The organism is Bradyrhizobium sp. CCBAU 11361 (assembly GCF_028128935.1).
Lineage (GTDB): Bacteria > Pseudomonadota > Alphaproteobacteria > Rhizobiales > Xanthobacteraceae > Bradyrhizobium > Bradyrhizobium niftali.
The window spans coordinates 1-115,343 of sequence record NZ_LBJZ01000186.1; the positions used below are offsets into that span (position 1 = coordinate 1).

General features: G+C 61.8%; 99 protein-coding genes and 4 pseudogenes (1 of these 103 running past the window's edge). 58 read left to right on the forward strand and 45 right to left on the reverse strand.

The annotated features are described in order from the left end of the window. Positions 1 to 345: 345 nt before the first annotated feature. On the forward strand, positions 346 to 3,480 hold the full coding sequence (locus XI08_RS26745; RefSeq protein WP_271576642.1) for an acetoacetate--CoA ligase: 3,135 nt from the start codon (positions 346 to 348) through the stop codon (positions 3,478 to 3,480). Between the two features lie 95 nt (positions 3,481 to 3,575). On the opposite strand, the gene XI08_RS26750 is transcribed toward XI08_RS26745, so the two are convergent. Then, a complete protein-coding gene (locus XI08_RS26750) occupies positions 3,576 to 4,514 on the reverse strand; it encodes a GlxA family transcriptional regulator (protein ID WP_271576643.1) in 939 nt (312 codons plus the stop codon). A 94-nt stretch (positions 4,515 to 4,608) separates the two neighbouring features. Between XI08_RS26750 and XI08_RS26755 the strand changes: the two genes are divergently transcribed. Then, a complete protein-coding gene (locus tag XI08_RS26755) occupies positions 4,609 to 5,295 on the forward strand; it encodes a DJ-1/PfpI family protein (protein WP_271576644.1) in 687 nt (228 codons plus the stop codon). A gap of 651 nt (positions 5,296 to 5,946) precedes the next feature. On the opposite strand, the gene XI08_RS26760 is transcribed toward XI08_RS26755, so the two are convergent. Continuing rightward, positions 5,947 to 6,354 carry an NADH:ubiquinone oxidoreductase subunit NDUFA12 gene (locus tag XI08_RS26760; RefSeq protein WP_027542568.1) on the reverse strand — a complete coding sequence of 136 codons (408 nt, stop codon included), beginning with the start codon at positions 6,352 to 6,354 and terminating at the stop codon, positions 5,947 to 5,949. A 229-nt stretch (positions 6,355 to 6,583) separates the two neighbouring features. Here XI08_RS26760 and XI08_RS26765 point away from each other — a divergent pair, with 229 nt between their 5' ends. The 5 genes from XI08_RS26765 to XI08_RS26785 all read left to right on the forward strand — a co-directional run bounded on the left by XI08_RS26765 (position 6,584) and on the right by XI08_RS26785 (position 13,298). After that, entirely contained in the window at positions 6,584 to 7,228 is a 645-nt protein-coding gene (locus XI08_RS26765) for a BA14K family protein (RefSeq protein WP_271576645.1), read from the forward strand. Positions 7,229 to 7,470: 242 nt separating this feature from the next. After that, positions 7,471 to 7,887 carry a response regulator gene (locus XI08_RS26770; RefSeq protein WP_025575669.1) on the forward strand — a complete coding sequence of 139 codons (417 nt, stop codon included), beginning with the start codon at positions 7,471 to 7,473 and terminating at the stop codon, positions 7,885 to 7,887. After that, positions 7,884 to 10,142 carry a CHASE3 domain-containing protein gene (locus XI08_RS26775; protein WP_271576646.1) on the forward strand — a complete coding sequence of 753 codons (2,259 nt, stop codon included), beginning with the start codon at positions 7,884 to 7,886 and terminating at the stop codon, positions 10,140 to 10,142. Before XI08_RS26770 ends, XI08_RS26775 begins: the two co-directional genes overlap by 4 nt. 376 nt (positions 10,143 to 10,518) lie before the next feature. Next, the gene (locus XI08_RS26780; protein ID WP_271576647.1) at positions 10,519 to 11,490 is read left to right on the forward strand and encodes an ABC transporter substrate-binding protein; all 972 of its coding nucleotides are present in this window, start codon (positions 10,519 to 10,521) and stop codon (positions 11,488 to 11,490) included. A gap of 8 nt (positions 11,491 to 11,498) precedes the next feature. Next, positions 11,499 to 13,298 (forward strand): adenylate/guanylate cyclase domain-containing protein, encoded by a 1,800-nt coding sequence (locus XI08_RS26785; protein ID WP_271576648.1) that lies wholly within the window; start codon positions 11,499 to 11,501, stop codon positions 13,296 to 13,298. A gap of 19 nt (positions 13,299 to 13,317) precedes the next feature. On the opposite strand, the gene XI08_RS26790 is transcribed toward XI08_RS26785, so the two are convergent. Further along, positions 13,318 to 14,214, reverse strand: a complete 897-nt coding sequence (locus XI08_RS26790) for a DMT family transporter (protein ID WP_271576649.1) — start codon at positions 14,212 to 14,214, stop codon at positions 13,318 to 13,320. 762 nt (positions 14,215 to 14,976) lie between these two features. Between XI08_RS26790 and XI08_RS26795 the strand changes: the two genes are divergently transcribed. From XI08_RS26795 to XI08_RS26820, 6 genes are all read left to right on the forward strand, one after another. Then, a complete protein-coding gene (locus XI08_RS26795; RefSeq protein ID WP_271576650.1) occupies positions 14,977 to 18,747 on the forward strand; it encodes a vitamin B12-dependent ribonucleotide reductase in 3,771 nt (1,256 codons plus the stop codon). Between the two features lie 212 nt (positions 18,748 to 18,959). Then, a complete protein-coding gene (locus XI08_RS26800; RefSeq protein ID WP_271576651.1) occupies positions 18,960 to 20,186 on the forward strand; it encodes an SAVED domain-containing protein in 1,227 nt (408 codons plus the stop codon). 16 nt (positions 20,187 to 20,202) lie between these two features. After that, on the forward strand, positions 20,203 to 21,420 hold the full coding sequence (locus XI08_RS26805; RefSeq protein WP_271576652.1) for a nucleotidyltransferase domain-containing protein: 1,218 nt from the start codon (positions 20,203 to 20,205) through the stop codon (positions 21,418 to 21,420). Continuing rightward, positions 21,413 to 23,197, forward strand: a complete 1,785-nt coding sequence (locus XI08_RS26810) for a ThiF family adenylyltransferase (protein ID WP_271576653.1) — start codon at positions 21,413 to 21,415, stop codon at positions 23,195 to 23,197. Before XI08_RS26805 ends, XI08_RS26810 begins: the two co-directional genes overlap by 8 nt. Continuing rightward, a complete protein-coding gene (locus tag XI08_RS26815) occupies positions 23,194 to 23,709 on the forward strand; it encodes a Mov34/MPN/PAD-1 family protein (RefSeq protein WP_271576654.1) in 516 nt (171 codons plus the stop codon). Before XI08_RS26810 ends, XI08_RS26815 begins: the two co-directional genes overlap by 4 nt. A gap of 195 nt (positions 23,710 to 23,904) precedes the next feature. Continuing rightward, positions 23,905 to 24,465 carry a hypothetical protein gene (locus XI08_RS26820; RefSeq protein WP_271576655.1) on the forward strand — a complete coding sequence of 187 codons (561 nt, stop codon included), beginning with the start codon at positions 23,905 to 23,907 and terminating at the stop codon, positions 24,463 to 24,465. 1 nt (position 24,466) lies between these two features. On the opposite strand, the gene XI08_RS26825 is transcribed toward XI08_RS26820, so the two are convergent. Next, positions 24,467 to 24,592 (reverse strand): hypothetical protein, encoded by a 126-nt coding sequence (locus XI08_RS26825; RefSeq protein ID WP_271576656.1) that lies wholly within the window; start codon positions 24,590 to 24,592, stop codon positions 24,467 to 24,469. A 171-nt stretch (positions 24,593 to 24,763) separates the two neighbouring features. On the opposite strand from XI08_RS26825, the gene XI08_RS26830 reads away from it, so the two are divergent. Both XI08_RS26830 and XI08_RS26835 read left to right on the forward strand, forming a co-directional pair. Further along, positions 24,764 to 25,147 (forward strand): hypothetical protein, encoded by a 384-nt coding sequence (locus tag XI08_RS26830; protein ID WP_271576657.1) that lies wholly within the window; start codon positions 24,764 to 24,766, stop codon positions 25,145 to 25,147. Positions 25,148 to 25,440: 293 nt separating this feature from the next. Beyond that, positions 25,441 to 25,914 (forward strand): very short patch repair endonuclease, encoded by a 474-nt coding sequence (locus XI08_RS26835; RefSeq protein WP_271576767.1) that lies wholly within the window; start codon positions 25,441 to 25,443, stop codon positions 25,912 to 25,914. Here XI08_RS26835 and XI08_RS26840 read toward each other — a convergent pair. The 5 genes from XI08_RS26840 to XI08_RS26860 all read right to left on the reverse strand — a co-directional run bounded on the left by XI08_RS26840 (position 25,889) and on the right by XI08_RS26860 (position 38,914). Further along, on the reverse strand, positions 25,889 to 31,756 hold the full coding sequence (locus XI08_RS26840) for a DEAD/DEAH box helicase (protein WP_271576658.1): 5,868 nt from the start codon (positions 31,754 to 31,756) through the stop codon (positions 25,889 to 25,891). The two genes, XI08_RS26835 and XI08_RS26840, sit on opposite strands and share 26 nt — an antisense overlap. Then, on the reverse strand, positions 31,749 to 33,839 hold the full coding sequence (locus XI08_RS26845; RefSeq protein WP_271576659.1) for a hypothetical protein: 2,091 nt from the start codon (positions 33,837 to 33,839) through the stop codon (positions 31,749 to 31,751). The genes XI08_RS26840 and XI08_RS26845 overlap by 8 nt, the downstream gene beginning before the upstream one ends. After that, a complete protein-coding gene (locus XI08_RS26850; RefSeq protein ID WP_271576660.1) occupies positions 33,836 to 36,388 on the reverse strand; it encodes a hypothetical protein in 2,553 nt (850 codons plus the stop codon). Before XI08_RS26850 ends, XI08_RS26845 begins: the two co-directional genes overlap by 4 nt. Position 36,389: 1 nt before the next feature. Further along, positions 36,390 to 37,619: a DNA cytosine methyltransferase gene (locus tag XI08_RS26855; RefSeq protein WP_271576661.1), complete on the reverse strand. Its 1,230-nt coding sequence runs from the start codon at positions 37,617 to 37,619 to the stop codon at positions 36,390 to 36,392. A 1,169-nt stretch (positions 37,620 to 38,788) separates the two neighbouring features. Continuing rightward, positions 38,789 to 38,914 (reverse strand): hypothetical protein, encoded by a 126-nt coding sequence (locus XI08_RS26860; RefSeq protein ID WP_271576662.1) that lies wholly within the window; start codon positions 38,912 to 38,914, stop codon positions 38,789 to 38,791. Positions 38,915 to 38,997: 83 nt separating this feature from the next. Here XI08_RS26860 and XI08_RS26865 point away from each other — a divergent pair, with 83 nt between their 5' ends. From XI08_RS26865 to XI08_RS26905, 9 genes are all read left to right on the forward strand, one after another. Further along, positions 38,998 to 39,507, forward strand: a complete 510-nt coding sequence (locus XI08_RS26865) for a hypothetical protein (protein ID WP_271576663.1) — start codon at positions 38,998 to 39,000, stop codon at positions 39,505 to 39,507. 48 nt (positions 39,508 to 39,555) lie between these two features. Continuing rightward, entirely contained in the window at positions 39,556 to 39,930 is a 375-nt protein-coding gene (locus XI08_RS26870; RefSeq protein ID WP_271576664.1) for a hypothetical protein, read from the forward strand. Next, positions 39,927 to 40,271, forward strand: coding sequence for a hypothetical protein (locus XI08_RS26875; RefSeq protein WP_271576665.1), 345 nt, complete (start codon positions 39,927 to 39,929; stop codon positions 40,269 to 40,271). Before XI08_RS26870 ends, XI08_RS26875 begins: the two co-directional genes overlap by 4 nt. A gap of 219 nt (positions 40,272 to 40,490) precedes the next feature. Continuing rightward, positions 40,491 to 41,348, forward strand: coding sequence for a hypothetical protein (locus XI08_RS26880; protein ID WP_271576666.1), 858 nt, complete (start codon positions 40,491 to 40,493; stop codon positions 41,346 to 41,348). Between the two features lie 156 nt (positions 41,349 to 41,504). Next, positions 41,505 to 42,233: a hypothetical protein gene (locus XI08_RS26885; RefSeq protein ID WP_271576667.1), complete on the forward strand. Its 729-nt coding sequence runs from the start codon at positions 41,505 to 41,507 to the stop codon at positions 42,231 to 42,233. A 216-nt stretch (positions 42,234 to 42,449) separates the two neighbouring features. Beyond that, entirely contained in the window at positions 42,450 to 42,695 is a 246-nt protein-coding gene (locus tag XI08_RS26890) for a hypothetical protein (protein ID WP_271576668.1), read from the forward strand. A 239-nt stretch (positions 42,696 to 42,934) separates the two neighbouring features. Then, positions 42,935 to 43,732, forward strand: a complete 798-nt coding sequence (locus XI08_RS26895) for a hypothetical protein (RefSeq protein ID WP_271576669.1) — start codon at positions 42,935 to 42,937, stop codon at positions 43,730 to 43,732. Positions 43,733 to 44,673: 941 nt separating this feature from the next. Continuing rightward, complete coding sequence (locus XI08_RS26900; RefSeq protein ID WP_271576670.1) at positions 44,674 to 45,447, forward strand: hypothetical protein; 774 nt, start codon at positions 44,674 to 44,676, stop codon at positions 45,445 to 45,447. Between the two features lie 80 nt (positions 45,448 to 45,527). Beyond that, the gene (locus tag XI08_RS26905) at positions 45,528 to 49,754 is read left to right on the forward strand and encodes a hypothetical protein (RefSeq protein ID WP_271576671.1); all 4,227 of its coding nucleotides are present in this window, start codon (positions 45,528 to 45,530) and stop codon (positions 49,752 to 49,754) included. 12 nt (positions 49,755 to 49,766) lie between these two features. Here XI08_RS26905 and XI08_RS26910 read toward each other — a convergent pair. From XI08_RS26910 to XI08_RS26970, 13 genes and pseudogenes are all read right to left on the reverse strand, one after another. After that, a pseudogene (locus XI08_RS26910) lies at positions 49,767 to 49,988 on the reverse strand (Ku protein); the annotation flags it as partial. A gap of 187 nt (positions 49,989 to 50,175) precedes the next feature. Then, positions 50,176 to 50,319 (reverse strand): annotated as a pseudogene (locus tag XI08_RS26915) (glutathione S-transferase family protein); the annotation flags it as partial. A gap of 34 nt (positions 50,320 to 50,353) precedes the next feature. Further along, entirely contained in the window at positions 50,354 to 50,713 is a 360-nt protein-coding gene (locus XI08_RS26920; protein ID WP_271576672.1) for a hypothetical protein, read from the reverse strand. 65 nt (positions 50,714 to 50,778) lie between these two features. Then, entirely contained in the window at positions 50,779 to 52,008 is a 1,230-nt protein-coding gene (gene hemA, locus XI08_RS26925) for a 5-aminolevulinate synthase (RefSeq protein WP_271576673.1), read from the reverse strand. Continuing rightward, a complete protein-coding gene (locus tag XI08_RS26930; RefSeq protein ID WP_271576674.1) occupies positions 51,998 to 52,459 on the reverse strand; it encodes a DUF983 domain-containing protein in 462 nt (153 codons plus the stop codon). Before XI08_RS26930 ends, hemA begins: the two co-directional genes overlap by 11 nt. 345 nt (positions 52,460 to 52,804) lie before the next feature. Further along, entirely contained in the window at positions 52,805 to 53,038 is a 234-nt protein-coding gene (locus XI08_RS26935; protein ID WP_271576675.1) for a DUF6894 family protein, read from the reverse strand. A gap of 19 nt (positions 53,039 to 53,057) precedes the next feature. Continuing rightward, entirely contained in the window at positions 53,058 to 53,366 is a 309-nt protein-coding gene (locus XI08_RS26940; protein WP_271576676.1) for a hypothetical protein, read from the reverse strand. Positions 53,367 to 53,606: 240 nt separating this feature from the next. Continuing rightward, positions 53,607 to 54,797: a biotin/lipoyl-binding protein gene (locus tag XI08_RS26945; RefSeq protein ID WP_442869861.1), complete on the reverse strand. Its 1,191-nt coding sequence runs from the start codon at positions 54,795 to 54,797 to the stop codon at positions 53,607 to 53,609. Positions 54,798 to 54,808: 11 nt separating this feature from the next. After that, complete coding sequence (locus tag XI08_RS26950) at positions 54,809 to 55,012, reverse strand: DUF1656 domain-containing protein (RefSeq protein ID WP_271576677.1); 204 nt, start codon at positions 55,010 to 55,012, stop codon at positions 54,809 to 54,811. Further along, positions 55,012 to 56,646, reverse strand: a complete 1,635-nt coding sequence (locus tag XI08_RS26955) for an FUSC family protein (protein ID WP_271576678.1) — start codon at positions 56,644 to 56,646, stop codon at positions 55,012 to 55,014. The genes XI08_RS26950 and XI08_RS26955 overlap by 1 nt, the downstream gene beginning before the upstream one ends. Before the next feature lie 42 nt (positions 56,647 to 56,688). After that, the gene (locus tag XI08_RS26960) at positions 56,689 to 57,150 is read right to left on the reverse strand and encodes a winged helix-turn-helix domain-containing protein (RefSeq protein WP_271576679.1); all 462 of its coding nucleotides are present in this window, start codon (positions 57,148 to 57,150) and stop codon (positions 56,689 to 56,691) included. A gap of 419 nt (positions 57,151 to 57,569) precedes the next feature. Continuing rightward, positions 57,570 to 58,205: a response regulator transcription factor gene (locus XI08_RS26965; RefSeq protein WP_271576680.1), complete on the reverse strand. Its 636-nt coding sequence runs from the start codon at positions 58,203 to 58,205 to the stop codon at positions 57,570 to 57,572. 244 nt (positions 58,206 to 58,449) lie between these two features. Then, positions 58,450 to 58,665 carry a hypothetical protein gene (locus XI08_RS26970; RefSeq protein ID WP_271576681.1) on the reverse strand — a complete coding sequence of 72 codons (216 nt, stop codon included), beginning with the start codon at positions 58,663 to 58,665 and terminating at the stop codon, positions 58,450 to 58,452. Positions 58,666 to 59,246: 581 nt separating this feature from the next. Between XI08_RS26970 and XI08_RS26975 the strand changes: the two genes are divergently transcribed. Next, positions 59,247 to 59,654 (forward strand): response regulator transcription factor, encoded by a 408-nt coding sequence (locus XI08_RS26975; RefSeq protein WP_271576682.1) that lies wholly within the window; start codon positions 59,247 to 59,249, stop codon positions 59,652 to 59,654. Here the strand turns inward: XI08_RS26975 and XI08_RS26980 are convergent. After that, positions 59,620 to 65,541 carry an AAA family ATPase gene (locus XI08_RS26980; protein ID WP_271576683.1) on the reverse strand — a complete coding sequence of 1,974 codons (5,922 nt, stop codon included), beginning with the start codon at positions 65,539 to 65,541 and terminating at the stop codon, positions 59,620 to 59,622. The two genes, XI08_RS26975 and XI08_RS26980, sit on opposite strands and share 35 nt — an antisense overlap. Positions 65,542 to 65,868: 327 nt before the next feature. On the opposite strand from XI08_RS26980, the gene XI08_RS26985 reads away from it, so the two are divergent. The 12 genes from XI08_RS26985 (at position 65,869) to XI08_RS27040 (ending at position 79,945) form a co-directional block, all read left to right on the forward strand. Continuing rightward, the gene (locus XI08_RS26985) at positions 65,869 to 66,489 is read left to right on the forward strand and encodes a hypothetical protein (RefSeq protein WP_271576684.1); all 621 of its coding nucleotides are present in this window, start codon (positions 65,869 to 65,871) and stop codon (positions 66,487 to 66,489) included. Between the two features lie 66 nt (positions 66,490 to 66,555). Beyond that, positions 66,556 to 67,920: a Dyp-type peroxidase gene (locus XI08_RS26990; RefSeq protein WP_271576685.1), complete on the forward strand. Its 1,365-nt coding sequence runs from the start codon at positions 66,556 to 66,558 to the stop codon at positions 67,918 to 67,920. A 15-nt stretch (positions 67,921 to 67,935) separates the two neighbouring features. Next, positions 67,936 to 69,435 carry a DUF4331 family protein gene (locus XI08_RS26995; protein WP_271576686.1) on the forward strand — a complete coding sequence of 500 codons (1,500 nt, stop codon included), beginning with the start codon at positions 67,936 to 67,938 and terminating at the stop codon, positions 69,433 to 69,435. Continuing rightward, on the forward strand, positions 69,432 to 70,517 hold the full coding sequence (locus XI08_RS27000; protein WP_271576687.1) for a hypothetical protein: 1,086 nt from the start codon (positions 69,432 to 69,434) through the stop codon (positions 70,515 to 70,517). The genes XI08_RS26995 and XI08_RS27000 overlap by 4 nt, the downstream gene beginning before the upstream one ends. A gap of 188 nt (positions 70,518 to 70,705) precedes the next feature. Beyond that, a complete protein-coding gene (locus tag XI08_RS27005) occupies positions 70,706 to 71,053 on the forward strand; it encodes an EthD family reductase (protein WP_271576688.1) in 348 nt (115 codons plus the stop codon). A gap of 26 nt (positions 71,054 to 71,079) precedes the next feature. Then, the gene (locus XI08_RS27010) at positions 71,080 to 72,378 is read left to right on the forward strand and encodes a c-type cytochrome (RefSeq protein ID WP_271576689.1); all 1,299 of its coding nucleotides are present in this window, start codon (positions 71,080 to 71,082) and stop codon (positions 72,376 to 72,378) included. A gap of 17 nt (positions 72,379 to 72,395) precedes the next feature. Next, entirely contained in the window at positions 72,396 to 72,869 is a 474-nt protein-coding gene (locus tag XI08_RS27015; protein ID WP_271576690.1) for a (2Fe-2S)-binding protein, read from the forward strand. Next, positions 72,862 to 75,123, forward strand: a complete 2,262-nt coding sequence (locus XI08_RS27020; protein ID WP_271576691.1) for a xanthine dehydrogenase family protein molybdopterin-binding subunit — start codon at positions 72,862 to 72,864, stop codon at positions 75,121 to 75,123. Before XI08_RS27015 ends, XI08_RS27020 begins: the two co-directional genes overlap by 8 nt. A gap of 295 nt (positions 75,124 to 75,418) precedes the next feature. Further along, on the forward strand, positions 75,419 to 75,850 hold the full coding sequence (locus XI08_RS27025) for a hypothetical protein (RefSeq protein ID WP_271576692.1): 432 nt from the start codon (positions 75,419 to 75,421) through the stop codon (positions 75,848 to 75,850). Between the two features lie 194 nt (positions 75,851 to 76,044). Further along, positions 76,045 to 77,445 carry a cytochrome ubiquinol oxidase subunit I gene (locus XI08_RS27030; protein ID WP_271576693.1) on the forward strand — a complete coding sequence of 467 codons (1,401 nt, stop codon included), beginning with the start codon at positions 76,045 to 76,047 and terminating at the stop codon, positions 77,443 to 77,445. Next, positions 77,445 to 78,455 carry a cytochrome d ubiquinol oxidase subunit II gene (gene cydB, locus XI08_RS27035; RefSeq protein WP_271576694.1) on the forward strand — a complete coding sequence of 337 codons (1,011 nt, stop codon included), beginning with the start codon at positions 77,445 to 77,447 and terminating at the stop codon, positions 78,453 to 78,455. Before XI08_RS27030 ends, cydB begins: the two co-directional genes overlap by 1 nt. Positions 78,456 to 79,276: 821 nt before the next feature. Beyond that, positions 79,277 to 79,945, forward strand: a complete 669-nt coding sequence (locus XI08_RS27040) for a type IV toxin-antitoxin system AbiEi family antitoxin domain-containing protein (protein ID WP_271576695.1) — start codon at positions 79,277 to 79,279, stop codon at positions 79,943 to 79,945. Positions 79,946 to 80,333: 388 nt separating this feature from the next. On the opposite strand, the gene XI08_RS27045 is transcribed toward XI08_RS27040, so the two are convergent. The 3 genes and pseudogenes from XI08_RS27045 to ku all read right to left on the reverse strand — a co-directional run bounded on the left by XI08_RS27045 (position 80,334) and on the right by ku (position 82,249). Continuing rightward, on the reverse strand, positions 80,334 to 80,696 hold the full coding sequence (locus tag XI08_RS27045) for an addiction module antidote protein (protein ID WP_271576696.1): 363 nt from the start codon (positions 80,694 to 80,696) through the stop codon (positions 80,334 to 80,336). Between the two features lie 89 nt (positions 80,697 to 80,785). Next, positions 80,786 to 81,241 (reverse strand): annotated as a pseudogene (locus tag XI08_RS27050) (metallophosphoesterase family protein); the annotation flags it as partial. A gap of 81 nt (positions 81,242 to 81,322) precedes the next feature. Continuing rightward, entirely contained in the window at positions 81,323 to 82,249 is a 927-nt protein-coding gene (gene ku / locus XI08_RS27055; RefSeq protein WP_271576697.1) for a non-homologous end joining protein Ku, read from the reverse strand. A gap of 141 nt (positions 82,250 to 82,390) precedes the next feature. Here ku and XI08_RS27060 point away from each other — a divergent pair, with 141 nt between their 5' ends. The 3 genes from XI08_RS27060 to XI08_RS27070 are packed head-to-tail and all read left to right on the forward strand — an operon-like array spanning position 82,391 to position 83,991. Continuing rightward, positions 82,391 to 82,786, forward strand: coding sequence for a hypothetical protein (locus XI08_RS27060; RefSeq protein WP_271576698.1), 396 nt, complete (start codon positions 82,391 to 82,393; stop codon positions 82,784 to 82,786). Positions 82,787 to 82,816: 30 nt separating this feature from the next. After that, positions 82,817 to 83,266 (forward strand): hypothetical protein, encoded by a 450-nt coding sequence (locus XI08_RS27065; RefSeq protein WP_271576699.1) that lies wholly within the window; start codon positions 82,817 to 82,819, stop codon positions 83,264 to 83,266. A gap of 2 nt (positions 83,267 to 83,268) precedes the next feature. After that, a complete protein-coding gene (locus tag XI08_RS27070; protein WP_271576700.1) occupies positions 83,269 to 83,991 on the forward strand; it encodes an SOS response-associated peptidase in 723 nt (240 codons plus the stop codon). A gap of 183 nt (positions 83,992 to 84,174) precedes the next feature. On the opposite strand, the gene XI08_RS27075 is transcribed toward XI08_RS27070, so the two are convergent. The 4 genes from XI08_RS27075 to XI08_RS27085 form a co-directional block, all read right to left on the reverse strand. Further along, on the reverse strand, positions 84,175 to 84,786 hold the full coding sequence (locus tag XI08_RS27075; RefSeq protein ID WP_442869862.1) for a hypothetical protein: 612 nt from the start codon (positions 84,784 to 84,786) through the stop codon (positions 84,175 to 84,177). 19 nt (positions 84,787 to 84,805) lie between these two features. Beyond that, entirely contained in the window at positions 84,806 to 84,973 is a 168-nt protein-coding gene (locus tag XI08_RS46440; protein WP_442869863.1) for an H-NS family nucleoid-associated regulatory protein, read from the reverse strand. Positions 84,974 to 85,054: 81 nt separating this feature from the next. Next, positions 85,055 to 85,342: a hypothetical protein gene (locus tag XI08_RS27080; RefSeq protein WP_271576702.1), complete on the reverse strand. Its 288-nt coding sequence runs from the start codon at positions 85,340 to 85,342 to the stop codon at positions 85,055 to 85,057. A gap of 328 nt (positions 85,343 to 85,670) precedes the next feature. Next, entirely contained in the window at positions 85,671 to 86,327 is a 657-nt protein-coding gene (locus tag XI08_RS27085; RefSeq protein ID WP_271576703.1) for a helix-turn-helix domain-containing protein, read from the reverse strand. Positions 86,328 to 86,469: 142 nt separating this feature from the next. On the opposite strand from XI08_RS27085, the gene XI08_RS27090 reads away from it, so the two are divergent. The 8 genes from XI08_RS27090 (at position 86,470) to XI08_RS27125 (ending at position 97,004) form a co-directional block, all read left to right on the forward strand. Next, a complete protein-coding gene (locus XI08_RS27090) occupies positions 86,470 to 87,306 on the forward strand; it encodes a metallophosphoesterase family protein (RefSeq protein ID WP_271576704.1) in 837 nt (278 codons plus the stop codon). A 646-nt stretch (positions 87,307 to 87,952) separates the two neighbouring features. After that, complete coding sequence (locus tag XI08_RS27095) at positions 87,953 to 88,222, forward strand: hypothetical protein (RefSeq protein ID WP_271576705.1); 270 nt, start codon at positions 87,953 to 87,955, stop codon at positions 88,220 to 88,222. A gap of 388 nt (positions 88,223 to 88,610) precedes the next feature. Beyond that, positions 88,611 to 89,861 carry a tyrosine-type recombinase/integrase gene (locus XI08_RS27100; RefSeq protein ID WP_271576706.1) on the forward strand — a complete coding sequence of 417 codons (1,251 nt, stop codon included), beginning with the start codon at positions 88,611 to 88,613 and terminating at the stop codon, positions 89,859 to 89,861. Between the two features lie 5 nt (positions 89,862 to 89,866). Beyond that, a complete protein-coding gene (locus XI08_RS27105) occupies positions 89,867 to 91,828 on the forward strand; it encodes a hypothetical protein (RefSeq protein WP_271576707.1) in 1,962 nt (653 codons plus the stop codon). Next, on the forward strand, positions 91,806 to 93,836 hold the full coding sequence (locus XI08_RS27110) for an integrase (RefSeq protein ID WP_271576708.1): 2,031 nt from the start codon (positions 91,806 to 91,808) through the stop codon (positions 93,834 to 93,836). The genes XI08_RS27105 and XI08_RS27110 overlap by 23 nt, the downstream gene beginning before the upstream one ends. After that, positions 93,833 to 94,360, forward strand: a complete 528-nt coding sequence (locus XI08_RS27115; protein ID WP_271576709.1) for a hypothetical protein — start codon at positions 93,833 to 93,835, stop codon at positions 94,358 to 94,360. Before XI08_RS27110 ends, XI08_RS27115 begins: the two co-directional genes overlap by 4 nt. After that, positions 94,357 to 94,815 carry a hypothetical protein gene (locus tag XI08_RS27120; protein ID WP_271576710.1) on the forward strand — a complete coding sequence of 153 codons (459 nt, stop codon included), beginning with the start codon at positions 94,357 to 94,359 and terminating at the stop codon, positions 94,813 to 94,815. The genes XI08_RS27115 and XI08_RS27120 overlap by 4 nt, the downstream gene beginning before the upstream one ends. After that, the gene (locus XI08_RS27125; RefSeq protein WP_271576711.1) at positions 94,812 to 97,004 is read left to right on the forward strand and encodes an AAA family ATPase; all 2,193 of its coding nucleotides are present in this window, start codon (positions 94,812 to 94,814) and stop codon (positions 97,002 to 97,004) included. The genes XI08_RS27120 and XI08_RS27125 overlap by 4 nt, the downstream gene beginning before the upstream one ends. A 357-nt stretch (positions 97,005 to 97,361) precedes the next feature. Here XI08_RS27125 and XI08_RS27130 read toward each other — a convergent pair whose 3' ends face one another. Together XI08_RS27130 and XI08_RS27135 are read right to left on the reverse strand one after the other, a co-directional pair. Further along, the gene (locus XI08_RS27130) at positions 97,362 to 97,817 is read right to left on the reverse strand and encodes an RES family NAD+ phosphorylase (protein WP_271576712.1); all 456 of its coding nucleotides are present in this window, start codon (positions 97,815 to 97,817) and stop codon (positions 97,362 to 97,364) included. A gap of 48 nt (positions 97,818 to 97,865) precedes the next feature. Continuing rightward, positions 97,866 to 98,114 (reverse strand): annotated as a pseudogene (locus XI08_RS27135) (antitoxin Xre/MbcA/ParS toxin-binding domain-containing protein); the annotation flags it as partial. Between the two features lie 944 nt (positions 98,115 to 99,058). Here XI08_RS27135 and XI08_RS27140 point away from each other — a divergent pair. The 3 genes from XI08_RS27140 (at position 99,059) to XI08_RS27150 (ending at position 102,000) form a co-directional block, all read left to right on the forward strand. Next, positions 99,059 to 100,552: an AAA family ATPase gene (locus XI08_RS27140; RefSeq protein ID WP_271576713.1), complete on the forward strand. Its 1,494-nt coding sequence runs from the start codon at positions 99,059 to 99,061 to the stop codon at positions 100,550 to 100,552. Positions 100,553 to 100,687: 135 nt separating this feature from the next. Further along, the gene (locus tag XI08_RS27145) at positions 100,688 to 101,194 is read left to right on the forward strand and encodes a hypothetical protein (protein WP_271576714.1); all 507 of its coding nucleotides are present in this window, start codon (positions 100,688 to 100,690) and stop codon (positions 101,192 to 101,194) included. Positions 101,195 to 101,484: 290 nt separating this feature from the next. Continuing rightward, entirely contained in the window at positions 101,485 to 102,000 is a 516-nt protein-coding gene (locus XI08_RS27150) for a ParB N-terminal domain-containing protein (RefSeq protein ID WP_271576715.1), read from the forward strand. Between the two features lie 291 nt (positions 102,001 to 102,291). Here the strand turns inward: XI08_RS27150 and XI08_RS27155 are convergent, their stop codons facing one another. Continuing rightward, positions 102,292 to 102,432 carry a hypothetical protein gene (locus tag XI08_RS27155; protein ID WP_271576716.1) on the reverse strand — a complete coding sequence of 47 codons (141 nt, stop codon included), beginning with the start codon at positions 102,430 to 102,432 and terminating at the stop codon, positions 102,292 to 102,294. A gap of 11 nt (positions 102,433 to 102,443) precedes the next feature. On the opposite strand from XI08_RS27155, the gene XI08_RS27160 reads away from it, so the two are divergent. Further along, positions 102,444 to 103,100 carry a phasin family protein gene (locus tag XI08_RS27160; protein WP_271576717.1) on the forward strand — a complete coding sequence of 219 codons (657 nt, stop codon included), beginning with the start codon at positions 102,444 to 102,446 and terminating at the stop codon, positions 103,098 to 103,100. 642 nt (positions 103,101 to 103,742) lie between these two features. Next, complete coding sequence (locus XI08_RS27165) at positions 103,743 to 104,540, forward strand: transglycosylase SLT domain-containing protein (RefSeq protein ID WP_271576718.1); 798 nt, start codon at positions 103,743 to 103,745, stop codon at positions 104,538 to 104,540. A gap of 123 nt (positions 104,541 to 104,663) precedes the next feature. Here the strand turns inward: XI08_RS27165 and XI08_RS27170 are convergent, their stop codons facing one another. The 4 genes from XI08_RS27170 to XI08_RS27185 all read right to left on the reverse strand — a co-directional run bounded on the left by XI08_RS27170 (position 104,664) and on the right by XI08_RS27185 (position 106,091). Further along, positions 104,664 to 104,942, reverse strand: a complete 279-nt coding sequence (locus XI08_RS27170; protein WP_092182576.1) for a hypothetical protein — start codon at positions 104,940 to 104,942, stop codon at positions 104,664 to 104,666. A 147-nt stretch (positions 104,943 to 105,089) separates the two neighbouring features. Further along, positions 105,090 to 105,395 (reverse strand): hypothetical protein, encoded by a 306-nt coding sequence (locus tag XI08_RS27175; RefSeq protein WP_271576719.1) that lies wholly within the window; start codon positions 105,393 to 105,395, stop codon positions 105,090 to 105,092. A 163-nt stretch (positions 105,396 to 105,558) separates the two neighbouring features. Beyond that, entirely contained in the window at positions 105,559 to 105,900 is a 342-nt protein-coding gene (locus tag XI08_RS27180) for a cytosolic protein (RefSeq protein WP_271576720.1), read from the reverse strand. Further along, a complete protein-coding gene (locus XI08_RS27185) occupies positions 105,879 to 106,091 on the reverse strand; it encodes a hypothetical protein (protein WP_271576721.1) in 213 nt (70 codons plus the stop codon). Before XI08_RS27185 ends, XI08_RS27180 begins: the two co-directional genes overlap by 22 nt. Before the next feature lie 253 nt (positions 106,092 to 106,344). Here XI08_RS27185 and XI08_RS27190 point away from each other — a divergent pair, with 253 nt between their 5' ends. Beyond that, positions 106,345 to 107,379: a hypothetical protein gene (locus XI08_RS27190; RefSeq protein ID WP_271576722.1), complete on the forward strand. Its 1,035-nt coding sequence runs from the start codon at positions 106,345 to 106,347 to the stop codon at positions 107,377 to 107,379. A gap of 91 nt (positions 107,380 to 107,470) precedes the next feature. On the opposite strand, the gene XI08_RS27195 is transcribed toward XI08_RS27190, so the two are convergent. Next, positions 107,471 to 108,130, reverse strand: coding sequence for a hypothetical protein (locus tag XI08_RS27195; protein WP_271576723.1), 660 nt, complete (start codon positions 108,128 to 108,130; stop codon positions 107,471 to 107,473). 87 nt (positions 108,131 to 108,217) lie between these two features. Between XI08_RS27195 and XI08_RS27200 the strand changes: the two genes are divergently transcribed. The 3 genes from XI08_RS27200 to XI08_RS27210 all read left to right on the forward strand — a co-directional run bounded on the left by XI08_RS27200 (position 108,218) and on the right by XI08_RS27210 (position 109,957). Further along, positions 108,218 to 109,054 carry a PhzF family phenazine biosynthesis protein gene (locus XI08_RS27200; protein ID WP_271576724.1) on the forward strand — a complete coding sequence of 279 codons (837 nt, stop codon included), beginning with the start codon at positions 108,218 to 108,220 and terminating at the stop codon, positions 109,052 to 109,054. A gap of 268 nt (positions 109,055 to 109,322) precedes the next feature. Then, positions 109,323 to 109,496, forward strand: a complete 174-nt coding sequence (locus XI08_RS27205) for a hypothetical protein (RefSeq protein ID WP_271576725.1) — start codon at positions 109,323 to 109,325, stop codon at positions 109,494 to 109,496. Positions 109,497 to 109,606: 110 nt separating this feature from the next. Further along, entirely contained in the window at positions 109,607 to 109,957 is a 351-nt protein-coding gene (locus XI08_RS27210; RefSeq protein WP_271576726.1) for a zinc ribbon domain-containing protein YjdM, read from the forward strand. Between the two features lie 2 nt (positions 109,958 to 109,959). Here the strand turns inward: XI08_RS27210 and XI08_RS27215 are convergent, their stop codons facing one another. The 6 genes from XI08_RS27215 to XI08_RS27240 form a co-directional block, all read right to left on the reverse strand. Beyond that, entirely contained in the window at positions 109,960 to 110,361 is a 402-nt protein-coding gene (locus tag XI08_RS27215) for a VOC family protein (protein ID WP_271576727.1), read from the reverse strand. 126 nt (positions 110,362 to 110,487) lie between these two features. Beyond that, positions 110,488 to 111,408, reverse strand: coding sequence for a DMT family transporter (locus XI08_RS27220; protein ID WP_271576728.1), 921 nt, complete (start codon positions 111,406 to 111,408; stop codon positions 110,488 to 110,490). A gap of 369 nt (positions 111,409 to 111,777) precedes the next feature. After that, positions 111,778 to 111,924 carry a hypothetical protein gene (locus XI08_RS27225; protein WP_198033685.1) on the reverse strand — a complete coding sequence of 49 codons (147 nt, stop codon included), beginning with the start codon at positions 111,922 to 111,924 and terminating at the stop codon, positions 111,778 to 111,780. A 294-nt stretch (positions 111,925 to 112,218) separates the two neighbouring features. Next, the gene (locus tag XI08_RS27230) at positions 112,219 to 112,473 is read right to left on the reverse strand and encodes a hypothetical protein (protein WP_027542546.1); all 255 of its coding nucleotides are present in this window, start codon (positions 112,471 to 112,473) and stop codon (positions 112,219 to 112,221) included. A 171-nt stretch (positions 112,474 to 112,644) separates the two neighbouring features. After that, positions 112,645 to 112,848 (reverse strand): hypothetical protein, encoded by a 204-nt coding sequence (locus tag XI08_RS27235; RefSeq protein WP_027542545.1) that lies wholly within the window; start codon positions 112,846 to 112,848, stop codon positions 112,645 to 112,647. A gap of 159 nt (positions 112,849 to 113,007) precedes the next feature. Continuing rightward, positions 113,008 to 113,172 (reverse strand): Flp family type IVb pilin, encoded by a 165-nt coding sequence (locus XI08_RS27240; RefSeq protein WP_271576769.1) that lies wholly within the window; start codon positions 113,170 to 113,172, stop codon positions 113,008 to 113,010. Between the two features lie 318 nt (positions 113,173 to 113,490). Between XI08_RS27240 and XI08_RS27245 the strand changes: the two genes are divergently transcribed. Then, complete coding sequence (locus XI08_RS27245) at positions 113,491 to 114,780, forward strand: hypothetical protein (protein ID WP_271576729.1); 1,290 nt, start codon at positions 113,491 to 113,493, stop codon at positions 114,778 to 114,780. A 4-nt stretch (positions 114,781 to 114,784) separates the two neighbouring features. On the opposite strand, the gene pdxY is transcribed toward XI08_RS27245, so the two are convergent. Beyond that, positions 114,785 to 115,343, reverse strand: partial view of a pyridoxal kinase gene (pdxY, locus tag XI08_RS27250; protein ID WP_271576730.1) — the 3' portion only. It continues 254 nt past the right edge of the window; 559 of the gene's 813 nt are visible here — the last part of the coding sequence; the start codon falls outside the window, past its right edge — the gene reads right to left on this strand; it ends in the stop codon at positions 114,785 to 114,787.

A 115,343-nucleotide genomic window follows, 5' to 3' on the forward strand; every position in this document is an offset into this window, starting at 1 on the left:
TCCTTGTCTTGAGCGCCCCTTGCCAGCTTCTCGTGCTGGCAGGGCCGGAGCACGGCCGGACCATCCCATTAGCGGCCATCAAGGAGACGACCCCAAGCGGGCTGGAGGTGTTCTCTCTGGGGTCACAGACTGCAAGACCACAATGGTGCCAAAGAGCGTGGCGGCATCAAATCCTAGGAGTGGCGGCTTACGCTCGCCGGTGCTCAAGCGGGGTACTCCCGCCAACGTGCGCCAATCCGCCACATACCCCCGGAGGATGATTCTCCCCGAGCGATACGAACGCTATCTAACGTTGCTTGCGGCCTGGTCGTCGGGTGCCACCTAGAGGCGGGTTTGGAGGAAGTCGTGTTCCGTCCCGACGCACATGGCATCGCACATTCTCAGCTCACTGCTTTCGGCCAATGGTGTGAGGCCCGAACGGGGCAGCAGCTGCGCGATCACGCTGCGATGGACCGCTTCTCGGTGGAGGATTTCCACAGCTTCTGGCGTCTCTTCCTCGAGTGGTCCGACCTGCCGCGGGACGGTGCAGCCGAGCCCGTCTGCGTCGGCGATGCCTGCGAGACCGCGCGCTTCTTCCCGGATCTTCGTCTCAACTACGCCGAGTGCCTCCTCGCCGGCAGTCCCGGCCAGCCGGTCCTGACAGCCTGCCACGCTGACGGCAGCCGCGACCGGTTCACGCGTGGCGCGCTGCGCGGCGCGGTTGGTCGATTGGCGAGGTCGTTGCAGCGGCTCGGTGTGCGCCCGGGCGACCACGTCGTGGCAATCGCACGCAACAATGCCGCGGCGGTCATTGCCTGCCTGGCGACCGCCGCCATTGGCGCGACTTTTGCCAGCTGCGCGCCGGACATGGGCGTGCCCGCTATCCTGGCGCGGTTCGCCCCTCTCGAGCCCGTGGTGCTCTTCGGCTGCCTTCGAGCGGAGCGATGGGATGCGGGAATCCCCGTCGCCGAGCGCGTCCTCGAAACGGCGACCGGCCTGCCGAGCCTCGCGGCGATCATTGCGCTGGACGATGGCTCGCTGGACGCCGACGAGAGGACGCCACCTCTGCACAGGCTTGCCGATCTGCTCGGTGATGATGATGGTGGCGAGATTGGGCCAGCCTGGCCCCGTCACCCATTCAACCATCTGCTGTTCACGATGTTCTCTTCGGGCACCACGGGCCCGCCAAAATGCATCCAGCACGGCGCCGGCGGCACTTTACTGGAGCATGTGAAGGAGCACCGGTTGCACTGTGATCTCAGACACGGCGACAGGCTGTTCTTCCAAACCTCCTGCGGTTGGATGATGTGGAACTGGCAGCTCTCGGCACTGGCGTCCGGCGTCGAGATTGTCCTCTACGACGGGCCGCTCGCAGCGGCGGACACGTTCTGGCGGATTGTTGCCGAGGAACGCGTGACCGTGTTTGGCACCAATCCCGCCTATCTGCACTTCTGCGCGGAGAAGGATTTCTCCCCCGGGCGGGTGTTCGACCTTTCCGCCCTGCGCACCATGCTCTCGACCGGCTCGATCCTCTATCCCCGCCAGTACGACTGGGTCAGCAGCGAAGTGAAGTCGTCGATGCCGCTGCAGACGATCTCAGGCGGCACGGATATCATCGGCTGCTTCGTCCTTGGCAGTCCGAATCTGCCGGTCCATCGCGGCGAGGCACAGTGCCGCAGCCTCGGCCTCGATGTCCGCTCGCTGCCGCCGCCTGACGATCCGCAGGCGTTGATAGGCGAACTGGTCTGCGCCAACCCTTTTCCCTCGCGGCCCCTTGGCTTTCATGGCGATGCCGACGGTACCCGCTTCCACGCCACCTACTTTGCTCAGAACCCCGGTTTTTGGACGCATGGCGATCTGATCGAGGCCACGCCTCATGGGGGCTGGCGCTTGCATGGTCGTTCAGACGGAGTCCTCAACGTGCGCGGCATCCGCATAGGGACCGCGGAGATCTACCGCATCCTCGATGACGTCGGGGGGATCATCGAGGCGATGGCGCTCGAGCAACAAGCGGACGAGCCAGGCGGCACACGCATGGTTTTGTTGCTCGTGTTGCGCGAAGGCGTGGTGCTCGACAGCGCTCTCGCCAAGCATATCCGCTCCGAGCTTGCACGCTGCGGCTCGCCGGCCTTCGTGCCGGCGCGTATCGCACAGGTCGACGCGCTTCCCGTCACCTTTAACGGCAAGCGGTCCGAAATCGCAGCGCGGGATGCGGTGAACGGCCGCCCTGTACGGAATCGCGACGCCCTGCAGAACGCCGAATGCCTCGAGGCCATTGCCAACCATCCGGTTCTGCGAGCGCCTCCGACCGCCAGTGTGTCTCGGGAGCCGACCCCGGTCTGTGGAGTGCTCCCAGACGTTGAGCAGCTGCGGAAAGACCTGCAGGCGATCTGCGAGCGCGTGCTGGACATGGCTCCGATCGGCCGGTCCGATAATCTTCTGGACCTCGGCGCAGACTCGCTGGCCGTAGTCAGCCTGCTCCTGGAGATCGAGCGCTATGCAGGGCATCCGATGCCCCTTTCGGCCTTTCTGCGGGCGCCGTCGATCGAAGGCCTGATCGCGGTCCTCTCCGGCGCGGAGGCAATGACGGCCCAACAGCTTGGCCGGGCGGGCCTGCACGTCCGCGCCCTCGGTCCGGAGGACGTGGAGCCGGTCTGCCGCTTTCTTGAGGAATCGTTTCGCGAGGCGGGCATCAATGCGACGAGATGGCGCCGTCTGTTCGATCATGGCTGGTCGGATCACGGCCGCGGCTTCATACTTCTCGACGGCAACGCCTTGGTTGGATTCATCGGGGCAGTTGCTGCCCGGCGGCAGGTGAACGAGAAGGCAATCCTCGTCTGCAATCTGTCCTCCTGGGTTGTACGCGCGCAGTACCGCGGCTGGGGCATGGCGCTGCTCGCATCAATGCTGGATGACGCGAACGCCACATATACGTGCTTCACTCCGCAGCCGTCGTCTTGGGCCGCCCTTATCGCACAGCGCTTCAAACCGCTGGACTCGCAGCGCATCGCCATGCCGCCATTGCTACAGGCCGCGACCTTGTTCGGCTCGACCCGGCCGGTGATCTGCTTCGATCCGGCCGTGGTCCGCGAGAGACTGACCAGCCACCAACGGCAAATCTTCGACGATCACGCGGCGTATGATTGCCTGCAGCTGATCGTCGTCGACGGGCCTGATTACGCCTATCTCGTGGTGAAGCGCCGCGATCATCGCCTTGCAGCAAGTCGATTGGGACGACTGGCACGGTTTCAGCCGCTCAAAATCCCCTATTCGGACATTCTGCATTGTAGTGCGCCGGTTCTGCTGTTGCGGCATCTCGAGCGCGTCAAGCTGGCGATCTTGCGCCGGCAGCGAACGGCGGCGCTCGTCGCGGAGGCGCGAATCTTTCCGGTCCGTCCACGAGGCATGATGCTCCCGATGACCACGTGTTTCCGTTCGCCGTTGATCGCCGACGAAGAGCTCGACAGGCTGTATTCGGAAATCGTGCTCCTGCCCATCTGAAGGCGGACATCCGCTTTGCGCAGTGTCGATGTCCGATTCCGTGGCAGCGAGGACGTAACTATCACGCGCGCGCGGCAAATTTGCGAGCACACCACCTACCCCGCTCGCGCCGCGCGCCGCAGCGCCTGGGGCGGCTGGCCGAAGGCGCGAATGAAGGCGCGGCGCATCCGTTCGGGGTCGCGGAATCCGGTCGCCTCCGCGACGAGCTCGATTGCCTCGCGCGAGGACTGCACGCGCTCGCGCGCGACCTCGATCCGCAGCCGCTCGATCGCTTTCGACGGCGTCGTGCCGGTCTCGGCGGCAAAGGCGCGGGCAAAGTGCCGCGCGCTCATGCCGGCGCGATCGGCAAGCTCCTCCACCGTGAGCGGCGCATCGAGATTTTCGCGGGCCCAGGACAAGAGCGCGCCGAACCGGCCGTTCGGCGCCTTCAACTCCAGCAGCGATGAGAATTGCGACTGGCCGCCGCTGCGGCGATGATAGAGCACGAGCTGGCGCGCGGCCGCCTGCGCGATCTCCTCGCCATGGTCCTCCGTGACCATCGCCAGCGCGAGGTCGATTCCCGCCGTGATCCCCGCCGACGTCCACACATTGCCGTCGCGGGTAAAGATCTGGTCCGGCTCGAACTTCACCTTGGGATAGCGCGCGACGAAATCGCGCGTGCGGCCCCAATGCGTGGTGGCGCGGCGACCGTCGAGCAGGCCTGCTTCGGCCAGCACATAGGCGCCCGAACAGACGCTGGCGACCCGCACGCCGCGCTTTGCCAGCCGTTGCACGAAGGCGCGCGTCACCTCGCAGCGCGCGGCATCCGCCACCCCCGCGCCGCCCGCGATGACGAGCGTCGTGATGGCGTTCGCCGATTTGAAATCACGCGCCATCATCTCGACGCCGGAGGAGCTGCGCACCGGTCCCGCATTCACCGCCAGCACCCGCAGCGCAAGCGGCTTGCCGGCGCAGCGCGCTGCGACCTCGAACACCGAGATCGGGCCCGCCGCATCGAGCAACTGAAAATCCGGGAAGATCAGGATGCCGATCATGGTCATGTCCGAAATAGAGGGAATTACGCCATTTTGGACAGAAGGGCATCATGCCAGTTTGCCCGCGTCAAGCCCAAGATTGGAGGATCTTCCGATGTCGTCCCCGCTCCAGATCGGACTTCTGGTGTTTCCGCGCGTCACCCAGCTCGACTTCACCGGCCCCTTGCAGGTGTTCTCCGCAGTTCCCGGCGCCAGGCTGCATTTGATCTGGAAGCGGATCGAGCCGGTGCCGAGCGATTCCGTGCTGACATTGACGCCGACCACGACATTCGCCGACTGCCCGCAGCTCGACGTGATCTGCGTGCCCGGCGGCGGCGGCACCAATGATCTGCTCAATGACGACGAGGTGCTGGATTTCCTGCGCAAGCAAGCCGAAGGCGCCAAGTACGTCACCTCGGTCTGCACCGGGGCGCTGGCGCTCGGTGCAGCCGGCCTGCTCAAGGGCTACCGCGCCGCCACCCATTGGAGCGCGATGGAGATGCTCGGCCAGTTCGGCGCAACGCCGACCAAGACGCGTGTCTGCATCGACCGCAATCGCATCACCGGCGGCGGCGTCACCGCAGGGATCGATTTCGCGCTGACGCTGGTCTCGATCCTGGTCAACCGCACCACGGCGGAAGCGATCCAGCTCCAGATCGAATACAACCCCGCCCCGCCGTTCACGTCCGGCTCGCCCGACACCGCGCCAGCCGAAGTGCTGGCCTTGCTGAGAGAGCGCGGGGCAGCAAATCAGGCGCGCCGCCTCGAGGCGGTCAAGCGCGCCGCCGAGCGGGTGAACTAGCCTCTGCCTCGCGCCGCGTCCGGGGCGAGACCCCAGTTTGGCGAAAGCTGCATCAGCATCGTCATTGCGAGCGTAGCGAAGCAATCCAGAGTCTTTCCGCGGTGGCAGTCTGGATTGCTTCGCTACGCTCGCAATGACGGAGTGTGGAGTAGCTGCCTTCGCTCCTCTCGTCTCCCGGACGCGCTTCAGCGCTCCTTGCGCTGCGCTGAGCTGGGACCCGGCTTGAAGCTCCTGGGCCCCGGCTCAGCAGCGCAACGCTATGGCGTTGCACTGCGTCCGGGGCACGAGACAGTTACACAACTACACAACCCACCTCAAACAGAAAAAGGCCGCTCGGTTTCCCAAGCGGCCTTTCCTGTCTTACGGCGGCAGCACATTTCATCGGGCGATTTCGGAACTTCCAGACCGGGGGCCTATCTCCCGATCGAGTCCTGGTCGGCGGCCGCTGCATTTCGGGACAGTCGCGAACTGTTGCCCGAACCGAACGCGATGGTCTCCCATCTCCGTAAGATGGGACCATTGAGCCGCATCGCCGGCGCGAACACAACGCCCGCGCAGCCGGCATCCCCGCTGTTCCCGTTGTCCACAGCGGGATCAGTCGGATGCGCCTGCATCCAATCCGACGATGACGATTCGGCGGAGGCTGGAAGCCTAGCCAGGGGTCCAGGGCTGATAGTCGCCGGTCGCCTTCGGCCGCTTGCCGCTGGCGAGCGTCGAGCCCGAGGGGCGGTAGGCGTTGGCCGTGCCCGTGAGATTGGGCTGGTGCGGCTTTTCCCACTCGCGCGGCTGGTAGTTGTCCTGCGTCGGCGGCACGTCGACGACGTGATGGATCCAGCCGTGCCAGGACGGCGGGATTCGGCTCGCTTCCGCATAGCCGTTATAGATCACCCAGCGCCGCTCGAAGCCGAGCGTCGGATCGATCGCCCCGCCGCGGGTGCGATAATAGAGATTGCCCTGCTCGTCCTGACCGACCAGCTCGCCGTACCGCTTGGTCCAGAGCTGGGTGCCAAACGTCTGGCCACTCCACCAGGTGAAGAACTTGAGGAAGAACTGTTTCATGCGGCAAGAGCCCTGCTTCGTCGGGTCCTGATGCCATCCGGACGGCGAAATGTCCAGTTCGGCAGGTGCGGCCTTGCCCCACGCAAATGCGCGCCCCGCCGCAAATCGGACGCGATCCGTTCATGCCGGGTACAGCGTCCCGGTGAGACGCTCCCTTCACGCGCACACCCGCGTGATCCAGGAACCTCCCCCCTTTCAAGGGGTTTGCTCCCTGGAAAAGGAGTTGACCATGAGCAGTCTGAGAGTCTTGAGCGCGGCGGCAGCATTGGCGCTGGTCCTTCCGTTGGCGACACCGAGCTTCGCGCAGGGTCATGGCGGCCGTGGCGGTGGCGGTGGGCCCCATATCGGCGGCGGCGGCGGTGCTCACATTGGCGGTGGCGGCGCCGCCCGAATGGGCGGTGGCAGCTTCAGCGCCGGTCCGCGGATCGGCGGTGGCGGCGGCAATTTTGCGGCTGGCGCAGCGGTGCGTCCCAGCTTTGCGCCTGGCGCAGCCGTGCGTCCCAGCATCGGCGCCGCACCGTCGGTTGTCGGTGGCGGCGGCCGCAGCTTCGCAGCCGCCAGCAGCAATTGGCAGGGCGGTGGCGGCAATTGGAACGGCGGCTGGCGTCGTCACCATCGCGGCGGCGGGTTCTGGCCCGGTTTCGCGGCAGGTGCTGCGATCGGCGGCCTCGGCTCATACGCCTATTATGGTGGCGGGTATTACAACGATCCCTACTACTACGGCGACGACAGCTACTACGACGAGCCGTCAGTGGCGGTCGTTCCCGACAGCGGCGGCGATTCCGCAGGCTACTGCGCGCAGCGCTACCGCTCCTACGACCCGGCGTCGGGCACCTATCTCGGCTACGACGGCCTGCGTCATCCCTGCCCGTAACCACATCTACAATGCTTGAAAGAAACGGCGTCGCGGCGATGCGGCGCCGTTTTCGCGTGTGCTCCGCTTTCGCCAGTTTCGCGTGCAGCCGATTCCGTCCTTGCGAGATTATGTACAAGTCGATGCAAAGGGACCTTTATTCACCGCACCGTGCATATCTACCCTGATCCAATCCAAAATTGACCCGACCCACGATTCGCGGATATCACCAATACGGGGACTTCGATCTACTGGGAAAGGTCATGCCGCGTATTCTCGTGGTAGATGACGATCCGATGGTCGGCGCGACCATCGAGGTCCTTCTCCAACGTCAGGGCTTCGACGTAACGCTGGCTGACGGCGGTGAAACGGGACTGGCTGCGCTGGAAGCGCAGACGTATCATGTGATGCTGGTCGACATCTTCATGCCGCATATGCGCGGCTTTGAATCCATCCGCATCTTTCACGAACGCGCGCCGGCGATCCCGCTGATCGCGATGTCCGGTTACGCCTTCGCATCGTCGGCCTCGCCCTCTCCCGATTTCCTCCGCATGGCGCTGGAGCTCGGCGCAACGCGTTGCCTGCGCAAGCCGTTCACGCCGGAAGCGCTGCTGACGACAATTCGAGAATGCCTCGCGGGCGAGAGCGCACAGCCGAAGGACAAGAAAGAAGCCCCTTGATCCCAACGCAGCGCGTCATTCTCGGTGCTGGACTTGCAATCCTCCTGATCATCACCGCCGCCTCGATCGGCCTCGACGTCAAGTCGCGGTCCGACACGGCGTGGGTCAGCCATGCCGTCCAGGTCCAGAAGAAGATCTCCGATCTGCGCGTCCTGTTGCGCCGGGCAGAGAGCGCCGCGCGCGGCTACGAGATCTATCGCAGCCCGGCCTTCAGCGACGAATTCCAGGCGGTGCATGCCCAGATCGCGCCGGCACTCGCCGACCTCAAGCGCGGCGTGCGCGACTACCCCGATCAGGTCGCGCTGCTGGAGGGCACCGAGCCGCTGGCGCTGCGCCGGATCGAGATCGCCGCCGAGGCGATGCGCCTGCGCGCCGAGAGCGACCAGGCCGGCATTGCCGCGCTCCAGGGCAAGGCGGAAGGCCGCGGCCTGATGGACACCGTGATGGGCAATCTCGACCGTCTGAGCGCAGAGGAAGAACGATTGCTCGCCGCGCGCTCCCAGGATTCGCGCCGCACCGGCATCGTGCTGCTCGGCATCGATGTCGCCGGCGCGCTGGTGATCCTGCTGCTGGTCGTGATGGTGATGCGCGAGAGCCGGCGCACCGAGGGCGCGCTCAAGAGCACGCTTTTGGAGACTACGGCCGCCAAGGAGCAACTCGAGGCGGCGGTGGCCGAACGCACCGAACATCTGGTCACCGCGCATGACGAGCTCCGCCTGTCCGTCAACGTGCTCCAGAGCACCTTTCGCAGCATGGCGGAGGCGGTGCTGGTCATCGACGTCGAGAGCAACGTTCTGCTATCCAATCCGGCCGCGGAGCGCATGCTGCTGCACCGCGCCGGCATGAACCTGAGCAGTCTGCGGTCGCTGTCGGACGTCTTTCATGGCGACGGCGCCATGCCGATGAAGGCCGAGGAGCTGCCTTCGGTGCGCGTGCTGCGCGGCGAGGAGTTCGAAGACCTGGAGATGATCGTCCGCCCGCACAGCGGCAATCAGGTCCGCCACCTCATGATCAGCGGCCGGCCGATGCGGGACGGACAAGGCGACATCTCGGGCGCCGTGCTGGTCTATCACGATGCGACCACCTCGCGCGAGACCGAGCGGCAATTGCAACAGTCGCAGAAGCTGGATGCGATCGGCAAGCTGACCGGCGGCGTCGCGCACGACTTCAACAACATGCTGACGGTGATCTCGGGCAATACCGAGACGCTGGTGGCGAGCCTGAAGGAGCAGCCGGCGCTCCAGCGCGTGGCGCGCCTGATCGACGATGCCGCCGAGCGCTGCGCCGAGCTGATCCAGCACCTGCTCGCCTTCGCACGCCGGCAGCCGCTCCAGCCGCGCAACGTCGAGATCAACGCCGCGATATCAGACATCGCAAAACTCCTGCGCCCCACCCTCGGCGAGCAGATCCAGATCGAGACCGTGCTGGAACAGGGGCCGATGACCGCGCACATCGATCCGTCCCGGCTCACCAATGCCGTGCTCAACATGGCGATCAACGCCCGCGACGCCATGCCGAACGGCGGCAAGCTGCTGCTGGAGACCCACCGCGTCGTGCTCGACGAAGCCTATGCGCAGGCCAATGCGGATGTGGTGTCCGGCCCCTACGTGATGCTCGCGGTCAGCGACAGCGGCACCGGCATGCCGCAGGACGTCCAGGAGAAGGCGTTCGAGCCGTTCTTCACCACCAAGGAGGTCGGCAAGGGATCCGGCCTCGGCCTCTCCATGGTCTACGGCTTCGTCAAGCAGTCCGGCGGCCACATCAAGATCTACAGCGAGGAAGGCCACGGCACCACGATCAAGCTCTATCTGCCGCCGGGCGAAGGCGCGATAGAAGCGGCCGCTCCCGTCGCGCCGCAGGCCGAAGGCGGCGCCGAGACCATTTTCGTGGTCGAGGACGATCCGCTGGTGCGCAACTTCGTCACCGCGCAATTGCAGGGCCTCGGCTACCAGACGGTCGCCGCGCCCGACAGCCGCGCCGCGCTGCAATTGATCGAGGCCGGGCAGGCCTTCGATCTCCTCTTCACCGACGTCGTCATCCCCGGCGGCATGAGCGGGCGCGAGCTCGCCGAGGAAGTGGCGAAGCGGCGGCCGGGCCTGAAGGTGCTCTACACCTCCGGCTACACCGACAACGCGATCGTCCACCACGGCAAGCTCGACGACGGCGTGCTGCTGCTGACCAAGCCGTATCGGAGAAACCAGCTCGCGGAGATGATCCGGAAGGCGCTGAATGGCAGCGGGATGGCGGCGGGCTAGCGCGTGGACTGCCGAAGGCGCGCTGCAGTCACGCATATATGTGGTCGAGCGCACTGGCTCAGGATGTGACTTCCGGTTGTCCTCTTGAGACGCCGTGGCTCGCCCGGATGCGCGCCGGAGGTGTTCCGAAACCGCGCGATGCAACGAGTAGGCCGTTTTGATTCCGATCGGGCCGGTCTCAAGCAAAAATCAAGCGCATCTCAAGGACAAATCGTCTCACCAGCCCAATCTCTGAGCATGCTCTCGGCGACAAATGTTGGAGCCGGCGTCGCGACAGTCCGCTTGCGGAGCGCGATACCGAGCGCAGTCACCAGACGTACAGCTAGGATCCTGGTCTGCGGCCGGAATTGACGGCGCAGCTTCGACAGGTGCTCGGATGAAAAGACGAGAGTTCATCTTGTTGATTGGTGGAGGACTGGCCTGGCCTGCGATCGCACGGGCGCAGAACGGAGCCAAGCTGCATCGTATCTTCTGGGTCTCGACCGCCTCCGAACCGGATCCCTTCCTGGACGGCTTTCGCGAGGGAATGCGCGCGCTGGGATACGTCGAGGGCAATACCGTAACCTTCGAGACGCACTATGCCCCTGGAAATCCGCAGGCACTGCGCAAGATTGTCTCCGAGTTGCAACAGCGGGATATCGACCTTGTGGTCTCGAGCGGTCCGGCGACACGCGTCATGACCGCGGTCACCGACATCCCCGTGCTGTTTGCATTGAGCGGTGACCCCGTCGCTTTGGGTGTGGTGAAGAGCCTTGCTCACCCCGGCACCAATTTCACCGGCAGCACATTCCTGTCGCTCGAGCTGGCGGGAAAGCGCGTTGAGCTGCTCAAGGACATTTATCCAAAGCTGCGAAAACTGGCGGTCTTCTCGAACACGGATCATCCGGGAGAGCCACTGGAATGGCGTGCGACTTTGGAGTCGTGCCGGAATCTCGGCATTGAGGCAGCCTACGTTCCGTTCTGTGGCGCTCGCGAAATCGAGAATGGGTTGACGGCCGCCGGCAAAGTGGACGCGGATGCTCTCCTCGTGTTTCCCGATGCCGTGACGCTGGTGCATCGTGCAAAGATTGCGGAGCTTGCAATCGCGCACCGGCTGCCTTCGATGTTTGGCTGGTCTGAATATTGTGACGCTGGAGGTCTCTTGAGTTACGGCGCAAACCAGCGCACGACCTATTTTCGGCTTGCCACTTATGCCGATCGCATCCTGCGCGGGGAAAATCCGTCAGATCTTCCGGTGATGCGCCCCGAGAAGTTTGAACTGGCAGTCAATCTGAAGACAGCCAGGCTTCTGGGTATCGACCTGGATGTGTCGTCGATCCTGTTTCGCGCCAGCAAGGTGATCTCCTGAGAGCAGTTATGACGGACGGTGCTGCGCAGTCCTCTTCGTGTACGACGCCCCCGCGTCGCTCGCTGTTCTGCAAGTACTTCGCGACGTTGTTTGTCGCTGCGGTCGTACCTCTGATACTCGGCGCGGCCGTCGAGGCGTCTTTCGGTTACCGAGACCAGCGCCGCCAGATCAGCGCGGTGCTGCAGGCCGATGCTCGCGCGGCGTCCGACCGGATCGAGGCATTCACCGACGGCATCCGGGATCAGCTGGGTTGGATGGTGCAGCTTCCCTGGTCTGCCGGAGGCGATGCACAACATAAGACCGACGCCTTGCGCCTCCTCCAGCAGGTGCCCGCAATCGTTTCGGTTTCGCTTCTGGATGAGACCGGCACTGAACGGGTCTTTGTTTCCAGGCTGCTTCTGAACAGGACCGGGCGCGGCATTGATATGTCCACGGATCCCGCTGTTCTGGGCGCACGCGCCAACAAGGTCTGGTACGGACCGGTTCAGTACCAGCGAGATTCAGAGCCCTACATGAGGATCGCGGTTGCCGGGAGCCTGCCGGCCGCGGGGGTTGCGATCGCCGAAGTCAATCTGAAGCTGATCTGGGATGTCATCGCTGCCATTAGAATTGGCGAGACCGGCTACGCCATTGTTGTCGATGACTCCGGTCATCTGATCGCCCATCCCGACATCAGTCTGGTTCTGCGCGGCCGCGCCAGCTCGGGCAGTTTCAGCCGGATCAAGCATCTCGTTGGCGCGGCGAGCGGAGCGGCGGTGATAAATGGGGACCAAGGCAAGCCGGTGGTGGCGCTATCCGTTCAAGCCGCCGATGTGGGATGGACGGTGATCGCGATGCAGCCGGTCTCGGAAGCCTTTGCATCCATTCGCGCGGCGTTGTGGCGCTCGTCAATTCTGATTGCCTTTGGTGTTCTTATTGCGCTGGCGCTCGCCTATTGGCGCGCGCACAGAATGTCCGGCCCGATCAAGCAACTGGAAGAGGGCGTGGAGCGGATCAGAACCGGACAATTCGAGCATCGCATCAAGATCTTCAGCGGTGACGAGTTGCAGCAACTGGCGTTGCGCTTCAATGAAATGGCTTCTGAACTGGCGATCTCGCAGCAGAAATCTGCGCGGATCGAGCGGCTGAAGCAGTTCCTGCCATCACAGGTCGCCGAATTGGTCGAGCATTCTCATGAACTGCTCGAAGGGCAGCGACGTGAAGTCGCTGTCATTTTCGGCGACTTGCGCGGCTTCACGGCGTTCTCCACGCGCAATGAACCTGATGTCATCATGGCCGTCATGCGCGAGTACTACGAGGCGGTTGGCGCCGTGACGACTCGTCACGAGGCAACGCTCATCGGCTTTGATGGCGACGGAGTCATGCTCCTCGTCAATGCCCCGGTCGCGTGCGAACAGCCGGCAACTCAAGCGGTCCGCCTCGCCATCGACCTGCAAATGACCGTGCAGTCCCTTGCCGGCAAATGGTACGATTCCGGCCACGCGATCGGCTTTGGTGTGGGCGTTGCGATGGGAGCGGCAACGGTAGGAACGGTTGGTTATAACGGTCGGCTGGACTACACGGCGATGGGAGCCGTGGTGAATTTGGCGTCGCGGCTCTGCAATCTCGCGAAGGACGCGCAGATCCTGGCTGATCCCACTATCGCTGGAAGGGTAAGGGACAGCATTCCGTTGGCATCGCTCGGGCAGCGGAACATCAAAGGCTACGACCAGGCCCTCGAAGTCTTTGCTGTCGCACCTGCTGACCTGCCGTCGAAACCGCCGGGCTCGGGACAACGCCGGCGAGAGAAAGAGCCTCAGGACCACTGATACCCCGGCGTCCGGACGGCTAGCGCGTCGCCAGCACCACGGCCGCCAGCGTGAAGATCAGCGCGGCGATCTGTCCCGGCCCGAGCGGCTCGCCCAGCGCGAGCGCGGAGGCGACGACGCCGATGACAGGTACGGCCATGGTGCCGATCGCAGCGACCGAGGCCGGCAGGCGCGCTAACGCTGCGAACCAGCTGACATAGGCAATGCAGAACTGCACCACGGTGGAATAGACCAGCAGCCACCAGCCGACCGGCGTCACCAGCGAAAGATGCGTGGTCTCGACCAAGAGGCCGATGATCGAGATCGGCAGGCAGCCGATCCCGATCTGCCAGGCCGCGGCCGTGATCGGCGGCAGGTGGATGGGGTATTTCTTCGAGAACACCGTGCCGACGGCAAAGCCGAGCGCGCCGCAGAGCGCCATGATGATGCCCGGCAGCTTCTCCACGCTCGCGGCAAAGCCGTTGCCGCCCATGATCGAGGCGAGGCCCACGAAGGCCATCACCAGCCCCAGCGTGCGCAGCACGGTCGGCCGCTCGCCCAGCACCGGCCAGGCGATGATCGAGGCCCAGACCGGCATGGTGTAGGCGATCAGCGCCGCTTCGCTCGCCGGCAGCCAGAGCAGCGCCAGGCCCATCAGCACCATCCAGCCGGTGACGTTGAGGACGGCGGCGGTCAGTAAGCGCGGCCAGATCCCCGGCCCCACCTTGAGGCTCTGCCGGCGGATCAGCGCGAGGGCGGCGAGCAGCACCGCGCCCAGCACGCCGGTCACCCCGCGCAGCGTCAGCGGCGGCAGCTCGGCGAGCAGGAACTTCGTCACCGGCCAGTTGAAGCCCCAGCCCACCGAGGTGATGGCAAGGAACATCAGGCCGGCCGGGGCAATGCGCGGTCGCAAGCCCGGTCGCGTCGAATCAAGCATGTGGGGTACCCGGCGGAAACGGGGCCAGCTTGGCGCGGATTCGCTGGCCCCACCACCACCCCGGCGGGCATGCCTGCCCTCACCTTCCGTAAGGCTACGTGAGTCCTGCTGGCGCAACCCCATTGCCCAAAAATATACCTGCCCTGTGAAGAGCGGGGTGAAGGGTTGCCATCACCACAAGATGCAAATTTTTTCAGTTGGGAATCCCTGAGGACTCACTGATACTTGCCTCCAGAACAGGCGCGGGCTTGCCCCCTGTTATCCCCCGCAATCCACCATATTTAGTATTTGATTCAGGAACTCGCACTAGTTCTTGACGGGCGCTTTGGAGAGTCCTAGCTTTCGGACCGTTCGGCGCGAGTGAGTTTGCGTCCCGCCGGCACTCCCCCAAAGGGTCCGCAAAACTGCACTCCGCCAGGCCAGACGAAGGCAGCGGGAGAAGGGCTTGTCTGCCCGCGGGTAGCGGACTTTTCGGGCGCCAGAACGGGCCGGCAACAGGCTCGGATGGCATCGGTTGAAGAAGTGGCGTTGTGGGGCGTTGAACGCATGTCGCGCGCATCCCGTTGGGGCGGATGCGTGTGGACATGCCGGCGGGTGATCGATGCACGCATCGAGCAATCGCGCCGGGAGAAACTGGGCCGGATCCACCGGCTGAACTGCGAAGCCTTAAGGCCACACGGCCCGGGAGGAATCGCGAACTGAAATGTCGACCGGGCGCCTGAACGGAGGCGGTTCGGTCAAAGATAAGGACGGGGCAAGACCATGCGGATTGAGCGGCGCCATACCACCACGGGACAGTCACCTTACGCCGGGATCGATTTCCGGCTGACCACGTCGGAGATTCGCAATCCCGACGGCTCGGTCGTGTTCAAGCTGGATAATGTCGAGGTGCCGACCGAGTGGTCGCAGGTCGCCTCGGACGTCCTCGCCCAGAAATATTTCCGCAAAGCCGGCGTTGCCGCGCGCCTGAAGAAGGTCGAGGAGGAATCCGTCCCCTCCTTCCTGTGGCGCTCCGTGCCCGACACCGAGGCGCTTAGCCTCCTGCCCGAGAAAGAGCGCTATGTCAGCGAGCTCAGCGCCAAGCAGGTGTTCGACCGCCTCGCCGGCTGCTGGACCTATTGGGGCTGGAAGGGCGGCTACTTCACGTCAGACGAAGACGCCCAAACCTTCTATGACGAGCTCCGCTACATGCTCGCCATGCAGATGGTCGCACCGAACTCGCCACAATGGTTCAACACCGGCCTGCACTGGGCCTATGGCATCGACGGTCCCGGCCAGGGCCACTATTACGTCGACCCCTTCACCGGCAAGCTGACCAAGTCCAAGTCGGCCTACGAGCACCCGCAGCCGCATGCCTGCTTCATCCAGGGCGTCGGTGACGACCTCGTCAACGAGGGCGGCATCATGGACCTCTGGGTCCGCGAGGCCCGCCTGTTCAAATACGGCTCCGGCACCGGCTCCAACTTCTCGCGCCTGCGCGGCGAAGGCGAAAAGCTCTCCGGCGGCGGCCGCTCGAGCGGCCTGATGAGCTTCCTCAAGATCGGCGACCGCGCGGCGGGCGCGATCAAGTCGGGCGGCACCACGCGCCGCGCGGCCAAGATGGTCGTGGTCGACGTCGATCACCCCGACATCGAGACCTATATCGACTGGAAGGTGAAGGAGGAGCAGAAGGTCGCAGCTCTCGTCACCGGCTCCAAGATCAACCAGAAGCACCTCAAGGCCGTGCTCAAGGCCTGCGTCAACTGCGAAGGTTCGGGCGACGATTGCTTCGACCCCGAGAAGAACCCGGCGCTGCGCCGCGAGATCAAGCTCGCGCGCCGCAGCCTCGTGCCTGACAATTACATCAAGCGCGTCATCCAGTTTGCGAAGCAGGGCTACAAGGACATCCAGTTCGACGTCTACGACACCGACTGGGATTCGGAAGCCTATCTCACGGTCTCGGGCCAGAACTCCAACAACTCGGTCTCGCTGAGGGACGACTTCCTGCGCGCGGTCGAGACCGATGGCGACTGGAACCTGAACGCTCGCACCTCCAAGAAGGTGACGAAGACGCTGAAGGCGCGCGACCTCTGGGAGAAGATCGGCTACGCCGCCTGGGCGTCGGCCGACCCGGGCCTGCACTTCAACACCACCATGAACGACTGGCACACCTGCAAGGCGTCCGGCGACATCCGCGCCTCCAATCCGTGCTCGGAATACATGTTCCTGGACGACACGGCGTGCAACCTCGCCTCGGCGAACCTGCTGACCTTCTACAACGTCAGCACCAAGCATTTCGACGTCGAGGGCTACGAGCATCTCTGCCGGCTCTGGACCATCGTGCTCGAAATCTCGGTGATGATGGCGCAGTTCCCGTCGAAGGCGATCGCCGAGCTCTCCTACGAGTTCCGCACGCTCGGCCTCGGCTACGCCAACATCGGCGGCCTCTTGATGACCATGGGCCTGCCCTATGACAGCAAGGAAGGCCGTGCGCTCTGCGGCGCGCTGACCGCCGTGATGACCGGGATCACCTACAAGACCTCGGCGGAGATCGCCGCCGAGCTCGGCACCTTCCCCGGCTACAAGAAGAACGCCGCGCACATGCTGCGCGTGATCCGCAACCACCGCCGCGCCGCCCACGGCCAGTCCAACGGCTACGAGGCGCTCTCGGTGAACCCGGTGCCGATGGACCTGGTGTCCTGCCCGCAGGCTGACCTCGTCAGCCACGCCCAGGCCGCCTGGGATGCGGCGCTCGAGCTCGGCGAAAAGCACGGCTATCGCAACGCCCAGACCACGGTGATCGCGCCGACCGGCACGATCGGCCTCGTCATGGATTGCGACACCACCGGCATCGAGCCCGACTTCGCCCTGGTGAAGTTCAAGAAGCTCGCCGGCGGCGGCTACTTCAAGATCATCAACCGCGCGGTTCCCGCAGCGCTCCGCGCGCTCGGCTATCGCGAGAGCGAGATCGCGGAGATCGAGGCCTACGCCGTCGGCCACGGCTCGCTGTCCAACGCCCCCGGCATCAACGCCTCGACGCTGAAGGCCAAGGGCTTCACTGACGAAGCCATCGCCAAGGTCGAGAAGGCCCTGCCGACCGCCTTCGACATCAAGTTCGCCTTCAACAAGTGGACCTTTGGCGAGGATTTCATCCGCGACCAGCTCGGCATCGGTGCCGAGGCGATCGCAGCCCCCGGCTTCGACCTGCTCCAGGCCGTCGGCTTCACCAAGCGTGAGATCGAGGCGGCCAACGTCCACATCTGCGGCGCGATGACGGTGGAAGGTGCCCCGCACCTCAAGGCCGAGCACTATCCGGTGTTCGACTGCGCCAACCCCTGCGGCAAGATCGGCAAGCGCTATCTGTCGGTCGAGAGCCACATCCGCATGATGGCGGCGGCGCAGCCCTTCATCTCGGGTGCGATCTCCAAGACCATCAACATGCCGAACGACGCCACGGTGGAGGACTGCAAGTCCGCCTACATGCTGTCGTGGAAGCTCGCTCTGAAGGCCAACGCGCTCTATCGCGACGGCTCCAAGCTCTCCCAGCCGCTCAACTCGCAGCTCATCGCCGACGATGAGGACGAGGACGATGCGGTCGAGACGCTCTACGAGAAGCCGATGGCGGCGCGCACCGCCCAGGTCTCGGAAAAGATCGTCGAGAAGCTGGTCGAGCGCATCATCGTGATGCGCGAGCGCGAGAAGATGCCGGACCGCCGCAAGGGCTACACCCAGAAGGCGGTCGTCGGCGGGCATAAGGTTTATCTCCGTACCGGCGAGTATGACGACGGCCGTCTTGGCGAGATCTTCATCGACATGCACAAGGAAGGCGCAGCGCTCCGCTCCTTCATCAACAACTTCGCCATCGCCGTGTCGCTGGGCCTCCAGTACGGCGTGCCGCTCGACGAATATGTCGACGCCTTCACCTTCACCCGCTTCGAGCCGGCGGGCCCCGTGCAGGGCAACGACAGCATCAAGTACGCGACCTCGATCCTCGACTACGTCTTCCGCGAGCTGGCGGTGAGCTACATGTCGCGCTTCGATCTCGCCCATGTCGATCCGACCGAGTCGAACTTCGACGCGCTCGGCAAGGGCGTCGAGGAAGGCAAGGAGCCGGACGACGCGAGCCACCACGCCTCCAAGCTGGTGTCGCGCGGCCTCACCCGCTCCCGCACCGACAACCTCGTCGTGATGCGCGGCGGCTCGACCGCAGTCGCGCAAGGCAACGACAGCGCCCCGACCGGCGGCAGCAAGGTCACCGCTCTCGCCTCCCACGGCGCGAGCGCACGTGTCGGCGATGTCCTGGAAGGCGCGGTCGCGCTGAAGCAGGAAGTGAGCCACGACCTCTCGCCCACGGAGAAGCTGGAAGCCCTCCAGTGGAGCAAGGCCGGCAGCACTGCGCAGACGCTAGTGCCCAGCAAGGCCGAGCGCCGCGCGGAAGCCAAGGCCAAGGGCTACGAAGGCGAGATGTGCTCAGAGTGCGGCAACTTCACGCTGGTGCGGAATGGGACTTGTATGAAGTGCGATACTTGCGGAAGTACAACCGGCTGTTCCTGATATTCCGACTTGGAGAAGACAGCGACTTCGGCTCGATAGTGGACCCTCGTTGTTTCGTATTCCGAGTTGGTAGGCGGGACGGCAATCAAAGTTGATAGGTCCCCTACTCGGCGCCAGTGGCGCCGAGCCTTTCGAAACCATTTTCGCGGCGAGCTCCAGCTCGCCGCGAAAATGGCGCGACGAACGAATCGTGAATCACGGAATGCGACGTCATGAGTGAAGTTGCAGATATCGAGGAAAACGAACCGCCGGCATCGAGGCGCGCCGGAACGCGCGGCTCGGCGCCGGCGAAGAAAAAGAAGCCTGCCCGCAAACCCATCCCAACCAGGATTCAAAACGTGGTGTGGGGTCGGGCCGCCGGCCGTTGCCAGTACGCCGGGTGCAACGAGCTCCTTGTCGGCGACGAGGTCTCGGGGGCCGCAAACGCGAGCAAGGCCTACATCGGGCACATCGTGGCCGACTCGCCCGATGGCCCGCGTGGTGACCCGGTCCGCTCGCCCAAGCTCGCCCACGACCCGGACAACCTCATGCTGGTCTGCGACGCCCACCATCGCGTCTTCGACCGCGAAATGGTCGCCGAACATCCGGAAGACGTGTTGGTTGCGATGAAGCGCCGCCATGAGGCTCGCATCCGCATTGTGGGCGGCATCGACCAGGACCTTGGAAGCCACGTCATCCGGTACGCCGCGAAGATCGGCGCCAACGAGTCGCCCGTCGAAAAGGGCGCGGTCAAATGGTCAATGATCCCGGAGCGCTATCCCCTCGACGACGGCTGGATCGACCTTGACCTCGTCACCCTCGATCTCCGCGACGACGATCCGAACTACTGGCCGACACACGTGAAGAACCTGCAGACCGTCTTCGGCGAGAAGGTCCGCGGCCGCATGGAGCGGCAGGAGATCAAGCGCCTCGCCGTCTTCGGTCTCGCGCCGATCCCGCTGCTCTTCGAACTCGGCTGCTTGATCTCCGACATCGCCACCGCCGACGTCCGGCAGTTCCTGCGCGATCCCAAGGGCTGGAAGTGGGATCCGTCCTCGCCACCCGTCCGCTACGACCTGCAACGTCCGGCGCAGATGGACGGGCCCGTCGCCCTGAAGCTCGAGATCAGCGCCCCCGTCGTGAACGAGCGCGTCGTGAAGGTTCTCGGTCCGGAGGCGTCGATCTGGTCGATCTCCGCCGTCGGCGCGCACAACGACATCGTGCGCCGCCCGGAGGACGTCTCGGTTTTCGCCAAGCTCTTCCGCAAGACGCTCGACGATATCAAGCTCGCTCATGGCGAGGACGTGACAGTGAACGTGTTTCCCGCCATCCCGGTCTCGATCGCAGTCGAGGCTGGCCGATCGTGGCAGCCCAAGGCACACCCGTCCCTTACGATCTACGACCAAAACTGGAAGCTGGGCGGCTTCGCCCTCGCCCATCGACTCGATCACGCCCGCTGACATCACGGAGACCGCCATGAACGTGCACATGCGTCCCACCATCACACCGCAGGCCGAAGAGGCTCTCGAGGACCTCGCCGAGTCGCTCGAGATCTCAGATCACCGCTACGAACAGGCTGAGAGGCGTTACAAGTCCCTCGGTGAGTGGCTCAACCGCCCCGAATCCACAATCCGGCAATACGATCCTCAGGTACACGTGCAGGGATCGTTCGGCCTCGGCACGGTGACGCCTCCGCTGACCGACGCTGACGAGTACGACGTCGACGCCGTCTGCGAGTTCCGTCGCCTCACGAAGGCCGAAAAGACGCAGGCCGAGCTCAAGCAGATGCTCAGGGTCGAGATGGCAGCCTACGCGAGCCGCCACAATATGAATAAGCCGCTGGAAGAGCATCGTCGCTGCTGGCGTCAGCCCTATGCGGAAGAAGCTCAATTCCACATCGACGTCACGCCAGCGGTGCTGAGTGGTGGTGAGCTTACGCAGCTTCTCAAAGCGCACGGCCGGGACACAAGGTTCGCCGATACCGCGATCTCGATCACCGACAACCGCCAGCCGCACTACCGGATCATCTCGGCGCTCTGGCAGCGATCGAATCCCCGCGGCTATCTGAAGTGGTTCCTGATCCGCATGGGACCGGTCTACGAAAAGCGGCGGAACGCGCTGCTGCAGAAAGGCGTGCGCGCGGGCACCGAGCCCATTCCGGACTATCGGATCCGGACCCCGCTGCAGCAGGCCATCATGATCCTGAAGCGCCACCGCGACATCATGTTCGTCGACCGCAGCGACGACAAGCCGATCTCGATCATCCTGACCACGCTATCCGCTCACGCGTATCAGGGCGAGGAGACGATCGCGCAGGCTCTATTCGCCATTCTCTCGAAGATGGACGATTTCATTGAGCACACGCCCGACGGCCGATACCTCATCGTCAATCCGAGCGATCCTCTCGAGAATTTCGCCGACAAGTGGAGCGAGCATCCGGAGCGGGCGACGGCCTTCTTTTCCTGGCTCAACCAGGCGCGCGCCGACTTCGCCGCGATCGCCGCGCTGTCCAACAAGCAGTTAATCACGGACTATCTCGCCAAAGGGGTCGGTCGAGACATCGCAGACCGCGTGCGCAAACGGTCCGCCGCCCGTCTCGGCGCGCCCGCTGTGCTGACGGCCGGTCTCGTCCGCAGCGAAGCCGAGGCCCGGCGCGCGCCGCCCCGTCTCGACGGGGACCGCCGGAATGCCTAACGCGAGCCATCCTCTCGCCGAGCGCTTCGACGCGGCCGTCGCCGCCGTCGAATCGCGATGGGAGGAACTCGGTCTGCAGCCGCGTAGGCTCGACCGGAGAGAGCTGGCAGCCTATCGCGGACGCGCCGCCGAGAAGGGTTGGCGCTTCGCCGCCGAATTTCCGGGCGGACTTCGCCGCCTCGACGTGATCGTGAGCGCAGGCTTTCCGTTCGTGCCTGCCCGCGTCGCCCTCGTCGACCGGCCGGCCTTTCTGGCCTGGCCTCACGTCGAGAAAGACGGTGTCCTCTGCCTATTCCCGGATACGACCACGATGTCGGTGGATGACCCCTACGACGGCGTGATTTCGTTGCTCGACGAGGCATTAACGATGGTCAAAGCCGCGATCCGCGGCGAGCTGGATAGCGATTTCCGCACCGAATTTTTAACCTACTGGCATCATGCGGAACGGGGCGGCGATCGCACCGTGCTGTCGCTACTCGATCCCGGTCCGCCTTCGCGTCGGATTCGCATCTGGGAGGGCGCGAGTCAGACCGTCGTCGCCGAGAGCGACGATCAGCTGATCGCCTGGCTGCGCAATGCCGCCCCGAAGGTGGCCGCCTCGAAGATCAAGTCATGCGCCGGCGCGTTCGTCTGGCTCGATCGGGTGCCGATACCCTCCGAATACCCATCGTCCGCCAAGGATGTCTACGCGCTGGCCGAGCGCGGGGGCGGCGCCGATCTGCTTGACGAACTCGCGCTCGAGACGCTCCCCCGAACGTTCGTGTTGTTCGGCGCCCTTGCCGAAGCCGGTCCTGCACTCGCGACCTCCGTCGTGAACCGACCCGCCGTGGTCCGCGGGCGCGACCCGCTCTCCGCAGGTTTCCGCTCTTCGGCCATTCCGGATCACGTGGTCCGCGCCCGCCTGTTCGGCGGCGCGCCGTGCGACCGCAATTCGGTCGAGCGCGTCGATCCGGCCTGGATTCATGGCCGCGACCGCGACGCGCGCGTCCCCAGACTGCGCGATGCGACCGTCGCCGTGCTCGGCTGCGGATCGGTCGGAGCGCCCGTCGCGCATGCGCTCGCACGGGCCGGCGTCGGAAAATTCATCCTGGTCGACAAGCAGGTTCTGAAAAGCGCCAACGTCGGTAGACATACGCTCGGAGTGCAATCCATCGACGATCCGAAGTCGCCGGCCGTCGCGCAACAGATTCGAGTGGCCCTGCCCCACGTCGAGGTGGTGCACAACGTCTTGGAATTGCAGGAACTGCTGCTGCGCAGGGACGATCCCGTCGCCAAGGCCGACCTGATTGTATCGGCCATGGGCGATTGGCCGGCCGAATCTCTTCTCGACGAGTGGCACGCCGCGCAGGGGCGCCACGTCCCGATCGTCTACGGCTGGACTGAGCCGCATGCCGCTGCCGGCCACGCGATCGCGATCTCTGCCCCAGGCGACAGCCTTCGCGCAGATCTCGACGCCTACGGCAGTCCCCATCTGGTCGCCGTTAGATGGGCACAGGATCCTCGTCGGTACGAACCGGCATGCGGAGCGGCATTCGATCCCTACGGTCCGGTCGAACTTGGCTTCGTCACTTCCATGGTCGCACAGGCCGCGCTCGACGCACTTCTCGGCCAGGTCCGGTCCGGAACGCATCGCATCTGGCTCGCTAGGCGCGCGGCAGTGGAAGCCGCCGGCGGCACGTGGAGCGACGAATTGCGTGCGATCGCGCCGAACGCGCTCGATGGCGCCACAATCGTGGAGCGCCGGTGGGGCCGCAGCGCGAGGATTCTCGCGGCGTGATCTCGTTCGACATCGGGCTGTCGGGACAGCGGCTCTCATTCGACGATGCCGTACTCTCCCACTTCGACCGACACCGGCAGACCCGCTTCTGGCATCGCGAGGCCGGCGGCCTCCTGTTCGCCCGTCTCGCACTTCCGATGGTCGAGGTCTGTGCGATCACCGGGCCGCGTCGAACCGACAGTCGCAGCCGTTATTCGTACTGGCCCGACGAGCGGGCCGAGCAGCGCGAGATCGACGAGATGTTTTCCCGCAACCTGCACTTCGTCGGATGCTGGCACACTCATCCCGAAGATGTCCCGACTCCTTCGCGTGTCGATACCCGCAACATCACTGATTGCGTGCGGCGCTCGCAGCATGCGCTGAACGGCTTCGTAATGGCGATAATCGGGCGGGCGCCTTCCCCCGGGGGCCTGTTCGTCTCCGTCTGTGACGCATCGAACGTTCATGTTCTCCGAGCATGCTCCCGCGCATTGCCAGCAACGGAGCAACTTGCGCGTCGATGCGAATGTTGACGGCTGCCGAGCAAAGTACGCCCCCTATCGAAAGCCATGCGCAGCGTCTCTTATCACGAAAAGTCGTGGCCCTCGGTGATCAAGATGGTGTTGGAGCGGTAGTCGTCCAGCTGCTTGACGACAAACTTGTAGATAGATTCCACGAAAGCAGTATAGCATCCGCCCGGCTGTCAACTGGCAGCGAGGGGAAAACGATTGGACATCAAGACACTCATCGCAGTTTCATTCTCGCCTGAAGAAGCTGAGGCATATGCCGCGTATTCGCTGAGTGATGCTGATCGTGCTGCGCTCGCCGCGACCGGTACCGATCTGCTAAAGCACTTCCCGCCGATCCCCGCCGCATGCCTGGCCATGAGCTCCCTCCATTCCGTTTTGCTGGAGAAGAACGTGAAGCAGAAAGCGTATGTTGTGGTCGGATCGCTATACGCCGACCATGTCCGCGTTTTCGGAGAGGATGGCGAGCTGGACGGCAAGCGCTTCAGCCAATCAGACCCGTCGTGGGACGGACACGGCTGGATAGTGCTCGGCGATCAGCTGGCCGATGCTTCCCTTTTCCGCACGGCGCGGTCAGGCAAGGGACACCCGGCCCTCGCAGCGTTGGTCAAGCGGGAAGTCTCGCCGCAGGCCGGGATGATGATCTGCAAGGCGTCCGACACTGAGAAGAGCGGCCTCCGGTATGAGGCGCGCTACGTGCTCACACAGGATCAGGTCGATGGCCTGGCGCGGGGTGCCGGAAGGCTGATGGGCGCTTTTTGAGCTATGCACGCGCGCCGCCGACGGGGACAATGTGCAACTGTCCATTCGGCTTGGTGAAATGAGCCAAGCCCTTTTTCCAGTTGATACCCGTGAACGTGTAGCCCGTCATGAACGCGATCCGCTGCATAAGGCGCTCCACGTCACCCTTCGTCTTTCGACGGCGGCCCCGTGGGCTGGTCAGGCACTCGATGGCAACGACCGCAGTAACGGACGCCGATGCTCCCGAAGCTGATAGGAGTTTGGGGCCATATGGAAACAATATAGCATCCGGGTCGATGTCAACGTGGAGCGTGGGACAATGGATTTCATTTATTTCAGAACCGACGATGCCGTTGCGGCGCAACGAGCGGCGGAATTTCTGCCCGAGGGCAGGCAATACCCAATAGACAACAAGTGGAGCGTGCGTGTCGATAATCCGCATACGACGGGGATGCAGAAGCACAGCCACATCCAACTTAAAGGGCAAGAGATCGCCGTCGTTAATCAGGACGGTACGCCCAGCCACGGTTCCGACCTATCAAAGGTCCCAAGCTGGGTGCTGGACAAGGCTAAGGGGGCAATCACCGAAAGCTTCGTTGTCGTCGAGCGAGTGCCCTCGGCGGTCATTGCCGAGGCTCTACAACATGAACTGACGGTACGGCAGGCAGCTGAGAACTTGTCCAAGATTTGCGGGAAGGAGTAGAAACCTTACTTCTTCGAGCCTTTCGACTTCTCTATGATCTCGTACTTCCGTGAACTGGGCGTATTCCTTCTTGCCGTCGTGCCAGCACAATCAATCAGGAGACGTACTTTGCTCCGAAAGGTCGGTGCACGGAACGCAGAACACTATCTGGGACAAGTAGTCGCAACGATTGCAGAAGCGTTAGGGTACGTCCTTGGGGGCGGCCTCGAAAGCGCCTTCGCAGGCGGCTATGACGAGGACCAATGGCAGTCCACCGCAGAGCACCTGTCCGAGCACGTTCAAAACGGCCTCACCTGAAGGCCAAGAGGTCGGCTGCGGCGAGCCCGGGCAGGCCGAAGGAGAGCTATTCGTCGCTCCGTTCGTGGACGATGGCGCAGATCCAGTCCAAGAACACGAAGCCGGAGATCGTCGTGCGAAAGGCGGCGCATGCCTTGGGGCTACGCTTTCGGCTTCATGGCTCCGCCCTCCCCGGCAAGCCGGATCTGGTCTTTCGACGGTGGAAGACGGCGCTTTTCGTACACGGATGCTTCTGGCATCGCCACCACTGCCACCGGGCCCGGCTGCCTAAGACGAACGCCGATTATTGGACGAAGAAACTTCAGCGCAACGCGCAACGCGACAAGGCGACCCGCCGGCTTCTAAGAAGATCGGGATGGCGATGCGCCGTGATCTGGGAATGCCAAGCGAAAGATCCGGCCAAGCTGGACAGGATCCTCCGGCGTCTGTTCGTCGCCGCCGACACTACCCGGCGGCGGCGTTCACCATGAAGGGCGGTGCCGGCGGCCTTTCGCCGGCCATTTCGAGCGCGCGCAGCGGCCGACGTTCTAGATCGAACGTGTCGATCGGCAACGTGCGGACGCCGGCGGACGCGACGCCCAGCCGAGTTAGCAGGGTCGGATCCGCGCGCCAAAGCGGATGGATGACGATCAGACGCCGATGGACGCGCTGTTTCCCATCGGTCTCGACGAGACATGGCAACTCCATCGATCCCGCCCGCTCCGCGCGCCAGAACCGAGGCCGCATCGAAGCGACCGATTCCGCCAACGCGTGCGCCTTCTGCAGCCAGCCCTTGAGCTCGGGATGAGTAGCGAAATCCCCATCGAGGCCGCACTGAAAGCCGGGATCCGTCATCGCGCGCAGGTAGGCCAAGCCGAGCCGCCAGTCCAGCAGCGGATGATACCGTCGGTTCTGGTACTGCTGGATGCACATGTAACAGGACGTGTTGCACTGCGCTTCGTGGTCGGCGTCCATGAAGTCTACCAGCGGCCACTCGTTCTTCGCGGTCAGTATCTCCTCGATCATGCGCGCGATGTCGGGACGTCCCCCGGCGTCGGCCTGGCAAAGCCGACGGCAAAGTCCGGAACCGTTGATCAGCGTATCGGCGATCTGCAGCAGCGGCCGACCGTGGCGCAGCCGCGGCTCTAGAGCTTCGAACTCGTCGGGCGCCACGTCGAGCTCGAGCGCGGCCTTCTGCACCAGAAGATGCGTCGCGCTGATGGCCGCCGCCCTCGCGGCGATGTGCGTTCGTTCGCCGGCCTTCGCGACGAGGTCGATGTTGAGCCGCTGGTTGAACTTCATCGCCTCGACGAAGACGGCGTCGGTGGCCTTCCTCGCGAAAAGCCCGAACTGACCCACGCCGTCGTCGGTCTTCAGGAAACGCATGTTCTTGCGGTCGATGGAGACTTCCTGGTCGATCGCCTGCATCGGCAATTGCAGGCTCTTCCGGAATTGAACCACCTCCTGGTCGGTCATGATGTCGACGGTAAAGAGCTCCTGCTCGCCCAGCTCGTTCGGGCGGCCGTCGTTCAATTGCATGATGGTCGTGCCGGCGCCAGCGTGGATCCGGATGCTGCCGACGTCCTGCGGTTTGCCCTCGCGGGCGACCGTCGCGACGGTCCTGGTGGACATGATGCCGATCTCGTCGAGGTCGCCGGCCTCCGGCCTGAAGTCGGTCCTGAACGCCGTCGGAGAGACGTAGTGACGGAAGTCGGCTGGAAGCAGGTCGCCGTGGCAGTCGTCGCACCGCACGGCGCCGGCTGGAGCCTCGCGCTCATGAGTGGCGGCGCCGCATGCAAGGCACGATCCCACGTACCCGTACTCGCTGATCCAACTGGTCATCGGCGGATGGACGACGATCTTGTTTCCCCGCCTTTCGGGATCGATGAGATTGCCGGTGAAGCCGACGACCTTGTGCTTCTGCTTGTCCTTGACGAGCATGCTGCCGGGCGCGAATTCGAAGATCGCCATGTCGAGATCGCGGTCCATCGACAGCCACGACAGCTCTTCCTCGGAGCCCGCCCCTTTGGTGCGCATCTTCAGGTAAAGCTCGCGCACGCGCGTCGGCATTCCGTACATGGGCAATAGGCCCTGCTCGGCCAGGAATTGCGCCAGGCCCGCGCTGTCGCGTGGGGCCGCCTCCCTCTTCGACATGATCTCGGCGATGAGATTCTCCGGCGTCGCCTCGGCGAGAAGCCTCTTCCGTTGAGCCGCATCGAGCACCGCGGAGTTCACGAACCCGTCCCGTATCTCCTGCGTCTGGCGCAAGCCCTGCAGCAGCCGGTCCGGCCACAACGAGCCGGCCTCGTAGAAGGGCCCGGTGGGAACGTACTCTCCGTGCACATCGGGCGGCACGAGATCGTCGCCCGGGAAAGGCTCGCCGCGGGTTATGCAGTCGTCCCTAACCACGGCGAAGGCGCCACGCAGCCAGACCTTTCGAAGGAGCCTGTGCGGGATCGGGTCGTGGTCCACCGCAAGGAACGGAGGCGGCGGCGCGTCGCCGGTGATCGATTCCGGATGTCGGAAGTAGAAGGCGTCGTGGCTGCGACCGCGGCAGAAGGTCGTGACGAAGGAGAACGCCTGGCCGCGGCGGCCCGCGCGGCCAACGCGCTGCTGATAGTTGAACCGCTGCGGCGGCATGTTCGCCTGGTAGACCGTCTGCAGCGACCCGATGTCGATGCCCACCTCCATCGTGGTGGTCACCGACAGCATGTCGATTTCTTCGGCGAGCCGCCCGACCTCGTTGGTCTGCCCGACGAAGATGTCCTTGAAGCGACGCAGGCGATCGGAGAAATCCTCGGTCTGTCCGCTCAGCTCCTCGCATTTCAGGCGGAAGCGCTTGATGCCCTGGCCGCTGCCGCGGACGATGCGCCGGCCGAGAAAGTTCGAATCCCACAAGCTCTCGACGGTTCCGGTCTGCGTGTATGGCAACGGAAGATAACAGCGCGTGCAGATCTGCTCGCCCCTGTGAAGGTGGACGCGTTCGCAGGATTCGCATCGCCAGAACGGATCGCCGGCCTCCGCGACGCGCAGATGGAGCTTTCCGATTTCGATGACCCCGCCCTTGTGCCCGATCGCGGCGAGATCGTCGAGAACCTGCTTCAAGCCTGCGTCCACCGACGCCCCGAAGACCTTGTTGGCGAACCGCCGGACCCTGTTCCTCTGCGGCACGACGCTCGGCTTGTCCCAGGTCTGGAAGTCGTGGCGGTCGAAAAATTTGCCCTCCCGGACCCTGGTGGCGCTCGCGAACACCCGCAGCCAGGCATCGAGCTTCCGGGAATCGTCCGTCGACTCGCGCGACAACGAAGGGTACGCGAGCCCCGTCTCCTCCAAGGCGAAGAACGTATTGGCGAAGATGACGTCCTCGACCAGTTCGTACTGGTTCTCCATGATCTTCTTCTCGAGATCGAGCCGCTGATCGGCCGCCAGGTCCGGAGAAAAACGGCTTACGCCGCCGGAGCGGACGAAGGCATTCCACCACGGCTTGTCGTCGAACTCCTCCCGCCCGACCTCGTCGAACGGATGGATGCCGAGCCCGACGAACTCGGCGGTGATGCGCGAAAGCGCGTCGCCGCGGCTGCCGTACTGCAGGAGATAGTCTAGACGGATTTTCCTGGAGCCGAGATCGATGTCCTTGAGCTCGTCGTCGATCTTGGTCCACTCGGCCATTCGCGCCATCATGGCCTTCATGTCGCCCTTGAGCTCGACGAGAAGCCGCTGCCTTTCGTCATCGCTGACGTACTTCGCCTGCGCCTCCGCCAGGCACTCCCGCGCGGCCGTCACCAATATTTCTCGGCGAAGGTCGCGAAGATGCAACCGCTCGATTTCCAGAGACTGGTTGGCGGCGTCCTGGCGGCTGTCGGAGAACACGATGCTCTTCGCCTGAGCGCCGATCGCGTGCAGCAACTCGAACAGCTCGGTCGCGACCATCTGCGAGGCCTTGCCGACGCCCGTCCTGAACGCGCGGATCGGAGAGTTGGCGCGCCCGGTGCGCTTTCTGAGGGAATAGTCCGTGCCGCACTTCGGGCAGCAGAACGGCTGCGCCATCCTAAGCCGGACCTGCTTTCCCTTGGCGTTCTGCATCGCGTCGTCGGTCTGGAAATAGACGTAGCCGCCGATATGGCCGGCCGGTACGTCGTCGCGCTCGGTGACGGCTCCGGATGTCGGATCCAACGACGCCCTGTCCCAGCGGTCGTAGCCGCGCTCCGACGTCCGGGGCTCCGCAGTCTTGGGCCAGAACACCGCGAACTGCTCCCAAGTCATCTTGTCGTAGTATTCGGATCCGGTCTTCTCCGGGATGGCCTCCAGATTCGCCGCAGAAGGCAGAAGCTCTGTGACCTTGGTGCTCCCGGAGGAGGATCCGCGCTGCCCGCCCAGCAAGAGCTCACCGCAGGCTTCGCAGTAGAGAAGTTCGAAAAGTCGACGTCCCCTCGCCTCGCCTTGAGCCGGCTTGCCGTGGGACACGCCGCGCTCCATCGTGAGGTCCGCGATGCGGGCGCCGGCGTTTCCGAGATCGATGGATCCGAACAGCCCCTCGACGTTCCGGATGAAGCCGTGGAAGCGGAAAGACGGCAACCCCACCGGAGTTTCGGCCTCATGGCCGTCGCTTTCCGGAAGCGCCCGGGCGAGCAGAAGCCCACGAAGCGCCTTCACGGCGGTCCTGGAGCCGAAAAGCGTTTCTGCGAGTTCGTCGACGGCCGTCGCCCGCAAATTCCCTTCGACGATGCATGCGCTCGTCAGCATCTCCGCGGCGCGCGCTGAAAGCTTGGGAACGAAATCCGCGCCTGCGGCATCCAGGCCCATGGCTGCCGCGACGGACGCCAACGCGGCCTTCACTTCCTTCGTCGGCATGACGTCCCGGACGAGCCGCACGCCCTCCGGGTCCGAGGCGTCCACGAGCATCTCGAAAGGCGTGGTCGGCAGCGTCGTCAGCGTGACCTGATCGAGGTGCGGCTCTCCGGGCACCACGCAGTCCAGCCAGAAGTCAATGTCCTGCTTGCCGGCTTCGGCCGGGCCTTCGCTCGTTCCATATGGCGCGAACAGGTCACGGAGATATTGCAGGCTGCGCTCCCGGTTGTCGCCATCCAGCGGCAGCGACGCGCTGGATGCTAGGATGCGAAGCTTGTGGAGTTTCTTCGGATCGTCGAGACCCAAGCGCTGCAGCAGCGACTTGATGAGGAACGACACTTCCGTGCCGGCAGACCCGCGAACGAGATGGAGTTCGTCCACGACGAAGAACAGATACGCGTCCGGATCGTTCGCCAGCCACTCACGCGTCGCTTCGAAGACCTTGTCCTCGACCTCTCGCGACAGCATTGTCCCCAGCATGGAGGCGTTGGTGACGAGAATGTCCGGCGGCGCGCGATGCATGTCCCAGCGGCTCACCATCTCGCCGCCGTCCACGGACGGAAAAATGAAGCGCGTCGCTTCCGGCACCTTCTTGCCCGAGGCCGCGGCCTTTCGGCGTTCCTCCCGATCGTGCTCGCGGGCGGCGTCCTGGTCGCTTTCGAACCGGCGCATGTCCTCACGGAGTTGCTCCCCGCGCCTCGCACGCCTCGCCTTCTCCGCCTTGTCCTGTGACTTCCGCGGATGCTTCTCGTAGCCGGTGACCGGGGTCGCGCTCGTGTACTGTCCGAAGAAGATCCTGTTCCCGGCGAATCGCTTGTCCATCACCGCGCGCGCTTCGTCGGAATCCAACGTCCGCCGAAGACGCACCATCTGGTCGTCGACCAAGGCGTTCATCGGGTAAAGGACGATGGCGCGCAGCGCCTTTGGCCGCTGCTGGCTCTCGTGCCGGCGCATCTGCACGAAGTTGTCACCGCCGGCCCACCACTTCTCCTGGAGGAAGCCCTGTCCGGGTGCCGGCCACTTGACCGCCTCGTTTGCGATGGTGGCGAGGATCGGCAGCATGAAGCTTTCGGTCTTGCCCGAACCGGTTCCAGAGGTGACGATGCCCGGCTTCCCGGGCTTCGATCCCCGGAACAGCATCTCGACTTGATGGATGTAGGGGTTGTAGGTCGATTTTCGCTTGATCGGACCATCGGCGTCCTTGCCGTCGAACAGGCCCGACAGGGCGAGTTCTACGAAGGCCTCGCGCCCTGCTTGCGACAGATGGCCGAGACGCGGATCTTCGATCACCTTCTCCAGCGGATCGGCGTACTGACGATATCGCGGAACGGGCTCGATGAACGGCGCCGTAGCGAGCGCGCCTTCCGACTCCAGCAGCTCGCGCCGGCCCGCCGCGGTTTCCTCGTTCGAGATGCGGAAGGCGGTCTCGACGTAGGAAATGAAGAAGTCCTTGATGCGTTCGAAGCCGCCGATCGGGTCAAGCACGCGACGGTCCTCCATTGTCGATCAGTTTGAGATTGGGTTTCGCGTCGCCAGAGACGGAATCCAGGATTTCCTTCGAGAACGCGCCCGCATCGCCTTTCAGTGCCGCTTTGGCCGTCGGAACGAATTCGGCCAGCCACTTGGCATTGATGATCGACACGCGCGCGGACCCGATCAGCGCCAATGCAGCCGGCGGGTCTGCGGCGACGTCGGAAGCTTCAATGACGCGCTGGAAACTCTCGTCGCCGGTTGACGCCAAGGCCGCCACGCCTGCGCTCCGTTCGAGCCATCCCTCCGCGCGGAAGGACGGGGGCGAACCTGCGGCCTCGGCCTCATCTTCGCCTCCGCGCGTGACGCAAAGAAGGAAGCCCTTCGGAAAGCTCCTTTGCTTGCCGGCGCGCCGCAGCGTGTCGATCCAGAATTGCGAGGGAGCGAGATCGGCACGGCGGATCGCGCAAAGCCGGACGGCGGAAGTCTCACGCGCGTCGGAGAGCGCCTGCCCGAGCGCCGTCGGTTCGCCGCTCCCCGGGCGGCGCCAAAGGTCGTCGTAGCTGATCACTGTCGGATCGCAATCGAGCGTGGTGATGGCGCCCCCGGCCAGCATCGACGACAGGATATCGATTACATCGTCCGCCTCGGGACCGTCGATGACGGGCAAACCGCCGCTCAGGACCAAGGTCGCGACGCGCGCGACGCCCCGCTGGCCAGCATCGGTGAGCAATTGCGACTTCTTGAGCCAATCCGAGATCCCGCCGACTGCAAGCGGGCGCGCGGAGGGCGAAGCGCTTGCGAGCGGAATGAGCGGCCTTGCCGGCGGAGCGCTTGCGCGGTCGCCCGCCTCCCGAAGCACCTGCTCCATGCGAAGAAGACGGTCGACGTCCTCCTTGCGATCCACGGCCTCCAGGGACAGCCGGGTGATGTCGGCGTTGATCGCATCGATCTCGCCGGCTTTGGCGCGGTTCGCCTCGTGCAGCGCGTCGCGCGACTTCTGCAGCTCCTCGACGGCCTTCTCGAGGCTCGATCTCTTCATCTCCAGGCCCGACAGCGCCGTGCCCTGCTGCGCATCCAGCCTCGCCTGCAAGTCCTGCAAGCTGGAGGTCTCAAGGTCACGCAGCTCCGCCTCGAGCTTCGCGCCGCGTTCGCGCCTTACGGCCGCGAACTCCGCCTCCATCGAAGCTGTCAGCTCGGCGGTCAGCGCCGCGCGCTTGGCCTCGACGGCGCCGGACGTCAATCGAGCGATCTCCTCATCGATGCGCGCTCTGATCGAAGGATCCTGCTGGAGAACCTGCATGAAGTCGGCGACAAGCGCCGGCCGGGAGGTCACGATCTCGCCCAGGCGCCGGGATCGCGAGATCTCCCGCAACACCTCGGGATCGGGCTCCCCGGATCCGGAGAGCAGGTTTTCGAGCCTGCCTGCGTGCGCCAGCAGCGTCGCCCCGATCGCCGCCCGCGCCTTCTGCTCGTCGCCGTCGCCGGCGAGCGCCGACCGGACGATCTGCTCGACGTATTGCGCGTCGCTCATCCAATTCGCGAGTCTGGTCTCCGGAGACTGATGGTTCTTCTCCATCAGCGAGATGGAACCGCCGGGCGTCGGAATGGCAAGAACTTTGGCGGGGTCAAACCCGTACACTGGAAGCCGCGCCATGTCAGCCGCCGTGGCGCGGGTCCGTCCGTCATCCGACTTGACCATCTTCACCATGATCATCTCGTCAGCGCCGATGCGGTAGATCTTTTCGCCTACGAAATTGTCCTGCAAGCCGGTTTCGACCAGAAGCCTGCGCGCCGCCTCGGATCCGGCCATGCCGCTGAGATCTTCGAACGGAAGAAGCTTCCTCGCGGTAGGCGACACCCAACGCTGCCGCCTAGGCGGTCCGTCGAGCACGGGCTTGGCGATCGCCCAATCGTCCTGCTTAAGAAAGGCTCGCGCGCCGCGTAGTTCGATTTCTCCTTCCGGCGGAAATTCCGCCTGTGCCGTGTGGGTGAGATCCCGCATGACGCCATCGACCGATTGCGCGCGCGCCTTCATGAAGACGTTGTCGCGCACGCGCGTGCATTGTCCGACCACGAATGTGTTGCTCGCGCTCATGCGTTGCTCCGTTGCGTCGTATCGTACGGCGTCCTGCCTGAGGCGATGCGCCCGTCCGTGAAGATCAATCGTTCGGCGAACTTGCTGCGCCTCGCCGAGGCCACGGCGTCCCAGGACGGACGAAGGGTTTCCCCCTCGTCTATGGCGCCAGGCAGAAGCTTCGCGATCATCGCCGCCTGGCTACGACTTGCCTCATATGCGTAGCCGCCGGACGCCGCCGGTTGCGGATTGGCCAAATTTTCATACCGCAGCCAATGCGCGATCTGGTCGGGCAGAAAGCCGTCGCGCCCGGTGCGGATCAACCGATCCGTCTCGAAGCGGTACATTGCCTTGCCGGCCTGCATGTGCGCGTCGACGATGGCGCCGCAGCGAGACACGAACATCCGATCACGGCCGGCCGCGGAGACCACGTAGACATCGTGATCGCGTCCTCCGAGATGAACCCAACGCGCGAGCCGGACGCGGGAGGGAGCGCTTTCGAAGGCGAAACGGCCCGCGTCCCACGACCAGACGTATTCTCGTCGATAGGCCTCCAGTCGCCGCTGCGGATCGTCATCGAACGCGGCGGGACGCCGTCCCGGCATCGTCGGTAATTTGAGCGGCCAATCGAGCTGCCGGCGCAACTTTTCGATCGGAACGCCGGTGGCGCCCATCAGGGGGACGCTCCACGGCGACGACATTCGTCTGAAGACGCGGCCGCCGAGCGCCTTGACGGCCTGCTCGAAATCGCGACGCTGAAGCGCTGGGACGCAACCGTCCGTCAAGACGAATTGTTGGGCGCGAGATCGAAGCGGCACCAACGACGCCTGGCCCAGAACCCATGTGCGGCCGCGATAACGCGCCCGCAGGAGCGGCGTCAGGACCGTGGCGTCCTGCAGGCTGCGCAGGAAGTCCCATTGGCTCATGTCGGCTGGAAGGATCCGCTCCAGCAACGGGATCAGGTCGATTTCCGCCCAGCCTCTGCGCCCGCCGGCGTAGACAGCTTCGAGAAGGTCGTCGAGCGCTTCCGGAACGGGGTCCCAATTTTGGGGCGGCTCGGCCGACCGCCCGAGCATTTTGACGCTGTCGTTCCACTCGGGCGCGTCGACAAGATTGGCGGGCCTTTGGCCATCGTGCACAAACGCGTCCGCCACGAAACGAAGCCGCGCCGCAGTGCTCGCGGAGCTCCTGAGCTCGAACGCGCCGCCGACCGGGCGCCGCGACTTGATCGCGTACCTGTTCGGCTCGATCTCCTTGCAGACAAGCGCCGGAGCATCGTCCTCTCCTTCGGCTACGATCGTAGGCAAACCGAGATCGGTCACGATCATCGGCAGGACCGAACGACGACCGAGCCAGTGGTGATCCGTACGTACGCCTCCGACCACCGCCACGCTGGAAATGATTTGCGCAAATTCACCTTTCGCAAGCAGCCGACGGAGCGCGTCTTCCGCCCGTGCTATGGAGACCGGATCGACGGTCAGGCTCCAGTCGCCGCTGAGCCGAAGCGCGCCTAGCTTCGTGCCGACCGCCGCCGTGAGACGATTGCAGAGACCGACCTTCACTTCGCCGCGGCAATCGGAAAACCTGGGCACGGCGCTCCATCGGGACGTGCCGATGCGCTTGAAGACGATATATCCGACATCCGCCACTTTCTGCAGGTTGGACGGGCCGAGCCTTGCGACCGCCGCGACGGCCGATTGCAGCGTCGCATGCACGCTCGCGAGATCTGACTTGTCGGCGACGTCGACCCTGAAGTTAAGCAGACCATCTTCGTCGGGATAGACCTCCAAAGAGGCGTCAATCGGCATCTGCACATTCCGCGCGGACGCGACCGACAGCACCAGCTTCCAAAATCGGTGGTCTGCAAGCGAACGCTGATCCTGCCCGTAAGCGGCGTAGAATTCGTCGAAGGCGTCGTGAAGGCCTTTCGACGCGTTCGAGCGGTCGACTGCATTTCGCAGGCTCGCCAGCATCGCCTTCTCGTCGGACGCGATGCCAGGATTATCGTCGAAGAAGTGGCCTAGGAACGTGCGGTCGCGTCGCGACGGAAACGAGAGCCGCAAGGTGTAACCGATCTGAACCCAGCCGTCCTCATCGGGCAGAACGAGCTTTCGGAAAGGCTTTCCCGCCTTCACCTGCCGCGCGAGCCAATCCCGCAGCGACCTCCACATTGTGGCGACGCCGGTGAGTTTCGAGAAGGATCTGTCTACGCCGAGGAACGCGGCGAGCTTCGGCCTGAATTCGGCGGCCCCAACGCCGTCCCGCTGGCTGTCGACGAAGATCGTCAACGCAAGGTACGCAAAGCAGCCGGGGCAGTTGGGCGCGAGCTTTCTGTCGAAACTGCCGTCCTCCAGGGCGGAGTATAGGCTCCAGTCGGCCAGCAGTGCTTTTTTGAACGACGATACCGCTCGAACGCCGGCGGAAGCGTCCAAGCCTGCCGCCATTGCGAGCGTTTCCGGACTAATATCGAAAGACCTGATCGGACCGACACCTTCGCCCGCCGCGGTCAAGAAGCGCCGCGTCAGCGCGTCTTCCCAATCGGCCAGGCTGGTGGGCAGATCTTCGCGCATCTCACACCCGCAGCTCGAGCTGGCCTCGCCTGCTCTTCTCCGCGCGTCCGCGCGCCGCGCGCCTGGGTCTCGACGCGTCGGCCCCACGTGATTTCTTGATCGAGCGCAGCAGCGGCGTCAGCAGCTTGCCCCTGATGAAAGACACGACTGGCACGGCGACGCCATCGCCGACGACGCGGAACGCGTACTCGTAGACGTTGGGTAGCTGGTAGCTCGCCTTTAGTCCCATGAGAGCCGCCGCCTCCGACGCGGCGAGAAGTCGCGTCCGGACGCTGCCGCCTTTTACGACGATGATGCGAGGCCGGGAGCCTCCGCCCCTCGGCGTGCGGAGACACCCAGCCAAACCGCGGAAGCAGATCTCGGTGCGCTGCACGGTCTTTCCGTGCGAAGGCCGCATGCGCAGTGAGAGCGTGCCGACCATGCGCTTGCCGGACCTTTTGGCCTCCGCAAGTTTCTGCTTGTGCGCATCGGACATCATGCTGACCAAGCGCTTGGTCTCTGCGGGTGTGTGCCACTCAACGCCGACCGGTTTGCTCTTGACGATCTTGTTGAGTGTTTTTTTGAGCTCGGGCGCGGCACCGAGATTGAACCAGATCCACTGCTCGCGGCATTGTGGCGACAGCTTATCGACCGCCTTCACCAGCGTGGCTGGATGCCAAATCGGATGTGGCCGATCGCGAATGAGCTCGTCAGCGAGCGTCGAAGTCTTGGCGATGGCGATTATGAAGACGCGTGGGCGCGACTGCGGAACGAAATGCCTAGCATCGACAACGACCGCGCCGGCCCGCATGCCGAGCTTATCGAGCGACAAAATGACTGTTTTGAACTCTTCACCACCGTTGATCGTGAGGAGGCCGACGACGTTCTCCAGGACCACGATACGGGGCAGCCGCCCGTTTGCTTTAAGGCGCTTCATAAGGTCGATGAACGCCCAGAACGTTCCGGACCGGGTGCGGTTAGAGCCGGCCGCCTGGCCGATGCCCAGGCCGTTCCCGGCCGTCGACAGGTCCTGGCAAGGGAACGACGCCCAAGCGAGATCGGCGCGACGCCCGAGGCTTTCGGGGCCGACGTTGTGGATGTCGTCCTCGAGGATTTCCGCTTCGCCCCAATTATCTGCGTAGACCTTGACCTTCAGCGGGTCGAAGTCGTTCGCGAACTGACACTTCCACCGCCCCCCCAGGCCCGCACGCACCATCCCCCCGCCGGCGAAGAATTCGAGATAGCTTGGCACTTCAGACGACCTCCCCGTCAAAGGCGGCTATCATCGATGCCGAAGTAGCAAGACGTTCGATAGACGCGCGCGGCTCCAACGCGTCGAATGAATCTGACGTTTCCATACCCCTGCCCCAGCCTCGGGCCGGCCCGCCGCACTTCGAACCCCTCCCGCAGGAAATTTCGGGAGCGGGATGTCTTCCCTGTCAATCAGCCGAAAGCGCGTGACCGGAAGGGTAGTCGAAGGCGGACGACCGATCCGCATTAATTGTTCCCGCGGCGAAACTCTAAACCGAATCGTGCCTACGAAAGCCGCAGAAGCGTCGCATGGGTTGAATGGCCTCGCAAGTTCAATCGGCTAATTCTTTAGTTGGCCAAAAGCCTAACCATTCCCATTGGTTATTGACGGCGAAGTGCATTCGATTTCTCTCACTTCGAGAAGGATTCTGGCAAGTGGGGAACCGGGTCTCCTCCTGGTCAGAACCGCTGGTCGCGGCCTCCGGTAGCCTTTCGGGCGGATAATCGACTGGAACGATAGGGGACCAGGAGGATTCGTCTCGCTAGGAGTGATCTTGATGCTCATGACGAAGGGAGACTGCCGGCATTCGGACCTTGCGCGGCTGGGCCATTTTGGCGCTGAGCGACGCTGGCACCATCTGCGAATACGAGGAACACGGGTCCATGCAGGATCGAGCCGACCCTCACGCCCGCGACCGTACCTTCCAGGTCGCGCGTGACAGGCCGCCGGCTGGGGTCTCCCCGGCGGCGCCCTAGCTGCAATTATCGGCTATTCGGATTTCGGTGTAGAGTGGCGCAGTTAGTTCTGATTGTCAGAACTCAACTCCGATTAGTCATCTTCTCCACATTCTGACGACGGTCCAGCGGAGCCCTGGTGGCCGCCAGTGCCTCGTCGGCCGCACGTCGGCGTTCGGTTCTCAGCAACCTGGGACTCGCGAGTGGCTGCGCTTCGTGCCGGTCTAGCGGTCGTACCAGGAGTGATTCAGGCGGCGGAGATCCAAACGGAACCCTGGATGGCTGCAGCCGTGGGCATAGTTGGTCCCCTACAAGTTGATCCCCTAATCGGGGTAAAGTAGGTCCCCTAGCCCAGAAGACAGAAAGCCCGCCGGAAACGGCGGGCTTTTCAATTGATGGTCATGCGCAGCCCGGCGAGGAGCGTGCTCGCTCGAGCTACTCCTTCAGCTCGTAAGTCCCGTCCAGCCACCCTTGGAGCAACTCCTCGACCACCCTCGACACCTTCGTCTTATTTCGGATGGCCTTGATCTTGGCCTCGTCGATCGTGTGCTCGTCGATCAAGACCCGATGCCGCCTACGACCCGCTGCGTGACCTGGTCGGCGACTTCATCCGCACCCGCTTCCCGGTCGGGCCCGGCGACGTCGTGTTCGGCAAGCCCGTCGAAACCCGCCGGCTGCACTCGATCCGTAGCCTGTCCAAGGCAACCCGGCTGCACCCGAAGCGCCTCCGCAGTCTGCTCTCGTCGGCGGGAATGCTGCCCCCGAACGCGGACGACCTCGCCGACGGAAACTGCCTGTTCGACGCCGAGAGGGCCGTTTCCCTGGCCCAGACCGCGGCGTCGGCCACCCTCTCCGTCCGCGACGCTGGCGCCTACCTCAATGCGCCCCGCGTCCAGCGGGACATGCTCTACTGCTCCGGCATCCTCGTCCCCCGGATCAAGGCGATCGACCACGGCGCCGCCGACCTGTTCGCGCCCGAGGACCTGGACGCTTTCCTCGACCGACTGCTCGACGGCGCCGTCCCGGTCGTGGCCGCCGGCGGCAGCCTGGTCGACATCCCGACCGCGGCCAAGGCCGCCTGCTGCGGCTCCGTCGAGATCGTCCAAGCCATCCTCGACGGCCGGCTGACCCGGAAGGCTCGGCTCGCTGGCTAGCGCGGCTACATGTCTGTCCTGGTCGACGTCGAGGAGGTCCGCGCCCTCGTGCGCGGCGCCGATCCCGACGGCTCGACCGCTGAAGCCCTCGCGGAGCGCTGGCAGACCCGGCCGCACGTCGTCCGCAAGCTGATGCTCGCCGGACACCTCAAGACGGTCGCCGTGATCAACCCCTTCAACCGCTGCCCGATGACGGTGGTGCCCGATGAAGCCGCGGAGCGGTTCGGGGCCGAGTTCGTCACCCTGTTCGCGATCGCCCGGCAACAGGGCCGCCATCACATGGCCGTCAAAAAGGAGCTCGACGCCGCCGGCGTGGCGCCGGCGCTCGATCCTTCCCTGATCGGAGCGACCTTCTACCGCCGCAGCGATGTTGCCGAAATCACCGCCAATTGCAGACAACCGAGGAAAGGAAAATCCCGATGACCTACACCTACGCCCAGTTCAAGGCCGGCCCGCCCACCCGCATCATGGCCGCGCTCGGACCCGGCTTCCTCAAGGCGCTCAAGTCCGCCGACAGCTACATGGAATTCACGGAGACTATCATCCGCCTCAACGACGCGCCGAACGGGCACTTCACCAAGGCCGCCCGGCGGTACGCCGAGGTATGCTCGCCCGGCGAACGCGAGCTCCTCAAGGGCATCCTCTTGCTAACAGATTTCGCCCACGTGGCGGACGAGATCTCCCAGGGCAACGCCTATACCTACATGACCCCCGCCAGCGGGATCTTCCGGGAGGCGCTCGCGGCCTGTGTCATGAATGCTTGAAAGCGGGCGCGAATGGGATTCAACAGGAAAATAAGTGGTCGCGCTTGACATCGAATCTAAGTGCTGAATCGATACCGTTAGAGGAGGCTCGCCAAGGTCCTTACGAGCTACCTTAATCCTGAACTTTAGGGCGACGAATTATATCCGACGGACAGTGGTCAAGACCATAGCGCGCGCAGGCTGATCGGTCTCTCGCGGGGTCCCGTTGAAGCAGTTCAAGTGAAGGATGCCATGGTTACGCCATTTCCAATCACATCGCTGTCAGACGAGTTCAATAAGTTCGCAGAGGTGCCGTCTGCTGGCGCATCGATAGATTCCGGCTTAGTGCAGGCTGGGGAATTGTCGTTCGATGGGCAAGAAATGATCAGATACTCAATCGGCGAACATAGGTGGGCTCTCTTCGAGGAATTCGATGTCGCGGTCGATACGCTGCTTGCCGCAGAATTGCGAAAGCATCCGTTTCTACAGCGCTCGGCCAAACTAAGTTTTCCGAGCATGGCGTCGAACGCCGTGTTCGATGTTCCTGAAGACATCATGCTGAACGATTTTTTGATGCGATTGAAGCCGTTCCTTTTTCACCAAGACATGTTCTTCTGGAAACACATGATTTTCCGGATCCATCAGGACGTGACCGCCGAACCGGATTTCCTTCCGCAGTTCTTCCAAGATGTCGCATCCCGCTTCGATGGCACGAACTTCGGCAAGTGGATGGACGATAGCGCTGAAGGGGCGGCTTTCTATGACCGTAACGACGCATCGCGTCCCAAAAGACTTGGTATCGGCTCAGACGCCCATATGGCCTACGCGTTGAGCGGAGGCCAGTCCCAGTTGACTTACAGAGACATCAAGAACTGGCTGTATGGCAAAAAATATCACCACAAGTTCAAGGAATTCTCGCGATATAAGGAGATGCTCGCGACAACGCCAGAAAGGGATTTTCTGTTTGCCGCTCGGCTTCACTTCATCGATCTAGTGGACGCTGCCGCCCTCCTTCAGCGGCTTGTCTGGGCAATCTTGCAGGATCGCCATTGCAGCGACGGGCATACGACGTCCCCTAACGCTTCCGCAAATCGCTGAAATCACTCATTCCAAATTTGGCTCGCGCACATTTGAAGCACCACTTTACGTTTGGCGAAGTCAAGCCTGTGGAATGATCCTCGTGAGGCCGGTTTGACCACGCTCCAGCCCAGAGCCCGAGCCGGCTATTGACGCCTATGCTTGGAGTTGCGCCGCATGGACAGCGACCGCTTGTATGCCGTTTCTTCTAAGTTGACAGACTACACCCAAAGCCCTTCGCTTCGACACATCCGCGATCCACGCAATATACAAAAGCTCGCCCGCGAGATTGTCCAGTCGCTCGATCGCGCGAGCTCTATTTGGCAGAAGTGGGACGGCCCTCGAGAGCAACTTGCAAAAGCTGCCGCGCCCTGCTGGATCCCTATCGAAGACCTTCAGGCGTTCCTCAATCGACTACCAGGTCCCGCACTTACTGCTACCGATGTGGCGCAACGCTTACGTGCCTTCTGGGAAGAACCCTGGGAGCACTATCCAAACGACGAGTTGAAGCCAAGTTGCCTGGCTCTTTACGAAGCGGAGAAAGCGCAAGGGACGGAATTGCGAGCTATCGCCCTGCAAGAACACATCGAGGCGTCCGAAGAGCGGCTTCGTCAAGAGCGCGACGTAGAATATCGCCGGCTTAGGGACGAGGACCGGGTCCGGCGAGAGCAGCGGTATTTGGCAGGTGCGGATTGTGGCTGGACTCAGTTGACGAACTCGGAAGACTTCTTTTGCAGGCGAAACGGTCGCTCGTTTAGAGTTTCACGATCAAAGGATAACCGATGGGATCTTTTTCGAGCTGAACTACCCAACAAGACCGACGTGCTCATCGGGACTTACTTGGGACGTCGTGAGGCTGGTAAGACCGTTCAGAAGATTGCGTACGAGCCTGAGCCTAGGTGGTGAAATGGCGTATGCCGGTTTATTTCGACCGCCGGACTACGCCCCAGAGAGGGACCACCCGCCAGTCACCTGCGGTGGGTACGCCCGAGAGACCGTGAAGGCTCTGTTGGTTGCCAACAACGCCTTAGAGACGGAGATCGAGCAGCTAAGGGGATCAGTCTCTGGAGGTTATTCGCGCCGGCGGTTTGAGGCCCAGCCCGATTGCAAGGAGTAAATTCAATGGATGTCACGTATTATGTTGCCCTGCCCTTCGTCGCCGCAGACGATGGCGTCGCCGCCGGCGAAGTGATCGAATGCTTCAACTCAAATGCTGCGGTGATGAGGTCGGAAGCTCTCTCGCGCAAACCCGGCAACGTGGGGGCGATTGCATTTTGCCGCAGCCGAGATCCCACAGCTGGGGACTTCAGCGACGCCAAGCTGATCCGAAAATTCGGCGACGTGCCCGACGATCCGAGCGCATTGTAGGCTCAGACACATCGTGAACAGGCCAGGACCGACGGGGGCGCCTCCCCCTATGCTCCGCTGATAACCCGACCGCATCGTTGAGCCGTTTCCCGACGGATTTGGCTAAGGCGGCAGCTAGACGCGCCGTCATTCCCAGCTTGTATGCGAACATTTCAACCCCAGGCTAGACGACACAACTCACAGATGTATAATTCAACGAATTGCCAGGGGCCTGCGCTTTTCGCGCAATCGGGGATGAAATGTTTAAGCTGTTTTCAATTGCTGGCCTTGCCTTGTCATTTTTTCTCGCAGGGTGCGGAGCTACCCTCCCCGTAATGCGGCTTGGACATGCGAGCGACGAAGAGTTCAAGGACTTCGTCAAGGGAATTGCCGCTCACGTCCGGTGCGAACTCGCTAACGCGGTCGCGGTCGAATACTCACCCAACAATCCCAAGCGAGCAATGCTGTACAAATGGGCCGCAAAAGTTGCCCTGACGATTAGAGCATTGGACAAGGGCACAATAAGTCCAGGGGTCACTGCCGATGCCCCACCCAATGTCTTTACGATTGCGGCCGGCGCGAACGCCTCGACGTCAGGCACACGCGAAATGACGATGACCTATTTCTTGCCGTTCGACGAACTCCTGCAGGGCAAGCAAGTTCCTGTGAACCAACGGATACTGCCTAACTGCGACATCCTCTCCCAGGAAACTGGAATCCACGAACCCATCGCCGGCAATCTCGGAATTCATCAAACCTTGAAATCGGCGTTTGAGACCTGGGATGCTTCCCGCACGCTCTCGGAGCGCATAAAGAATGGGCCATTCGATACCGTAACCCACCATGTCACTTTCGAGATCGTGGCCGGTGGGGACGCGACGCCTACCTGGAAGTTCGTCAACGTGACAGCAAATCCCAACTCGCCGCTCATCAGCGCGAACCGAACGACTACGGACGAGCTGCTTATTACCGTTGGACCTGACGCGCTAGGTGATCACAAAGAGCTCGACACCTCATTCGAAATCGAACGCCTCAGAAGTGCTTTCCGACGACAATAGGGAGACTTTCCATGAGACCTATTTTACTGACCTCAATCGCATTGCTTGGCATGTTTACCACCGCAGCGCACGCTCAGATGATTTGCGTGACAAGTCAAAACGGAAACGGATCTCGGCTTGTCCCAGCGAGATACGGCTCTTGCAGCAACGTGAGCAACTCACCGCTCTTCCTAGCCAAGCCGTTCGAAGTGCCGGACTACGGTGATAACAACAATTCGCAACCTCGCGCCTTCCGGCTGGCCTACTTCTATCCAGACCGCACCGAGGCCTATTATACGAGCTGCTCGGGCACCGGCATGCCAACGATCCAGTATGTAGGTCCTGTACAAGCTTGTGGTCGGCCCTCGCGACCGGCGACGCAATAGTCGGAGTACCGCTCAGATTCGAGTTGGCACGCCGCCGGAAGCGCGCCTTGCCCGTTAACCAATATCGACCAACCGAAGCAGCTGCTAGCCAACGGCAACGTCCTTAGAAACTCGTCCTTCAACGCCTGTTGGTGAGACGGTCCCTAGCCACGTGATGGAAAGTTTTCAGCCCTCGTCCACCTTAATCCTGGACGCGAGGCTTGGCCGCTTCGAACTTGACTGGCCTAAATCGCAGCTGCTTCTCAGGCGAACCACCGACGTAAACGAGTTCTTGTTGGATCGAGACTATGCTCCACTGTCATGACGCTACGACTTAACCGAAGCATCTCATTTGCCTCTCGCCTTCGATCGCTCCTCAAGAGTGATCTTGTCGCCGTAGAAGATCCCGGTGAAATAAGAGCCGCGGTAGCCGCGTGGGAGAGTAAGTTTAAGCAAGGTGCAGAGCCCAGGCCGGGTTTTTCAGGAACAGTTTGGTGGCAGCCTATCATCGGGACATGGGGCTACTTCACTACCCTGAAGCACGGCCGGAACTATTGGATTCCTTTTGGCCGATCGAGTTCTCGCTTCCGCGAAACTATGATCGTTGAAATTAATCCGCCAATTCAGGGCCGACGACACGTTCAAGGTGTTATCGCAACCGATCCTGCCGGCAATCGCTGGATTTTGCACGGCGGACGGCTTCATCCAAAAGGTGCACGAGTTGTAGAAGAGCAATTTGACGCCATTTATGACGGGCAACGCGCTGACGTCCATTTTTTTGACGGCGTCAGCAGCGCATATCATCCTGTCGCGTGTTTGGACAGCAAAGCGAATGAACTGCAGCACGACATCGCTGAATTTGTCGGCGCTTGTCAGATCATCAGGACCTACTATACGCAGGGATTGGCGGCGGCCAGGCTTGAGAAACGCGTCGAAGAGGCCGAACGAGGAAGCCCGGAATCAGATCAGCCATACACCCGCGGCCCGCAAGATCCCAAAGTCATTGAGCGCAAGCATGGCAAAATCTGGAAGGCCCTTTCGGCCCACCTCAAACGGATGTCGATTGAGCACAATAATAGTAGAGTTGGACGTTGGGGACCGGACCTAGTTACCCACGAGGCTCCTGAGATCTTGTTCGAGATCAAATGCGACACTCAAGCGTCCGACATCCAACGAGGACTAGGTCAGCTGTTGCTATACGAGCAGATGCTGCAAAAGCGGCATCGAAAAGTCCTGCTCGTCCCAGAGAAACCCCGCTCCGATATCACGCGGCATCTGACTGACCTAGGCATCGAGGTTCTAGACTACAAAGAGGACAAGGGCGCCATCACATTTCCTGGTCTCCGACGCTTCCTTCGAGGCCCAGCCTAGCTAGTATCCGGTATTCGAAACTGCCCCGGCAACATGCCCGCCGACGGCGCTCAATCACACAGTGCGTGTAACGGTCGTCGATGGTGAGCCAACGTAGCGCAGTTCTAATCCGGATCACGGATGATGCCCTCGTAGTTGCGAACGACGGGCGACCGGTCTCTCGACTCGGCGTCCTCGCCCTCTGCGCGTCAGATCTCTCCGAAAAGAGCGGCCGCGAAGACGAGCAACCCGAAGACTATCCCGATACACCGGATGCGGAGCTCCTCCGCACGATCGCCAACAGTTCGATCGATGTCTATCGAGCGGACATAAACCGCGCCAAACGCGACCTGCGTCACGAACGCGGCGTGAAAGCCGACTACGGCGGGCGATATCTTTGGGAGCTTCTTCAGAACGCCGACGACGCGCTCGCCAGCGACGCGGCGGAAGCAGCCGAACTGATCGGCACGAAAGGATTAGGGTTCATCTCCGTCCTCGAAATCACGGATCGTCCGGAGATATTTTCGCGGCCCTTCGCCTTCTACTTCAGCAAGGCGGATACAGAGCAACTTCTGCAATCGCGCTTGGGGAAGAAGATCGCCGCTCCGACTTTCGAGATTCCGCATCCCACCGTCGAGCCGCCCGAAATCGCTGCCGTCCTGGAGGACGGGTACGCTACGGCAATCCGACTGCCGTTCAAGAATCCTGAGACCGCCGCAAGGGTGCGGGACGATGTCGAGAATCTCGATCACCGTTTTCTCCTCCTGCTGCAGCGCCTCGCACAGCTCCAGATCGATGTTTCGGGGCGACGGCTGCGCAAGATCGACGTCACCCGCTCGTCCGTCGCGTCCGGCGCGGAGGAGATTGCTCTTTTGACACGAGGGGTGGGTTGGAACCCGAAGGTCGCTCGATGGAGCAAATGGTCCCGCCACTGGATAAACCAAGGTGAAGACAAACGTTTGAGCGTGGCCGTGTGCCTACCTCTCGATGCCTCAGCCGTTCCGCAAGCGTTGGTGGAGGACGACAAGCCGCCAGTGCACGTGTTCTTTCCGACAGACGAAGCGGTCGGCGCGCGGGCGATCGTGCATGCCTCGTTGGACGTGACCGAAAACAGGAAGCATTTCCGCGCCAGCGAGCGGAACACTCTAGTATATGCGCAGATGCGGGAGCTTATCGCCGAGATTGTGACCGCGATTCCGGCGGAAGCCGCTCTCGACGCCTTCGGCTCCATCGACCCCAAGTCGGCGAGCGGAGCCGCCCGCGATCTCGCCTCGACGATGTTGGAGGCCGTGAAGGAGACGCCCTTCGTCCCGACCGTCGGCGGTGAAAAGGTAAGGCCACGCGAAGTCTCGGTCTGGCCCGGAAACTTCGGCGCAGTCCTTCGGCATGATGCGACCGAGTTGAAGACCTACTGCCTTCTCCACCCTTCCGTACGCGGCCGCAACGCTGTGCTTCAGGCGTTACAAGCCAAGACTGTCGGCGCTCTCGAATTCTTCGGTGCGATGCGCTTCTGCCGGAATAACTCACTGGCGGAATGCGAACGCGTCGTGGATGTCTTGCTGCACGAGGGCGTGCCGATGCTCAGCTCGAGCCCATATCACAGCTTTCCCGAGCAGGTACCGTGCTGGTGGACGGAAGCCGGCCGCGCGCGTTCTATCGCGGGCGGCATCTTGCTATTCTCCAGGCCGCGGAATTGGCCAAGATCCGTCCCGGCCGACGCACTTTCGCCAGAAGCCCGTCGCCAATTGACTGCCATCGACGCGGCGCTGTCTGGGGACGCTGCTGCCAGGCACAAGCTCGCGGTGTGGAAGGATAGGATCGTCGGGAGGTTCGTCCATAAAGGCGAATACCTCGAACAGGCTCTTCTGCCTGCCATGGAAGCAATGAAGCTCCAGGATTGGGACGAGCACGGGTGGGAGGTCCTGCGCTGGTACGAAGAATGGTCGCCCGCACGAAAATTCGACGACTTCTCCGGACTTCCGATCATCTATCATCGCGAGCTCGACGGGCCGGACGTCTTCCGTCGGCGACTGTCGCGAGCGCTCCGCCTGCCAACTGAAAAAGGCTGGCGAACTGCCGAGCAGTGCTACGCCGGGCGCTCGTGGGGAGCACCCCAGTCCTTCAGGAGTTACTTTAAAAAGAGGGATGATCGCGCGGTGGTGCTTCCGCTTCGGAGTTGGCGAGAGCCGCTGCGGGGACGCGCAGACCTGGAGGCCTGGAAAGGCCTGTTGCGTTTCGCGGGCGTCGCTTGGGAGCCCAAGCTCGTCCCGTTCGATTCGGGTTGGTCTAACCGCGCATACTCGGATCGACATCTCGGTGACTTTAACCGGACCGAATTCGACCTCCAAATCGAGCACTTCCCGGACTGCCTAACTGAAGAGAACAGACTTCTTCCACTGCTGGAGGTGGGCCGAACGCTCCTGATTTCGGCGCAAAAATTTCCCGCAAGATACCTCGCACCAGCCAAGCAGAAGTCCCAAACGCTGACGACCAACTTCGCTCAACACCAACTCGAAACGACGGAGTGGCTCCCTCACAGGAAGTCCCTGCTGTTTCCGAAGGGAGCCGTCGCAGCAGGCGACGCCTATCTGGCGGGAAGAGGTATAGAAGGGCTCCTTCCCGAAATCGCTCTGCCAGATGTTGAACAACGACGAAAGTCCGAGTTGCTGCGCTTTCTTCGCGCGATCGGGGTCAAAAGCTCCCTGCCGAAGGACGGATATATATGGAACGGTTGGATGCAGCGTCTCGCCGATGCATCCCGCCAAGCCACTGCGGACAAGGCCACGCTGCTCGATGTCGCAAGGACGCTGTATCGACGCCTCTTCAACACCGTTATCGACGATTTCTATCCACTTCCCGGACTTCGGGTGCCCTGCTTCGTCGGCGGGGACAATCATGAGCACCTGGCATTCGCCCCGGCGCACGAGGTGAAGTGGCTCGATCAGACGATCTTCGAAGCGCCGGAAATACGGCGAGCGCTTCTCGCACACGGATATCGGCTCTTCATTCTCTTCCTGAATCAAGCTGACGAAGCGGACAATATTCTCGGTATGGGCCGCCTTTCAGAATCGATCTCGCTGCAGCCTGTATCGGCGGGCATCGATGAGGAAGGCACTGGCATTGCCGGAGGGCTCTACATTTCCAGATTGCGAGCGCTACGGGCGGTCATCCCTGAGGCGCAGAGAAAGTCCCTGACGGACGAGCTACGGATCGAAGCGACGTCCCGGCTCTTAATCTCGATGAAAGCCGGAGACGGCCGGGAAATTGCGGCCCCGGAAGTGCGGGCCTTCCGCAACCGACACGGCACGCTGATGGTCACGGGCGACGGAGCTTACCATCGCGCGCTCGGCTTTGGACTCGCCCATTACCTTGTAGGCACCCCCCGGCACACCGCGATTTTCGAGAACCTTCTTTCGGCGGCGGACGAAGAAGAAGTGATCGAGCGGCTGAGGGATCAGGGCGTTCCAGCCCAAGAACTCGATGCCGTTCACGCGGAGATGTCGAAGGAAAAGGGAAAGCAGGTGCCCGCGTCCGACAGTGATTCTACAGACGGCGAAGCAAAGGAGAGCAGTAAATCTTCAGCACCGTCGTCTCTCAAACAGACGCCTGCGTCACCGCAGTCTTCCGGAAGTCATGCAATTACAGAGTCAGGTCCATCTGCGGCTGCGACCAACTCCTCGGTGATCGGCCGATCTTCGCAGGCCCGTACTTCCCTCACCTTGGGGCTTCGAGCGCCGGCCCGGGAAAGCAACTCAACGGAAACAGTGACAACAGGTGGCGGAGGCAACTGGGATCCGGTGGCGATTGCCGCGGCGGGACAGCATGCGGAAGATTGGCTTTTCGCTAAGCTAACCGAAGCATTTCCCGGATGGTTGATCGGCAGAAACGAGCGCGACGCTTCGAGGCGGGAAAGCGATTTCGTCATTCGGTTCGACGAGCGCCAAGTCCATATTGAGGTCAAGCGGCTCAGCACCGTCCCCGGCCACATCTATTGGTCGGACCTCGAGTTTGAGAAGTGCGGCTTGCTCGCCGACGACTATTGTTTCGCGCTCCTGCTTCCATCAGGAGACGATTACAAGGTCGCCTGGATCTGGCGGCCTGCAATCGAACTCGCGAGTGCCGAGCGGTACATAGAATGGATTTGGGATCAGCGTCGAAGCGACCAACTTCCGGACGGCACTTGGCAGATGAGACCGCCGCCGCCGGCGCCACCGCGCAGCTTCAAATATCGCATCGGGTTGACGCCGACGTACGTGAATTCGTTGCCGAAGGACGCTGGCGATTTGTCACTGCTGAAGGGCCGCATCGCCGGATCTGCCACGACGTAGCTGGCCGCATCCCTATGCCGACTTCCGCTGCCGACCCGTTGCTGGCTTCTTCGCCACCCCATCCTTCGTCTGCTTCTTGCCGACTATCGGCATCAGCATCTCTTTCTGACCGGCTGAGGCCTTGCGCGGCTTCTTGGCAGGCTTTACGGCCTTCGCCGGCGCAGCCTCCCGACCGACGCTCTGCCGCAGCGCCTCCATCAGATCGACCACGTTTTCGCCTCTGGGCCGCTCCTTCGGGTGTGAATCGGCGCCGGGGTCACGTCGCTTGAGGTACCGGCGGTATCGATTTGAAGGAAAATTAGAAAGCCTCGTTGGGGTGGGGTCACGATCGGCGCCGATCGTGACCCTACCCCAACGCAGATTCCACCAGTTGCGACAAGGAATTGCAGCCGTTAGTTCAACTGGCCGAGTTCGGCGCCGATTAACAGGCTGACAACGGTTCGCGCCGGTGTGCCGCGCGAAGATCACGCAGAGGGCCAGCCGGAACGATACCCGTGGGATTTATGCTGCGGTGGCTCTGATAGTAGTGACGCTTGATATGCTCGAAATTCACAGTCGGTACGATGCTCTGGCGAGTAAGCGATCGGAAAGGAAATTCATCAGTTCCGCTGAGCGGTCCAGTACCCCGAGCAACGCGCACCTCCCGAATAGCCACTCCACGTTCCGCGGCCGGAATTGCTCGAGAGCCGGCCCGAGCCAGATGCATATTTGTCGGGAACGGACACCGAGGCGTGGACGGCGCCCGAGCGTGCCACATGACCCCTGAATTTCACGAGATTGGGATGGGTGACGACGCCGTCAGTGATGTTGACGGCGAAATTGTAGGTCGGATCGCACGCGCCTCTTTGCGTCACGAAGAGCAGGTCCCAGGACCCGTCATACGCCGAGCGGGCTTGTGCGGCCGATGCAAAGGCAACCAGGCAACTCGCGGCTATCGCAGATGTGAGAAGTTTCTTCATTGTGTGCTCCCTGTGTTTCGGTCATTCACGCCTTCGCAAACGTTGTCTCAATCCGGTTTTGCCCCTCACTCTGCCGCGGCCGCTTGGCGGCGCAGCGGCAATTCGATCCGGCGCCACACATCGACCAACGCATCAGCGAGCGCGTCAATAAGATTGTCGTCGTGATAGGGCGTAGGCGTGATGCGCAGCCGCTCGGTGCCGCGCGGGACGGTCGGATAGTTGATCGGCTGGACATAGATGCCGTACTCGGAGAGCAGGAGATCACTCGCTTCCTTGCACTTCTCCGGATCACATACCATCAGCGGCACAATGTGCGTCTCACTGGGCATGACCGGTAGGCCTGCTGCGTTGAGCACGGACTTGACTCGCGCCGCGCGCTCCTGGTGGCGGTCGCGCTCCCACTGCGAGGACTTGAGATGGCGGATTGCCGCAGTAGCGGCGGCGCAGATCGCCGGTGGCAGCGCGGTGGTGAAGATAAATCCCGGCGCGTAAGAGCGCACCGCATCGATGATATCGGCAGTCGCCGCGATGTAGCCGCCGAGGCAGCCGAACGCTTTCGCCAGCGTGCCCTCGACAACGTCGATGCGGTGCAGCGCACCCTCCCGCGCGGCGATGCCGGCGCCGCCCCGACCGTACATGCCGGCCGAATGGACCTCGTCAATGTAGGTCATGGCGCCGTAGCGTTCCGCGAGGTCGCAGATACGGTTCACGGGCGCGACGTCGCCGTCCATCGAATAGAGTGCCTCGAACACGATCAGCTTCGGCCGCCCGAATGGCTCCGCCGCCAGCAATTCTTCGAGGTGACCGACATCATTGTGGCGCCAGATCTTCTTTTCCACGCCGGCGCGCCGCACGCCTTCGATCATTGAATTGTGGTTCCAGGCGTCGGAGAGGATCACGCTGTTCGGCAGCAGCTTGGCGATGGCCGCAATCCCGGCCTCGTTGGACACGTAGCCCGAGGTGAAGACCAGCGCGGCTTGCTTCCCGTGCAGGTCGGCGAGTTCGCGCTCCAGTTCGACTAGCGGGCGGTTGGTGCCGGAAATGTTGCGGGTGCCGCCTGCACCAGCACCCATGCGCTTGGCGGTTTCGACCATGGCTCCGATTACTTTCGGATGCTGGCCCATGCCAAGGTAATCGTTCGAGCACCAAATCACGACCGGGCGCGGGCCATCCGGGGAATGCCATATTGCGTGCGGGAAACGCCCGGCGATGCGCTCGAGATCGGCAAACACGCGGTAGCGCCGTTCTTCGTGTAGGCGGGCAAGAGCAGCGGAAACGAAATGGTCATAGATCATGGAGTAACTCTCCGGCCGACGGAATACCCTGAGCTGCGTTGTCGTCGAAGCCGTGCATGCGCAGCGACCATTGCAGCCCCACGACCGCGCCCTTCACTGGTTGCAGGAGGGCCAGCGACATTAGCGCCGTCAACGGCAAATAAATCGCTAGTTGCAGCCACACTGGCGGCGAGTAGTCGGTTTCGATCAAAAGCGCGGCGGGGACCACGATATGCCCGACGATGGCGATCACGAGGTAGGCCGGCAGATCGTCAGCGCGATGCGGCGTAAAATCGAGCCCGCACACGGAGCAACGATCGTCAACCTTCAAAAAGGCGCGGAACAACTTGCCCTCGCCGCAGCGCGGGCAGCAGCCGCGAAACCCACGCTTCAAGGAAGACCATAAATTACGTCTTTCTGCCGCGTCGGCTTCCCGGCTCGAGATTTTATTGGTGAGGCTCATCGTCTCCATGACCTGGCTCCGAGTGGCAAGATGATCATAGGCCATCGCGTCTTGTGCTCGCTCTCGCCCAACAGCCCTGAGGAGGGGGCGGCCGGTCCTCGGGAGGGGAAAGGACCGGCCGCAGGGGAGCCACGGCGAAGGGACCGAGCGCCGGGCGCCGAGCACTTGCAAAGCTGTCTGCCTCCGTGAGGCACACTGGTATCCGACAAGGAACGCCGGGGCGAGTGAAGTAGTCCAAATCCCGGCAAATCGTGGCTAATGCATATCCCAGCACATCGAGCATATTCGCGAAGCGAGATTGCCTGCGAGCAACCCAGCAGCAGGCGAAGTAGCTGATGTCGACCGACACCCTCATTAATGCGACTTTCCGAGCACGAACGTGAAGGGTACGACGAAGAGCTCATCACCCTGGTCGTCATTGACATGCATGACCCAGTCACGCCAATCCTCGAGGGTGCGCTCGTTGGTGAGAGATTGCACCAGACGAGTCGCATGATCGCGCGCCTCAGCGATATCGTTCACCACGGCGCCGTGATGATCGAGGAAAACCTTCCTCGGGGTAGAGCAGTGAAAAAATACCTGCGTCATTTTCGGCCTCCTTTAAAGCTCAACCACCGCACTTCGACGCAAACAGGTCATTGAGGGCGTTGATATCGGAATCGAGCGCAATGAGCTTCGCTCCGTCGCCGATGCATTTTGCGGCAGCCTGCCGCAGCGTCACCGATTCGTAAAAGGAAGCGGCATAGGCGCGGCAGATATTCCCCTTGTCGGCGGCCCTATCAGGTTGAGTGCGTAGCAGCTCCCAGCGCGTGCGAAAGGCGTCGATGTCTTTGATCGACGTACAATCCGCCGCTACCGCAGGAATCGTGGACGCGTTGATCGCGGCAGACGCGATGAGAACGAGTATTCTCCTCATGACCGAACTCCAAAAGAGCGAGTTGTTACTAGGAGAGTTACAGTTCTGCGGGTCTACCTTCCATTACACGCGAGTCGTTACGAGTACGGCTGTGGTTGAGGTGCATAAACCTTGGCTTAGAAAAGACGAGTTACGGGTTCGTATATCGCGGAAAGACGCGCCTCTCTTGGCGAGGGGCTGCAATACACTCAGTCGACGGCGGACACGTCATCGACTGCACTTCCGGCGACTAGCCACCTTTCAACGTGATGGAGTCGAGGGGCTGGGAATGCAGCCCGGCCGCGCCGAGGCTCTGCCGATCAGGCCGAAGAAGCTCGTCTCGAGTTCGGCGCGGACCCCTTGCGAAAGCGTCTTGTCCTTGCCATCCCCTATCGTGATCGTTGCTGTCAAGCCGGATACCAAGGGGACCCCAGGCGGCACGTTGTCGATCGCAATCCGGACCGGAACGCGCTGCGCGAGGCGCACCCAAGTGTAGACGGGATCGACGTTGGGCAAGCCTTGCGTGGAAGCCGCGGCGTTGGATACGCTGATGCCCCGCGTGACGGTTGCGATATGGCCGATGATCGGCGCTGCGTAGCCCATCAGTTTCGCTTCGGCGCGATCGCCCACGCACAGTCGTTCGAGCTTCGTTTCCTCGAAATAGCCATCTATCCAATAGCTATCCGCGTCGATGATCGAGACGTTGGTTGCACCTTGATGGGCGTAGTCTCCCTCACGCAGCAGGACATTGGTCACGAATCCATTCACCGGACTACGGACCTCGGTGCGCTGCAGATTGATTTCCGCCTGCGCGACCTGCTCGTTGGCCGCGTCGACGGCAGCTTTCGCTTGCAGCGCATTTCCCTCGTAGACCTGCTTCTGCTCGACGGAAGCAGATAGATCTGACAAGCGGCTCCGTCGCTCGGACTGCGATTCCTTGACGTTCATGTCCGCTATCTTTTGCTGCAAGGCCGCCCTATGCGCACGCAGCGCGACCTCGAAATCGAAGGGCTCGATCACATACAAAATGTCGCCCTTATGGACGAACTGATTGTCGGCGATCCGCAGTTCCTTGATCTGACCGGAAATCTGCGGCGCCACGCTGGCGACCTGGACTCGCACTCGTCCATTGCGTGTCCAGGGCCCGGCGTTGTACTGGTCCCAGGTCACGAGTGCGACGGCGACCGCAACGATTGCGATTCCGGCCGTCGCCAGCTTGCGCAGCAGAAGCCCTGCCGTTCGCAAGGCGCCGCTCGCCCCCCGCGCCATGGACTTTCCGGGGAACGAGACGACCGGTTCGTTGCCTGGATCGACTTCCGATACTTTTCGCGCGATATTGTCAAGCTCGCCCGCCTGGCGCGCCGACGTATCGCCAGCGCCCAGCGGCACACGCATCTCCGTGGCTCGCATGCTATCTTGCGGAAGAGTCTTATCCTGAACGGCCGCATCCATGGTGATCTCCTCTAGAACAGCAACATCAATAGGCCCAGAACAGTCACGTACAGACTGAGCTCGGCAATTCGGGCGTGACTGAACATGCTCGCAAAGCCGACGACATGAAGAAGCGGCCGCAGGACAATGATGACGACGAGGGTCATCGCCAGATAGGTGACAAACGGCGCCAACAGGACGCCTTCGATGACCAGCTCTGAAAAGGTGTGTGCCATCAGGTTGCCTTCCGGAGGGATTTGCTGCGTCGGTCAACGACGTTGTTTTCGCAACGCTGGACTATTGCCGATCGGTCGAAGCAAGAGAGCATCTCGGAGAGAGCACGACTGTCCTGCGCACCGCCAGCAGCAAGAAATTGCTCTATTCGCGAAGCGTCCCGGAAAATCGCCTCTTCGGGAGCTTCTCTGTTGGCGTGGCCACAGTCCCGCAGGTCGCTACGAGCCTCTGCGACCAGCCGTATCCTGCGCTTGTCGTCGGAGACGGGCGGAATCAGCGTCTGCGCCACAAAGAGGAGCCCCGCCCCAGCGATGATGAAGAGAGAACTGAAGAGGAAGGCCTGCGGATTGTAAGTCTGCGGATTGCTCGGCGTTAGCATAAGCATGGAGAAGCTTAGACTGGCGCGGCCAAGCCCTGACCAGAGAAGATCCTTGGAGGTTATGAGGAGTGCGGAGCCGACCACGAGAGGACCAAGACCGATGGCCAACATGGGAAAAGCGTCCGCACCGTCGAGAATCACGAATTCAAGTATGCCGGTCAGGACGGCTGTGATCGGCGCGGCAACGACGGCAAGAACGGTGAAAGCTCGCGGATTCGGAGTTGTCGCCCCCAATGCGGCAATTAGCGCCACGAAAGACAACGAAGTACTCGCCGCCGGCCACCCTGCCCAGATGTAGAATGTTGAGGCGATTGCAAACCAAGCAACGGCACGGACACCGCTCTCCGCGGCCGCTTTGTACGATCGATACAAGGGCGCTCGCCGGACCCGCAGCGGCCATCTCGCCGACCTCAGGGCCGATAGACTTTGGCGAACTTCGTTATCCCGGCGCAGCAGCTCGCCGGCAGCCCAAGCGGAAGCTTCGTTCGCAGGATCACCTACGATCCGCGCTGCCTGCAACTCGGCGACCAGCGCGACAGCCGCGCTACGGGCGGCAGCGCTCCTGACCGAGCCGCTACTCGTCTCCAGGGTCACGCTTGCAATCTCTGGCCGCAGCGCCACAGTTTCCCGCAACAGCGTCAGGAATGTAGTGAGATTGCCCGTTTCGCCGCGGCGGGCTGTGTTTGCGTATTCGCGAACGCGGCGATGAAGCGCCGTCAGCTGCGCGAGCAGGCGCGGTTGACGGTCGGGAGCAAACATCAAGCTATTGACCACTGCCATCGACAGAACGCCGACCGCGATCGCGGCGCCGCGCGCCATGCCGAGCTCAAACACGCGCTGTGGGTGGTCTATCTGCTGTGTTGCAACCAGTGCGACAGTATAGCCAGACAGAACCGCTGCGTAGGCCCGGTAGCCGTCCAGAAGTCTTGCCGCAAAGACGCAAATGCCGAGCCACACAGCGAATGCCGCCAACACGAGATCTCTCGTCTGGGAGAAGAAACCGGTGATCGCGATTGATGCTGCCACGCCCACAACTGTGGCAAGCAATCGAAATGCCGCCTTGTCCAGCGCCTGACCGCGAGTGGGTTCGGCAAGTACTCCAACGGTAAGCGCCGCCGTCGTCGGAGATTCAAGCTGCAACCAGAAGCTAATGAATAGCGCCAGCACCGTAGCCAGCCAGATGCGAATGGCGAAGCTCCAAGAATCGACGGGAATCTTCGCTATAATGATCGGCTGCCTTGCCGTTGTTGCGAGCACGATGAGTTCCTCACCAAATTACTGATGCTTTGCCGCTCGTGCTCAGTTCTCGTGTCCCGACACATCGACCGAGGCGACGAAACAGTAGCCCCGTCCGGGGATGTTGACGATGAACCGGTTCCCGTCCCGTCCGTCACGCAGCGCGCGACGCAGCGCAGACATATGGACCGTGAGGTTGGCAGGCTCGACAAAGACATTGGGCCAAACCCGAGCCATCAAGTCCTGCTTGCTGACCAGCTCACCGCGGCGTTCGAGCAACGCAATTAGGAGCTCCAGAGCGCGACTCCCGATGGACACGGGCTTATCGCCCTCCAGCAGAAGAAACTGCGTCGGAATCAGGTGAAACGGTCCGAACGAAAGGTCGGCTGGGGCGGTGCCGGCCGATCCCGTTCGCTTCTCGAAGAATGGTTTGGCCGCATCCGGACTCCGAACGACGTGTCCGACGTCAAGCCCCGGTTTGGGGTGAAATTGCTCCAAGCGTCCGAAAGCTAAAGTCGATCGCATCGTGACCTCGCGTGCTTTGGCAGGGTTATTCCCGGCAAGGAAGCTCGTGACACGCAGTTTGAGGATTTGGAGTGCCGCGAGCTATTCCACGCTGGTGGTGCGCAATGACAGATTTGGTTGCGATGCCTAAACCTAGATTTACGGGCGCCATGCCGGCGTACGATGGAGACAGCGGTCGCTCTGCGGTAATGGTTCAATCGAAGCGGACCGCCAAGTGCACAGCAGCCCGCTCTTCTCTCCTCCGGCACGCGGTGCCGAGAATCGCAGCGGAACCGGACCTGCGAGCCGGCAGTTGCAAGAAAGGCCGGTGGCGTAACGCCCGCCGGCCTTTTCTCTTGGCTTGCCTGGAAATTGCGCGAAGGTGCAAGGATGCCTGTCCGATCTGACAGGGCGAAGAGCACGTCACGCAAGTGGGCGAGTCAGGAGCGTTGCGGCGCGTCAGACACCAGCCTGAGCTTGTCGGCCATTCGGCCGAGCTCTGGAAGCGAACCGGCCTGCATCTTCTGCATCGCCCTGCTGCGATGCACCTTCACCGTAGCCTCCGCGATCCCGATATCGTGGGCAATTTGTTTGCTCAGGCGGCCGCGAGCGACCTGAATCATGATCTCGCGCTCCCTGGGGCTCAGTGACCCGAAGCGCTTCCTGAGAGCGGTCAGATCCTTGTCATTTTCCCGCCGTGCGCGATCGCGAGAGAGGCCGAGTTGGATGGCGTCGAGGAGGTCCTGATCGCGGAACGGCTTGGTCAGGAACTCGATCGCGCCCCTTTTCATAGCCTGCACGGACATCGGTATGTCGCCGTGTCCCGTGACGAAGATGATCGGGATTTCCCTGTTAGTCGCAGCGAGCTCGTGCTGAAGATCGAGGCCGCTTTGGCCGGGCATTCTGATGTCGAGCACCAGGCAGGTTGGGCAATCCGGTGGATCGGACTTAAGAAACTCGGAAATGGACGCAAATAGCTGAACATTGATGCCGAGCGATCGCAGCAGGCGTCCGACCGACGCCCGGAGGTCCGGATCATCGTCGATGACCAGCACGATGGGGGCTGCATCAGACATCGCTGCTACTCGGAAGCGGTCGCGAAATCAGCCTGTGTCCTAGTTTGCAGGCCTAGTAAGACCGTGCATTTCTAGTCCTAATCCCGGAACCTGAACAGAGCCATTTTTCCCAGCAGTTGCGCGCGGGGTAAACCAAAGTTTACGCATACTGACGCAGTTCGCCCTGCCTGACACGCTGTTCGACTTCCGGCTGAAGCTCCATCCACGGCTGGCCCAATAGCAGCGAGTGACGCTGTCCCTCAGCTCATGCACTCAACTCGCGTTCAGCGTCACCAACCGATCGAGCCAATGCTTTGGCTGCATCATCGAGCGAAGCCTTCTCGGCTCGCCGCTCGTAGTCATCGGCAAGGGCCTTGAGCTGATTCGCGATCGCTCGGTCGGTCACCGTTTTGGCAGCAGAGAACAAAGTCTGCGCCGTCTTCAAATATTGCTTGCCTCGTTGCGAGATCTGGAACGTCATGACACCCTCGCGCGGTTGGTTTGCTGTTTGTCGACGGGGATTTGGAGCCAATTCAACCAATTGCTGTCACTTTGGTGGCGAGCCCTGAGGCGATTAACGCACTCCCTGGAACAAAGCGCGGTCCGCCATGAATAGTGCCGGACCAGGCCAAACTTGCCATCACAGACGGCGCATCGCGCCGTCTTGCTAAGACCTTCGGAGCTGTGGGGCATTGTTGCCTCCTCTTGCTACGCGTTGGCTCACGTCATGAACGTGAGGATTTCCGATGCATGCAGCTAAGGCGATCGCGATCGCCGGCTCAACTGAGCGCACGTCGACGTCTGGTGTCGAAAGGGCGCATGGAGATGATACGAGGGCTTATGGTGCCCGCCACGTGGTGCCAGGGATCTATCGGCGATAACCCATCGCCTGCGTTTTTGTCGTGGTCAAAGCCGAGACTTGCGGCCGCGGCTAGGGAAGCGGCGATTCGCCATAAGCCAAAGTTTATGGGGTACTGGCATCGTAGCGGTGGCATTCTCGCTCATAGCGAGCATTTCCCGCCGGAGCGTCGGCACTGGCTGCCCGCACGACGGGGCAAGCGAATGGCGATAGGCGGCATGATGGAAAAGTTACTGGTTTCGATCGTCGATGACGACCAGTTCTTTCGTGAATCCATGTGCAGGCTGATGAGATCGCTGGGCTATACCGCCGACATTTTCGCGTCCGCAGCCGATTTTCTCGCTTCACCGCGGCTCGCCGAAACGGCTTGCCTGATCACCGACGTCCATATGCCTGCCATGTCCGGATACGAACTTCACCGGCGGCTCATCGATACTGGTCACGCAATTCCGACAATCCTCGTGACCGGCTTTCCCAATGAGATCGATCGGACCCGCGCCGTGAACGATGGGGTCGTGTGCTACCTGCGCAAGCCGGTGGATGAGGAGCATCTCACACAATGTGTCCGCGACGCTCTCAAATCGGCGGGCTCGCGCGAAGAGGATTCGTGAACTCCGCTTCTGCGCCGGGCAAGGTGAACTGAAAGACAGCGCCGCGGGGCTCATTGGCTTCCGCCCACAGCTTGCCGCCATGGGCATCGATGATGGAACGGCATATCGACAGCCCCATGCCGGTTCCGCTGGACTTCGTGGTGTAAAAGGCGTCGAAGACCCGGTCGAGATGCGCCGGATCAATGCCGGGACCGGAGTCGCGCACGGCCACGCGCACGCCTGTCTGCTCTTGTTCGGTGCTGATCAACAGGTCCCTGGCGCCCTCCTCGACCGAACCCATTGCCTCGGCGGCGTTCAGTATCAGGTTCAGCAAGACTTGCTGCAACTGAACGCGATCTCCCAGAACCGGGTCCGATCCACTCGATAGCCGGGTATGGACCGACACGCCATTCCGGTTGGTCAAGCTTCGCGCCAGCACGATCACCTCGTCAACCGCCGCATTAAGATCGAAACGCTCCTTTCGCGGCGGCGCTTTTTTGATGTGATCGCGGATGCGGTCGATGATATCGCGGGCCCGGTCAGTATCGCCTACGACACAGGCGAGCGCCTCCTTGACCTCGTCCAAATCCGGCGGCTGCATCTTCATGAAATTCTGGGCCGCCCGGGCGTTGTTGCGCGCGCTGGCGATCGGCTGCGTGATTTCGTGCGACAGCGAGGCGGTCAATTCTCCCATGACGCTCACGCGGTTCATGCGGGCGAAGTCCGCCTGCATCTGCTGCAACCGCGACAGCGCATGGGTGCGATCCTCCACGTCGGTCAGCAGGACGTACCAGCGGACTATCCGTCCGCGGTCGTCGCGAACGGGGATGCCGCGGTTGTCGAACCAGCGGTATTCGCCATCGAAGCGGCGCAGGCGCTGTTCTATCTGGTACGGAATCCCGGCAGCGATCGACTTCCCAAAAATGTCGGCGACGTGAGGAAGATCTTCGGGATGCACCGTTCCGTTTGTCCCCCAGTTCCTCAACTCTTCCAGAGTCTGACCGCAATACTCGAGGATTTGGCGATTGACGGCCTCGACGTCACCGTTCGGGGCCAAAACTCCAACCAGACCAGGTATGCCGTCGATGGCCGAGCGCAAACGTTGCTCACTCACACGCAACGCTTCTTCCGCGCGCTTGCGCTCGGTCAAATCGACCACAAACGCGATGCCTTTGTCCCTTTGTTCGTCAAACGCCGTATAGCCGATCAACACGGGCACACGGCTGCCGTCTTTTCGAAAATACTCCTTCTCAAAGGGTTGCGCCACCCCGGTCATCAGCAATTCTTCCAGCGCGCGCGCGGTGCGGTCGCGCCATTCCGGCGGAGTCAGTTCGGTCCAGCGCGCGTCGCCCGAAACAAAGTCATCACGGCCAAATCCGACTATATTGAGAAAAGCGTCGTTGGCTTCAAAAATCCGACCCTCGACATCGGCCACGATAATCCCGATGATGTTGGCGTCGACCAGACGCCGGATCTTTCCTTCGCGATCTGCGAGGTCGTGATAGAGCCGCGAATTTTCAAGCGATATTGCCGCTTGCGACGCAAGCACCTCCAGTAGTGTGACGCGATCGGGTGTGAAAACGTTCGGCGCAAGATTATTCTCAAGGTAAAGAATACCGATGAGCTTGTCCTGGCTAATCAACGGCAAACAGAGAATGGAACGAGCCCGGCTCCGAACGACATAAGGATCGGAAGAAAACGCATTCTGGGAAGACGCATCATCGAGAATCAGGTGCTCATGGGTACGCGTTCCGTGTCGAACGAGTGACTCCGGAAAGCTGGATGCAGCGTCGGAATTATCCCCCAGATGCACCGTTACATGCTCTCCATCAGCGAACGCTTCCGCTTGTATCTGCAGTACGCCTCTTTGGGGAACGATCAAGAGACCCCGCTCGGCGCCGGCGTGTTCGATGGCCGCTCGCAACAGCCTATCGATGAGCCGTTCAAGAATCATCTCCCCAGAGAGTGCTTGCGAGACTTCGATCATGGTTTTGAGATCGAGATATTCGACCGGTGCTTCGATCGTGCCCGTCGGACTTGGTGCGCGCTGGTCCGCCTTCAGCCAAGGATGGAGCTGATCAAGTTGCCGAACCTTGCCGTCAGCGCCCCAACGGACATAGCCATCACGTGCGTTCTTCAGGTAGAGGAGTTCGATCTCCCGGAAACCGCGCGCCGCGTAGAAGCGCGCAGCCAGCTCGTGGGCAAGCGCCTCGTTGTGGACAAAGCCGCTTGCGCGTGCCGATGCGATGGCGCGCTCGTAGAGGTCCATGGCTTCGAGCGGGCGTCCCTCGATACGGGCAATTTCGGCGCCGACCAGCGCTGCGCGGTCCTCGAAGTTTTGAGGACACCTCGCCGCCCAGCTCCGGAGCTCTCGCTCGTGCCGCCCAAGTGTTTCGCGATGCTTGGCGTAAGGGTCAGCGCCGATCGGCTCGCACAATGCGGCGCGAGCCAGCGCGGCATAGAACTGATACTCCTCTTCCTCCAGCATGAAGAGCGACAGCGACGGGGAAGTCGCATACCATGTCGCCACCTTGTCGGCGGCGTCAATCGCAGACGTGTAATCGCCAGCGAAGAAGCGCGCCTGAAGCTTTCGGAGCCAGTAATAACATTCAAGGAAGGCCCGGACGGGCTGACTTGTCGCGCGCTCCTCGAAATCGCGCTCGGCGAACCGGCCATCGTCGAGGGAGCCGAACTTCTCGGTCTTTCCGCGCAACATCCGAACGAGCGCAAGCGGCGCAGAGATCCTGTCCAGAAAGAAGCCGAAGGGACGCAAGAACTCCAATGCGTCGTCGGCCTCAATTTCGATCTGATCAAGAGGGCGACCCGAGGCAAGAAGAATAGAAGTCAGGGTTCTGGAAGCGAGCGCGGAAACTGTCGGGTCGGCATGCTCTTTCGCCACCTGGATGGCGCGACGGGCCGGATCGATCCCTTCGATGACCGGTCGTGTCCACGGGACGATAGACGCGAAGCCGAAATACGTGCCGGCCCCGAGGTGAATCCATCCGCGGCGTTCGAGGAGATCGCACGCCATCTTTCCGAATCGATAACCCTTCTCATGGTGACCGTAGCGAGCGCTGGCTATCAGGGCCAGTGATTGATAATTCCCCGGAGCCGTATCGCTGTTGCCAAGCTGTATACTGAGACTGGCAGCCCTGCAGACGCTGAGTGCGGCCAGATTATCGTCAGTATACAAGGCTGGTATCATCAGGTCGGCCAGCAGGTCCATGGTCGCCCGCGCCCCTGGATCGCGCATCAGCGGCATGTCAACGAGACTCTCGATCGCGCGATCACCGAGCAGCGACCAGATGCGCTCGTACTCACCGCGCGCCACCGCCTCGCTGGGATGCGCTGGCCAATCGATGCCCACGTGTCGCAAGCATTCCAGCGCCACCGTTATAGCGCGCTCACCCTGCCCAAGCATCGTGTACAGGCCCAAGCGCCGACGCGCCACAAAGCATTGCTGGATCGTGCCGACGGCGCGCGCTGCGAGCGCTGCCAGCCGCTCCTCGGCGGCCCGCAACGCACCCGTACCCGCTTCACAGCCAGCCGTGTGGAGTTCCAGCTCGAAGGCCAGTTCCTGCCGGCGTTCCCACGCATCTGCCGGCAACAGTGCGGCGCCGGTAGCGAAATAGGTGAGAGCGGAGACATGGGCCGACGACGCTTCGGCGCGCATACCAGCCGCCAGGTTCAGCTCTGCAAGCTGCTCGCGTTCCTCCTGTGACGTGATCAACGGCACGGCGCGGTTGAGCTGGTTGACGATCTCGAAAATCGCTTCGTCGCGCTTTTCCAGAGACGCTTCTGTCACGAGCCGACGGCCGATCCTTAAATGCGCCTCCGCGCGCGATGTTTCCGTATTTAGTGCGTAAGCCGCCTCCTGCACCCGGTCGTGAACGAACTTGTAGGAGCGCCCGACACGGTCGATCATTTGCTGATGCAGGGCGTCCACCAAGGCGGTGTGCACCTGATCCTCGGGCAAATCAAGAACGAGCGAGAGCATCGCGACGTCGGCGACATTGCCGAGGCAGGCGAACTGTCGCAACGCGGCTTGTGTCTCGACGGGTAACCGCGTCAACTTGCCAGTCAGAAGCTCCACGACGTTGTCTGTGTATCTTTTGGCCTGGATGCCTGCCATATCCCAGGACCACCGCCCCCGCTCGTGATCGAAGCCCAGCAGGCCTTCATCGCCGAGCACGTGCAGAAACTGAATCACGAAGAACGGATTGCCGTCGGTCTTTGCGTGCACTAACGCTGCGAGCGGGTCGACCTGCCCCACTTCGCAGCGCAACGTGTCTTGGACAAGGTTTTGCAGGTCAGTGGTGGTCAAGGGCGGGAGCTTGATATCCTGCACTCTTCCGGTTGTGCGCATTGCCTCCAGCCTGCGCATGAGCGGATGAGCTGCTGTGACCTCGTTGTCGCGGAAGGCGCCAATGAGCAGAAGATTGCGAATATCGGACCTGCTGAACATATCTTCCAAGAAGTCCAGCGTCGCCGCATCGAGCCATTGCAGGTCATCAAGAAACAATGCCAGGGGATGTTCAGCGCGAGCAAAGACGCCGATCAGCTGCCGGAGCACCATATGAAAGCGTCGTTGCGCATCCTGCGGCGGAAGCTCAACAACGGGCGGCGGCTCCCCAATAAGAAGCTTCAGTTCAGGGACGAGATCGATCATTAGCCCAGCGTTAGATCCGAGCGTCTGCTGCAAGGCGTTGCGCCATGGCGCAAGGTCCGCATCGCTCTTTCCGAGCAACGACCGCACCAGGCTCCGAAGCGCCTGTGCGAGCGTCGCGTAGGGAATATCGCGTTTGAGTTGATCGAACTTTCCGGCAGCGAACAGGCCCCGCGGCGGTACCAGCACTGGTTGCAGCTCGTTGACAACCGACGATTTTCCAATACCGGAATAGCCGCAAATGAGTACCAGCTCCGGGGCGCCCCCATCCACGACGCGATTGAACGCGGCGAGCAACGTCTCGATCTCGCGTTGCCGTCCGTAAAGTTTCTCCGGAATCACGAGCCGGTCGGGCGTGTCGTGTTCGCCGAGTTGAAGATCGTCAACCCAACCTTGCGCTAACCATTCGCGTTGACAGCTGCGAAGATCGCCTTCGAGCCCGGCCGCCGTTTGATAGCGGTCTTCGGCCCTCTTCGCGAGCAGCTTCATGACAATTGCCGAGACCGCGCGGGGAATATCCTTGAGACGCTCTTTCGGCGGCACCGGGCGCATGGCGAGATGGCAGTGCACCCATTCCATCGGCTCCGTGGCGGTAAACGGCAATATCCCGGTGAGCAGTTGGTAGAACGTGACGCCAAGCGCGTAGAGATCGCTACGGGAATCGATGGACCGATTCATTCGTCCGGTTTGCTCAGGGGCCATGTAGGCCAGCGTGCCGGCGATCGACTCGGGAGGGTGTGCCGACTGACGCTCGCGCGCGAAGCGCGAGGCGATGCCGAATCCGGTCAACCGCACCTCGCCAGTTGCGTCGTTGAGCAGGATGTTGCCCGGCTTGATGTCTTTATGGACGAGCCCACGCTGGTGAAGTCTGCCAAGCGCGAAAGCAACAGCGATGGCGAGGCGCAAGAAGCGTCCCATCTCCATCGGCACGCCGAGCAGCCGATCGATCGGCTCACCGCCCTCATCCTCAAGCACCAATATGTTTCGGCCGGCGTCGCGCACGAGTTCCAGCGGGCGCACCGCCCACGTCCTGTCGAGTTCGTCCTTCAGTTCGTATTCGTGCGTGAGGCGATCGAGGCTTGCGCGGGACGGGTGGTCGGCGGTAGGAGCAACGAGCAGCACGGCGCGCCGCTTGCCTTCATCGTCCGTTCGCCAACCACGGCGAAAGGTGCGTTCGCCGTCCTCCCACAAGGCCAGAGACTCGCCATCCGAGTACGCAACGTTCGGCGAATGCAGCACCATTTGTGAGCCTCCGGCATTCGAACTCGAACTCGAGTTCGACTAGCCAAGCTTTACGGGCGCCATGGGCGCGGCCTCCTTCTGGACCGGCAGAAACCGTACCTGATCGGCCAGGAAATGTCAGCCGGCTCGCCTTCCCGTTAGCAGCAATTTGGCGCGATTTGGCAGGCTTCACTGGCGTCAAGAACGCATGCGGGCCAATTAGAAACCCATCGCGGAAGCAATCCCACGATAGCAACCTCAAACCGTAGCCGTGCGCAAATCTGCCGGACAGGCCGACCGCATTTCCGGAGCGCACCAGTCGAAGATCATCCAAAGGAGAATACAGCCGTGGCAACTCAGACACTGACAACGCCGAAACAGAGCCAGACCGTCGAAGACAAGATCCAGCATCTGCGGCAGCTTTACGCCGACGCACCGAAGTTCGCGCAGACGGCGCTCGAGAATACGCTCAAGGACTTAGCGGCGACGGCGTCGCAGCCGCGATCCCGGATGGAAAGCGCAGGCCGGACCGGCGTGCGTCAGGGCACGGTCTCGGAGTTGACCGTGATCGCCCCGTTAGCACCAGGCGGCGCCGCGCGACTGCGTGCCTTGCTGCAGTTGCGTAACGGCAACTTCGACGACACGGACCGGGTTGGTACCGTCCACGACATGCGTTTCGTGTTTCTGGACAACGATACCAAGCTGCTCTTCGCCACCGCGTACGACGGTGACTGGGACGTCTATATCGAGGACTTCGTAGCGAAGATTCCCAACGAAATGGATGTCCTCTTTTCGTGCTGGGAGGGCTGGCCTGGCATTCACAACCCGAAGGTCAAGGACTTCATCGCCAACCATCAGATCACGGCAGAAGGCTGGTACGTCGCCCATCCCGATCTGACGGTACGGGACGTCCACCGCGTGAAGCGCGTCGGCAAGGCCGCCGAGGAATTCCTCGACAAGATCGCATAGCCGACGCTCGGCGTTTGTTCGGGGTCCGGTTCGAAATGAATCCGGACCCCCGGAAAGGATGATCGCATGTTGTCCATCGAGGAACCTGCAGGCGAGACGCTTGCGACGCGCTCGCCGGCACTCGAAACGAGCGACATACAAGCAACCGTCCTGCGCCCGCGTCCCAAGCCGTATTGCGGAGAATACGTCATACTCCGCATCGGCAACGCCGAGCAAGGACGGGAGATGCTGCGTCGGATCCTGCCTCACGTCGCACCGGCCGACGAATGGTGGGTGCCATCCCTGCCCGGCTGGTTGGGAATTGCGTTCACCTTCGAAGGGTTAAAGGCGTTGGGCCTGCCGAAGGCTTCCCTGGACAGTTTTCCGATCGAATTCCGACAGGGCATGGCGGCACGCGCCGAGACCCTGAATGATTTTGGTGCCAATGCACCGGCCAACTGGGAGCATCCGTTCGGCACACCGGAAGCGCACGTAGCCTTGGCGGTATACGCCAAAAGCGATCAAGATCTGCAGAAGGTCCTGGACCTCGCGCGCAAGAGTCATGCCGACCTCCCGGATATCTCGGTCGTATACCGCATGCAGTTCGGCGAACTGCCGGATGGACGCAATCCGTTCGGTTTCAGGGATGGGCTGCACAATCCTCACGTCGAAGGAAGCGGTCCAGCGGGAGACGGCACAGCTGCATCGATCAAGCCCGGCGAGTTCGTCATGGGTTATCCCGACGAGCGCAGTGAATCTGCCGTTGTGCCGATTCCCGAGGAGCTGCGCCGCAACGGCACTTTCGTCGCGATCCGCAAATTCCACATGGATGTGGCCGCGTTTCGCCGATACCTGCGGGCGCAAGCGTCGTCGCCGGAGGAAGAGGAACTGATTGCCGCGAAAATGGTAGGCCGATGGCGCAGCGGCGCGCCCCTGGTGCTGGCGCCGGACCGCGACGATCCAGTCTTGGGCGCGGACGGGAAGCGCAACAACGATTTCGGCTACGGGGAGGATAAGAAAGGGTTGAAGTGCCCGTTCAGCGCGCATATTCGTCGCGTCAACCCGCGCGACGCCCTGAACAACGATGTTGTCGCGGTCAATCTCCACCATTTCCTGCGCCGCGGCACCAACTACGGGCCCCCCTTGCCGGAGGGCGTGCTCGAGGATGACGGCGCCGAGCGCGGTGGCGTCTTCCTGCTGATCGGCGCGCACCTGCATCGGCAGTTCGAGTTTATCCAGTCGCAATGGGTGACCGACGGCAATTTTATCAGCCACGGAACCGAGCAGGATCCGCTCATCGGCAACAACGACGGCGACGGCGTCTTCACCATCCCCCGAACTCCGGTTCGGCGGCGCCTTCACGGGCTGCCGCGCTTCGTCACCGTCCGCGGCGGCGAATATTGCTTCATGCCGGGACTTCGCGCGCTGCGATGGATCGCAAATCTAAGTTGATGACGGAGGCTGATGATGTCTGATCACGTTGATGGTCCGCGATCGATCGGCGACCCCGCGGCCGACATCACCGACCTCTTCGCGTTCACCAGTCCGGAAAACCCGGCGCGCATCGTCCTCGCCATGGACGTTTTCCCTTCAGCCGGCGAAGATGCGATTTTCTCGAACGTCATCGATTACGCGATCGCCGTTCGCCGCGTGACCGTTGCGGGCGTTGGAAACGCCGCTAAATTTCAGCCGGAAGCCGATGGGATCCGGTTTAGCTTCCGGTTCGAGACCCTCAAGCGCGACACTGCGGGGAAAGCGATCCAACACGGCGTTTGCAAACTGCCTGATGGTCGCGAGCTGTCGCTCACCGTGAACGAAGAGAAAGGCGCGTCGACGCCGCAGGGTGATGTTCGCGTGTTCGCCGGGTTGCGCTCCGACCCCTTCTACCTCGCCTGGGACATCGCCGTTCTCAAAAAGCTTCCAAACCTGCTGCAACACACCAACGTGCTCAGCATTGTCGTCGAGTTCGATACGCGCCGCGTGCTCGATCTTGCGAAAGGCTCACTGTTCGGCGCTATCGCTGAGACCGTCCCCCCACAGCAGCGAAACCTGCTCGGTCCTGCGATCTCCCGTATCGACTGGGTCGGACGCCCTGAGCAGACAAACATGCGCCTCAACAACCCGGCAATGTCGGCGATCACCGACTTGCGCGACCTGTGGAATCAGCAGACGCCGTTCGCAATCTCGAAGGTGCTCCAGCCCCTGTTTCTGCAACGTCTGAAGGACAGCCACGCGACCTGGGACATGCTCGACGGCAAGGCCGACTGGCCGCCAGAAACGATTGCTGCCACCGCAAATGTCTTCCTCGACGATTTTCTGCTGTTCGATGTGGCGAAGCCGATCAACGACAGAAGCCACCTGGAGATCGAAAAGAGCACGCTTTCCGGGCGCCCCTACCAGACGGGAGGAGGACGCACGGTCGACGCGAATTCGATCGATATCCTGCTCACATGGCTGGTCAACAAAGATCGCGAGTTCCTCCAGGGGGGCGCGACCGGGGCGACGAAGCCCGGCATAAAAGTGTTTCCGTATTTCGCAACACCGAATACGGAACTGCAGATCGTTGACGAAACCGTTGAGCTCGCGGCGACGCCTGACGACGTGTGGTCGTTGATCGGACAGTTCGGCGGCGCTTGGCATCCCCAGACCGCAAGGGTGAACTTGACCGGCGCAGGCATCGGTCAGCTCCGCACCATCCAAATGATCGATGGCCAGCAAATGGTCGAACGGCTTGAGGCGATCGATGACGCAAAGCGGTCCTTCCGATACACGAACATCGCCGGAATGGCCGCCTCCCAATTCACTGGCACGCTCGAGGTGAAGCCGAAGGGCAGCGGCAGCGTCGTCGATTGGCGCGTGCAATTCGTGGCAACCGGCAAGACCGATAGGGCCATGAAGGTCATCGTGTCGACGTTGCTCAAGACCGGCCTCGAGAGTCTGAAATCGCGTTTCGGAGCCGCGAAATGATTGCATTCGTGGGACCTGACGATTCCAGTCCATCCGCGACCGACGGGGAGATCGCCGCGATCAATCTGGCGAGTGCGCGGCGCAGCGCCTGGGCACGATTTGCGCAAGATCCGTGCTTGCCAGGCGTGGCAGAGGAGATTGTCGACAGCGAGCGTCTTGTACTGCAGTTTCTGGGCGATGCGGACGTGCTCGACCGCCTGGATACGCTCGCCCTGCAATTCGCATTCGCCGACGACTCGTCTCGCGCGCCCCTTGTCCAAGCCGCGGTCGCTTCGACGGCGCATCGATTCGACGACGCCCGACGCCATCTCGCGCAGGCGGCACAGATGGGCGCGCCTCGCGACGCGATCGAGCGCCAGGCGCTGGCGCTCGATCAGGCTCGTGGCACGAATCTCGAGGCGCTCCTCGCGGCGCGCCGCGGATTCGCCGCGTCGAGCGGCCGGCACGAAGACCTCGTACCTCTCGGCGCCTTGCTTGCCGATCTCGAGCGCTTCGCCGAAGCTAACGCTGTCTATCACCAGGCGTTCTCGTCGTACGATGATGTTTCGCCGTTTCCCCTGGCGTGGACCTGCTTTCAGCTCGGCATGCTGTGGGGGGAACTCGTGCCCATCCCGAACCAGAACCTAGCGGCGCTCTGGTATCAGCGCGCGATAGCTTACTTGCCGGGGTATGTGAAGGCGCGAGTGCACCTCGCCGAGATCTACGCGAGCCAAGACCGCCCAAGTGACGCGGAAACGTTGCTTTTGCCCGCGCTATCGAGCCGCGATCCGGAGGTCCGTTGGCGTCTTGCCGATGTGCTGATTGTGCAGGGCAGGTTCGAAGAGGCCGAGAAACAGCTCGATGCTGCTCGCTTTGGCTTCGATCAGCTGCTCGGAAAGCATCTGCTCGCCTTCGCGGACCATGCCGCGGAATTCTACGTCGGCAGCGGCAACGATCGCGCACGCGCGCTCGGGCTCGCGCGTTCGAATGTAGCCAATCGTCCCACACGCCGTGCCATCAGGCAGGCGCATGAGATCGCGGCGATTGCTGATGCAGCTGCATCCGGACTGCACGAAACGTCCAGCGTACCAAGACCAGCGTGATGATCGATCGCAGGATACCTCCATCCTGCGTTGGCGCGGTCAGTGTCGCTTCGCATCGATTTGCCGTTCTTTGGAAGTCTTCATTCACGCAAACGACTCCACTCATGTCATCACTTGCCTCACGACGAGGCGTCATCGCGAGATGCGTTCCGCAAAGCCGCACCGCGTCGCATTTCCAGGAGGAAGCGTTGATCAAGGTTAGCGTGATGTATTCATACAAACCGGATGTGCGGTTCGATCACGATTACTACCGCACAAAACACCTGCCGCTCATCAAGGGCAGGATGGGCGCCGCCTTGAAATACTACGCCATCGACAAGGGGCTCCCGGGCCGGGATGGGAAATCTCCCAGCGCATTTGTTGCCATGTGCCACCTGCTGTGTGACTCGGTCGACGCGTACCAGTCGGCGTTTGCGCCGCATGCCCGAGAGATCCAGGGAGACATACCCAATTTCACCGACGTGACGCCGATCATTCAGATCAGCGAGGTGGTTGTCGAGAACTCTGCCGGACGCGAGACCGAGCGCGCGGCCTGACGAAGGAAAGGCTCTAGGAGGTCGCCGTGTTTAAAAAGCTGCTGATCACGATCGTCGCGCTCGGATGTCTCGGGCTCGCGGGATTTGCCGCGCTGGCATGGCGGCCGGCCATCGCTCCGGTGGCGCGGCCGACTGCGGGCAGCTTCGCACCGGAACTGGTCGCCAGGGGCGAAGCACTGGCAGGCGGCGGCTATTGCGCGGCGTGTCACACCGCAAAAGGTGGCGAGAAATTCGCCGGCGGTTATGCGATGGAAACTCCGTTCGGCGCGATCTATTCGACCAACATTACGCCCGATCCGGAGACCGGCATCGGCAGCTGGTCGGAGACGGCCTTCAGACGCGCCATGCATGAAGGCGTCTCGCGCGACGGGGCGCATCTCCTTCCGGTGTTCTCCTACGACCATTTCACAAAACTCTCTGACGATGACGTGCGCGCGCTCTACGCCTACTTCATGAGCAGAACCCCGGTTCGTGCCCCGCGGAAGGCGAACGGCATCCCGTTTCCGTTCAACATCCGCTACCTGCAGGCAGGATGGAAGTTGCTGTTCTTCGCGCCGGGCCGCTTCAAGCCGGATGCAGAAAAGAGTGCGGAGTGGAATCGCGGCGCCTATCTCGCGCTCGGCCTGAGTCACTGCGGCGCCTGCCATACACCGCGCAATCTGCTGGGAGCGGAAATCTCCGGTAACGCTTACGGCGGAGCGGTGATCGACAACTGGGTCGCGCCGCCATTGACGGCGGCAAATCCTGCGCCGGCACCCTGGACGTATGAAGAACTCTACGACTACCTGCGCACCGGCACGAGCAAGCTGCATGGAACCGCCGCCGGCCCGATGTTCCCTGTCGTACAGGGGCTCGGTGCACTGCCTGACTCCGACATCCGCGCGCTCGCGACTTATTTTGCCGATCTCGACAAGGCGGCGGACCGGCTCCCCTACGTTTCTGGCGCAGTAAGCCTTGCGATGTCCAGCGCAGTAGCCAAGCAGGGCTCGCCCTTCGATCCCGACGCGCAGCTCTACACCGCAGCTTGCGCGTCCTGTCACTATAACGCAACCAACGCACCGCTTGCCGCTCGACCTGATCTCGCCCTCAACAGCGCCGCACATCTGCCCGAACCGAGCAATCTGATCCAGGTCATCCTGCAAGGCATCAGCTCCGAAGCGGGAACGCCAGGCGTCGTCATGCCTGCTTTCGCCAGCGCACTCAGCGATGCCGACATTGCCCGCATCGCCGCGTACCTGCGACGGACGCGCACGAGCCTACCGCCCTGGCCAGACCTCGCGGCAAAGATCGCAGAGATCCGCCGGCACAACAGCAAGGCCAATTGACCCATCGGAGACCGGACATGACCACATTTCATATCAATGGACGCGCGGTGACGGTCGACGCCGAGGAGGATACGCCCCTGTTGTGGGTGATCCGCGACGACATCGGTCTCACCGGTACAAAGTTCGGCTGCGGAATCGGGATGTGCGGCGCCTGCACGGTCCACGTCGGCGGCCGACCCACGCGCTCGTGCATCACGCCGCTTGCCAGCGTAGCCGGCGCCAAGATCACCACCATCGAGGGTCTCGATCCCGAGGGGCGCCATCCAGTGCAAGAGGCCTGGGCCGACCTTCAGGTTCCTCAATGCGGTTACTGCCAGTCGGGCCAGATCATGCAGGCGGCGTCGCTCATCAAAGACTTTCCGTCTCCGACCGATCAGGACATCGATGCGGTCATGGCCGGGAATCTGTGCCGTTGCATGACCTATGTCCGCATCCGCGACGCAATCAAGCAGGCCGCAGCCCAGTCAAGAAAGGTTGCCCGCGATGGCTAAGCCCAACAATCAGAGTGCGCTTTCGCGCCGCATGTTTTTGATCGGCATAGCCGGCACGGCCGCGACCTTCGCTTTCGCGCCGGAAACGGCCACGGCGCAGCGGCCGGCCCTCTTCGAGCCCACCATTTGGTACAGCGTCGACCGCGACGGCATCGTGACCGTGAACATCGCCCGCGCCGAAATGGGCCAGCACATTGGCACGGCCATCGCGCGCATCCTCGCGGACGAACTCGAACTCGAATGGAGCAACGTGCGCATTTCCATGGTCGACGCCGATCCGAAATGGGGCGTCATGGTCACGGGCGGCAGCAAGTCGGTGTGGCTCGATTTCCCGACCTACAGCCGTGCAGGTGCCGCCGGCCGCATCGCCCTTGTCGAGGCCGGCGCAAAGCTGCTCGGGGTGAGCCCATCGCAATGCGTCGCGCGCCAAGGCGCGGTGTTCGCCGCAAATCGATCCATCTCCTACGGAGAGATTATCGGTCGCGGGGAGCCGGCACGCAAGTTCACGCCGGAAGAACTCGCGAGACTGCCGATCAAGTCGCCCTCGACGCGGCAGCTGATCGGGAAAAAGGCCGATGCGCTGGACATCCCGGCGAAGATCAATGGCACGGCGCGTTACGGCATTGATGCTGCGGTCCCGGGCATGGTCTATGCCCGGCCAAAAATTCCACCGACGCGATACGGTTCAGTGGTCCGCACCGTCGATGACTCGGCGGCGAAGCGAGTCAAGGGATACCTTGCGAGCCTGGTGCTTGAGGATCCCTCCAACACGGTGCCCGGTTGGGTCGTCGTGTGCGCGACATCCTATCCCGCGGCGATCCGCGCCGCCGACCTTGTCAAGGTCGACTGGACTGCGGGCGTTGCTGCGCAGGTCTCGGAGCAAGATATCCTCGACTACGGCGCAAGGCAGATCGCTGTGCCACGCGGCGGCGCGCTTGTGGTTGACGACCCCGACGTCGATTCGGCTTTCCGCGCCGCCGTATCAACGCTCGAGCGGACGTACACCACCCGCAGTGTGCTTCATGCCCAACTCGAGCCGGTCAATGCCCTCGCCTTCGAAAAGGACGGTCACTTCGAGATCCATACCGGCAGCCAGGCCCAGAGCACGATATTGCCAGTGCTTGCTCAGGCTCTCGGCCTGCCACAGGACCGCATTATCATGCGCACCTATCCGATGGGCGGAGCATTCGGGCGCCGGCTCAATACCGATTATGCTGTCCCCGCCGCGTTGGTCGCCAAGGTACTTGGCAAGCCCGTGAAGCTAGTGCTGACGCGTCCGGACGACATGCGTTTCGACTCATTTCGATCGCCGTCGATCCAGACGCTGCGGCTGGCATTCGATCAGCAGGGCAAAGTGACAGGGATGGAGCATCATGCGTCAGCCGGCTGGCCGACTGGCGTCTATGTTGCACCGGCCAACATGCCGAAGACACCTGATGGAACCCCCTACGATCCATTTGCCATCGACGGCGCCGACCACTGGTACAGCGTGGGTGCGCAGCGCGTCCGCGCTCTCTCCAATGACCTTGCTAACACCGCGTTTCGTCCCGGCTATCTGCGAGCGGTGAGCCCCGGCTGGACCAACTGGGCGGTCGAGAGTTTCATGGATGAGGCGGCGCGGATGGTTGGCGCAGACGCCGTGGCATTCCGCATCGGATTGCTGGATGGAGCCGGCCGAAACGCCGGGGCGTCGCCCAACGCAACAGGCGGAGCGAAGCGCCAGGCCGCCGTGCTCAGGCGAGCGGCGGAGAAGGCCGGATGGGGTGCCGCCATGCCGACGGGCACTGGACTTGGTGTCGCCACCACCTTCGGTCAGGCACGTTCGATGCCAACATGGACCGCTTGCGTTGCGCGCGTTCGTATCGACCGCGGCAGCGGCGCGGTTTCGGTCGAAAAGCTCACCATCGTCGTCGATGCGGGCACCCTCATCCATCCAGACGGTGCGCTCGCGCAAGTCGAAGGCGGCGCTCTGTGGGGTCTGAGCATGGCGCTTCACGAGGGAACCGAATTCCACAAAGGCCAAGTGAAGGACACTAATTTCCACAGCTACACGCCGCTGCGCATCGGTGACGTGCCGGAGCTCGACATCGAATTCATCGAGAGCACCGAGGCTCCGGTCGGTCTGGGCGAGCCAGGCACGACTGTCGTGGCGCCTGCCATCGGCAATGCCATTTTTGCCGCCACCGGGATTCGCTTGCGTCATCTTCCAATTCGTCCGGCTGCCGTGCTCGCGGCACTCGGGTCGAAGAAGTGAGCGACTTCTCCAGCAGTTTTCTTGGAATTGGAGGTAATATGAAACACGTATTATGCCTCGTCACGTTTGCCATCGGGGCGCTGTGCTTGGCGGCCTTCGTAGCCATGGTAAGGCCGCTCAGCGCGGCCTTAGCGACGAGCAAGCCCGCGAATTGTATCATGGCAAGTTCGGGTACGCCGGGATGCGACTCCGAATGGCGTTGGTCGCTTTTCAAGGGCCGGAGCAGTTCGCGATCGATATCCAAGCTTCTGAGCGCTGTTTCAACGAGCCCAATCGTTGAGCGGAAGCACTCGATATGAATACTGCAATCGCAGCGCTGGCAGGCTCAGCGATCGGAAGCCTCACTACGTTTACGTCGGCATGGCTCACCCAGTACCGCCAGGATCGCGCCAATCGGCTATCTGGGGAAAAGTCCAGACGGCAAGAATTATACAAGCAATTCATCGCCGAGACATCGAAGCTCTATGCCGACGCGCTGGTCCACGATCACGCGGAAGTCTCCGCACTGGTTAGCGTCTTCGCGCTCGTCAGTCAGATGCGCATCGTATCGAGTTCCGCTGTGATCGAAAAGGCCGAAGCTGTCGTCCTTCTGATCCTCAATACCTATCCTGTCCCCAACAAAACCTTTTCGGATTTACGCGATCTTTTGCGCAGCCACGCCATCAATCCGCTGCGGGCGTTCAGCGAGGAATGCCGGGCTGAATTGCATGCGCTCAATGACCCCTGAGCATGTGCTCAACGGAGATGATTCCGGCGCCGTACCAGGATTCGCCGATTTTGAAAGATTTGTCGGTATTCGGCAGCATTTACTGCTGCATCTGAACTGCGCCGTCTATTTTCAACCAGCCTACATGCTGCGGACGGCTTTGAGAGCCTCTTCGGATGCTCTCTACATTACCGAAACACACAAGAGGTTCAGCGATGCACTTCGATCCAGTTCTGTTATCACGTATCCAGTTCGCCTGGGTCATCGCCTGGCACATTCTAATGCCAGCATTCACCGTCGGAGCCGCATCCTTCATCGCCGTCGTCGAGGGATTGAGTCTCGCGACTGGACGCGAAGTTTATGTCCGCATCTCGACGTTCTGGACCAAGATCTTCGCCATCGCATTCGGCATGGGTGTCGTGACCGGGCTCGTCATGCCGTTCCAGTTCGGCACGAACTGGAGCCGCTACGCATCCGCCGCTGGCGACGTCCTCTCGCCGCTATTTGCATATGAGGGCCTTACTGCTTTCTTCCTGGAAGCCGGTTTCCTCGGCGTCCTGCTGTTCGGCCGCAAGCTGGTGCCGCCGTGGGCGCACTTCTTCGCGGCCCTCATGGTGGCGATCGCAACGTTGTTTTCCACGTTCTGGATCCTGTCCGCCAACAGCTGGATGCAGACGCCGGCCGGCTATGAGATCATCAATGGCCAGTTTATTCCGAAAGACTGGATCGAAGTGATTTTTAATCCGTCATTTCCTTATCGGCTCGCGCACACTGCGGTCGCATTCTTCACAACAACCGGATTCGTCATCCTCGGTGTTGGCGCATACCTGTTGAGGCGCAATCGATCGGTGCAGGAAGCGCGCACCATGATGTCGATGGCGCTGTGGATGCTGACCGTCTTGGTGCCGCTACAGATGGTGATCGGCGATATGCACGGCCTCAACACCCGCAAACATCAGCCTGCGAAACTGGCGGCGATTGAATCCCGTTGGGAAACCGCCAAGGGCGTGCCGCTGACGCTCTTTGCAATCCCGGACGACGAGGCCGAGCAAAACAAGTTCGCTATCGAAATTCCCTGGCTCGGAAGCCTGATCCTGACCCACGACCTCCATGGCGAGGTGAAGGGTCTGAAAGACTTTCCCGCCGATCAGCGTCCGCCGGTCGCGATCCCCTTCTTTGCCTTCCGTGCGATGGTTGGATGCGCTGGCCTGATGCTGGCACTCGTGCTTCTGGGCGGGTGGTTGCGCTGGCGTGGGCAACTCTACGACACGCGGCTGTACCTGTTGGCATGTCAGTGCGCGATTCCACTCGGCTTCATCGCGGTCCTCGCCGGATGGTTCGTGACCGAGGTCGGCCGGCAACCCTGGACGGTCTACGGGCTCTTGCGCACGACAGCCTCGGTGTCGCCGTCCTTGACGAACTCCGACGTGACGCTGTCGCTCCTCGCCTACATGGCGGCGTATCTGCTGATCTATCCCTGCGGCGTCATGCTGATCGCTCGGCTCGTTCGCAAAGGCCCGATCGAGCTCAGTGAAGCGGCTTCGGCCATCGAGGCTGGTAGCCCTGCGGCGCAAGGCCTTGCCCCTGCGATCAGCATCGTGAGGGGAGATGTATGATGACCCAGGTGCTCGATTTGGTTCCGATCTGGACGGTGATCCTGGCAGCGGCCGTGTTCTTCTACGTGCTGCTCGATGGCTTCGATCTCGGCGTCGGGATGCTCTATGGCCTGGCACCCGACAAGCGCTCCCGCAACGCCATCATGAACTCGATTGCGCCCATCTGGGATGGCAACGAGACCTGGCTGGTGCTTGGCAGCCTCGGCCTTCTCGCGGCATTCCCCACCGCCTTCGCGATCATCATTCGGGCGGTGTATTTCCCTATTCTGGTCATGCTGCTTGGACTGGTGTTCCGGGGCGTCGCATTCGAATTCCGGTTTCGCGACGCTGAAAACAAGACGTTCTGGGACCGCGCATTCTGCTACGGATCCGCCATCGCCACGTTCGCGCAAGGCGTCGTGCTTGGCGCATTCGTCCAGGGGTTTCCGATTCACGAAGGCCAATTCGCGGGAACGTCATTTGCGTTTCTCACGCCATTCTCCGTTCTGACCGGGGTCGCCTTGATGTTCGGCTACGGCCTTCTCGGCGCCGGCTGGCTTATCCTGAAAACCGAGGGTGACATTCAGGCCAAGGCACGATGGCAAGGCCGCGTCTGCCTCATCGGTGTCGTGGCCGCGATCGTCATCGTGAGCATCTGGACACCAATCATGAACCCCGCAGTAGCGGCGCGCTGGTTTTCCTGGCCTAACACCGCGCTGTTTTTGCCGGTGCCCGTGCTATCCGGCGTGACTGCGCTTTGGACATGGCGATCACTCAACCGCAAGGCCGAGGCGACGCCATTTTTCGCTGCGATCGGGCTCTTCGTCCTGACCTACATCGGCATGGCCATCAGCCTGTATCCGATGATCGTGCCCTACCAGTTGACGCTATGGGAGGCTGCCTCGTCGCCGCGCACGCAGGCTTTCCTTCTGGTCGGAACGTTATTCCTGATTCCTGTCATTCTGACCTATTCGAGCTGGTCGTATTGGGTGTTCCGCGGAAAGGTCCGAACCGATGTGGAGTATGAATGATCACCTCATGCAGACTTTCCAGGTCACCGAACCTAGTCCTCGCAGGATCGCTCGTGATCATGGCCAATTTGAATGAGAATGTGATGGCACCTACCGAAATTATCGCAAAATGCAGCGCTGACCAAGGGAGATATCACCCTCCGATCGGGTCCAACGGTCAAGAAAGGAGCGCGCAGTGCCATTCACCGCCGACGTGGGGCAACCAAGGCGATCTTCGAAAGATGTCGAGCAGGATCGCTGACAGCACTCAACTGAGCAGCAAATGACTACCCAAGCTAAACCTTGCGTCGGCTACTGGGCCGCGTACTACATCAACCGAGATGGAAGCTGGAGCGTCGCATGCGACGCGCTTGGCCGCATCATCCGGTGCGAGACCGAGAAACTAGCGCTCTCGGTCGCGCGCTATCGCCGTCGTCGTCTCCAGCCGTTGCGAGGAGGAAACCCTGACTTAGCGCGCATTGAAAAGCGGTACGGCAGGGATGGTGTCGGTCACGCTCTTCTTTTCCGTGGAGATTCCGAAGGTTTCCGTCTTTGACCCCCACTTCCAGCTTGGCCCACCAGGAAATCGGAGTGTCGTATCGCGAGCAATTGTCGTACGTGTCGCGGCTCTAAGAAGATACGCTCTTTTCGCTGAGCAAAAGCCCACGTTGGGCAACGGTCGAGGCCGCGAACTCCAACTTCGGTTTCCCAACGCCCCCGCGCGGGCAACTCGCGCAAAATCGGAACCCAGACGGCGCTGGAGGAGCCGCCTCCGGGCGACAACTAAATCGGCCATTGTGATTTTCCACAAGATAATATAACATTTTCTTGTTCAAAGTCACATGGTCATCTCCATGCCTCAGAACCGCGAAGCGCCTTCAAAGTCCTCCGCCGAAATCCTTGCTGGCCTGCTAAGCGGCAATCGACTGCGCGTGCGGTCCGACATCGTCGCTGCCGGCGTGCATCCGCAAACCCTAGCCAGAGCCGTAGAGGCCCGATCGGCAGTCCTCTATGCCCGCGGTATCTACATGGCTCCAAATGCCGATTTACCCGAAGGCGCTGGATTCGCAGCGACAACCCTCCTCAATCCTGGTGGCGTCGTCTGCTTGAGCTCGGCCGCTCTGTATCACCGTCTTTCGGACGAAAATCCCGACGCGATCTTCTACGCCGTCGGGAATAAAACCATGAAGGTGGTCGGCGCCGCGCGCGATCCCGTCAGACTGGTGCATTGGAGTGAAGCCGCCCGCAGCATCGGCGTCGATACTGTAGAGATCGCGGGCGTGCCAGTGAGGATCACAAGTCCAGCCCGCACCGTCGTCGACATGCTGCGCTACCGTACAAAGCTCGGCGACGAGCCGGCCATGAAAACACTCAAGGACTACGCCGCAGCCGGCGGCGATCTAAATTTGGTACTCGAAATCGCCCGCGAACTGGGATGGACGAAGTCCGTTGAACCCGCGGTGCGTGCTGCCGAAGAAATTCAACCTCTCATCCCGAGGCCGATGCGATGAACAAGGATGCTCTCGCCGACAGGACAAGCAACCCGCTGCGCGCCGACACGGCAACTTCCTAGCATTCTGCAGGCAAAACACAGTGCGATCCCATTTTCGAACGTCTTTTCAAAAACTTACAGGCATTCGGACGCATTCTTGCGGCGGCGGCAATTCGCGTAACTATAACCTTATGCGAACGACGCACGGCTTGGCTCGGTCCCAGATCTGTCGTTTCTCGTTCGATCTGAGTCTTTCTGCTTCAATCGGAGTCTGCCGTCGCCGCGAGTGGCCGCGGCGCCGGGCAGCAGCCCAAGACGACCTATCCTTCACGCCCGTCGCAGACGGCTGGGAAAGCTCGCTCGAGCGCTTCCTGGCCGCTCAGCCGACCTTCCCACCGCATCTCCGCTCAAGGGCGCTTCTTTAACTTGCCGACGGTAGCGCGCTGACCGCTCAGTCGGCCAATTGCCGACGCGCGAACGATCCGATTTTTCGGCGCAAGAGTTAGCTTGTAGCCAAGAACGCCCGTCGCCTTGGTCAGTGTATCGAGCGTTGGATTGCCGCCCGCGCGAAATGTCCTGTAGATCGCCTCACGGCTCAGTCCAGTCTCGCGGGAGAACTTCGAAACTCCCCGGGCTTTAGCTAAATCGCCGATAGCGGCAGCAATGAACAAAGGGTCATCGCTCTCAAGCGCTGCTTCTAGATAGGCGGCCTGCTGATCCGGTGTCTTCAGGTAGTCCTGAACGTCGAACTTGGTTGTCTTAAGGGGCATATCAAACTTCCTTCGCCATCCGCTTGGCGGTCCCGATGTCCTTGTTCTGGGTCCGCTTGTCGCCACCGCAGAGCAGAATATCCAACTTCAAGATCGTGGATGATCGGTTTCAGGCCGTCGGGCGTGATTTCGAGGTGCGCAAGCGTGATCGGTAGCTTGAAGCGTCGGCGCCCGGCACTGCCGGGATTCAGGTAGAGCAAGCCGTCGACGGTGCTGATCTTCGGCACGTGGGAGTGGCCGGAAACAATGACATCGATGCCCTCAGCTACGGGATCGACCTGCAGGGTGTTGAGGTCGTGCAGAATGTAGAACAGCCGTCCGGCGAGCCGCACGAACTCGGTTTCGGCAAATTCGGCGGCCCACTCGCCCGTATCCACGTTTCCTCTGATCGCCGTGACGGGGGCAATTCTCCGTAGCGCGGTGATGATCTCGGGATCGCCGATGTCGCCGCCGTGAATGATGTGGTCGACATGGGCCAACATGCGGAGGGCCTCCGGCCTAAGCAGGCCGTGCGTATCCGAGATGATGCCGATCGTGAAGGTCATCGAAGCGTCCGGTCGAAGCACCCTATCGCGCGTTGGGCCGCGTCTTCCTGATGCACCGCCGGCGACCCGGACATCAACCGCCTAAGCCGACTTCCGCCGCTGGCCCGTCGCGGGTTTCTTCGCCGCTGCTTCCTTCGCCGGCTTCTTGCCTTGGATCGGCATCAACATCTCTTTCTGGCCCGCCGCCGCCTTGCGCGGCTTCTTGGCGGGCTTTGCTGCCGTCGCCGGCGCAGCCTCCCGACCGACGCTCTGCCGCAGCGCCTCCATCAGATCGACCACGTTTTCGCCTTTGGGCCGCTCCTTCGGGCGGATGGTCTTGCCTGCGCGCTTCTGGTTGATCAGGTCGACCAGCGCAGTCTCGTAGTGATCCTCGAATTTCCCGGGGTCGAACGTGCCCGTCTTCTGGTTGACGATGTGCCTTGCGAGATCGAGCATGTCCTTGGTGACTTTGACGTCCTGGATCTCGTCGAAGTACTCCTGCTCAGAGCGGACCTCGTAGGGGTAGCGCAGCAGCGTACCGACGAGACCCTTCTCCAACGGCTCGAGCGCGATAATGTGCTCGCGGTTGGTGAGAACCACGCGGCCGATCGCCACCTTGTCCATCTCCCGGATGGTCTCCCTGATCACCGCGAAGGCGTCGTGACCGACCTTGCCGTCGGGACGCAGGTAGTACGGACGGATCAGGTAGCGCGGGTCGATGTCGGACTTGTCGACGAATTCGTCGATCTCGATGGTCCTCGTCGATTCCAGCGCCAGCTCCTCGAGCTCCTCCTTGGTAACCTCGATGTACTGTCCTTTGTCGAGTTCGTAGCCCTTAACGATGTCCTCGTTCGCCACCTCGTCACCGGTATCGGCGTCGACCTTCACGTACTTGATCCGGTGACCGGTCGCTCGATTGAGCTGATTGAACGAGATCTTTTCGGATTCCGATGTCGCCGGGTAGAGAGCCACCGGACAGGTGACGAGCGACAGACGCAAGAAGCCTTTCCAGTTGGCGCGCGGGGCCATGGTACGCAGAACTCCAGTTCGGGACGGCTCGGATTCAAGACGAACGGTAGGGCATGGTTCCGACAGCATGGACGGGCCCCCAAGAGGATATTTTTCACGCCGGCTATCGACTCTTTTGTTCCTGTTATGTTCTAGTGAGGCATGACAGATCGACCCGCGAGCTGGCGCATGCCAAACCCGAAGGAGATGGATAAGATGGCCGCTCTCGTCGGCAGAAATGTGCCTCGGGAGCCCGGATTGGCTCCGGAAGCTGATCTGCCGCCGGAATACTGGCAGGCGCTTCTGGACGACCCTCGCGCGGAGAGCAGGTCGGGCCCCTCCGGAGGGGCGCTGCGGCTGAGCCAAATTCCTCAACATATTCTGAGGGTGGGATGCCGGCGCTGCGCCAGGATCGTCGAGATTCAGAAGGTCGATGCCGTCCGCCTCTATGGTCGGGAGGTGCTCTGGAAGGATGTCGGGCGACGACTCTTGGACCAGACCTGCACGCAGCGGACCGGGCGCCACGAGGAAGACGGCTGCTGGCCTGCGTTCGAGTAGTCGCCGACACGGCCGGAACTGGATGCTGCCATGGCACCGAAGCATCACCCGACGCCGCTCAGCGGCGGCGACCGCAAGGCGCTCACCAAGGAATTGGGGCGGGCGCGCATGATGACGACGATTCTCGCTGGCCAGTCTGCCGAAGCCCGCGCCAAGGGCGAGATCCTCATTCGACAGGCCGACAAGCTGCTCTGCGAATCGTGGAATGAGAGAATGTGGGCCGACGGAGGACCGATCGCCCCATCGCCGACCGTCGATCAGGCCATCAACGGCGGTTACGCCTGGCTTGAGATCGAGTGCTCGCGGTGCAAGACCCGGCGAGACGTCGATCTGGCGGCGCTGCGCCATCCACCGACCACATTCGTCCATGACTTGGCGAGCCGCCTCCGCTGCAGCAAATGTAGCAAGGCGGGTCGCCGGCCTTCAGCTACCCTTCTGCAGCTGGCATCGCGCTCCCGCCAGGCCGTTCCGGAGACCTGATTGTGTGCAATCTCTATTCGATGACCAAAAACGTAGACGCGATCCGCCGCTTGTTCGGGACGCTGAACAGCCGCGTCGGAAACCTGCCGTCGATGCCGGGGATCTTTCCGGACTATTCTGCGCCCATCGTACGCAACGGGACCGATGGACGCGAGATCGTGATGGCGCGATGGGGCATGCCGTCGTCGCAGAGCGCCCTGTTGCAAGCCACCAAGAAGCGAGCGCAGAAGCTTGAAGCCAAGGGCGAGACGGTCGACTTCAAGGAGCTGCTCCGGATGGAGCCCGATAGCGGCACCACAAACATCCGTCGATTGAACAGCAAACACTGGAGCCGCTGGTACGGCACGGAACACCGCTGCATCGCACCGTTCACATCGTTCAGCGAGTTCAACAAGGAGGCCGGCGGAGATATTTGGTTCGCGCTGGACGAGAGGCGCCCCCTCGCCTGCTTCGCCGGCCTTTGGACGAACTGGACATCGGTGCGGAAGGTCAAGGAAGGCGAGACCACGAATGATCTTTTTGCGTTCCTGACCACAGATGCGAACGCCGAGGTGTACGACATCCATCCCAAGGCGATGCCGGTCATTCTGACGACTCCTGCCGAAGTCGATGTGTGGTTGAGCGCACCTTGGGAGCAAGCCAACGCCCTACAGCGTCCGCTTCCGAACGGATCACTCAAGATCGTGGCAAGGGGCGCAAAGGAAGATTCCCCGTCGACTGCTTGATTTGTGAAGCGACTTCCCGCAGATCTTTTCGGCAAGCGCAGCGCGTTCGGCCGTCGTCGCATTCCAACCGACATATGTCCCAAGTGAAACCTGATGGAGCACCGAACGGACGCCGACCGTATTGTTGCCATCTTCATTGGGAGCGTTATGGCTGGAAGCCGACATCAGCTTCGAGACCCAGAACTACTGCACGATGGTTCTGACGAATGACGGGATCACGTATTTCAACGCTATTCCGGCATTGTGCGAAGAGGGAAACTCCTGAGCATAAACGTTCCGCGCCTCCTCCTCGAAATAGCATACTCGGTTCGGGATGGCCGTGACGTACATGAACGGTGCATCCCACATGGAGCGTATGACCCCGTGCGTCGTTTCTACAGAGGTCACATTCGTGGCTCCCGCCTGTTGTGCTTTCGCTATCGAGTTTTTGTCGGCGTCGCAGTAGGGAGGGGGTTCGTTAACCGAGCTGACGGCAACAGCATCAGGAGCAATAATGAGCTGAAGAACGTTTGCGGGGTTATTTTTCGGTTTGATCATTTCAAGTTTGATTGCGTCCAACGTTTTCTGATCGGCGGCCACGCTCGAAAAGAATGAGGCAGGAGTTTTGCTCGGAATGAGCGCATCCATATGTCCAGGCCAAGTCCAGCTGCCTGAGGCACCGTTTGATGCATCATGGATGAAGATCGTGCCGCCTATCGTAGCGCACCCGTCATTCGAAACATCGCCCGGATATCCGCCGGTACCAAATGCGATAACACCGTCCGGCGCGCTCCCGTAGTTCGTGATTATGTTCATCGCGCGCGTCTTGGTGCCACTATCTCCCTTCGTGCTGGCAAGATCGTCGATACACCAAATTTCCTGCCGCCAGAGCCGCCTTGATCCACTTGGGTTGTCGACCTCGTCCACTCCAGGTGTTTCCCTCGTTGTCGGCATACTTTGCTCGTGCGTCGTCACCCGCGGTCTTGACCGCATTCTTGGCCACGCGGAAGTCCTCCTAACGAGTTGACCTGGCACAGAACATTCGGTGCGTTTCCTCTGGGAGGACGGACTCAAGCGTTACCGCTTAGCGCCCGTCTGCAACGTGGTCCAGCTCGCTGCCAAGCAGCGCCTGGAAATCCTCTTCGCGCGCCAACCCGTCGTTGTCGGTCTTGATCCGGTTGAAGTTCAACGAGTTGAAGAATCGCCGCAGACTGAAGTCCCCTATGTCGATCTCGCTCTTAACCGTCAGCAAGTCCGTTTCAACGGCCATGGCGAAGGCGATGTACTCGGAAACGGCGGGCGCGAAGCTTATCTCGAACTCCGAATAATCTGTCTGCGCGATCGGCTTCTTGGTGTGCTGCGCTTCGCGCATCATGAACTGCGTGGCCGGTCCAGACCGGGACCCCTGACGTCGGCGAAATCGCCTGCCGTCAGAGGAAGAGCGACTGCTAATGCTCGTTAAGAAGATGTAAGGGGCACGTCCGCCATGTGACGGCGGCGCTTCTCGCACGCTGATCCTCCACGCGCATTGCGCCGCTTAACAGGCTGATAAACATGACGATTTCGTTATCACACAGTGTTTTACCTGCATTGTACTAGCACCGTCTGACAGCAGTTGTGGGCAGTGAAATCAAAAAGACTGCCCATCCTGTTCAAATACAGTCTCGCCGAGGGACGCGCATCTGATCAGGACAACGAAATCAAAGTCGCTTCCAAATAAGCCTAATTCGTCCCAATACGCTTTTGTCGTCGACTAGCGTATCAGGGCCAATATTCTCAGTTGCGCTAAGATGCCATACCGAACGCGTCTTAATCGCTCGACAAGCCAGAAGGCGCTTTTCCAATTGGACTAGGAAAAGGCCCTTATCTACGAGTTTTTGGTCGCTACGATCGACGAGCATTTCATCGGAAGCGCCGACCATTGCGCTCAACTCGACTGTCTCGCCTCCAACCACAACTAGCTCTGCAATGTGGCCCTCAATGCCCCGTAAGAAGGTATTGGGAACCAATACCAGTTCGTCCGTACTTTCCAGTTTGATCCGACCCCGAGCGCCCGGCTTGGGCGTCGCCCGGCGAACCAGCGCTGTCTTTTCAGCCCACAGATCATTGGGCATCCCCTTCCCCGTCACCAGCCACTCCAGGCTATAGCCCACAATGTCGCTTATACTTGACAGCGTCGCGACAGATGCTTCGCGATGCACCCGTCCGTTCAAGATGTCATAAAGCCATTGCCGGGAAACGCCAAGACGTTTAGCGAAACTGGTAACTGTTTCTTTTCCCATAACAATTCGGACGCGCTGGCCAATTTCTTCGGCTGATTTCGCGTCGAACTGCTTGCTTTGATTGCGAGGCGGCATTGACCCATGGCGACAAGAGGGATTTGACGAGACGCTCAATATGCGATCAATTGTCCAGTGTAGTTGACACTGATTCACACGAGCGCACTCGAATCCTTCATTTGTGTGCGGGCACGTCAAGCACCCGTGCAGGAAACGTTCAATGGAAGTGCTGGCGATCTCAGATATCCACTTAGAACGTCGAGGTTTGGCAGAGATACCGCCGCTCAGCGAATCCTTCGACGTATTGATCTGCGCAGGTGATGTTTGGGAGGGCCAACCCGAAAAAGGAATTCAGAGCGTTGCGGCTCTCGCTCGCGGAAAACCGGCGATCATCGTAGCGGGAAACCACGATTATTACGCCACGGGCGCGATCGAGCGAACTACATCCGACGTTCAGGAGCTGATGCGACGCGAAGCAGACCGCCAGAATGCCGAAGCAAAGGATGAGTTGGTCTTCGTCCTAAACGCGGACAATCCTGTTTGCGAGATCAATCAGGTTCGCTTCATCGGGGTCACTCTCTGGACCGATTGGATGCAAGCAGGACGTTGGATGAACGCCACGAATGATCTTGAGTGGACCGCCAAGGCCCGAGCCGAGGCCAGTCATCCTAAGACACGGCCTCCAGAATTTGGTGCAATCAAAACGAAACGCGGCTTCTGGACTCCGTACGATGCTGTCGCAGAGCACGCACGAGAGAAGGCAATTCTATTCGACGAACTTGTTCGTTTTCACGATGGCCCCACCATCGTGGTAACCCATCATCCTCCCCTCGCCGACTGCGCCGACAGATATCAAGGAGCTACGGCATGGTGGGCGCCGGCGTTCTACGCTTCTGATGTTCTCCCAGCCATTCCGCCACATTTGCAACCAAACCTCTGGGTCTGCGGTCATGTCCACGTGCCCTTTGACGGCCGATACGGTCGCACACGGGTGATCTGCAATCCCGTCGAAGGATCTCAATTCAATCCTAACTTGATAGTCGAGATACCAGCATGAAAGACGCCGCGCTCATGCCCATCAATTGCGCCGTGGTTGACCCACATTTGGAACTCGGTGGGCGCGACGACTGGCGATTTCAGATTGCGTCGTCTTACCCAGAGTTGTTCGACGTGCCTCGCGGCTTGCCCGAATGCGGGAGCGGTTGGAGTCACTTAATTGAACAAGCCTGCGTCGATATCCGTGAAGCTCTCAAAACCGGCGACAGGCTTAAGATCATAATGATCAGGCAGAGGTACGGCGTACTAAACATTTTTTGGGAAGGTTCGCTCTCGGCTCACGCAAGAACCGGCGTGGAGCGTGCCACCGAGCAAGCATATGTTGAATCTGCGAGAACTTGCGAAGTGTGCGGATTTGCCGGTCGTTTGTATACCTGCGCAGGATGGCGCACCACCGCTTGCACCGGTCACGGCAAGGGCACGCTCGCTACGTCGAGCAGGCGAACCGAGGCAATTCGAGTCGTCCGAGGCTTAATCGATGGGAAGAGTTGTATCCTGTCCTGTCGACAGTATGACCGAGAATATGATTGCTTCGTCGATGTTCAGCCAGATGCCCTTGGTCTTAGATCTGAGGATTCATCCCCTCAGACGACTAGCACGCTTCGAGAGATTTCAACCGTCGGTGCGCAGCTGGATGGACGCAAACGATGCTCCGGGTAGTAATCGAAATTTGTCCCGGAGGAGATGTCTCGGTCGCGCGCCCCATCGCGACGGCAGTGATCGCAAACGTCAGCGATCTTGCAGATATTAGCGAATATTCGGTCAGCGCCACCGAAGGTCACACCCCCATCGCGATGGCCGCGTCTCGGGCCTGCACCGGACGCATCATCGGGCACGACCGCCGGACTTCTGTGTGGGAACTCATCGCCAAGGCGGCGAGCTGGGCAGCCAAAGAAGCGCATAAAGCGACAAAATGACAAGAAGATTGCCGGCGCGCACTTCGAGGGCGCGGTTTCCGCGGCAAGAATTGCGAGTGTCAAGTCAATAAAACAAACCTGTGGAAACAATGGGGACGCACCGGACGATGTCCGGAGGCTCCGGTCTCGCTCCGCTTGAGCCTTGCCAAGCCATCCGGCACCTTCCACGCAGCCCAGACGAAGGAGGACCATGAGGCACTAACAATTCAGACCGTCGCCCTTGAGGAGGCCCAACCTGGTCTTTCGCTAGCGCGGCGCCTACGACTTCGATCCACTTGCCCTTGAGCGCCGAGGCGCTCGGAACCGAATTTCTAAGAGAACAAAACTAGAGCCGAACGTCGGAGAACAGCCTTTCCGACGAACGGCGGAGCTTTATCCAAGCGAACTCATGGTCAAGATTTTCTGTCCCGATAAGACCGAGATCGAGAAGCTCGGCTTCGCATCTGTTGCCCACGTGCCTGTCATCTTTGATAGCAATGAGGTTTATTGCCGCGAGTACAATCGCTACCTTCGTGAGCGCGCCGAGTTGGATTGGCACCCATCCGCAACGTTCTACGACCGACCGAGTCCGCGCACGTTGAGCGCCATCGCCGAAAAGCTGGCCAACTGGATTTCCTGGTGCGAAACTAGGAAGATAACTTGGCAGACCGTGACTTACGATGACGTGCTCCGCTACCAGGACGAGCAAGATACCGGCGCTTGGTCCAAGTCTGGTAAACCTCTCGAGCGCTCAACGGCAAACGGAAGAGCGGATGCCGTTACGCACTTCTTGATCTGGGCCTCGCATCGAGGACTACGAAGCGAATTCAAGGTAACATTCATCTTAGACAGAAAGCAGATCGCAGGCCGCGTACGGACTTTGACTGTCCGTCACGGAAGGCTGAAGGAGCCTTATGGTCAAAGCCGTATCGATGCGTTCAAGCTTCCCCACCCCCACGGGGTTCGCGAGTGGCTCGAGGCTGTCAAGACCCAGCGGGGTTATGCGAAATATCTTGCTTGTCGCTTCATCCTCGAGACGGGTGCCCGGCTCAGAGAAGTCGAGCTGTTTCCTCTCGCCGGTTGGCCAACGATCGAGAAAATCGATGAAGCAGCCTATCGTGGCGATGTCTTTGTCGAAGTGAAGCTGACACGCGGAACCAAAGGCGGCCGACCGAGGACGATCCGTGTGCCGATCGATCTCGCAAGAACGATCCGGCTCTGGAGCGACGGTCCTCGCAACAAATACGTTTTCGGTCTCTATAAGCGCACCAATCGACGCACTGACCATTTGTTCGTCTCCGACGCGGCTGCGCACATTGGTACGCCAATCCTTCGCCACACGATCAGCAAGTGTTTTGCCGAAGTCACCCCGCGCCCGAAGGTGTGGTCGCCACATAAGGGCCGGCACGCCTTCGCCTGCTTCTTCGTCCTATACGCCCTCGAAACGGAGGCGCGAGCGCACAAATCGACCGCGGCGGCCATGGGCGTGAACTGGGTGCATAGCCGTGGAGCTGAGTGGCTGAAGATGCTGCAGCGGCAGTTCGGTCATGTCGACGAAGACACGACCCAAATCTATCTGCATTGGCTTTCCACCGCACTCAATCTCACGAAGATGGCCAACGGTTGGCATCGCTTTCTGGCAGGCGACGAGGATATCTAATCCAGATGAACATCGTCCCCTTCAATTCTGGTTTAATGAATCTCACCATCAAGGCTCAAAGCGGAGTGGTGTACGACGTCGATCTGAGCGAGTTCTGGATCGGCGGAAAGTTGGAAAACGTATCGTCAAATGCAAAGCATGTCTGGTCAGGAGATTTTGTTGGGCGGCCACTGTTCGCCATAGAAATTGCAGAGTTGCTTCGGATTGAACGGCTTGAACCCGAAGCGTCGAAACAAACTAGACATGCCTTCCGCAGTGTTTTCCGGTTCTTCGACGCAATCGAAGCCAAGCACGGTATTCCAATTACCAGCATAGCCGACGTGACCGACGCTCACGGACCTATGATGCTGGAATGGATCGCCGCGGGTAATTCTCTTCCATATCGGCGCGCAAAAGGAGGGCTTGATGCGTTGCGCCGTGTTCGCGGTTTGCCGCCGTTGTTTTGGCCAGCCCGCGCGGCTGACCCCCTATCTGCGGCAGAGCCGATCGACAAAGACGCAGTCCGTCACCTTTTCAACGCCTTGAAACACGAGGCTCGCTGCATCAAGCAGATGTTCGCAGAAGGAGAGCGGTTGGCCGCAGCGGGACGAGATCCTCGAACGGACACGCGTGTTTCGGCCCAGTGGACCCTTCCCGAGAATCGAGCGTGGATCATCAAGGAGCTGACGCAAGAGCGCCTTCTCGACAAACGGGAATTGAAAAACGTGGGCGCCTACTGGGGCATGGTTCAAGGCGACCGATTTGGGCCCGACTATCTTGCGCCGGGCATGGGCGAACGAGGCCGAGAAGGCGTCGTCGGCAACCTTCGTTGGTTCTACCCCAGTTATCAGGATACTGCTGTTTTCCTTTGGTTGTTCCTCCTTGGAACGGGCTGGAATCTCTCGACCGCGCTCGGCATCGACGTCAGTGAAGACGATGCCTGGTGCCAAGCGCATCCTCATAGCGAACAATTTACCGTCATCCACGCCTTCAAGGCGCGCGCGCACCGGCATCAGTTCACTCTGTCCATGCTGAAGCCAGAATGGCACCCCTATCGGATCATCCAGTACATGATCAGACAGACGAGTGTCTTGCGCGCTACCGTCCATCACAAGCTGGAGCTTGCGCGCAGGGACAACGCCCTTTCTCCGTCTGTCGCTAAGTCGGGTAAAATCGTCGAGCTTGAAGCGTTGGTGCGTAGCCCGTGGCTGTATCACACCGTCAACAAGATCGGGGAAGTCTCTGCATTCAACAGCACAGATTCCGCTCAGCTCGGCGAGATCGCACGTACCGTCGTCACCGCCCATGGGTTGGTCACACGCTATCCGTCGCTTGAGAAAATCACGACGTCCGATGCGCGCGACGCCTGGATTGGCTATGCTTACGTACAGTCCGGCTACCACGTCTTGCTTACCCAGCTTGCCAGCCAGCACGCTAACGCCCGCACACTCAAGCACTACTTGAAATCGCGGCGCTATCGCGCGTACAGCGAGGGGCAGGTGCGAAACGTCCAGGACGCCGCCTTTGCCGAAATCTCGGCTGGCCGCGTGGTCGATCCGACGCGTCTTCGCGTTCTGGTCGCCAACGGGACCATCACCAGTGAACAGGAGCAGCGGCTTCAGGACTTCAGGCAGCGGACCCGACTTGGTCTCGGATGCCTCGATCCCACAAACCCGCCGCGCCGGGTTGCGCCCGATCACAAGGCCGGCGCTCTCTGCCGGGTGCAGCGCTGCACCGGCTGCCAGCATGGCGTCGTGTTCAAGGAAAGCCTCGGTCCCCTCGCCCGTGCCTGCGCCGAACTGATCCACATCCAGCGCACGATCCCCTACATCGCGTGGAGCGGATCCAGCCTGGAAGACGAACTCGCATCGATCGAGGAAACGCTCAAGGGCTTCGATCAAGCCGAGGTCGCAGTCGCCATCCAGGAATGGTCTCACAAGCTCCAGACGGGAGAGGTCAGAGCGCATGATACGTATCCGATCTATTGATCCTGCGGAGCGCGCCTACGAATGGCGTAACAAGACCCTTCCGACGCTCGGAAACTACTCCGAGCTCGCGGCAAAGCCGTGGGCCGAATTGCGCGAGTACGAAATCTTCGAGGGCGCTCGGCTCGGAGACGAAGAGCTCGTCATCCCGGAGGATTGGGTGCCACCTACGGCAGTGAGCCGGCTGTCAAAGCGGACGGTCAAGCCTTCCATCGCTGGCGTGCCGACCGATCCGGTAGCGGCCGAGCAGCGCGACGAGTCAATCCGCCGCGCGCTGTTAGCACTTTGGCTTCCCCGGATGACCGATACCGGCGTCAGGAAATATAAGCCGGTCCCTTGGATTGACGCTGCCAATCTGCTGCTACGCCTTGCCGAGTGGCAATTCAATAACATGCCCACGGAAGATGGCTCCGTGTTTGGTGGTTTCACCATCACCAATATCCTCCAAGAGGTTTTTCCTGCCCTGGCGCCGAAGACTAAGGGACGACGAAAGGCTCTGCGCGCGCTCCTCCGCATCCTCGTTGATGCCGGGACGCGCGGCCGCATCTCCGACTGGCCACGGCTTTATGCTGACGGCGCGCCCACCAACGGGGTCAATGAGCCGACAATCGAGCCCAATCGGCATGGCCGGACCGCGCCTGCACCTGTCGAGAAGACCGAACAGCGCAACTGGCAGCCGTTCTCGGACACCTTCGTCACCGAGTTCATCCGCCGCGCGCTCTGGGTCAATACAAACCTGGCTGGCCAGCTCATCCCGCTCTGGGCCGAACTGCGCGAAATAACGGCCAACGAGGCGGCGCGCGGGCGCTCAACCTCCCATCCTTCTGTCATCGCGTTGCGCGGCGCTGCCATTGAGCGCGTTCGATGGGTGGATGCAGCTGGCAGGCCAATCACGCACCTTCCCTTCGAGATCGCCCGCAGAGATGGGGTTTCGAACACGTGGCCGCCGCGCAACGCCAGTGACATCAACCGCATGGTCAGCACCGTCCAGGCGATGAACTTCGGGATGATCGACTTCTGCACCGGAGCTCGTGCGAGCGAGCTCGAGGCGGCTCAAGACACTGAAAAGCAGGGGTCGGACAATCGTCTCCACTCCGTTACCTTCAAGCTGATCGACCAGATCGGCGGTAAGGAGCGAGACTGGCCTTTGCATCCGGCCGCCGTGCGGGCGATCGAGGTGCAGCAGAATATCTGCCACTACGTTCGCCCGGCCGGGCAGAACCACCTCTGGGTCATTCTCGGCGACGGCGACAAGCTCGGTCAACGGCTGCTCAATCTAACCGAAGCCCTCGTGCTGGCTGTCGATCACCTCGGCCTTTCCAATCTTACCGGCACGGACCGGGCCCACGTCCACCGCTGGCGACATACCGTTGCCCGCTTGGTCGCTCTTTCCGTGGTCGGTGCGCCGCAGGTCCTGCTCGACCTTTTCGGCCACCGCGATCTCGAAATGACCCTGCGCTACATGCTGTCCGATCCGCGCATCATCGAAGACGCGATGAAGGTCGCCAAAGAGACCTCCTACGTCATGGCGGAAGAGGCTCTGGCCGAAACCATCGAAGGCGAAGCTGGTGGCCCTGCCGCAGCACCCCTGCGGGCGGGTCTCGCCGCAGCCGGAATGCAACGCGGCGAGAAGGTCTTCGAAACCTCTTCGCTGCGAGAGACTGCGGAAATTCTTACCTTCAACGGTCGCTACTGGTCGCTGGTCCGCCCGGGCGTCATCTGCACCAAAGGGCTCGGCCAGTACGGACCCTGCACAAAGGAACGCGGGGCGCCAGATCCCGGTGCCTGTCGCACCACATGTGACCATCGCCTGGAGACCTCGCGCGCCAAGCAAGGGTGCGAGGAAACGCTGCGGGCGCTCATCCTCGAACGCGAGCAAACCACTAACGAAATGGTCCTCGCCAACCTTGATGGGCAGATCCTGGCCAATCTCGAGCGCTGGGACGACGTCCGCTCGCGCGTGCTTAACGACCACCCCGAAGCTCGGACCATCTGGGAGGCCGGCCAATGAGCACGGACAGGAGCATTGGCAAGCGCAGGATCGCGCAGGCAGGTGCTGCCTATGCAAAAGAGAAGCACCTCGAGAGCAAAATCTCGGTTCAGCAGATGATGCGGAAGATCGAGGGCGAGATCGATGCCAACGGCGGCATTTACCCCTACAACGACGGCAAGCTCAACGCCGACGAATTGCTGGAGCGCTCGGGCAAGAGTGCCGCCTACCTTCAAAAGAACACCCCGAAGATTAGGGCGCTCAGGGACGAGGTCAATGCCTGGATCGAGCGCGTCAAAGGTCAGATCGCCTCGGGCGCGCCCTCCGTCAGGCGGGAGGTCAACGCGCGCGTCAAGTTGGCGAACAAGCAGATCGACGAAATCAGGCAGGCCTATTCGGAATCCGAGTTGCAGCTGACCCGTGTCACGGCAGAACTGGCTGATGCCACCCGCAAGATCGGCGAGTTGGAAAAGAAAAATACCGAACTTCTGAAGCAGCTCGCCAGCAAGACCGTCGTAACTCTGAAACCGGAGCAGCAGAAATGAACCCCCGCTCGGTGGTGCCGTCGATCCTCGAAAAGCTCGAGCCCCACCTCGAGCAGCTCGAGCTTGCCTGGTCCGCGCAGCCGAAGGCCAATCGCGCACCTACTCTGCCCCTCACGTCTGACGGCAAGGTCAACGTGCGCCAGCTCGTTCGAGATCTCGGCCTTCGCGAGACCCTCGAGCAGCATTTCTTCCGGAAACCCGAGCTCGCCGGGCCGGTGAATGCCATCGCCAAGGTGCAGGGCGTGAAGCTGATCGGCTCACGCCTGCTCGACGACATCGCCGACGCGGGCGTCCGCAAGCGGCTCGGCCGGGATGCGGATACGATCTCCGAACTGCGCAAGGCGCTCGCCGAGCGCGAGGCACTGGTCGTCTCGCTGCGCGACGAGAACGCTCGGCTTAAGACCCGCCTCGATCTGGTCGAAGAGACCGGCCTCCTGTTTAGGACACCAGAATGACCGACGTCATCGTCGACAGCATCGTCTCCAAACGGGGCTTCGGCACTATCTTCGCGGGCCGGCTTGCTGACGGGACTTTCGTGCGGGTGAAGGCCACGAGCTCGGAAATGCTGGGTGAACCCTCGGTCGGCGAGCTTTGGTCCGTGGAAGGCGATCTTTGCGATACCCAGTGGGGGCCGCAGATCGCTGCGCGCCGCGCCGTGCGTGCCCTTCCGAGCGGCAAACTCATGGTCGACTATCTCGCGAGCTGCGTCGCCGGCATCGGGCCGGCGCGGGCCCGCCGGCTGTGGCAGCATTTTGAGGACCGCCTGCCCGAAGCACTCGACACCGCCGACGTCGCAGCGTTGGCCGCGGTGATGGACCCGGACCGGCCCGTGCTAGGCCCGCGGCTCGCCGCCGCTCTGGTTATCGCCTGGAAAGCCATGGCCAGCGAAGCCAGGCTGGTGGAATGGCTCGCGGCCCTGGGCATGACCGAGTTGTCCCTGGCCCGCCGCGTGCACCTGCTGCTCGGCGCCGATGCACCGCGCGCGCTCCAAGCAAACCCCTACTGCCTGGTCCCGCTGCTCGATTGGAAGCGGGTAGACGCTCTCGGCCTGCGCCTGCTCAACGAGGCCGGCGATCCCGATCCTGCAAACCATCGGCACCGCCTGGTGGGCGCCGCGGATTCTGTCGTGAAGGACCTGGTGGGGACCGGCTCGACCGCGATTAACCGGGAGGAATTCCGCGAGCGGATCGCCGGCAAGCTCGGCGCACCGCCGTCCTCCGGAGCGCTCGATCGAGCGGTTGAGCTTGCGATCGCGCAGCGGGCGGTCATCGTCTCGGCTTCGGGCCTCCTGCGGGCGCCGGGATGCGCCTTGATGGAAGAGGGTATCATCGCCCGGCTCCGGGCCATGGCGACCGAAGGCCCCCCAGCCCGTCTAATTCGCCTGCTGGCTAACTTCGAGGTCCAGGGTGCTGTCCTGACTCAGGATCAGGCCGAAGCAGTGCGTAGGAGCCTGTATGCCGGTTTCTCGTGCCTCCGCGGCGGCGCCGGTACCGGCAAGACCTTCGTTACCCGGAGCATCTGCGACGTGTGGGAGCGCGCCGCCGGCAAGCTGCTGCTGGCGGCCGTGGCCGGCAAAGCCGCGCTGCGGCTGTCCCGTTCAACCGGTCGCCTCGCACGGACCATTTTCAGGACGCTCCGCGAGCTCGACGAGCGCGAGGCCATCGAAGCACAGCTTGCCGGCGAGCTTGAGCAGAGCGAACGGGCCGGCCTGGAGGCCAAGCTGCGCGACCTGGCGCAGCTGACGCCGGACACGCTCGTGATCATCGACGAGTCCTCCATGGTTGATCTGCCATCGCTGCATGGGCTGCTTCGTCGGATGCCGCAAGGCGCCAGGCTGCTGCTTGTCGGTGACGAACGCCAGTTGCCCCCGGTAGGGTTTGGGCTGCTGTTTCACCGGTTCGTTGAAGACCCTTCGGTAACCTGCACGCTGACAACCATGCACCGGCAGGACTCGACCTCCGCCATTCCGAAGGTTGCCGCCCGGATCCGACGCCGCGAGATGCCACAGCTCGCCGCATACACTGGGCCACAGGTTGGAGTGATGCTTGCGCGAGCTTCGGGACGCGACGAGATCGCCAAGAAGGTTGTCTCGATCTGGGATAAATTGCGTGACGGTCGCGACGTCATGATCGTCACGCCGGTGAACGATGGCCCGTGTGGTATCGCCGGCCTCAACCGGCGTCTTCACGACGAGTATCTGCGCAGCAAAGACCTGCAGGAGCTCCGGGGGCCGCTTGGTGACCTGTTCTCGCCCGGCGAGCCGGTCGTGCACCGGCGCAACTGCTACAAGCGAGGCCTGTTCAACGGATCGATGGGTATCGTCCGCCGGATCGACCGGTCCGAGCGCCAGCTCGTGGCCGTCTTCGATGATGAGGAGCACGTCTTCGCCGCCGAGGACCTGGTCGACCTATCGCTCGGCTACGCGCTCACCTGTCACCGTGCACAGGGCTCCGAAGCCGACTATGTCATCGTTGTCCTGCCGCCCAGCCGCCTGCTCGATCCGTCCTGGCTCTACACCGCCGTCACACGCGCTCGACAGCAGGTGATCATCGTCGGGCAGCCCGAGACCGTCCGGGATGCTTTGCAGCGCCCGTACGCGGACGAACGGAGATGCGTTGGCCTGCATTGGTCCCTGAATTCCTAAGATCTCGCGCGGTATCATCAGTTTGCCGTCGCTGGCGTCCCGGAGACATCGGCGCGAGAGACCGCACATTTCGTTGAATGGGTGGCCCGCTACAGGACAACTGTTCAGCAAAGTGAATTGCTAGTCTGACAGGACGGAAAGCTCCATCTTTCCAATGTAGTTCGCAAAGCAGATTTGGAGTCAGATTCAAGTCAATTGCGAGTCCCGGACATCTAAGACTATCGAAATCCGAGTCCCATCGGTAAGCCAAGACGGCGTTCAGGCGCTAGATTCCTTGAACCAGGCTGTCGACAGGGTCATGATCAGGTTTGGCATGGCAACTATCCATCCGACGGCCAGTATAGCCCCCATGTATGGCTACGACCTGGCCGGCGGGTGCAGGCGAGGAACGAGGGCGAACGACTCCTGCGACTTCACCTTGTAGGAGCCGCCTGCGTCTGACGCGACAAACATCAGATTCCAGCTCGCTGTCGACACGACACTCGGAATCAGCACGACCGGATGTCTGCCGAGAAAATCGTCGCCGAATGCTTGCTGTCCAGCGCTGGGGATGCCGGGCCGAAGCCAGTTCGGATTTGGAATCATTGTCGGGTCGACCACGAACACGCTGGTCGGGTCCACCGTGATAGCGGTGAGTACGTGGGGGACCGTGTCAAGCGCCCTGAAGCTCTTGTGGACCGCAACTTCCAGAATTGCAGTAGCGGGATCTACCGAGCAGTACACGGCCCAAAGTCCTCTGCTGTTCCAGCGACCGCCGACCAGAAAAGCTCCTTCGCCGCTGTCCCATGTGGCCGCGTATGTCGCTTTATCCAATCGCCAAGCGACAAGCTCGGTACCGCCGAGCGCCCCCAGGCAATGGCGTCACGCGTAGACACCGTGCTCAAGTCGAACGAGAAAATCTTCCACCAACTCAACACCAGCCGGCGTGGCCAACAGATCGATTGGCTTATGCTGGTTCAAGCCGATAGCCGGCCGTTCCAACCATTGCTCAGCTTCCTGCATGGAACCGAAAATGGAGGTTGCTTTCGCCAGGACTGCAGCCAGCCGCGTCTTCTCAATCGGTTGTGGCCGGTCGGTCTCTCGGTTACGCATTTGAAGTCGTCCAGTCATGTGTCGTTCCATATATGACAGTTGGCGCCAACGTTCAAAACAGGCGGATCGGTGTTCCGGCCGGTGCCCGCGGGATCCTCCGGCAGGACGCCATGCTCAAAGGCCTCGAAGCGGGTCCAGCCACCTCACTGAATATGGTTGGGTCGCACCCTTATGACCAAGATCCGGGGCATTCACACAAGCGATCGAGCGCGCACCATTGGGCTTCGCGGTGCGGGATGTCGGCTATGCTGCGTAGCCACCTGGTGGGTGGGCGTCGTCAGCCAGACTCAAGGTTCGCTTAAATCGTCTCGCTTCTTCTTTGCGAGCACAACAACGGCGCTATCATGCAGGCATTCTACTAGCACAATGCTAGCAGAATACAGTGCGATCGGATTTCTAGACGTCTTGTCAGCTACTTGCACGACACGTCAGACAGCTTTCAAGAGAGCCGTTTGTGGACTTCCCTACCGATCCCTAGTTGTCGCGATGCCGGCGGCTTCAACCACAGAGGCGTTGGCCTGCGTTCGCCGCTGACTTTCTGAAGTTTTGCCCGGTATCATCAGTCTGATCCCCGGAGCCGCCGTCGCAGGCGTTCCGCAGACATCGGTGCGCACAGCACGCAAGGGCGGAGAGCGAAGCGTCCCTTGCGTGCGAGCACGACGGTGCCAAGGAAAAGCCGAAGACGAAAGGCGCTCGGGGACAGACGGCCTGATCCCTGGTGAGCCCGAGCACTTTCGATCAGACAGCAATATTCCGACTTATCTGAACTCGGAATATCGTGCGAGAATATGCCGAGACCTAAGCGCTTCTACATACACACAAATGTTTGCGCACTAGTAATACAACTGCGGCAGCACCACGGGGTGTTCGTGAGGTAGATCGCGAGGAGGATAGTTAGGCCTGGGTTTGACGGGCAACTACGAAGGGCGGCCGAGAGGCCGCCCTTTTTCAAGGAGTGAGTTATGGACATCGATATCGATGGCAAAAAGCTCTCAAATCTATCTAAGATAAACGTTCTGCTGGGCAAGAATGGTGCCGGCAAAAGTAGCCTTTTGCGTCACTTCGACGAAAGAAAGCGACAACTGCCTGAATTCGGCCAAGGGAGGTACATCACCCCAGAGCGTGGCGGTCAGCTCATATATCAAGGCAACATCGAGACTAACATGCTCCAGGACCCAACTTGCAGCACGCGAAGAAGCAATCGCTACGATAACTTTCGCCAGATGAGCGTCACCGAATTTCGGCGACTGGAGACACTCGTTCTTCGCAAAATCGAACAGGATCCGATTGCAAGATACAACGCGGCGTTCACATTCGAAACAGTGCTGGTGTCGATTAACGAGCTTCTTGACAATGTTTGCGTCGTCAGAACCACCGACACCGGCTTTGCAATAAGAGGCAAAACAACAGACACGGCGCGTGATCCAGTCACGCTAAGTAGCGGCGAGTCGGAGTTGGTTAGCCTAGGGATCGAAATACTCGCATTTTCTTACACGGCTGATAGCACTCCCGAAAAGAACTCGTATCTATTTCTCGACGAACCTGACGTACACCTGCATCCCGACCTCCAGGCCCGACTTGTAAAGCTCCTCACAAGAGCCGTCGCAGACAGAAACATCACGGTCGTCATTGCCACGCACAGCACCGCGATCCTCGGCGCATTGCGCGAGCACAAGGACGCCAGGGTGGGTTTCCTTCAGTACGGTCAGAGCGAGACAGACTTCGTTGAGATCGGCGAATCTCTCCAACGGGTACTACCGATCTTTGGTGCTCATCCTCTGTCCAACATTTTCAATCAAACTCCGATTTTGCTGGTCGAAGGCGAAGACGATGAGCGCATTTGGCAACAGGCAACACGAAGCTCGCAGAGCAAGCTGTTGATTTGGCCCTGCTCGGCCGGCGATATTCAGACCCTTGATCAATACGAAAACGAGGTAGAATCCATCGCAGGAGCGATTTACGACAACGCCAAGGCCTTCTCATTAAGAGATAGAGATGATCACCCATATGAGATAGACGATAAGGCTATCGTCAAGAGAATGCGGCTCTACTGCCGCGCAGCAGAGAACCTTTTACTATCCGACGACGTCTTAGCTTCACTCGATACTGACTGGCCGAAAATGATTGAGGCGATGAACGATTGGCTCGTCAAATTTGAGAGTCACCCTCAACGCGACGTGATGAATCGCTTTAAGCAGTCAAATTACGATCGCCTTCAAAGTGATGTCAAACCTCTTCGCAACATCTTCATGATGCTAGCCGGATCGCAAAAGCCTTGGGAAGTTGCTGTTGGCCAGGCAATCGCGGGCCTCTTATCAGGCCCCCCAAAGGAGGGTGACCATAGCCTGACACGTTATCTCGGGCCTAAGCTCATCAATTTCCTGGATTTGCGATTCCGTCGACGGTTCGGGTCTTCTCGGACGAGTCGGTACGCTTTGAATGCGCGACCGAAGTGACGGCAATGTTCGCGCTTCAACGCATCCTAACCCCGGTGAGCGCAGCGACATCCGAGAAGCCAACCACTTTAAGCCTCGGATATGGCTTTGCTCAATCTACTGAGGAGAGTCAAAGAACTCAGAGAGATCGACTGCATGTCAAAGAAAGAGGACACCAACTTCTATCGAATTGAAAGGTTGGACAAGGAGCAAGAGCTAGCTGCAGCTCTAGGCAACATGGTCATTGCGTGGTCCTTTGCCGAGCAAGCGCTCATGAACGCCATGGCAAGAGTAACCGGGCTGCCGCTAAATATAATTCTCAACGGTTATTACCGCATTCCAACGATAAACAGTAGGATGCAATTTCTAATTGGCCTGCTTGAGCACTGGAAGTTGGACGGTTTTGACGCGGCCGCCATCTCGGCACACATCCTAGGACTCGCTAAACTCTCCGCTACCCGTAACCATTGGATTCACAATGAATGGTGCCGAGGAGAACACACGCACCAGATTGTCCAATTCGATCAGAGAGCAAAAATTGGCTCTCCCGCCCGACGAAAAGAAATTAAAGCCGCGGACATCCTGAACCACAACGAAGCCGTCCTAGCTCGCTGCAAAGAGATTGACCGCCTCGTCAAATCAAACGAGCTAGCGATCGACTAGCCCATAGGATGGCGAATTACGGTGACAGTGCACTCAACTGGCCTACCAATTTGAACTACGGTGACAGTGCACTAAATTCACTCGCGCTATTCTGCCGATCTGCGGCTTCGGCTCGCGTTTGGTGGGCGGCGTCAATCGATTGCAATGTCCCCGCAATCGCAGATTGGTTCCGGTTTCGAGGCTCATCAATACCTTCGCCGAAATTGCCTTTGCGGCCGAGCCCTTCCCCCCTAAACTCCCAACCCCACCGGCATGGGTTCCGACGGGCCCGGTAGAAGCGGAGTCAACTTATGCCCAAACCGGAAAGCTTCCCGATCGAGAAGATCTTCGTTCCCACGAAGCAGAAGAAAGCTATCAAGCCCGAGATCGTCGGGGAGATCGCGGAAAGCATTCTGGACATCGGACAACAGGCCCCCATTTCCGTTCGGCTCGACGGAGACCGCCTGGTTCTGGTCGAGGGACTGCATCGGCTCGAAGCCTGCAAGGCGCTCGGCGAGACAACCATTATCGGTGTCCTGGTCCCGGCCGAGCTCGCTCAACACAAGCCGCTGTTGTCCGAAGGACCCGAAGTCGAGGCAGAGCGCATCAAGATGGCGCGATTGAGAAAGCTGCGCCTCGAGAAGGAAGCCGCAGAGGCATCGACGGCTGCCTTGAAGAGCATCAACGCAACGGAAGCGCCGCGCACCCGTCCGACGAAAGGCGTCCGCGACAATCCGAAGGCATCACTGGGCCGGATTGCGAAATCGACACCGAAAACATTGTCGGACTGGATCACGCAGCAAAAGCACAACGGCGGCCGCTATTAATTGCCGGCTCCAGAATTGCGGTGAGAGTGCACTAAATTCGTTCGCTGTGATCGGAACGACCAACACCACCTCCGCACCCGGGAAGCGTGCCTACCTCACCATCCCCACCACCGCCGCCGCCATCTTCTTGTTGCCCTCGACACTCAGATGACGCCCGTCGGGGTCGACGCTGCCCGGTTGCCGCCAAACTGACATGTATGATTACGGTGACAGCAAGCGTAGCCCGGATGAGCGTAGCGATATCCGGGATCCAACCGCTCGAAGTCCCGGATGTCGCTACGCTCATCCGGGCTACTTGCTGCATACAGAACGACCAAGCGTTCCCTCATCGATATCGCCAACGACGAGATCGATGACGCGGATCGCTTCGAGCATGGTTTCGCGCGCAGGACGGTCAAGACCCGGCCGGATGGCCTTGCCGATGCCCGGCAAAATCTCACCACATGGCCGCCACGCAAGCGACAACCCACAATCGCGATTTCAGCGCAAACACGACGGAGGCTTGCGGTTTCAGCGATATTCAGGAGCCATTTGCAATGTTGAGTGCGATCGAAAATAAGCCAACGGGAAAATCCGGCCGGCGCGGCGGGAAGAAGAAGGCCGGGCAACGAACCGGGGCCGGCGAGCAACACGCAACTGCGGCCCATCAATTGCCGGATGCCTCGGCGGAAATCAGCCAAGAGAACAAGCAAGAGATAAGGCAAGAGACGAGCCGAGAGATCAGTGCGCAGGTACCCTCGGCTGCAGCCTTGCCGGGCGAGGCTTCCGGGATGGAGATCGCTGCAAGCGCGCCCGTCGCACCGGTGGAACCCTCCCAGGCCGGCACGCAGGCGATTGCCGATGCCTATAGCGACTACACGAGGATGTCGCTTGAGCACGCCTGGACCTTCCTGGGAAAGCTCGCGGCGGCGCGCTCACCTGTCGAGGCCTTTGAGCTTCAGATGGAGTACGCGAAACAGGTGTGCGAATCGTTGATCGCTGAATCCCAGAAGATCGCCGAGTTGCATGAACAATTGACCAGACAAAGGGTCATGCATTTTGAGGGGTTCGTGGCCAGGCTCACCCAGACGACGCTCGAAATCCGCGCGACACGTCACTAACGACCGCAGCGTATTCCTGATTACGGTGACAGTGCACTTAACTGGCCTACCAATTTAGATTGAATGCACTGTCACCGCCAACAAGCCCGGCTCAACCGGTTACTCGGTAGCAAGACCGGCTAGTAGCAAGGGGGGTAAGGTTCGTAGCCGCAGCGGCGATAGCCTCCGTAGGCTCCGTAAGCCCCGTAGGCAGCAGCACCAACCGCAGCAGCTCCGACGCCCACGGCAACTCCACGGCGCACGGCTGCACCACGATAGACGCCACCGCGATAGACACCGCCGTGATAAACACCGGCGCGACCAACCCCAACGCCTCTTCGATACGCGAAGGCGTCAGTCGAAACAGTCACGATGCAGGCGATTCCAATAATGGCGGATGCGGTAAGTGAAGCGATGGTTCGGCGCGACATGACCACTCTCCTTCCTGGACTGGAACGGTTCGTCAGCGTAATTCGCCAATGCGCGGGTTTGTTGATTTAGAACAATGCGGGCCCTTGATCTCGCTGCCGAGTTCATGACGGGACAGTGAAGCTGTCACGCTTACCTACATGGGCATTAGCGGGAGCCACACCGATTTCGGCTATGTACCTGACGTGCGCGACGCAAGGCTCAACCCCGTACTACCCGCTCCCCACAAGATCCATGCCAAGAAAAAGCAACAGCCCCCTCCCTCGCCTTCGCAACGTCCGGCGGGGCGCTCGGTGGGCACGCAAGAAGTTCGCACGCGCACCGCGGATAGTTCGGATCGCGGGCGGCGTGGCGATCCTGCTTGCGGCCATCGCGCTTCTGAACATCGGCTATCACGTCATCCGCAAGCCGACCGAACTCTTCGTCCTCGTCGGCAACGGCCTCGACAAGGAGCCGGCCGAGACCTGGCGGCAATACGGGCCGCTGTTTCGCAAGCATTCCACCGCGACGATCACGCCGGAATTGCTGGCCGCGCTGGCGCAGGTCGAGAGTTCAGGGAATCCGGTGGCGCGCACCTATTGGCGCTGGCGATTGAGCCTCAATCCGCTCGCGATCTACCGGCCCGCCTCCAGCGCCGTCGGCCTCTTCCAGATGACCGATCCGGCCTACACTGAAGCTGCACGGTTCTGTGTCCGCGGCAACGCGGTCACCGAGACCGGATGCGGGTCTCCCTTCCTCTATATCCGCGCGATCCCGAGCCACGCCATCGAGCTGGCATCGGTGTATCTGGACCGCCAGGTGGCCATGGTTCTCGGTCTCGCCGGCGATGTGAAGGCAAGCCGCGAGCAGAAGCAGGATCTGGCCGCCTTCATCCATCTCTGCGGCGCCGGTCCCGCCACGGCCTATGCGCGCCGCAAGTTTCAGATGATATCAGGGGAGCGCTGCGGCGATCACCTCGTCGCGGGCTATGTCGCCAGGGTCAACGCGATGAAGCGGCAGTTTCAGCGGCTGGCGGCGGAGGACGACGGTTAGCCAACGAACGTAGCCCGGATGAGCGAAGCGACATCCGGGGAATGCTTCGGCAACAACGTCCCGGATATCGCTTCGCTCATCCGGGCTACAGGCGCCAATCAGTCCCGCATCTGTCAGTGGCTTTCACCACCAGTATGGCCAACGCCAGCCCTCATAGCGAACATATGACGGCACCAGCGGCGGGCCGTAGGGATCGACCCGGTCGTCTTCAGGGCGATAGCGATAGCGTGGAACGACATTGTAATCCCACGGCGTTGGCCTGAGCACCGGCGCCGTGACGACAAGCCTCTCCTGCGGTGCACGGACGTGCGCCGTCCGCGGTCTGGCTTCAGCACCCGAGATCCCCAGGTTGCACAGCACCAGCGCCGTTCCGAGAGCGCACGCGAGCGTCATTTTCTTCATGCGTTGGCCTCCTTGCGAAGAGAGTGCAAAAGGACTCAAGGCAAGGCAAGCTAATTCGGCGCATGACGGGTTTCGCCGGGGCCCAACCTATCCCACGTTCGAGCCGTTGGGTCCCGCCGGTGCCTGGACGTCAGTACCCTCCAGACTTCAGTACCCTTGCTTTGTGCCCGAGCCGGTGGTCGGCCTCGTGCTCGCGCCGGTTGTCTGACCTGGAGCGGCGTTCGACGCGCCGGGGCTGGTGGTCTTGCTGGCGGTCTTGGGGGCCTTCGCGTGGCGCATCGCGTGATGCTTCTTATGTCCAGGCGCGTAGCTGGAAGCGCCCGGCTCGCCCTTCTTGGACCCCATTTGCTGCATCTCCTGACCTGGCGCCTTGCTCGACGCACCCTGAGCAAACACGGCTGGTGCTGTCGCCATGACAACGGCAGCAGAGAGCGCAATGATCTTTGTTTTCATGTAGTCCTCCTGAATATGCCCTCCAATGCAACGAAATGAACCAACGCCCGTTCCCTGAACGATCGTTCATAATGACAACAGCCCTGCTCAACCCATCCCCTTTCGCCGCCGCAACGGGATGATGGGTCTTTCGAAGCGGATCACGCCGCGAGACAAAACCGGATCACGGCTGTTCGATCAGCATCGGTGAACCGAGCTCTTCGAAATGAAAGAGCTGAAAGACCCGCTGGCCGTTGAAGTCGAGCACTCTCAAATCATCGGTCTCCTGCAGATTGCTTTCGACCGCGTGAAAGTGCCCGCCATAGCGCTCCCTGGCGAGCGACAAGGGAACGTCGAACGCGACGAACTTGCCGATGCCTTTTTGCCTGAGCACCCCAAGAAGCTTTTGGTCGTTCAGGGACTGGTGCGAGGTGAGAATGAGCAGCGGGCCGCTCGCCGTGAGCAGCAGAAGCGATTTCATCGGATCCTCCTTTGCGCCCCGCCCTACCTGATTTTCGCCAGGCATTCCTTCAGGCGCTCCAGCTCCGTACGAACCTGCGCCTCCATGGCGTCTTGCAATGCGAGTATGCCCCTGCTGGACAATTCCGCTGAGGCCTTTTTGTCCAGATTCTGCTTCCAATCCCGGATGCCCTGCCTGGTCGCCCTTTGCGCCTCCGACGTCGTCTTGACGTACTCCTTCATGCAGGCGTCGGCCATTGAGCATGTCTGGCACTCCTGGGCGGCGGCCGGACTTGAAAGGAGCAGGGCGAGTATCGCGGTAGGAACCCTCATGGCGCTTCCTCCCGCGGTAGCATAGCACGTCGCAGGGATGCCTGGGGGAGCAGCGCCAGGCTGTTTCAGCAGCCGCAGCCCGCCATAATTTCTCCTTCGCACGCGCGTTGTGTTGGACAAAGGTGAGGCCTATCCTTCCGGCGATCGGACTGCCGCACTCCCATTAACGCCCGACTGGATGGAGCGCGCATCGGTGCCTGACGCGAACGAGCCCAAGCCTGATATCCAAAAGCCTGATATCCAAAAGCCTGATGCCGAAACGCCTGATGCCCCCAAGCCGGGCGAGGTGCGCGCCGACGGCGGGCTGGCGCGGGCCTACGACCAGATCAAGAGCGCAGAGGAAGACCTGGCGCGGCTGGACCGGCTGGTTTCCGGAATGGAACGCGGCAGCGAAACCCCGCGAGCCTCGCAAGCAAGCGTCGGTGCGACGGCGGCCGAACCTCCCAGGGACAAGGCGCCTTATGGCAAGGTTCGCGATCAAGGCCTGAGGGGAGATCGGACCATGCTGCGTGCTTTGGTTGGCCTCGTGCTGGCGATCGGCGTTCTCGGCGCCGCCTTCGCTTCGCAATATCGCGATGAGGCCAAGTCGATCAGTAAGTCGATCATGGCGCGGTGGGCTCCGCCGGCCAGCCAGCCCCAGCAAGCGTCCGCGGTCGAAAGTCCGGCGCAGCCGCCGGCACTGCTCCTGGCTGCAGCGGATGGGCCAAGTCCGGTGCCCGCACCGCCGCCCGGCAAGGAAACGCAAAGCGCTCCAAGTTCTGGCGCTCCAACACCTGGCGCTCGAAGTCCTGCCGCTTCAACACCTGGCGCCACACCGCCTGACCAGCCATCGTCCGATCTTGCGCAATCGCTCAAGACCATCACGAGCGAGCTTGCGAGCATCAGCGGAAAGCTCGAGCAACTGAAAAGCCGCAACGAGCAGACGCTGCGCGAGCAGGCCGACACCATCCAACAGCTGAGGGCGGCGCAGGAGAAGGATGCGGCGGACAATGCGCGCCTCGCCGCGCAGGTCCAGGCGCTGCAAACGCAACTGACGGCTTCATCCGCATCTGCACCCGCGAAACCCGTCGTGCGGAGCGTGACGAGCAACGAGACGGCCGCGCCTGCACGGCCGCACGTGCAAGCGGCCGCACCTCGGCGGCCAAGGCCCCCGCGAGGCCCCTGGATGCCGCCGCCCTATATGGGCGACCCCTACGGCGATCCGGATTGGTAAGCCGTAAGCGAGCTTGGATTTGAGGCCCGGCTCGCAGGACAGGAGAGCGCAAGCGCCCAACCCATCCTGCGAACGAGGTTCTACGCCCCCCTCACTGTACCTCGCACACCGACACCTTGGCTGCGATCCCGGTCAGCTCGTGCTCTTGCGTCGCAAGCTCCTCATGGGAGGTCTCGCCGACCGAGACGTCCTTCATTCGACGCTGGACCTCTTCGCAGGTCTTGCGGACGTCTTCCGTGAAGAGCGCGCATTCTTCGATGCGCCTGAAGATCTTCCGTCCCTCTTCACGATACCCCGCCGCCGTTTCGCGCATGAAGGCAATGGCATCGTGGACCTGGGCTGTCAGCGCCTCGCATTTTTGCGCGGCGTCGATCAACTCGGCGCCCATAGCCTCGATTTCTTTTGCAGCGGACTCATAGTCGCGAACGACCGCCTCCGCACTGAGCGCGCCGACGCGCGTGACCCCCTCGGTGTGCTCGACGTAATCAGGAAGAGCAATTGAAGCGATCGAGCTTCCCGTGCGAACCGATGCAATGTCCGCCTCGAGCTGGACCAGGTTCACACCTTCCCGTCTGCGCAATTGTTCAACACTTGCCATGATCGTCCCTCCCAATACATGACCCCGAACCCCAAACGGCGCCCAGTGTATTCCGTGGGTAAGCGGCGTCCTAACCCGATATGTCATTGACAGCCTCAGCTCTGCCATTTTCCCCCAATTGCCGGCGCCGCACGCAGCGATGACGAATGTCATCGGTGCTCAACCTCCCCTAGATGCGGTTCGCGAAGATGATAGGTTTCGCAAGAACCCGCCCCTCCTGCAGCAAATGAGATCAAGCCCATGACGACAGTGCACCGCATCGCCGCCTTCTCCGACGGCAACACCGGCGGCAATCCCGCCGGCGTCTGGATCGGCGACGCCCTGCCGGATGCGTCGCGAATGCAGGCGATCGCGGCGGAGGTCGGCTTCTCCGAGACGGCCTTTGCGGCGCCCGAAGGCGACGCCTGGCGCGTCCGGTACTTCTCGCCCGCGATGGAGGTGCCGTTCTGCGGCCACGCGACCATCGCCCTGCGCGCGGCCCTTGCGCACCGGCACGGCGACCGCAGCTTCGAGCTGCATCTGAACGATGCCGTCATTTCCGTGTCGGGCCGCTGCGACGGCAACACCATTGCGGCCGCGCTGCAATCGCCGCCGACGCGCAGTGCGCCGCTCGAGCCAATGCTGCGGGATGCCCTGCTGGACCTGTTCGGCTACGCGTCCTCCGATCTCGACCCGAAAATTCCCCCAGCGAAAATTCACGGCGGCGCCGATCATGCCGTGCTTGCGCTGACATCGCGCGCGGCGCTCGCGCGCATGGCCTATGATTTCGAGCGGGGCCGCTCCCTCATGGAGAAAGCGGGTCTCGTCACCGTCGCGCTCGTGACCGTGGCGGCGCCGCGCCTGTTCCATGTCCGCAACGCCTTTGCCGCCGGCGGCGTCGTCGAGGATCCCGCAACCGGCGCGGCCGCCGCGGCATTTGCAGGGTACTTGCGCGACATCGGCTGGCCGCATGGCGGCGCCATCGACATCGTCCAGGGCGAGGACATGGGCGCGCGGTCGCTGATCCGCGCGGAGATCGGCGCGACCAAAGGCAGCTCGATCCGGGTCTCGGGGACGGCGCGCTTCATGGATGCGTGAGGCGTGGCCTGGCGCGTAGCCCCGCACCTGCCCATCATGCCACCATACCCCTGTTTTGCCCGACGGGTCAAATTCACTTCGGTATTTCCGAACTCTTGAAATCGCTGGCAATTTCTACTGTGCATGGGGTTGTTTTCGACATTTTTGCTTGGCGCGGCCTCAACCGCCGCGCAGGCCCAGGATGTCGTTCGCCAGCGCATCTCGCTGCAACGGCAATTTTCGGATAGGCTCGACTCGATCTGCACGTCCCCCTCTGAAAGGCATCACCATGAAGGGCCCCCGCTTTTACGGCGTCCGCGTCGAGGGCGCCAAATACGGCGTCGGCTTCGGCTCGGCACTCGCCATCGCGATCTCCTACACCAACAACCATTCGATCCTGTGGGCGATCATCCACGGCATCCTGGGCTGGCTCTACGTGATCTTCGCCGCGCTGTTTCGGTGACATCGCACCGGCAGGCAACCGCCTGCCCGCGCAAGCCCCAGCTTTCCCTTGCATTCCCCTGCTCCGCCCCTACGGTGCGCCGCGCAACGCCACCCGAGACGAGACCTGCCATGCCCGACGCCGTGAAATGCCCGAACTGCCAGTCGGAGCACGCCTATCAGGACCGCGATCTCTGGGTCTGCCCGGAATGCGCCCATGAATGGAGCGCTGCTGCCGGCAGCTCGGCGGATGCGCCGCAGGATGCAAGCGTGCGCGATGCCCATGGCAATGTGCTGACTGATGGCGACAGCGTCATCGTGATGAAGGACCTCAAGGTCAAGGGCTCCTCATCGGTCGTCAAGGGCGGCACCAAGGTCCGCAACATCCGCCTCCAGGACGCCACCGACGGCCACAACATCGCCTGCAAGATCGACGGCATCGGCGCGATGAATTTGAAATCGGAGTTCGTGAAGAAGGCGTAGCGCTACGCGCCCATCAACGCGTCATATCCCGTCGCGCTGAACGCCAGCAGACAAAACCCGTGTCCGAACGGATCGGCCAGCATCGCGATCCGCCCATACGGCGCATCGCGCGCGGGCGCCTCGAGCACGGCACCGGCGCGCAGCGCGCGCTCGACGGCGGCATCGACATCGTCAACGACGACGTCGACATGCAGCGGCGTCCAGTGCCGGTCGTAGCGGCGGCGATCGCTGCCGGCACCCAACGTGCCGGCCTGCTTGGTCAGCAGATAAACCGGCGCCGGCCAGCCCAGGAGCTCGACGAAATCGCTGCCGAAGCGACGGCCGACCGTCAGACCGAACGCGGCGGTGTAGAAGGTCGTGGCGGCGGCGACGTCGGGGACGTCGATGTTGAGGAGGAAGGTCATGGCGGGCTCGTCAAGTTGCGGGGTACCCGGGAGCGTAGCCGGGATGAAGCGTCGCGCAATCCGGGATAGTGCCGCACATCCCGCCCCGGATTTCGCTTGCACTCCATCCGGGCGACGCAGATACGTTCACCGCTGCCTTTGCGCCAGATAAAACCCGCACAGCACCGTCACGAGGCCCGCCGTCTGCAACATCGTCGGCGCCTCGCCGAGCAGAAGCCAGCCGGTGAGCAGCGTCAGTGCCGGCACGCAAGCGGGGAAGACTGCAGCACGCGCGACGCCGAGGCGCTGGACGGAAACGGCAAAGAGATAGAGCGCGGCGGGACCCGCGAGCACGCCCTGCGCCAGCGCCTGGATCGCATTCTCGCTCACGCCGATCGCAGCGACGCGGGCGGGCCCGCCGGTCAGGAGATAGGCCGGCAGCAACAGCAGCGACAGCACGTTGATGACGAGCGCGGCCGAGACGGCGGAGACGCGCCAGTGGCGCAGCAGCGCGCCGAAGCCCGCGAACATCAATCCGGTCAGCACGAAGATCAGATCGCCCTGCACGCCGTCGGCGCCGATATGGCCGATCGATTCGGCGCCGATCACGCCGAGGCCGCCGACGATGACGATGGCACCGGCAAGTCGCGAGGCGGAGATCTTCTCTTTGAGGAACATTGCGGCGAGCAGCAGGCCGCCGAGCGTAGCGGAGGACGGCTGGATCACGCTGCCGTGGCCGAGCGGCACGAACAGGAATCCGGTGTAGGAGATCAGCGACATCACGGGGCCGCCAAGCACCATCAGCGCAAGGCCCCTGCCCCAGCCGATACCGCAGAGATCGGAGATGCCGGCGCGCAGCACCAGCGGCAGGAACACGATACCCGACCAGACGTAGCGATGCACCAGCAGATCGACCGGCGTGAAGCCGACCTTCAGCCCGTGCCGCGTGCCGGCAAAGCCGAGCGCCCAGAACAGTGCCGCCGACAGCCCGCAGACGACGCCGAGAAGCGCCGGCGCCGCATCGTTCTTCTGAATGAGAGCGTCAGCGCCGCTCGTCCGCTGATCCATCGGCAAGCCTTATGTCAGCGCGCTCATCCGCTCAACCCACGCCATCGCAGGTCTGGCACGCGGCGGAGCGCGGAAAGCGATATCGATGTTCGAAAACATCCTGTGCACGGCCTGCGCGATGAAGCGCCCGATTTGCCGTGACCCGACCATGTGATCCGTGTGATCGAGCGCGACCGCGGTGGCTCGGACTCGGTCATCCCGCGAGCCTTTCTCCCGCACGGGCTTGCGCTATCATCCGGCCATGCTGAGCTTTGCGACCTGCAACGCCGCGCGCCTGCGCCGCTTCAACGCCGCGTTCGCCGAACTCTACGGCCGCTCGCCGTCAAGTTGGCGCGCGGTGCGCGAGCGGAGACTCTCGTAGCCCGGCTATCAGAAAAACCCGGGGCTGAGATCGAGGCCGTAGGTCAGGCTCAGCACGAACACGAACAACGCGGCGGCCGCGAACAGCGCAAGATGCCTGATGATGAACTCACGCGGCGAGGTGCTGGCAACAACGACTTTTTGCGCAACGGGCATAAACGGCCTCCAGTATGATTCCAGAATTGGCCGCTCAATATGCGGCGCGCGCATCAGGCGCCGCGATCTCCGAAACAAGTATTAAGGAGATCACACGCGTCTTGAACGGCCATACACAACGAAGCCGTCGCGCGATTCTTTTGTCGCGCCGGCTTCTCGATCCGCGCACGCACGAGGAAATCGCGCAGGTTCCCGCAAGCAAAGAAAAACCGCGCTCCTGTCCGGAACGCGGTTCCAATGTTTATGCAGGCGACAGCGGCACGACGCATGCGCGCGGTGCCTGTCGCATGAAGCTTAGCGGGCGCTGCCCGTGGTCACGGTCGCGGCCTTCACCTTGCGCGGCGACAAAACGCTGGCCTGAAGCGCCGTCACGCTGGCGGCTGGCGCCGAGGCCTGCTGCTCGACCTGCGCGGCACCGAGTACGCGAACCTGCAACGGGGAGACCGGGAAACCATTGGCCTCGTAGGCCGGCAGCTCGGCGGCGAAGGTGGCAGTCGAGCCCGCAAGAGTGAGGGCGGCGATCGCGATCGACAGAGTCTTCTTGTTCATTGGTGATGCTCCAGAAGGAAGTTTCGGAGCACATCTAAGCCTGATTTGCTGCATTGCGACATGCGTTGTTGCATTGCAATAGCGCATCCGGCGCATGGCAATATGTTTAATGCGTACAACGCCTTGGCCGAATCGCCGCCGGCCGCGACATGACGTTTTTATAATCGGCGCTCAGCCGCCGAGCACGTTGCCCCAGCCGTCGAAGACGTAGGCTTTCCAGGCCACAGTCCCATCGTCGCGCGCCTGGCTGGCACGCCGATAATCATCGGCCTGATCGGCGGTCCAGGTGATGATCCTGTCGGAGAGGAGATCGTGGAGGATGGCGGGCTCGGTGGGGTCGAAGGCGTCCATGGGACGAAGCGAGGAGTGGGTCATGGCCGCACCAACGCGCAAGCCGCTGCAAAGTTGCAGCGAGGCGTCGGGCAAAACACCGCATCCAGGGGGATGCGACGGATGCGCAGATCCGTCGCGCAGATGCGCCGGCCCGGCCCTGTCAAAGGCGCGATCATCATAGAACGCGGGCCGGAGGATAACTTACTTCAGCGCAGTCGCCAGCGATTGCAGCTTCGCAACGAGATTGGTGCCGAGCGCGTAGATGATCTCGATGATCGCAAGCGCGATCCCCGCTGCGATCAGGCCGTATTCGATCGCGGTGGCGCCGGATTGATCGGCGGCAAAGTCGGCCAACAGGCATTTCAATTTCAAAACTCGTGTCCTTCCCAACGCTACCGGACGCGGCCGGCGCGAGAGAAATGCCAGACTGCAATCCAAGATTGAGTAAATGCAACCGGGCAAATTTGACGACAATGAACGCAGCATTTGCAGGCCTTTTCCTTCTCCGAAGCCCGACGGAACCCGCGTTGCATCTTCGCAACACCTGCCTGAAAAGCCCGTTTTCGGCCATTTGCGCCATTGCGCCGCCACACCATCCTCCGAACAATCAACGCGCTGCGTGCCTTTCTGTGCAAGACTGTTCGACAAGACGTGTTCGAACAGAACCGTTTGGAGGCAGGGATCATGAACGATCGGCGGTCTCTTCTGGTGGCAGTCGCGTGCCCCTCGGCCGTCATGGCCGGCTGGCTGGCGCTCTCCTTGTCCGCCTATGCCCCTGCCCTCATCGAGAACAGCGGCGCCAATGCAGCCACCGTCTCGCGCGCGAAGGATCTCGGCCGCCTCGACCTCGCCGACGTTCCGCGCGCTGCGACCATCGAGGATGGCATCGCCCTGACCGCCGACATCGCGGCCGCGGTGGCTCAGGCTCCCGAGCCGGCAAGCGCTGAAGCAGCAGCGCCCGAGGTGACCGCCCCCGCCATCAAGCTCGCCTCGGCCGATCCCGCGCTGATCTTGCCGAGCGAACCGCCTGCGCCGCAGACCCTGCCGGAGCCGGCGCCCGTCGTCAGCGAGGCCGCACCGGTGCAGGAGCCCGTCAAACTCGCATCCGCCGATCCCACCGAGATCGTGACGACAGATGCGCTGTCGCCCGCGGCGATCGCGACCGGGCCGGCCGCAACCGCGAGCAAGGCGTCACCGTCCGCCGACACCGTCGCGGTGCTCGACGAATGCTTCGTGATGGACGCCTGCATCGACCGCTATCTCTGGGCGCTCTACCAGCGCACGCCCAAGGAAGACTCGATCAAGGTCGAGGAACGCCGCGCCGTCACCGTCAAGCGCAGGGGCAAGATGGTCACCGTGATGCGCAGCTTCACGAAGCTGGTCGACGAGGATTTCGGCTGGAAGGATCCGAAGGCGGCCGAGCACGCCCGCATGTCGATGATGGATTACGTCATCGGCGGCATGGACAAGAGCTTCAAGCGGAAGCTGTTCCGCACGCTGCTCGCGGCGGAAGCCGCCGGCCTGTCGCCGGGCATCACCAGCGCGTTCCGCGACGACTATCGCCAGTCGATCGCGAGCGGCCTGAAGGCCGCCTCCGACCGCTCCTATCACGGCGGCAGCACGCGCGGCGGCTACGGTCACGGCATGGCCGCCGACATCGTCTCGACCGCCGGCAACAACCGCGCGCAACGCTGGGTCTCGACCGAGATCCTGTGGAAATGGGTCGATGCCAACGGCAAGGCGCTCGGCATCGGCAGGCCCTATCTCGGCCGCGATCCGCCGCATGTCGGCCCGATCGACGGCGCGGAATATGTTTCGAAGCGCGGCACGGCGGACCGCAGGGAAGCCGCCAACGCCAGGCCGAAGAAGACGCGCGCCGTGGCCAGCGCCAGGTCGCCAAAGGCACAGGCCGCGCGCGAGCAGAAGGGCAAGCCGCAGAAGTCGGCGCAATCGGCCGGCAAGCGCGCGACCTGAACCGTTACGGCTTCCGCGTCGGCAGCGGCACGAGGCGCATCTCGGCGGATCCCGCCTCCTGCGTACGCACCAGCACGGCAAAGATGGTCTCGACCGCGAGCCGCACCGCCGCCTCCATCGCCTTGCCCTTGGCCAGATGCGCAGCGATCAGGCCGGTGAGGAGATCGCCGGTGCCATAGGGGCGGATCGGCAGGCGCGGTGTCGCAAAGCGCGACAATTGCCCGTCGGCGCAGAGAATCGTCTCCACCTGCCCATCAGGCGTATCCGTGAGCGTGCAGCCGGTGGCGACGACGTCGATGCGGCCGGTCCCTGCCAGCGCCGCGCACGCCGCGCGCAAGTCCTGTGCGTCCACGATCGTGATGCCGGAGAGCAGCTCGAGCTCGAACTGGTTCGGCGTGGCCAGATTCGCGGCCGGCAGCAGGCGGTGCCGCAGCACGTCCAGAATGCCGTCGGCAACATAGACGCGGCCGTCGTCCCCGATCACGGGATCGCAGAGATAGACGAGCCTGGAATTGCGGTTCAAGGCGCGCTCGACGAAGTCGGCGACGACAGCGGCGTTGCCG

Coding starts and splice junctions, on each gene's coding strand:
- XI08_RS27185 (WP_271576721.1), bottom strand. CDS start 106,091: ATGGCCGACGCCTGCATGAAGGAGTACGTCAAGACGACGTCGGAGGCG.
- XI08_RS26765 (WP_271576645.1), top strand. CDS start 6,584: ATGAGCAGTCTGAGAGTCTTGAGCGCGGCGGCAGCATTGGCGCTGGTC.
- XI08_RS26900 (WP_271576670.1), top strand. CDS start 44,674: ATGATCGTTGAAATTAATCCGCCAATTCAGGGCCGACGACACGTTCAA.
- XI08_RS26970 (WP_271576681.1), bottom strand. CDS start 58,665: ATGACGTTCCAGATCTCGCAACGAGGCAAGCAATATTTGAAGACGGCG.
- XI08_RS26825 (WP_271576656.1), bottom strand. CDS start 24,592: ATGCAGCGGATCGCGTTCATGACGGGCTACACGTTCACGGGTATCAAC.
- XI08_RS27110 (WP_271576708.1), top strand. CDS start 91,806: ATGATACGTATCCGATCTATTGATCCTGCGGAGCGCGCCTACGAATGG.
- cydB (WP_271576694.1), top strand. CDS start 77,445: ATGACCCAGGTGCTCGATTTGGTTCCGATCTGGACGGTGATCCTGGCA.
- XI08_RS26790 (WP_271576649.1), bottom strand. CDS start 14,214: ATGCTTGATTCGACGCGACCGGGCTTGCGACCGCGCATTGCCCCGGCC.
- XI08_RS27060 (WP_271576698.1), top strand. CDS start 82,391: ATGACAGATCGACCCGCGAGCTGGCGCATGCCAAACCCGAAGGAGATG.
- XI08_RS26950 (WP_271576677.1), bottom strand. CDS start 55,012: ATGGCACACACCTTTTCAGAGCTGGTCATCGAAGGCGTCCTGTTGGCG.
- XI08_RS26890 (WP_271576668.1), top strand. CDS start 42,450: ATGGATGTCACGTATTATGTTGCCCTGCCCTTCGTCGCCGCAGACGAT.
- XI08_RS26885 (WP_271576667.1), top strand. CDS start 41,505: ATGGACAGCGACCGCTTGTATGCCGTTTCTTCTAAGTTGACAGACTAC.
- XI08_RS27080 (WP_271576702.1), bottom strand. CDS start 85,342: ATGCGCGAAGCGCAGCACACCAAGAAGCCGATCGCGCAGACAGATTAT.
- XI08_RS26990 (WP_271576685.1), top strand. CDS start 66,556: ATGTTGTCCATCGAGGAACCTGCAGGCGAGACGCTTGCGACGCGCTCG.
- XI08_RS27140 (WP_271576713.1), top strand. CDS start 99,059: ATGGACATCGATATCGATGGCAAAAAGCTCTCAAATCTATCTAAGATA.
- XI08_RS27195 (WP_271576723.1), bottom strand. CDS start 108,130: ATGACATTCGTCATCGCTGCGTGCGGCGCCGGCAATTGGGGGAAAATG.
- XI08_RS27090 (WP_271576704.1), top strand. CDS start 86,470: ATGGAAGTGCTGGCGATCTCAGATATCCACTTAGAACGTCGAGGTTTG.
- XI08_RS26940 (WP_271576676.1), bottom strand. CDS start 53,366: ATGAGGAGAATACTCGTTCTCATCGCGTCTGCCGCGATCAACGCGTCC.
- XI08_RS26800 (WP_271576651.1), top strand. CDS start 18,960: ATGAGTGAAGTTGCAGATATCGAGGAAAACGAACCGCCGGCATCGAGG.
- XI08_RS27065 (WP_271576699.1), top strand. CDS start 82,817: ATGGCACCGAAGCATCACCCGACGCCGCTCAGCGGCGGCGACCGCAAG.
- ku (WP_271576697.1), bottom strand. CDS start 82,249: ATGGCCCCGCGCGCCAACTGGAAAGGCTTCTTGCGTCTGTCGCTCGTC.
- XI08_RS26785 (WP_271576648.1), top strand. CDS start 11,499: ATGACGGACGGTGCTGCGCAGTCCTCTTCGTGTACGACGCCCCCGCGT.
- XI08_RS26760 (WP_027542568.1), bottom strand. CDS start 6,354: ATGAAACAGTTCTTCCTCAAGTTCTTCACCTGGTGGAGTGGCCAGACG.
- XI08_RS27020 (WP_271576691.1), top strand. CDS start 72,862: ATGGCTAAGCCCAACAATCAGAGTGCGCTTTCGCGCCGCATGTTTTTG.
- XI08_RS27200 (WP_271576724.1), top strand. CDS start 108,218: ATGACGACAGTGCACCGCATCGCCGCCTTCTCCGACGGCAACACCGGC.
- XI08_RS26945 (WP_442869861.1), bottom strand. CDS start 54,797: ATGGATGCGGCCGTTCAGGATAAGACTCTTCCGCAAGATAGCATGCGA.
- XI08_RS27150 (WP_271576715.1), top strand. CDS start 101,485: ATGCCCAAACCGGAAAGCTTCCCGATCGAGAAGATCTTCGTTCCCACG.
- XI08_RS26975 (WP_271576682.1), top strand. CDS start 59,247: ATGGCGATAGGCGGCATGATGGAAAAGTTACTGGTTTCGATCGTCGAT.
- XI08_RS26750 (WP_271576643.1), bottom strand. CDS start 4,514: ATGATCGGCATCCTGATCTTCCCGGATTTTCAGTTGCTCGATGCGGCG.
- XI08_RS26960 (WP_271576679.1), bottom strand. CDS start 57,150: ATGCGATCGACTTTAGCTTTCGGACGCTTGGAGCAATTTCACCCCAAA.
- XI08_RS27210 (WP_271576726.1), top strand. CDS start 109,607: ATGCCCGACGCCGTGAAATGCCCGAACTGCCAGTCGGAGCACGCCTAT.
- XI08_RS26965 (WP_271576680.1), bottom strand. CDS start 58,205: ATGTCTGATGCAGCCCCCATCGTGCTGGTCATCGACGATGATCCGGAC.
- XI08_RS27015 (WP_271576690.1), top strand. CDS start 72,396: ATGACCACATTTCATATCAATGGACGCGCGGTGACGGTCGACGCCGAG.
- XI08_RS27245 (WP_271576729.1), top strand. CDS start 113,491: ATGAACGATCGGCGGTCTCTTCTGGTGGCAGTCGCGTGCCCCTCGGCC.
- XI08_RS27225 (WP_198033685.1), bottom strand. CDS start 111,924: ATGCCCGTTGCGCAAAAAGTCGTTGTTGCCAGCACCTCGCCGCGTGAG.
- XI08_RS27100 (WP_271576706.1), top strand. CDS start 88,611: ATGGTCAAGATTTTCTGTCCCGATAAGACCGAGATCGAGAAGCTCGGC.
- XI08_RS26995 (WP_271576686.1), top strand. CDS start 67,936: ATGTCTGATCACGTTGATGGTCCGCGATCGATCGGCGACCCCGCGGCC.
- XI08_RS27205 (WP_271576725.1), top strand. CDS start 109,323: ATGAAGGGCCCCCGCTTTTACGGCGTCCGCGTCGAGGGCGCCAAATAC.
- XI08_RS27000 (WP_271576687.1), top strand. CDS start 69,432: ATGATTGCATTCGTGGGACCTGACGATTCCAGTCCATCCGCGACCGAC.
- XI08_RS27030 (WP_271576693.1), top strand. CDS start 76,045: ATGCACTTCGATCCAGTTCTGTTATCACGTATCCAGTTCGCCTGGGTC.
- XI08_RS27220 (WP_271576728.1), bottom strand. CDS start 111,408: ATGGATCAGCGGACGAGCGGCGCTGACGCTCTCATTCAGAAGAACGAT.
- XI08_RS26770 (WP_025575669.1), top strand. CDS start 7,471: ATGCCGCGTATTCTCGTGGTAGATGACGATCCGATGGTCGGCGCGACC.
- XI08_RS26905 (WP_271576671.1), top strand. CDS start 45,528: ATGGTGAGCCAACGTAGCGCAGTTCTAATCCGGATCACGGATGATGCC.
- XI08_RS27190 (WP_271576722.1), top strand. CDS start 106,345: ATGGAGCGCGCATCGGTGCCTGACGCGAACGAGCCCAAGCCTGATATC.
- XI08_RS26780 (WP_271576647.1), top strand. CDS start 10,519: ATGAAAAGACGAGAGTTCATCTTGTTGATTGGTGGAGGACTGGCCTGG.
- XI08_RS27105 (WP_271576707.1), top strand. CDS start 89,867: ATGAACATCGTCCCCTTCAATTCTGGTTTAATGAATCTCACCATCAAG.
- XI08_RS27175 (WP_271576719.1), bottom strand. CDS start 105,395: ATGAAAACAAAGATCATTGCGCTCTCTGCTGCCGTTGTCATGGCGACA.
- XI08_RS26845 (WP_271576659.1), bottom strand. CDS start 33,839: ATGAGCGCGAGCAACACATTCGTGGTCGGACAATGCACGCGCGTGCGC.
- XI08_RS26805 (WP_271576652.1), top strand. CDS start 20,203: ATGAACGTGCACATGCGTCCCACCATCACACCGCAGGCCGAAGAGGCT.
- XI08_RS26935 (WP_271576675.1), bottom strand. CDS start 53,038: ATGACGCAGGTATTTTTTCACTGCTCTACCCCGAGGAAGGTTTTCCTC.
- XI08_RS27120 (WP_271576710.1), top strand. CDS start 94,357: ATGAACCCCCGCTCGGTGGTGCCGTCGATCCTCGAAAAGCTCGAGCCC.
- XI08_RS27125 (WP_271576711.1), top strand. CDS start 94,812: ATGACCGACGTCATCGTCGACAGCATCGTCTCCAAACGGGGCTTCGGC.
- XI08_RS27170 (WP_092182576.1), bottom strand. CDS start 104,942: ATGAAGAAAATGACGCTCGCGTGCGCTCTCGGAACGGCGCTGGTGCTG.
- hemA (WP_271576673.1), bottom strand. CDS start 52,008: ATGATCTATGACCATTTCGTTTCCGCTGCTCTTGCCCGCCTACACGAA.
- XI08_RS26980 (WP_271576683.1), bottom strand. CDS start 65,541: ATGGTGCTGCATTCGCCGAACGTTGCGTACTCGGATGGCGAGTCTCTG.
- XI08_RS27235 (WP_027542545.1), bottom strand. CDS start 112,848: ATGACCCACTCCTCGCTTCGTCCCATGGACGCCTTCGACCCCACCGAG.
- XI08_RS27215 (WP_271576727.1), bottom strand. CDS start 110,361: ATGACCTTCCTCCTCAACATCGACGTCCCCGACGTCGCCGCCGCCACG.
- XI08_RS27025 (WP_271576692.1), top strand. CDS start 75,419: ATGAATACTGCAATCGCAGCGCTGGCAGGCTCAGCGATCGGAAGCCTC.
- XI08_RS26755 (WP_271576644.1), top strand. CDS start 4,609: ATGTCGTCCCCGCTCCAGATCGGACTTCTGGTGTTTCCGCGCGTCACC.
- XI08_RS27115 (WP_271576709.1), top strand. CDS start 93,833: ATGAGCACGGACAGGAGCATTGGCAAGCGCAGGATCGCGCAGGCAGGT.
- XI08_RS27165 (WP_271576718.1), top strand. CDS start 103,743: ATGCCAAGAAAAAGCAACAGCCCCCTCCCTCGCCTTCGCAACGTCCGG.
- XI08_RS27180 (WP_271576720.1), bottom strand. CDS start 105,900: ATGCCTGGCGAAAATCAGGTAGGGCGGGGCGCAAAGGAGGATCCGATG.
- XI08_RS26810 (WP_271576653.1), top strand. CDS start 21,413: ATGCCTAACGCGAGCCATCCTCTCGCCGAGCGCTTCGACGCGGCCGTC.
- XI08_RS26920 (WP_271576672.1), bottom strand. CDS start 50,713: ATGAAGAAACTTCTCACATCTGCGATAGCCGCGAGTTGCCTGGTTGCC.
- XI08_RS27040 (WP_271576695.1), top strand. CDS start 79,277: ATGGTCATCTCCATGCCTCAGAACCGCGAAGCGCCTTCAAAGTCCTCC.
- XI08_RS27075 (WP_442869862.1), bottom strand. CDS start 84,786: ATGAACATAATCACGAACTACGGGAGCGCGCCGGACGGTGTTATCGCA.
- XI08_RS27145 (WP_271576714.1), top strand. CDS start 100,688: ATGTCAAAGAAAGAGGACACCAACTTCTATCGAATTGAAAGGTTGGAC.
- XI08_RS27085 (WP_271576703.1), bottom strand. CDS start 86,327: ATGCCGCCTCGCAATCAAAGCAAGCAGTTCGACGCGAAATCAGCCGAA.
- XI08_RS26850 (WP_271576660.1), bottom strand. CDS start 36,388: ATGCGCGAAGATCTGCCCACCAGCCTGGCCGATTGGGAAGACGCGCTG.
- XI08_RS27160 (WP_271576717.1), top strand. CDS start 102,444: ATGGCCGCCACGCAAGCGACAACCCACAATCGCGATTTCAGCGCAAAC.
- XI08_RS26795 (WP_271576650.1), top strand. CDS start 14,977: ATGCGGATTGAGCGGCGCCATACCACCACGGGACAGTCACCTTACGCC.
- XI08_RS26830 (WP_271576657.1), top strand. CDS start 24,764: ATGGATTTCATTTATTTCAGAACCGACGATGCCGTTGCGGCGCAACGA.
- XI08_RS26875 (WP_271576665.1), top strand. CDS start 39,927: ATGACCTACACCTACGCCCAGTTCAAGGCCGGCCCGCCCACCCGCATC.
- XI08_RS27230 (WP_027542546.1), bottom strand. CDS start 112,473: ATGAACAAGAAGACTCTGTCGATCGCGATCGCCGCCCTCACTCTTGCG.
- XI08_RS26895 (WP_271576669.1), top strand. CDS start 42,935: ATGTTTAAGCTGTTTTCAATTGCTGGCCTTGCCTTGTCATTTTTTCTC.
- XI08_RS27045 (WP_271576696.1), bottom strand. CDS start 80,696: ATGCCCCTTAAGACAACCAAGTTCGACGTTCAGGACTACCTGAAGACA.
- XI08_RS27095 (WP_271576705.1), top strand. CDS start 87,953: ATGCTCCGGGTAGTAATCGAAATTTGTCCCGGAGGAGATGTCTCGGTC.
- XI08_RS26930 (WP_271576674.1), bottom strand. CDS start 52,459: ATGGAGACGATGAGCCTCACCAATAAAATCTCGAGCCGGGAAGCCGAC.